The 115,343-nt window shown below is 34.2% G+C and carries 107 protein-coding genes, 1 tRNA gene and 3 pseudogenes (2 of these 111 cut by a window edge); 35 read left to right on the plus strand and 76 right to left on the minus strand.

Features of this window, described 5'->3' with window-relative positions:
• Both G508_RS0107590 and G508_RS0107595 read left to right on the plus strand, forming a co-directional pair.
• On the plus strand, positions 1-938 hold the 3' portion of the coding sequence (locus tag G508_RS0107590; RefSeq protein WP_026704752.1) for a threonine aldolase family protein. Its footprint begins 85 nt before the window's first position; only the last 938 of its 1,023 coding nucleotides appear in the window; its start codon lies off the left edge, out of view; the stop codon is at positions 936-938.
• 126 nt (positions 939-1,064) lie between these two features.
• Entirely contained in the window at positions 1,065-1,802 is a 738-nt protein-coding gene (locus G508_RS0107595) for a T9SS type A sorting domain-containing protein (protein WP_026704753.1), read from the plus strand.
• Between the two features lie 30 nt (positions 1,803-1,832).
• Here G508_RS0107595 and G508_RS0107600 read toward each other — a convergent pair whose 3' ends face one another.
• Positions 1,833-2,156 carry a YbaB/EbfC family nucleoid-associated protein gene (locus tag G508_RS0107600; RefSeq protein ID WP_026704754.1) on the minus strand — a complete coding sequence of 108 codons (324 nt, stop codon included), beginning with the start codon at positions 2,154-2,156 and terminating at the stop codon, positions 1,833-1,835.
• Positions 2,157-2,227: 71 nt separating this feature from the next.
• Between G508_RS0107600 and G508_RS0107605 the strand changes: the two genes are divergently transcribed.
• Together G508_RS0107605 and G508_RS0107610 are read left to right on the plus strand one after the other, a co-directional pair.
• Complete coding sequence (locus G508_RS0107605) at positions 2,228-4,363, plus strand: S9 family peptidase (protein ID WP_035694395.1); 2,136 nt, start codon at positions 2,228-2,230, stop codon at positions 4,361-4,363.
• A 79-nt stretch (positions 4,364-4,442) separates the two neighbouring features.
• Positions 4,443-5,480: a PLP-dependent cysteine synthase family protein gene (locus G508_RS0107610; RefSeq protein ID WP_035694398.1), complete on the plus strand. Its 1,038-nt coding sequence runs from the start codon at positions 4,443-4,445 to the stop codon at positions 5,478-5,480.
• 86 nt (positions 5,481-5,566) lie between these two features.
• Here the strand turns inward: G508_RS0107610 and G508_RS0107615 are convergent, their stop codons facing one another.
• The gene (locus G508_RS0107615) at positions 5,567-6,463 is read right to left on the minus strand and encodes a LysR family transcriptional regulator (RefSeq protein WP_026704757.1); all 897 of its coding nucleotides are present in this window, start codon (positions 6,461-6,463) and stop codon (positions 5,567-5,569) included.
• A gap of 101 nt (positions 6,464-6,564) precedes the next feature.
• Here G508_RS0107615 and G508_RS0107620 point away from each other — a divergent pair, with 101 nt between their 5' ends.
• Both G508_RS0107620 and G508_RS0107625 read left to right on the plus strand, forming a co-directional pair.
• Positions 6,565-7,158: an NAD(P)H-dependent oxidoreductase gene (locus G508_RS0107620; protein WP_026704758.1), complete on the plus strand. Its 594-nt coding sequence runs from the start codon at positions 6,565-6,567 to the stop codon at positions 7,156-7,158.
• A 43-nt stretch (positions 7,159-7,201) separates the two neighbouring features.
• Positions 7,202-7,492, plus strand: a complete 291-nt coding sequence (locus tag G508_RS0107625; protein ID WP_026704759.1) for a putative quinol monooxygenase — start codon at positions 7,202-7,204, stop codon at positions 7,490-7,492.
• 59 nt (positions 7,493-7,551) lie between these two features.
• Here the strand turns inward: G508_RS0107625 and G508_RS20025 are convergent, their stop codons facing one another.
• The 12 genes from G508_RS20025 to G508_RS0107685 form a co-directional block, all read right to left on the minus strand.
• Positions 7,552-7,725 carry a hypothetical protein gene (locus G508_RS20025; protein WP_157485908.1) on the minus strand — a complete coding sequence of 58 codons (174 nt, stop codon included), beginning with the start codon at positions 7,723-7,725 and terminating at the stop codon, positions 7,552-7,554.
• Between the two features lie 158 nt (positions 7,726-7,883).
• Entirely contained in the window at positions 7,884-8,132 is a 249-nt protein-coding gene (locus G508_RS18725; protein ID WP_035694399.1) for a hypothetical protein, read from the minus strand.
• Positions 8,133-8,322: 190 nt separating this feature from the next.
• Positions 8,323-8,484 carry a hypothetical protein gene (locus tag G508_RS20030; protein WP_157485909.1) on the minus strand — a complete coding sequence of 54 codons (162 nt, stop codon included), beginning with the start codon at positions 8,482-8,484 and terminating at the stop codon, positions 8,323-8,325.
• Positions 8,485-8,577: 93 nt separating this feature from the next.
• Positions 8,578-9,327, minus strand: a complete 750-nt coding sequence (locus tag G508_RS0107645) for a maleate cis-trans isomerase family protein (protein ID WP_035694400.1) — start codon at positions 9,325-9,327, stop codon at positions 8,578-8,580.
• Between the two features lie 61 nt (positions 9,328-9,388).
• On the minus strand, positions 9,389-10,297 hold the full coding sequence (locus G508_RS0107650) for a fumarylacetoacetate hydrolase family protein (protein ID WP_026704761.1): 909 nt from the start codon (positions 10,295-10,297) through the stop codon (positions 9,389-9,391).
• 348 nt (positions 10,298-10,645) lie between these two features.
• On the minus strand, positions 10,646-11,755 hold the full coding sequence (locus G508_RS0107655) for a cupin domain-containing protein (RefSeq protein ID WP_026704762.1): 1,110 nt from the start codon (positions 11,753-11,755) through the stop codon (positions 10,646-10,648).
• A 151-nt stretch (positions 11,756-11,906) separates the two neighbouring features.
• The gene (locus G508_RS0107660; RefSeq protein WP_026704763.1) at positions 11,907-12,887 is read right to left on the minus strand and encodes a carbon-nitrogen hydrolase family protein; all 981 of its coding nucleotides are present in this window, start codon (positions 12,885-12,887) and stop codon (positions 11,907-11,909) included.
• 31 nt (positions 12,888-12,918) lie between these two features.
• Positions 12,919-13,344, minus strand: coding sequence for an acyl-CoA thioesterase (locus tag G508_RS19510; RefSeq protein WP_051197507.1), 426 nt, complete (start codon positions 13,342-13,344; stop codon positions 12,919-12,921).
• A 15-nt stretch (positions 13,345-13,359) separates the two neighbouring features.
• Entirely contained in the window at positions 13,360-14,943 is a 1,584-nt protein-coding gene (locus G508_RS0107670; protein WP_026704764.1) for an FMN-binding glutamate synthase family protein, read from the minus strand.
• Between the two features lie 36 nt (positions 14,944-14,979).
• Positions 14,980-16,590, minus strand: a complete 1,611-nt coding sequence (locus tag G508_RS0107675; RefSeq protein WP_026704765.1) for an AMP-binding protein — start codon at positions 16,588-16,590, stop codon at positions 14,980-14,982.
• A gap of 2 nt (positions 16,591-16,592) precedes the next feature.
• Positions 16,593-18,887 carry an oxidoreductase gene (locus G508_RS0107680; RefSeq protein WP_026704766.1) on the minus strand — a complete coding sequence of 765 codons (2,295 nt, stop codon included), beginning with the start codon at positions 18,885-18,887 and terminating at the stop codon, positions 16,593-16,595.
• Position 18,888: 1 nt separating this feature from the next.
• Positions 18,889-19,494 (minus strand): flavin reductase family protein, encoded by a 606-nt coding sequence (locus G508_RS0107685; protein ID WP_026704767.1) that lies wholly within the window; start codon positions 19,492-19,494, stop codon positions 18,889-18,891.
• A gap of 226 nt (positions 19,495-19,720) precedes the next feature.
• Between G508_RS0107685 and G508_RS0107690 the strand changes: the two genes are divergently transcribed.
• From G508_RS0107690 to G508_RS0107785, 19 genes are all read left to right on the plus strand, one after another.
• Positions 19,721-20,041: a hypothetical protein gene (locus G508_RS0107690; RefSeq protein WP_026704768.1), complete on the plus strand. Its 321-nt coding sequence runs from the start codon at positions 19,721-19,723 to the stop codon at positions 20,039-20,041.
• 708 nt (positions 20,042-20,749) lie between these two features.
• Positions 20,750-21,547 carry a sensor histidine kinase gene (locus G508_RS0107700; protein WP_026704770.1) on the plus strand — a complete coding sequence of 266 codons (798 nt, stop codon included), beginning with the start codon at positions 20,750-20,752 and terminating at the stop codon, positions 21,545-21,547.
• Positions 21,547-22,206, plus strand: a complete 660-nt coding sequence (locus tag G508_RS0107705) for a response regulator (protein ID WP_026704771.1) — start codon at positions 21,547-21,549, stop codon at positions 22,204-22,206. The genes G508_RS0107700 and G508_RS0107705 overlap by 1 nt, the downstream gene beginning before the upstream one ends.
• Positions 22,207-22,329: 123 nt before the next feature.
• Complete coding sequence (locus tag G508_RS0107710) at positions 22,330-22,779, plus strand: hypothetical protein (RefSeq protein WP_157485910.1); 450 nt, start codon at positions 22,330-22,332, stop codon at positions 22,777-22,779.
• A gap of 583 nt (positions 22,780-23,362) precedes the next feature.
• A complete protein-coding gene (locus G508_RS0107715) occupies positions 23,363-24,064 on the plus strand; it encodes a phosphoadenylyl-sulfate reductase (RefSeq protein ID WP_026704773.1) in 702 nt (233 codons plus the stop codon).
• Between the two features lie 30 nt (positions 24,065-24,094).
• The gene (cysD, locus tag G508_RS0107720; protein WP_026704774.1) at positions 24,095-25,003 is read left to right on the plus strand and encodes a sulfate adenylyltransferase subunit CysD; all 909 of its coding nucleotides are present in this window, start codon (positions 24,095-24,097) and stop codon (positions 25,001-25,003) included.
• A gap of 23 nt (positions 25,004-25,026) precedes the next feature.
• A complete protein-coding gene (locus G508_RS0107725) occupies positions 25,027-26,271 on the plus strand; it encodes a sulfate adenylyltransferase subunit 1 (RefSeq protein ID WP_026704775.1) in 1,245 nt (414 codons plus the stop codon).
• Between the two features lie 7 nt (positions 26,272-26,278).
• Positions 26,279-27,112, plus strand: a complete 834-nt coding sequence (gene epsC / locus G508_RS0107730) for a serine O-acetyltransferase EpsC (RefSeq protein ID WP_026704776.1) — start codon at positions 26,279-26,281, stop codon at positions 27,110-27,112.
• Positions 27,113-27,133: 21 nt separating this feature from the next.
• Positions 27,134-28,045, plus strand: a complete 912-nt coding sequence (cysK, locus tag G508_RS0107735) for a cysteine synthase A (RefSeq protein WP_026704777.1) — start codon at positions 27,134-27,136, stop codon at positions 28,043-28,045.
• A 90-nt stretch (positions 28,046-28,135) separates the two neighbouring features.
• The gene (cobA, locus tag G508_RS0107740) at positions 28,136-28,951 is read left to right on the plus strand and encodes a uroporphyrinogen-III C-methyltransferase (RefSeq protein WP_026704778.1); all 816 of its coding nucleotides are present in this window, start codon (positions 28,136-28,138) and stop codon (positions 28,949-28,951) included.
• Entirely contained in the window at positions 28,941-30,641 is a 1,701-nt protein-coding gene (locus G508_RS0107745) for a diflavin oxidoreductase (protein ID WP_026704779.1), read from the plus strand. The genes cobA and G508_RS0107745 overlap by 11 nt, the downstream gene beginning before the upstream one ends.
• Before the next feature lie 35 nt (positions 30,642-30,676).
• On the plus strand, positions 30,677-32,320 hold the full coding sequence (locus tag G508_RS0107750) for an NADPH-dependent assimilatory sulfite reductase hemoprotein subunit (RefSeq protein WP_026704780.1): 1,644 nt from the start codon (positions 30,677-30,679) through the stop codon (positions 32,318-32,320).
• 24 nt (positions 32,321-32,344) lie between these two features.
• Entirely contained in the window at positions 32,345-33,799 is a 1,455-nt protein-coding gene (locus G508_RS0107755) for a TSUP family transporter (protein WP_026704781.1), read from the plus strand.
• Positions 33,800-34,608: 809 nt separating this feature from the next.
• The gene (locus tag G508_RS0107760; protein ID WP_026704782.1) at positions 34,609-35,367 is read left to right on the plus strand and encodes a hypothetical protein; all 759 of its coding nucleotides are present in this window, start codon (positions 34,609-34,611) and stop codon (positions 35,365-35,367) included.
• Positions 35,367-35,762 carry a DUF5675 family protein gene (locus tag G508_RS0107765; RefSeq protein WP_026704783.1) on the plus strand — a complete coding sequence of 132 codons (396 nt, stop codon included), beginning with the start codon at positions 35,367-35,369 and terminating at the stop codon, positions 35,760-35,762. Before G508_RS0107760 ends, G508_RS0107765 begins: the two co-directional genes overlap by 1 nt.
• A gap of 3 nt (positions 35,763-35,765) precedes the next feature.
• Positions 35,766-36,275: a hypothetical protein gene (locus G508_RS0107770; protein WP_026704784.1), complete on the plus strand. Its 510-nt coding sequence runs from the start codon at positions 35,766-35,768 to the stop codon at positions 36,273-36,275.
• Positions 36,262-36,474: a hypothetical protein gene (locus tag G508_RS0107775; protein ID WP_026704785.1), complete on the plus strand. Its 213-nt coding sequence runs from the start codon at positions 36,262-36,264 to the stop codon at positions 36,472-36,474. Before G508_RS0107770 ends, G508_RS0107775 begins: the two co-directional genes overlap by 14 nt.
• Positions 36,461-36,637: a hypothetical protein gene (locus G508_RS20035; RefSeq protein ID WP_169628022.1), complete on the plus strand. Its 177-nt coding sequence runs from the start codon at positions 36,461-36,463 to the stop codon at positions 36,635-36,637. Before G508_RS0107775 ends, G508_RS20035 begins: the two co-directional genes overlap by 14 nt.
• A gap of 91 nt (positions 36,638-36,728) precedes the next feature.
• Positions 36,729-37,235 carry a class I SAM-dependent methyltransferase gene (locus G508_RS0107785; protein WP_026704786.1) on the plus strand — a complete coding sequence of 169 codons (507 nt, stop codon included), beginning with the start codon at positions 36,729-36,731 and terminating at the stop codon, positions 37,233-37,235.
• Positions 37,236-37,272: 37 nt separating this feature from the next.
• Here the strand turns inward: G508_RS0107785 and G508_RS0107790 are convergent, their stop codons facing one another.
• The 38 genes and pseudogenes from G508_RS0107790 to G508_RS20550 form a co-directional block, all read right to left on the minus strand.
• Entirely contained in the window at positions 37,273-37,452 is a 180-nt protein-coding gene (locus G508_RS0107790) for a hypothetical protein (RefSeq protein WP_026704787.1), read from the minus strand.
• Positions 37,453-37,475: 23 nt separating this feature from the next.
• The gene (locus G508_RS0107795; RefSeq protein ID WP_026704788.1) at positions 37,476-37,898 is read right to left on the minus strand and encodes a DUF6943 family protein; all 423 of its coding nucleotides are present in this window, start codon (positions 37,896-37,898) and stop codon (positions 37,476-37,478) included.
• Between the two features lie 1,541 nt (positions 37,899-39,439).
• A complete protein-coding gene (locus G508_RS18735) occupies positions 39,440-39,889 on the minus strand; it encodes a class I SAM-dependent methyltransferase (RefSeq protein ID WP_342662955.1) in 450 nt (149 codons plus the stop codon).
• Positions 39,889-40,053 carry a hypothetical protein gene (locus G508_RS20540; protein ID WP_342662956.1) on the minus strand — a complete coding sequence of 55 codons (165 nt, stop codon included), beginning with the start codon at positions 40,051-40,053 and terminating at the stop codon, positions 39,889-39,891. The genes G508_RS18735 and G508_RS20540 overlap by 1 nt, the downstream gene beginning before the upstream one ends.
• 48 nt (positions 40,054-40,101) lie before the next feature.
• Positions 40,102-42,372, minus strand: coding sequence for a multicopper oxidase domain-containing protein (locus tag G508_RS0107810; RefSeq protein ID WP_026704789.1), 2,271 nt, complete (start codon positions 42,370-42,372; stop codon positions 40,102-40,104).
• Positions 42,373-42,408: 36 nt separating this feature from the next.
• On the minus strand, positions 42,409-43,281 hold the full coding sequence (locus G508_RS0107815; protein WP_026704790.1) for a DUF2911 domain-containing protein: 873 nt from the start codon (positions 43,279-43,281) through the stop codon (positions 42,409-42,411).
• Positions 43,282-43,290: 9 nt separating this feature from the next.
• Positions 43,291-45,828 carry a heavy metal translocating P-type ATPase gene (locus tag G508_RS0107820; protein ID WP_026704791.1) on the minus strand — a complete coding sequence of 846 codons (2,538 nt, stop codon included), beginning with the start codon at positions 45,826-45,828 and terminating at the stop codon, positions 43,291-43,293.
• Positions 45,829-45,906: 78 nt separating this feature from the next.
• The gene (locus tag G508_RS0107825) at positions 45,907-46,467 is read right to left on the minus strand and encodes a helix-turn-helix domain-containing protein (RefSeq protein WP_026704792.1); all 561 of its coding nucleotides are present in this window, start codon (positions 46,465-46,467) and stop codon (positions 45,907-45,909) included.
• A 10-nt stretch (positions 46,468-46,477) separates the two neighbouring features.
• Complete coding sequence (locus G508_RS0107830; protein WP_026704793.1) at positions 46,478-47,722, minus strand: hypothetical protein; 1,245 nt, start codon at positions 47,720-47,722, stop codon at positions 46,478-46,480.
• 14 nt (positions 47,723-47,736) lie between these two features.
• Positions 47,737-48,984: an efflux RND transporter periplasmic adaptor subunit gene (locus tag G508_RS0107835; protein ID WP_026704794.1), complete on the minus strand. Its 1,248-nt coding sequence runs from the start codon at positions 48,982-48,984 to the stop codon at positions 47,737-47,739.
• Positions 48,985-48,986: 2 nt separating this feature from the next.
• Entirely contained in the window at positions 48,987-50,234 is a 1,248-nt protein-coding gene (locus tag G508_RS0107840; RefSeq protein ID WP_026704795.1) for an HlyD family efflux transporter periplasmic adaptor subunit, read from the minus strand.
• Positions 50,235-50,236: 2 nt separating this feature from the next.
• On the minus strand, positions 50,237-51,490 hold the full coding sequence (locus G508_RS0107845; protein ID WP_026704796.1) for a TolC family protein: 1,254 nt from the start codon (positions 51,488-51,490) through the stop codon (positions 50,237-50,239).
• Positions 51,477-54,704, minus strand: a pseudogene (locus G508_RS20590) (efflux RND transporter permease subunit). Before G508_RS20590 ends, G508_RS0107845 begins: the two are co-directional and overlap by 14 nt.
• A gap of 114 nt (positions 54,705-54,818) precedes the next feature.
• Complete coding sequence (locus tag G508_RS20275; protein ID WP_211223378.1) at positions 54,819-55,031, minus strand: heavy metal-binding domain-containing protein; 213 nt, start codon at positions 55,029-55,031, stop codon at positions 54,819-54,821.
• 23 nt (positions 55,032-55,054) lie between these two features.
• On the minus strand, positions 55,055-55,882 hold the full coding sequence (locus G508_RS0107865) for a hypothetical protein (protein WP_026704800.1): 828 nt from the start codon (positions 55,880-55,882) through the stop codon (positions 55,055-55,057).
• The gene (locus tag G508_RS0107870) at positions 55,882-56,370 is read right to left on the minus strand and encodes a heavy-metal-associated domain-containing protein (RefSeq protein ID WP_026704801.1); all 489 of its coding nucleotides are present in this window, start codon (positions 56,368-56,370) and stop codon (positions 55,882-55,884) included. The genes G508_RS0107865 and G508_RS0107870 overlap by 1 nt, the downstream gene beginning before the upstream one ends.
• Position 56,371: 1 nt before the next feature.
• Positions 56,372-56,845 (minus strand): TlpA family protein disulfide reductase, encoded by a 474-nt coding sequence (locus G508_RS0107875; RefSeq protein ID WP_245569856.1) that lies wholly within the window; start codon positions 56,843-56,845, stop codon positions 56,372-56,374.
• A 2-nt stretch (positions 56,846-56,847) separates the two neighbouring features.
• Positions 56,848-57,723: a DUF3347 domain-containing protein gene (locus tag G508_RS0107880; RefSeq protein WP_026704803.1), complete on the minus strand. Its 876-nt coding sequence runs from the start codon at positions 57,721-57,723 to the stop codon at positions 56,848-56,850.
• A 192-nt stretch (positions 57,724-57,915) separates the two neighbouring features.
• Positions 57,916-58,293, minus strand: coding sequence for a hypothetical protein (locus G508_RS0107885; protein ID WP_026704804.1), 378 nt, complete (start codon positions 58,291-58,293; stop codon positions 57,916-57,918).
• 59 nt (positions 58,294-58,352) lie between these two features.
• Positions 58,353-58,436: pseudogene (locus tag G508_RS20595) on the minus strand (cadmium transporter); the annotation flags it as partial.
• 95 nt (positions 58,437-58,531) lie between these two features.
• Complete coding sequence (locus tag G508_RS0107890; protein ID WP_026704805.1) at positions 58,532-60,757, minus strand: TonB-dependent receptor; 2,226 nt, start codon at positions 60,755-60,757, stop codon at positions 58,532-58,534.
• A gap of 65 nt (positions 60,758-60,822) precedes the next feature.
• Positions 60,823-61,161: a hypothetical protein gene (locus tag G508_RS0107895; protein ID WP_026704806.1), complete on the minus strand. Its 339-nt coding sequence runs from the start codon at positions 61,159-61,161 to the stop codon at positions 60,823-60,825.
• A gap of 75 nt (positions 61,162-61,236) precedes the next feature.
• Positions 61,237-61,590 carry a hypothetical protein gene (locus G508_RS0107900; RefSeq protein WP_026704807.1) on the minus strand — a complete coding sequence of 118 codons (354 nt, stop codon included), beginning with the start codon at positions 61,588-61,590 and terminating at the stop codon, positions 61,237-61,239.
• A gap of 132 nt (positions 61,591-61,722) precedes the next feature.
• Positions 61,723-63,786 (minus strand): heavy metal translocating P-type ATPase, encoded by a 2,064-nt coding sequence (locus G508_RS0107905; RefSeq protein ID WP_026704808.1) that lies wholly within the window; start codon positions 63,784-63,786, stop codon positions 61,723-61,725.
• 352 nt (positions 63,787-64,138) lie between these two features.
• The gene (locus G508_RS0107910; RefSeq protein WP_026704809.1) at positions 64,139-64,606 is read right to left on the minus strand and encodes an MgtC/SapB family protein; all 468 of its coding nucleotides are present in this window, start codon (positions 64,604-64,606) and stop codon (positions 64,139-64,141) included.
• 27 nt (positions 64,607-64,633) lie between these two features.
• Positions 64,634-65,041 carry a SpoIIAA family protein gene (locus tag G508_RS0107915; protein WP_026704810.1) on the minus strand — a complete coding sequence of 136 codons (408 nt, stop codon included), beginning with the start codon at positions 65,039-65,041 and terminating at the stop codon, positions 64,634-64,636.
• A gap of 51 nt (positions 65,042-65,092) precedes the next feature.
• Positions 65,093-65,962 carry a bestrophin family protein gene (locus tag G508_RS0107920; protein WP_026704811.1) on the minus strand — a complete coding sequence of 290 codons (870 nt, stop codon included), beginning with the start codon at positions 65,960-65,962 and terminating at the stop codon, positions 65,093-65,095.
• A gap of 53 nt (positions 65,963-66,015) precedes the next feature.
• On the minus strand, positions 66,016-66,372 hold the full coding sequence (locus G508_RS19515; protein ID WP_051197510.1) for a hypothetical protein: 357 nt from the start codon (positions 66,370-66,372) through the stop codon (positions 66,016-66,018).
• 31 nt (positions 66,373-66,403) lie between these two features.
• Positions 66,404-66,622, minus strand: a complete 219-nt coding sequence (locus G508_RS20395; RefSeq protein ID WP_026704812.1) for a GDCCVxC domain-containing (seleno)protein — start codon at positions 66,620-66,622, stop codon at positions 66,404-66,406.
• A 51-nt stretch (positions 66,623-66,673) separates the two neighbouring features.
• Positions 66,674-67,012 (minus strand): annotated as a pseudogene (locus tag G508_RS20400) (MerC domain-containing protein); the annotation flags it as partial.
• Positions 67,013-67,026: 14 nt separating this feature from the next.
• Positions 67,027-67,356, minus strand: a complete 330-nt coding sequence (locus G508_RS20280; protein ID WP_035694404.1) for a heavy metal-binding domain-containing protein — start codon at positions 67,354-67,356, stop codon at positions 67,027-67,029.
• 40 nt (positions 67,357-67,396) lie between these two features.
• Positions 67,397-68,686 carry an efflux RND transporter periplasmic adaptor subunit gene (locus tag G508_RS0107940; protein WP_026704813.1) on the minus strand — a complete coding sequence of 430 codons (1,290 nt, stop codon included), beginning with the start codon at positions 68,684-68,686 and terminating at the stop codon, positions 67,397-67,399.
• An 11-nt stretch (positions 68,687-68,697) separates the two neighbouring features.
• Complete coding sequence (locus G508_RS0107945) at positions 68,698-73,047, minus strand: CusA/CzcA family heavy metal efflux RND transporter (RefSeq protein WP_026704814.1); 4,350 nt, start codon at positions 73,045-73,047, stop codon at positions 68,698-68,700.
• 95 nt (positions 73,048-73,142) lie between these two features.
• Entirely contained in the window at positions 73,143-73,481 is a 339-nt protein-coding gene (locus G508_RS20545; RefSeq protein ID WP_084625949.1) for a DUF6660 family protein, read from the minus strand.
• Between the two features lie 198 nt (positions 73,482-73,679).
• Positions 73,680-74,561 (minus strand): diacylglycerol/lipid kinase family protein, encoded by an 882-nt coding sequence (locus G508_RS0107950; RefSeq protein WP_026704815.1) that lies wholly within the window; start codon positions 74,559-74,561, stop codon positions 73,680-73,682.
• Positions 74,561-76,522, minus strand: a complete 1,962-nt coding sequence (locus G508_RS0107955; RefSeq protein ID WP_026704816.1) for an LTA synthase family protein — start codon at positions 76,520-76,522, stop codon at positions 74,561-74,563. The genes G508_RS0107950 and G508_RS0107955 overlap by 1 nt, the downstream gene beginning before the upstream one ends.
• A 35-nt stretch (positions 76,523-76,557) precedes the next feature.
• Entirely contained in the window at positions 76,558-76,851 is a 294-nt protein-coding gene (locus G508_RS0107960) for a hypothetical protein (protein ID WP_026704817.1), read from the minus strand.
• Between the two features lie 106 nt (positions 76,852-76,957).
• Positions 76,958-77,284 carry a DUF6660 family protein gene (locus G508_RS20550; RefSeq protein WP_026704818.1) on the minus strand — a complete coding sequence of 109 codons (327 nt, stop codon included), beginning with the start codon at positions 77,282-77,284 and terminating at the stop codon, positions 76,958-76,960.
• A gap of 114 nt (positions 77,285-77,398) precedes the next feature.
• Between G508_RS20550 and G508_RS0107970 the strand changes: the two genes are divergently transcribed.
• Genes G508_RS0107970 through G508_RS0107980 form a run of 3 tightly spaced genes read left to right on the plus strand, consistent with a single transcriptional unit; the run spans position 77,399 to position 80,252 of the window.
• A complete protein-coding gene (locus G508_RS0107970; protein ID WP_026704819.1) occupies positions 77,399-78,583 on the plus strand; it encodes a di-heme oxidoredictase family protein in 1,185 nt (394 codons plus the stop codon).
• Positions 78,584-78,585: 2 nt separating this feature from the next.
• On the plus strand, positions 78,586-79,026 hold the full coding sequence (locus G508_RS0107975; RefSeq protein ID WP_026704820.1) for a Rieske (2Fe-2S) protein: 441 nt from the start codon (positions 78,586-78,588) through the stop codon (positions 79,024-79,026).
• Positions 79,023-80,252 (plus strand): hypothetical protein, encoded by a 1,230-nt coding sequence (locus tag G508_RS0107980; RefSeq protein ID WP_026704821.1) that lies wholly within the window; start codon positions 79,023-79,025, stop codon positions 80,250-80,252. The genes G508_RS0107975 and G508_RS0107980 overlap by 4 nt, the downstream gene beginning before the upstream one ends.
• On the opposite strand, the gene G508_RS0107985 is transcribed toward G508_RS0107980, so the two are convergent.
• The 5 genes from G508_RS0107985 to G508_RS0108005 all read right to left on the minus strand — a co-directional run bounded on the left by G508_RS0107985 (position 80,239) and on the right by G508_RS0108005 (position 84,823).
• Positions 80,239-80,886: a hypothetical protein gene (locus G508_RS0107985; protein WP_026704822.1), complete on the minus strand. Its 648-nt coding sequence runs from the start codon at positions 80,884-80,886 to the stop codon at positions 80,239-80,241. The genes G508_RS0107980 and G508_RS0107985 overlap by 14 nt on opposite strands.
• A gap of 100 nt (positions 80,887-80,986) precedes the next feature.
• The gene (locus G508_RS0107990; RefSeq protein WP_026704823.1) at positions 80,987-81,610 is read right to left on the minus strand and encodes an ATP-binding protein; all 624 of its coding nucleotides are present in this window, start codon (positions 81,608-81,610) and stop codon (positions 80,987-80,989) included.
• Positions 81,611-81,734: 124 nt separating this feature from the next.
• Positions 81,735-82,577 carry a transcriptional regulator gene (locus tag G508_RS0107995; protein ID WP_026704824.1) on the minus strand — a complete coding sequence of 281 codons (843 nt, stop codon included), beginning with the start codon at positions 82,575-82,577 and terminating at the stop codon, positions 81,735-81,737.
• Between the two features lie 117 nt (positions 82,578-82,694).
• Entirely contained in the window at positions 82,695-82,988 is a 294-nt protein-coding gene (locus tag G508_RS0108000; RefSeq protein WP_026704825.1) for a helix-turn-helix domain-containing protein, read from the minus strand.
• A gap of 101 nt (positions 82,989-83,089) precedes the next feature.
• Positions 83,090-84,823 carry an AraC family transcriptional regulator gene (locus tag G508_RS0108005; protein ID WP_035694406.1) on the minus strand — a complete coding sequence of 578 codons (1,734 nt, stop codon included), beginning with the start codon at positions 84,821-84,823 and terminating at the stop codon, positions 83,090-83,092.
• 422 nt (positions 84,824-85,245) lie between these two features.
• Between G508_RS0108005 and G508_RS0108010 the strand changes: the two genes are divergently transcribed.
• Positions 85,246-85,938, plus strand: coding sequence for a hypothetical protein (locus tag G508_RS0108010; protein ID WP_157485912.1), 693 nt, complete (start codon positions 85,246-85,248; stop codon positions 85,936-85,938).
• Between the two features lie 108 nt (positions 85,939-86,046).
• On the opposite strand, the gene G508_RS0108015 is transcribed toward G508_RS0108010, so the two are convergent.
• Positions 86,047-86,889: an RteC domain-containing protein gene (locus G508_RS0108015; RefSeq protein WP_026704828.1), complete on the minus strand. Its 843-nt coding sequence runs from the start codon at positions 86,887-86,889 to the stop codon at positions 86,047-86,049.
• 415 nt (positions 86,890-87,304) lie between these two features.
• On the opposite strand from G508_RS0108015, the gene G508_RS20055 reads away from it, so the two are divergent.
• Positions 87,305-87,490, plus strand: coding sequence for a hypothetical protein (locus tag G508_RS20055; protein WP_157485913.1), 186 nt, complete (start codon positions 87,305-87,307; stop codon positions 87,488-87,490).
• Positions 87,491-87,606: 116 nt separating this feature from the next.
• Here G508_RS20055 and G508_RS0108025 read toward each other — a convergent pair whose 3' ends face one another.
• Both G508_RS0108025 and G508_RS0108030 read right to left on the minus strand, forming a co-directional pair.
• Positions 87,607-88,203, minus strand: a complete 597-nt coding sequence (locus G508_RS0108025; RefSeq protein WP_026704830.1) for a mobile mystery protein B — start codon at positions 88,201-88,203, stop codon at positions 87,607-87,609.
• Positions 88,194-88,682: a mobile mystery protein A gene (locus G508_RS0108030; protein ID WP_245569857.1), complete on the minus strand. Its 489-nt coding sequence runs from the start codon at positions 88,680-88,682 to the stop codon at positions 88,194-88,196. The genes G508_RS0108025 and G508_RS0108030 overlap by 10 nt, the downstream gene beginning before the upstream one ends.
• 1,186 nt (positions 88,683-89,868) lie before the next feature.
• Here G508_RS0108030 and G508_RS0108035 point away from each other — a divergent pair.
• A complete protein-coding gene (locus G508_RS0108035) occupies positions 89,869-91,098 on the plus strand; it encodes an AAA family ATPase (RefSeq protein WP_026704832.1) in 1,230 nt (409 codons plus the stop codon).
• A gap of 80 nt (positions 91,099-91,178) precedes the next feature.
• Positions 91,179-91,601: a hypothetical protein gene (locus tag G508_RS0108040; protein WP_211223379.1), complete on the plus strand. Its 423-nt coding sequence runs from the start codon at positions 91,179-91,181 to the stop codon at positions 91,599-91,601.
• Positions 91,602-91,948: 347 nt separating this feature from the next.
• On the opposite strand, the gene G508_RS0108045 is transcribed toward G508_RS0108040, so the two are convergent.
• The 3 genes from G508_RS0108045 to G508_RS0108055 form a co-directional block, all read right to left on the minus strand.
• Positions 91,949-92,635, minus strand: coding sequence for a hypothetical protein (locus G508_RS0108045; RefSeq protein ID WP_026704834.1), 687 nt, complete (start codon positions 92,633-92,635; stop codon positions 91,949-91,951).
• Positions 92,635-95,607, minus strand: a complete 2,973-nt coding sequence (locus tag G508_RS0108050) for an HsdM family class I SAM-dependent methyltransferase (protein ID WP_026704835.1) — start codon at positions 95,605-95,607, stop codon at positions 92,635-92,637. The genes G508_RS0108045 and G508_RS0108050 overlap by 1 nt, the downstream gene beginning before the upstream one ends.
• A 220-nt stretch (positions 95,608-95,827) precedes the next feature.
• Positions 95,828-96,064, minus strand: coding sequence for a helix-turn-helix domain-containing protein (locus G508_RS0108055; protein WP_026704836.1), 237 nt, complete (start codon positions 96,062-96,064; stop codon positions 95,828-95,830).
• A gap of 541 nt (positions 96,065-96,605) precedes the next feature.
• On the opposite strand from G508_RS0108055, the gene G508_RS0108060 reads away from it, so the two are divergent.
• Genes G508_RS0108060 through G508_RS0108070 form a run of 3 tightly spaced genes read left to right on the plus strand, consistent with a single transcriptional unit; the run spans position 96,606 to position 103,644 of the window.
• The gene (locus tag G508_RS0108060) at positions 96,606-99,638 is read left to right on the plus strand and encodes a SusC/RagA family TonB-linked outer membrane protein (RefSeq protein ID WP_026704837.1); all 3,033 of its coding nucleotides are present in this window, start codon (positions 96,606-96,608) and stop codon (positions 99,636-99,638) included.
• A gap of 17 nt (positions 99,639-99,655) precedes the next feature.
• A complete protein-coding gene (locus tag G508_RS0108065) occupies positions 99,656-101,029 on the plus strand; it encodes a RagB/SusD family nutrient uptake outer membrane protein (RefSeq protein WP_157485914.1) in 1,374 nt (457 codons plus the stop codon).
• Positions 101,029-103,644 (plus strand): S9 family peptidase, encoded by a 2,616-nt coding sequence (locus G508_RS0108070; RefSeq protein WP_026704839.1) that lies wholly within the window; start codon positions 101,029-101,031, stop codon positions 103,642-103,644. Before G508_RS0108065 ends, G508_RS0108070 begins: the two co-directional genes overlap by 1 nt.
• A gap of 46 nt (positions 103,645-103,690) precedes the next feature.
• Here G508_RS0108070 and G508_RS0108075 read toward each other — a convergent pair whose 3' ends face one another.
• The 13 genes from G508_RS0108075 to G508_RS0108135 all read right to left on the minus strand — a co-directional run.
• Positions 103,691-103,972, minus strand: a complete 282-nt coding sequence (locus tag G508_RS0108075; RefSeq protein WP_026704840.1) for a DUF6520 family protein — start codon at positions 103,970-103,972, stop codon at positions 103,691-103,693.
• A 93-nt stretch (positions 103,973-104,065) separates the two neighbouring features.
• Positions 104,066-105,553, minus strand: a complete 1,488-nt coding sequence (locus tag G508_RS0108080; protein WP_026704841.1) for a MauE/DoxX family redox-associated membrane protein — start codon at positions 105,551-105,553, stop codon at positions 104,066-104,068.
• Between the two features lie 92 nt (positions 105,554-105,645).
• Positions 105,646-106,215 (minus strand): helix-turn-helix domain-containing protein, encoded by a 570-nt coding sequence (locus G508_RS0108085; RefSeq protein WP_026704842.1) that lies wholly within the window; start codon positions 106,213-106,215, stop codon positions 105,646-105,648.
• 186 nt (positions 106,216-106,401) lie between these two features.
• Positions 106,402-107,640, minus strand: coding sequence for a site-specific integrase (locus G508_RS0108090; RefSeq protein ID WP_026704843.1), 1,239 nt, complete (start codon positions 107,638-107,640; stop codon positions 106,402-106,404).
• Between the two features lie 251 nt (positions 107,641-107,891).
• Positions 107,892-107,976, minus strand: a tRNA-Ser gene (locus tag G508_RS0108095).
• Positions 107,977-108,153: 177 nt separating this feature from the next.
• Positions 108,154-109,290, minus strand: a complete 1,137-nt coding sequence (gene ribB / locus G508_RS0108100; protein ID WP_026704844.1) for a 3,4-dihydroxy-2-butanone-4-phosphate synthase — start codon at positions 109,288-109,290, stop codon at positions 108,154-108,156.
• 5 nt (positions 109,291-109,295) lie between these two features.
• Positions 109,296-110,831: an LptF/LptG family permease gene (locus tag G508_RS0108105; protein WP_026704845.1), complete on the minus strand. Its 1,536-nt coding sequence runs from the start codon at positions 110,829-110,831 to the stop codon at positions 109,296-109,298.
• A gap of 9 nt (positions 110,832-110,840) precedes the next feature.
• Positions 110,841-111,482, minus strand: a complete 642-nt coding sequence (locus tag G508_RS0108110) for a LolA family protein (protein ID WP_245569858.1) — start codon at positions 111,480-111,482, stop codon at positions 110,841-110,843.
• Position 111,483: 1 nt separating this feature from the next.
• Complete coding sequence (locus tag G508_RS0108115; RefSeq protein WP_026704847.1) at positions 111,484-113,964, minus strand: DNA translocase FtsK; 2,481 nt, start codon at positions 113,962-113,964, stop codon at positions 111,484-111,486.
• Between the two features lie 55 nt (positions 113,965-114,019).
• Positions 114,020-114,394 (minus strand): diacylglycerol kinase family protein, encoded by a 375-nt coding sequence (locus G508_RS0108120; protein WP_026704848.1) that lies wholly within the window; start codon positions 114,392-114,394, stop codon positions 114,020-114,022.
• A gap of 19 nt (positions 114,395-114,413) precedes the next feature.
• Complete coding sequence (gene tpx, locus G508_RS0108125) at positions 114,414-114,911, minus strand: thiol peroxidase (RefSeq protein ID WP_026704849.1); 498 nt, start codon at positions 114,909-114,911, stop codon at positions 114,414-114,416.
• Positions 114,912-115,059: 148 nt separating this feature from the next.
• Positions 115,060-115,317 carry a DUF6952 family protein gene (locus tag G508_RS0108130; protein ID WP_026704850.1) on the minus strand — a complete coding sequence of 86 codons (258 nt, stop codon included), beginning with the start codon at positions 115,315-115,317 and terminating at the stop codon, positions 115,060-115,062.
• Between the two features lie 11 nt (positions 115,318-115,328).
• Positions 115,329-115,343, minus strand: the end of a protein-coding gene (locus G508_RS0108135; protein ID WP_026704851.1) for a thioredoxin family protein. The gene runs 294 nt beyond the window's last position; the window shows 15 of its 309 coding nt (coding positions 295-309); the start codon falls outside the window, past its right edge — the gene reads right to left on this strand; its stop codon occupies positions 115,329-115,331.

Consider the following 115,343-nt stretch of genomic DNA (forward strand, 5'->3'; position numbering starts at 1 on the left):
ATGTTTACAAACAAGATCCAACAGTAAATGCACTAGAAAGTATGGTGGCTTCGATTTTTGGAATGGAAGCGGCGATGTTTTTTCCGTCGGGGACAATGGCCAATCAAGCGGCTATAAAACTCCACACACAACCTGGCGAACAATTAATTGCCGATAAATGGGCCCATGTTTTTAATTATGAAGGAGGTGGCGTTTCGTTTAACAGTGGCGTTTCCTGCTGTTTGTTGGACGGCGATCGCGGAATGATTACAGCAGAACAAGTGGCTGGAGCCATTAATAATCCTGAATTTTACCACAGTCCGCTGACGAGTTTGGTTTGCGTAGAAAACACTACAAATAAAGGAGGAGGAGCTTGTTATGATTTTGAAGAATTTAAACGCATACGTAAAGTTTGTGATGATAATGGTTTGAAATTTCATTTGGATGGTGCCCGAATTTGGAATGCTTTAGTACATAAAAAAGAAAATCCTAACGAGTATGGAAAAGTTTTCGATACTATTTCTGTTTGCTTGTCAAAAGGTTTGGGAGCTCCAATTGGTTCAGTTTTAATTTCGGATAAGGCAACAATTGATAGAGCTTTCAGGGTCAGAAAAATATTTGGTGGCGGAATGCGTCAAGCTGGATATTTGGCGGCAGCCGGAATTTATGCCTTGCAAAATAATATCAACCGACTAGTTGATGATCATAGACGTGCAAAGGAATTGGGTGCCGTTTTGCAAAAGTTGTCATGGGTTGATAAAGTAGAACCTGTTGAAACCAACATCCTTATTTTTTCTTTGAAAGCAGGAGTAAGCGAACAACTTTTGATTGAAAAATTAAAGCAAAAAAGTATCTATATCAGCTCAATGGGACATGGAAAACTGCGAATCGTGACACATCTTGATTATAAAGAAGTGATGCATACTTATGTAATTGAGACTCTACAGAAACTTAACTAGTAAAATTTTTGATTTGTTATGAAACGAAGCAATAAAGATCTGGTTGTCTGAATAAAAAACAACAATTTAGTAAATTTTATTAAAAATTATCGGTAATATTGTAGGAAACCTAAAAACCCCTACATTATGATTAAAAAATTACCATTATTGTTGCTAATGGCATCATTTGGCATTCATGCACAAGATCCTCTCTTTGATGCTTCTACTACGATTACAGCCTATGGATCTGTCTCTTCTCCAAGTGCGGAACAATATTTTAATATCATCGATGGTGATATTGAGACGAAATTTTTAGATTTCAATTATTTTGACGGACTTGGCTTTACGGTTAATTTGGAAGGTTATCAGACAGTTGTTACAAGTATGGATTTTACAACCGCTAATGATTCTCCAGAAAGAGATCCAACGGTTTTTGAAATATTTGGTTCCAATGACGGAACTTATTTTACTTCCATTATCGTTGGTGACATTGTTTGTGATCCAGAACGTTTTTATACGACAAGCTATATTTTTGATAACACAGAAGGTTATAGCTATTACAGATTTGTTTTTTCTGCACAATGCAACACGATTGAAGCCATGATTCAAATTGCGGAAGTACAATTGTATGGAACTGCTTTAGCAAGAAAAGATTTTGTAAAAACGGAATTGAAATTATTTCCAAACCCAAATAATGGCAATTTTACAATCAGTCAAAATGAAGCAATAGGAAAAGTTGTTATCACGGATGCTTTAGGAAAGATTGTGAAGCAATTGGATCTTGAAAATTCTTTTTCTCATCAAATTGATATGCAAGGAGTGGAAAGTGGTCTCTATTTTGTAAAAACAACTACAGGTTCAACCCAAAAGCTGATTATAAAGTAATAGAAAAGGGCAGTTAACGCTGCCCTTTTTTTATTTAAACATATCCATACCCGGAATATTTGGCATTCCATCTTTTGCAGCAGCAGCCAATTCTGCTTCATTGATCTGACTTGCTTTTTCGATAGCTTTGTTCATAACTAATATGAAATAGTCTTCTAATTGTTCCTTATCTTCCAATAAACTATCGTCAATCGAGATGGATTTTATTTTTCTATTGGCAGTTAAAGTAACCTTGAAAAGCCCATCATTGCTTTGTTCGTCGATCAGAACGGTATCTAATCTCAATTTTGTTTCTTCTACTTTTTTCTGAGCTTCTTGTAATTTGCCCATCATTCCCATTAGGTCTCCAAACATTGTTTATAATTTTAAAATTATTTATACGGCAAATTTATTAAATTGCATTGTTATAAACTATACTTAAATTTATGAAAAACGTGTTCGTTTTAGGAACTCTTTGTGTTATTTTTGCAACTTCGTGTTCTAAAAAAAAAGAGTCCAAAATGCCAGATAACATTCCTGCACCTGTTGCAAAAATAGTCCCTAAAACATTAGAAAAACATGGTGACATTCGTATTGACAATTATTATTGGCTAAACGATAGAGAAAATCCTGAAGTAATTGATTATCTTAACCAAGAGAATGAGTACTATAACAAAATGACCGCTCATACTAAAGAATTTCAGAAAGATTTATACGAAGAAATGAAAGGTAGAATTAAGGAAGATGATGAGTCGGTTCCTTATTTATACAATGGTTATTACTACATTACCCGTTTTGAAACTGGTAAAGATTATCCAATTTATTCTAGAAAAAAAGGTAGCCTTTCGGCAAAAGAAGAAATTTTATTTGACTGTAATGAATTAGCAAAAGGAAAATCTTTTTTTCAATTAGGGGGAATGAGTATCAGTCCGGATAATAAATTTGCAATCTATTCTACTGATTTTGTGGGTAGAAGAATCTACACGTTGCAAATTAAAAATTTAGAAACGGGAGAAATCTTGAAAGATGAAATAAAAAATATTGATGGAAGAGGTGTTTGGGCAAATGATAACAAGACTATTTTTTATACAACACAAGATAAAGTAACGCTTCGATCGGATAAGGTTTTTAGACATAAATTAGGAACAGATGCTAAAAGTGATGTCCTTATTTATAATGAAAAAGATGATACTTTTAATGTTTCGATCAGTAAAGAAAAATCTAAAAAATATATTGTAATTGAGTCTGGAAGTACATTGACGAGTGAGTTCAGAACGCTTTTAGCAGACACTCCAGATGGAGAATTCAAGGTTTTTCAGCCAAGAATTAGAGGTTTGGAATATAGCATTTCACATTTTGGCGATAGCTTTTATGTTGTGACCAATAAAGATGATGCCACAAATTTCAAGCTGATGAAAACGCCTGAAAATGCAACTACAAAGGAAAATTGGAAAGATGTCATAACACATAGAGACGATGTTTTAATCGAAGATATTGATATTTTTAAAGATTATCTGGTAGTTTCAGAACGTAATAATGGCCTGAATAAAATTCGAATCATGCCGTGGAGTGGAGAAGGGGAATATTATTTGCCTTTTGAAAGTGAAACGTATACAGCCTATACCGCAACAAACGTAGATTTTGATACTGATATTTTGCGTTATGGTTATCAATCTTTGAATACACCGTCCTCTACTGTTGATTTCAACATGAAAACAAAGGAGAAGAAGGTTATGAAAGAGCAGCAAGTTCTTGGTGGAAAATTCAAAAAAGAGAATTATTTAGAAGAACGAGTTTGGGCTACATCAACTGATGGCACTCAAATCCCGATTTCTATTATTTATAAAAAAGGGATAAAAAGAGACGGTAAAAACCCATTGCTTTTGTATGCTTATGGTTCTTACGGTGCTAGTATGGATGCCTATTTTTCATCAACAAGATTGAGTTTGCTTGATAGAGGTTTCATTTATGCAATCGCTCATATTCGTGGTGGCGAAGATTTAGGGCGTCAATGGTATGAAGACGGAAAACTTTTGAAGAAAAAAAATACGTTCACTGACTTTATTGATTGTTCCAAATACGTAATTGCTCAAAAATATACTTCTCCAGAACATCTGTATGCCGAAGGTGGTTCTGCAGGAGGATTGTTGATGGGATCAATCGTCAATATGGCTCCCGAATTATACAATGGAGTCATTGCTCAAGTACCTTTTGTAGATGTTGTAACGACTATGTTGGACGATTCTATACCTTTAACAACTGGAGAATATGACGAATGGGGTAATCCAAACGAAAAAGAATATTATGATTATATGAAGTCGTATTCGCCTTATGATAATGTAAAAGCTCAAGCCTATCCTAATATGTATGTTTCGACAGGTTTGCATGATTCTCAGGTACAATACTGGGAACCAGCTAAATGGGTAGCTAAATTAAGGGCAGTCAAAACTGATAAAAATGTTTTATTTTTAGATACAAATATGGATGCCGGTCATGGAGGGGCTTCAGGAAGGTTTGAAGCACTAAAAGAATTGGCCAAGGAATTTACTTTTTTATTAGATTTAGAAGGAATTGAAAAGTAATTAGAATTTTTTTGTTAAATTTGCAAGGATTTGAGGTCAATCAAAAACGCATTGAATAGCCTTGATTAACTATTTTTTTATGAAAGAAATAAAAGCTTACAATAATGTCTTGGAATTAATAGGCAACACACCGCTTATTAAAATCAATAAAGTTACCGAAGGTTTAGAAGGTAATTTCTACGCAAAAGTAGAAGCTTTCAACCCAGGACATTCTACCAAAGACAGGATTGCATTATATATTATTGAAGAAGCCGAAAAAAGAGGAATCTTGACTCTTGGCGATACCATAATCGAAACAACTTCTGGTAATACAGGATTTAGTTTGGCAATGGTGAGTATCATCAAAGGTTACAATTGCATCTTGGCGGTAAGTTCAAAATCATCCAAAGATAAAATCGATATGTTGCGTAGTCTTGGAGCAAAAGTATATGTTTGTCCAGCCCACGTTTCAGCAGATGATGAACGTTCTTATTATAATGTTGCAAAAAGATTACACGAGGAAACTAAAGGTTCTGTTTATATCAATCAATATTTCAACCAACTGAATATTGATGCACACTACAACACAACTGGTCCCGAAATTTGGGAACAAACAGGCGGAAAAATCACACACTTAATCGCTTGTAGCGGAACAGGAGGAACTATTTCTGGAACTGCAAAATTTCTAAAAGAACAAAATCCAAATATTAGAATTTTAGGAGTTGATGCTTTTGGTTCGGTTTTGAAAAAATACCACGAAACAAAAGAATTCGACAACGACGAAATCTATCCTTACAGAATTGAAGGTTTGGGAAAAAACCTGATTCCATCGGCTACAGATTTCGACATCATCGATAAATTTACAAAAGTTACCGATGAGGAAAGTGCTCACGCAACTAGAGAAATCGCCAAGAAAGAAGGTTTATTTGTAGGCTATACTTCTGGTGCAGTTTTGCAAGCCATTAAGCAATATGCCGAAGAGGGTGAGTTTACAGCAGAAAGCAATGTAATTGCCATTTTCCCAGATCACGGTTCAAGGTATATGAGCAAAGTATTCAGTGATGAATGGATGCACGATCAAGGTTTCTTTGATAGTGTAAATGCCGAAGAAGTTCAAAAAATTGAATTTATCAAATAGTTTAGACTATTTACATCATAAAAAAAACTCCAGAGAAATCTGGAGTTTTTTGTTTTAAGTTTTTTTCTTTTTTTATTGGATATTGATCACGCCATTTCGTCAATGAATATTTTTTTGATTAAAGCGATTTCATCGGCATAAATTGTTTTCTTTCTAGTAGCAAAAGACAAAGTGTTTTCTAATGGAGTTTTCCCTTTCCAGATTAATTTAATTTGTTCGGATTCCAGTTCTTTTTTGCATAAGAAATCAGGAATTACGGCAAGACCATGGCCACTGCTCAAACATCTTACGATAGAATTTAAATTCGGAACAATATAATTCGGACGAAAGTCTGGATATTTATTGAAATTCAATTGCCAAAATCTTCTCAAATGTTCCATATCGCCAGTCGTTCCATACCATTTTTGACTTTTCAACCAAGTTTCAATAACTTCTAAATCATTTAATTTTTCAATGGCTTGGAATTCTTTTTCATCAGTTTGATTTCCTCCAACAATAACGATGGTTTCCGATGAAAAAGGTTGGTATTCAATCGAAGCTTTCGGAACCATTTGTGGCGTTATGATGATATCTAAAATTCCTTTTTCGAGATTTTCAACCATCTCTGGGTATTCTCCAAAGCGAATAATTACATTAAAGGGTAAGGAAGAAATATATTGTTCCAAAGTGATTTGGAAGGTTTCAAAACACATTCCGATGCTTATTGTTGGTGTATGTTTTTCGGTACTTCGCTGGAAATTTTTCTCGGCTTCTTCTAATTTAGACAAGGCTTCTATAGTAAAATTATACAGTACTTTTCCTCTTTCCGTGGGAACCATCTTTCTTCCTGTTCTGTCAAATAATTTATAGCCTACATAATTTTCCAATGAACTCAAGTGCAAACTGACACCAGGTTGGGAAATAAATAATACTTCGGCAGCACCCGTCAACGTTCCAGTTTTATAGATTGCCTTGAAGGTTCGGTACCATTCTAAATTCACCATGATTTTGCTATTATAATTCTGATGCAAATGTATGAATTAAGTTATTTTAATAATGGACATGTCGGTTGTAATTTTGTCTCATCAAATTAAAAGAAAGAATTATGACTAAAATATTCATCATCAACGGAGGTCAGAAATTTGGCCATTCAGGAGGAAAATTCAACGAGACAATTGCTCAAGAAACTTTGAATTTCTTTCAAAACAATTCAGATTTTGAAATAAGAACAACTGATGTAAACCACGAGTACAATCCAGCTGAAGAAGTAGAAAAATATGTTTGGGCAGATGTAGTAATTTATCACACACCAATTTGGTGGTTTCAATTGCCACACGGTTTCAAGAAATACATTGATGTGGTTTTCACCGAAGGTTACGATAAAGGAATTTATAAAAGTGACGGTCGTTCGTCTAAAAATCCCGCTGTGAATTACGGAACTGGAGGGACTTTGCAAGGAAGAAAATACATGCTAACCACTTCTTGGAACGCACCAAAAGAAGCTTTCACGTTGCCTGGCGAATTTTTCTCCCAGAAAAGCGTCGATGAAGGAGTGATGTTTGGTTTTCATCGAATGAATGCCTTTACAGGAATGACACCGCTAGAATCGATGCACTTTCATGATGTTGAAAAAAATGCTGATGTTCCTAGAGATTTGGAATTGTATAAAGAGCATTTGACAAAATTATTTTTAAACTAAACACAGATTTCACAAATTTCCACAGATTAAATACTAAAAGAAAATGAAAATAAATATTACTGCAATCGTAAAGAGCAAATCAGAACATCTTCAAGAGACCAAAAATATTCTGACGGAAATGGCTTCAAATTCTAAAAAAGAGCAAGCCTGCATCCAATATGATTTGCATCAGGATAACGAAAATCAAAACATTTTTATCTTTCATGAAATTTGGGAAAGTGAAGAAGGATTAGCGCTACATGAAACTCAGCCTCATTTTGAGCAATTTATTGCGAAAGCTCGTGAACTTTTGGAAGAGCCGATTATTATCTATAAAACCAATAGAATCGGATAAATATTGAAGCTTTAAGTGTAAATGAAAACGAGCAACATTGATATATTGCTCGTTTTTTTTTATTCTTTATCAGACGCTGGAGTATCTTCAGCAGTGTCATCATATTTGTGAAAATCATCCGTGTCATCGAATGCTTCATTTGGATCATAAGGCGAATCCTGATTCAATTCAGGATCGTCTATTTTTCTTTTTTCTTTATCATCACTAAAAAAGAATTGATTTGAATTTTCCATAGCATTTGGAATTTAAATTTATAAATAGCCTAAAAGATAATACAAGATGATAAAAACGATGATCGTTCCTATGCAACCACCACCAAGTTTTTTGGCTCCCCATCCTGCAAGTATTGTTTTAAAAAATCCGTTCATAGTGCTTTACTTTGTTAGTTTGGTTATTGATTTTTTTCAACATTCTGATTTTTATCATCGAATTCAGGGTCTCCTTTAATTTCTTTAGAGTCCAAATCGTAGTTTTCATCATTAGTCAAGGTTTCGTCGTGTTCCTTGTATTGTTTTTCTCTAGTTGCATTTCTGATATTATCAGGATTTCTTTGATTCGAATGCTGATAATTTTTTTGACCGTCATGATTTTGTGCATTAGAATTTCCTTTTCCTCCAGCACCATTATTTAAAGTTCCCATAGCTAATTTATTTTTTGAATTAATATATTCATAAAATTAACTTGTAAATGATAGATTTCTTTATGCTATTTTAAACAAATGTTATACAATTAGATTTTTTAAATTTAATACAAATAAGAAAACCTATAAGTCTTTGATTCTTATAGGTTTTCATTTAATAAATTGTAAAAATGGCAGTTTTACTTTTATATTAGTTGTTTAGACGTTCGAGCTCATAAAAATATTCATTTGGATCGTAATCCAAATCATAATCCATTTCATCTTCGTCATAATTATCGTTGATACTAATGATATTATTCAAGTCAGTATCTAAATCGTGATTTGCTTCAATTGTAGTGTAAATAGTTTCCATAAGTATGTGTTTTGAGGTTCATGACAAATTTCATAAAACTATCTAAAACATTTCTTACAGAGTTTTTTCTAAAAGTTATAGGATTTGAAGAAATCAATATTTCCCACTCAATAAAGCACCACCAATTGCAGATTTTGCTTCAATTCCAAGTTTCTTCATCATTTCATAAGTTGTACAAACCGCTGCTGAAGTAACCGGAATCCCGATTTCTTTTTCAATCAAGTCAATCGCTTCCAAAGAAGGCATTTGTACACAAGCAGAAACTACTAAAACATCAATTCCAGTTAAATCCAATCGCTTGTAAATTTCTAAAAGATTCATCGGATTTTGTGCTGCAACTTCCAAGTTATCAGGAATTTCAAGTGCAATGCTTTCCTTGACTTCAAAACCTTGGTGCTCGATATAATCAACAACCATATCCGTCAAAGGTCTCATATAAGGCGTGATGATGGATATTTTTTTTGCACCTAAAGCCTTCAATCCGTTTATTAAGGCTCCAGCCGAAGTGACAATTGGAGTAGGGAAGTCGTTGGCAACCGTTTCCTGATGTAAGTTCACTTCCGAAACGCAATGATAACCGCGACCCATACTCATAATCGCGACCAAACATGCATAACCCATAACGTCAACATGAGCATCTGATAGTTCTTGAGCACATTTTAGGCTCATGGCATCCATGGCTTCAAGTTCTTCTTTTGTTACCTTTTTCATTCGCATTCGGCTTGAATGGAAGGTAAAACGTTCTGGTAAAATGGTTTCCCTAGACCTGAAAATCGCTGGGATTTCAGTTTCCATTGTTACGTTTGAAGATGGGACAATTTGTCCGATTCTGTATTTTTTCATGATATTTATTTAACCGCAAAGACACGAGGAATTCGCAAAGTTCGCAAAGCTTTAAGTGAAATTATATTTCTTTTACTGTATTTACAATCGTTCCGATTCCTTCGACTGTTGCTTCTACAACATCACCATCCCACATCCATTCTTGAGGATTTCTTCCTGCACCAACTCCTGAAGGTGTTCCAGTTGCAATGATATCGCCTGGTTCGATGGTGAAAACCGTACTCAAGTCTTCAATCAAATCGTTGATGTTGAAAAGCAAGAATTGAGTGTTTGAATTTTGTTTTTCAACACCATTCACTTTTAATGATAAATTCAAGTTGTGAGGGTTTTCAATTTCGTCTGCTGTAACTAAATAAGGTCCCATTGGTGCGAAAGTATCCTGACCTTTGGAAACAATCCATTGACCTTCACGACGGCAATCACGTGCTGAAATATCGTTGATTACGGTATAACCAAAAACATAATCCATGGCATCTTCTTTGGCAACATATTTTCCTTTTTTGCCAATAACGACTGCCAATTCAACTTCCCAATCCAATTGTTGAGTAAGTTTTCTGTTTAATAAAATATTGGTATTAGTAGCTGTTACTGTTGTTGGTGGTTTTGAAAAGATGATTGGTTTTTGTGGTAATTTTCCAGTTGTATCCAATGTTCGTGCACTTTCAGCAACATGTTCTGTATAATTCAATCCAATTCCGATGATATTTTTTCTTGGCGTTGGAATAGGAGCGAGAATGGTAATTTCCTCCATTGAATAGGAAACTTCTGCTAGAGAATCGGCATCAATTTCGGTTAAGAATTCATTGATTTCAGGAATTACTTCGAGTCCCATATCAATCAATTCAAGCATGTCTGACGGAAGAGGGAAATTTACGCTTTCGCCAAAATCTTCCATATCCACCACTTGATTGTTGTGCAAAAATCCTAATCTTGGTTCTGAGGTTGTGGTTTTATAAGTAAGTAGTTTCATTATAGTTATTTATTGTTTTTAAATAATAGTTTGTAAAGTACTAAAAGAAGTAAGCCTGAGAAAAAAATGATATTAATATAACCTACAATGACTGTAAATTCATCTTCTTTTGCTATAAGTTGTACTCCCAAGTAAATGAAGAATACAGCAATAACGATTCCGAACAAGGGTAGCTTTTTCATTTTTGTTTTCTATTTTATGTTGTTAGATAGTCGATTATTTAGTTAAAATGGTTTCTCTTTTAGCCCTGACTGGAGGGAAAATCCTTTTTTGTTTTTCCTTTAAAAACAAAAAAGATTTGGAAGGAAGGCAGGAATTACGATTCCCAAAATGCCTACTGTTTCGCTTCTAAAAAACTTGAAAACCGTTATTTTCAGTATAATTCTGTTCCTGATATAATCCTAATTTTTCAATTACCGGCAAATCGTTAAACGAAAACAAGCAAGCATCTTCTGTTTCGGATAAGTTTACGTGCTCGTGAACTGCCCAGGAAGGAACACAGAAAATATCACGTTCTTTCCAGTCAAACCGCTTTCCGTCGATGATCGAATAGCCTTTTCCTTTGGCACATTGATAGACAAACGAACCAGTGTGTTGATGTGCTTTTCCTTTAAACCCAGCTGGCAATAACTGCATCGAAGCTCCCATAGTTTGCATCACGTGACCACCTGTCAAGGGGTTTGAATAGTGCATCAATATTCCATCAAAAGGGGAAACTTCCTTGATTTTTGAAGTTTCAACCAAAGCTGGATAAACTGATTTCCAAGCATACTTGAACAAAGGGGAATAAGGTTTGTCCCATTTTTGATCTGAAGGTAATAGTCCAGGTGAACTACCATAAGTAATTGGAGAATAGTTTATTGGAACTTCTAAAGGTTGTTTTCCATCGAACACAGCATAATCATTTGCCTCTAAAGCATTTACAAGCGGAATATCCAAACCATCTTGCCAAATACACGTTTTTCCGTTTTCGGCAACTCCGTGTTCGTGCCAAGTTGAATTGGGTGTAATCACAAAATCATTTACTTCAAAAGTAATCTTATTTCCATCCACAACGGTATATCCGCCTTCGCCTTCCATAATAAAACGCAAAGCAGAAGCCTTGTGACGATGGGCCGAAGTGCTTTCACCAGGACGTGTAACCTGAATTCCAGTATATAACCAGCCAACAGCTGCCGAAACATCTTTTCGCTTGTCGTTGACCAAATAAACAACGCGACGTCCGGCTTTTTCAGGCGTCACCAATTCAGATGATTTCAGTACCAAATCCCGTAAATCATCATATTTCCAGAGCATTGGCACCGATGACGTTCTCGGTTCCCAAGGTTCGATATCGTTGGCAACCGTCCACAAAGCTCCAGCACCAAGGGTTTCGAGTTCTTTATAATAGGCCTCTAGTTCTGGAGTGTCTTGAACTCTGGCTCTTCCAATTACGTCGTCGTTGTGTTTTCCTTCCATTGTTTTATATTTTAGGAGCAAATCGCTCGGGCTTTTTCAGAATCCATATTCCCGCTTTCCGAAGTAGTTTTTGTTCTGAACCCCAGAACAAAAAGCTACTTTCTCCAATCGGGGCTATTTAATTAATGATAGTTTTGGCAACCGTAGAAAATTATCTTTTGTTGAAATCCTCATGATTATCTACAAAAGTAATTTTTCTTGTTGGAGCAATATTCACTCTCAAATCAAAAATATCAAAACGGTTGTAATGTCCTAGGATGTCGTGCATTTGTTTGGGTTGGATGCATTTTTCCAAATCAATATCGGCATAAACAATTCCTTCTTCATCAATTAAAGGTTTGCCAATTACAGCTCCATTCGGACCAATAAATCCTGAAAAAGCTGAATTTTTCCTTGTCAATAATTCATCCACATTTGGAACATCTTCACGTAAGGCATCTTTTATTTCCTGCGAAATTGTTGAACATGAAACTATTGTAAATAACTTACCTTCAAAGGAATGGGCTGCTGCTCGAATCTTTATCGCTTCGGCCATATCGTAATCGGGTGGAGCGACAGGCAACGAAATATAATTAGCTATATGAATCAATTCACCTTGAGCTAATAACGTAAAACGCGCCAAAGTGTTCGTGTTTTCACCACAAGCCAATGTTCCAATCGGACCAATTTCAGTGTTATATACTTTCAAGGACGAACCATCACCGCTTGTCCATGTCAGTTTTTCAGCCCAAGTTGGTACTAGCTTTCGGTGTTTTCCAATTACTTCACCTTTATTATCAATAATCAAGTTTGTATTATAGATTTCTCCATAACTGTCGCCTCGTTCATTAATTCCAATTACAACATGGCAGTCGTATTGCTTTGCAGCTTCAAATAAAGGTTGCATGGCTTCATCGCTAACTTTTACGGCACTTTTGTATAAGGCTTCATACCATTTGCTTCCTTGAACAGGTGTCATAATCCAATTCCAATACGGATAACCTGCAACAAATACTTCTGGAAAAGCAATAAGACTTGCTCCATTTGAAGAAGCTTCTTTTATAAATGAAACCGCTTTTTCAATAGTCTTTTCTACGTTTAAAAAAACGGGTGAAGTTTGAACGGCTGCGGCTTTGAATTTTTTAAATTCCATTTTTAGAGTATTAAGATTGGAGTATTAAGTATTAAGATATTATAAATCTTGATATTTTTTCTTTCATTTCATCTGAGAAAGTTTCGGCTTTTATACCACCACGATTGTCTTTGAAAGCAACATTTACCAAAGTCACTTCTCCTTCAAGACAAGTCTTTCCCTCTTCGTCTTCAAATTTGAAACCGCATAGGAGTGAGGCACCGCCAATATTTTTTACCCAAAGCGATTTCGTTAGAATTTCTCCCAAACGAGCTGCTTTTTTGAATTGTACCTTCAAGTCTACTGTAGGAATTCCGTTGGTTTCGTGTATTTTTGAAAACGGACGATCTAATGCTTCTTCAAACCAATCTTCTACCAAATCGTTTAGCATTTCCAAGAATCTTGGATAGAAAACAATTCCGGCATAATCAACGTGTTTGAAACGTATTTTTTCTTTTTTTATAAAAGGTTGGTTCATGTTTATTATTTTAATTTAAAAACTTTCAGCGCTTGCTTTCTTCATATAATATTTAAATGTTTCTGGAATCGCATTTTCATCCAATAAACATCCAGTTTCCAATTCAGGATAGGTTTCAGCAAAGGTTTGTATTTTGGTTCGGTCAACACGCATACTCACAACGCTTCGATCTACATCATCAGGATGGCGAATTCCGGCAGAAGCCATCAAATCCATTGCATTTTTCACTGTTTCGTGTTGAAAACGTGCTACTCGAATACTTTTTTCTTCAGGAACCAAGCCTTTTACTAATTTTGGATCTTGTGTGGCAACACCAGTCGGACAAGTATTCGCGTGACATTCCAATGCCTGTATGCAACCCAGGGCAAACATCATTCCTCGTGCAGAATTGCATAAATCAGCTCCTGTGGAAAGGGTTTTTATGATATCAAAACCTGAAATGATTTTGCCACTGCAAATGATTTTTATTTCTTCTTTAATTCCGAAACCTTTTAACGAATCATACACAAAGGCCAAGGCATCCCGCAATGGCATCCCAACGTGATCTGAATATTCAATTGGAGCTGCACCGGTTCCTCCTTCGCCACCATCAACGGTAATGAAATCAAAAAAAGTTTGGGTTTGAACCATGGCTTTACAAATTGAAAGAAATTCGGACTTGCTTCCAATACATATTTTCATCCCGATTGGTTTTCCGCCAGAACCTTTTCGCAATAATTTAATAAAATCCATCAATTCAAGTGGTGTTTTAAAAGCCGAATGGGTTGGCGGGGAAATAATATCGTGTCCTTTTCCAACCAAACGAATTGCAGCAATCTCATCGGTTACTTTTTCCTTTGGTAAAATTCCTCCATGACCTGGCTTTGCTCCTTGAGAAAATTTAATCTCAATCATTTTTACATTTTCAAAATGGGCTCTTTTTTCGAAATGGTCATACGAGAAATTTCCCTCTTCATCACGACAGCTAAAATAGCCTGTTCCTATGTTCCAAACGATATCGCCACCGCCTTCAAGGTGATAGGGAGAAAGCCCACCTTCGCCAGTATTGTGGTAAAAACCGCCTTGTTTTGCTCCTGCATTCAAAGCCATGATGGCATTTTTGCTCAATGATCCATAGCTCATGGCACTGATATTATACAAACTGGCAAAATAAGGTTTCTCGCATTGGGATGAGCCTATTTTTACTCTGGGATTCATGTCTATTTCAGCAAACGGAATAGCTTTAATGCTGTGGTTGATCCATTGATAGCCAATGTTATATACGTCAAGCTGTGTCCCAAAAGGATGCGAATCGGTTTCGTTTTTACTTCTTTGATAGACCAGATTTCTTTCTAATCGGTTAAATGGCTTCCCGTCTAAGTCGGTTTCTACAAAATATTGCCTGATTTCGGGTCCGATGGATTCCAGCAAATAACGCATTCGTCCCAAAAGCGGAAAATTTCTTCTGATGGTTTTTTTAGATTGATACATGTCATAAAACCCCATTGCAATCAACGGCAGGAATATCAACAAGAGAAAAATTGATTTCCAATTGATATAAGTCATTAATGCAATGATAGCTAACGAAGTGATACTGAATATTAAAAAAACTTTTCTCATCGTATGGATTAATTTATTGGCGTAAAAAAAAATATATTACTGTAATGCTTTTAATTTAAAACGTTGGATCTTACCTGTTTCGGTCTTTGGCAAACTTTCAATAAAACGTATTTCCCTCGGATATTTATAAGGAGCGGCAACTTCCTTGAACCAGTCTTGAATGTGTTTGGCAAACTCTGAATTGGCTTTAGAATGTTCTTTTAAAACAATATAAGCACAAACCAGCATTCCTCTTTCCTCATTTGGCAATCCAACAACGGCACATTCTGAGATTTCATCGTGTGTCAGTAAAACGCTTTCAACTTCAATTGCGGCAATGTTGTAGCCAGAAGAGATAATCATATCATCGCCACGTGCTACAAACCAGAAATAACCATCTTCATCCTTGCGGAAAATATCACCTGTAATGTTCCATTTATTTTGAACGTATTCCTTTTGCTTGTCAACCGAATTCAAATATTTACAACCTGTAATTCCTCTTACAGCCAACCTTCCTGGTTCGTTTACAGCAACTTCGTTTCCTTTCTTATCTACAATTTTGGCTTCATAGCCACGAATTGGTAAGCCTGTAGCTCCTTTTCGCATGTTCTCTTCATTCGAAGATATAAAAATATGAAGTATTTCGGTAGAACCAATACCGTCAATGATTTTTAATCCTGTGGCTTCGTACCAATCTTCCCAAACCTTTAAAGGCAAGGCTTCACCGGCCGAAACACATTTTCGCAACGACGAAATATCAAAATCTTTTACTTTTGAAGTGATGACTCTCCAAGCTGTTGGTGCTGTGAAACAGATGGTTATCTTATACTCTTCTATCGCTTTCAATAAAAGTTCAGGCGATGGTTTTTCTATTAAAAAGGTTGAAGCTCCATAATAAAACGGAAACAAAACCAATCCTCCCAATCCAAAAGTGAATCCTAACGGCGGACTTCCTGTAAAAATATCGTTTGATGTTGGTTGCAATGAATATTTTGGAAAAGCTTCGCAAATCAACAAGATATCCTTGTGATAGTGCGAGGTCATTTTAGGTTTTCCAGTCGTTCCAGATGTAAATCCTATGAGACAGATAGAGTTGGAAAGTGTGTGGTAGTTTTGAAATGTCTTTGGTTTTGAAGCCATTAATCGTTCCAAATCAGATGGATGTTCATTCGAACCATCAAAAGTACAAACTCTTTTTAGGAACTGAGATTGTACAAGATTCATTTCATCTGACAATCTAATATCACAAAAAGCGTGTGAGATTTCAGCACTTTCAATCATTACAGATAATTCCTTTTCTCTTAAAAGTGGCATTGTGGCAACAACGATTCCGCCAGCTTTTAAAATGGCAAACCAACACGCTACAAACATCGGATTGTTAGCCGAACGAATCAAAACACGGTTGCCCGAAACAAATCCCAAATCTTCAATCAAAACATGTGCAATCTGATTGGATTTTTCATATAAATCTTGAAAAGTCCATTTTTCTGTAAAAGTCTGAATAGCAATATGATTACCATTTCCTACTTTAATGTGATTGTCAAGTAACTTTTCGACACAATTAAGGTTTTCTGGGAATTCAAAATCAGGATGATTCCAGATGTAATCAGGTTGCAATTCCTCTGAAGGCAAGTGATTATGAGCAAAATTGTCGGTATAATGTTTCATAATTATTTATGCGATTCTGGTTTTAATGCTTTCTTCATTCCTTCCACCATTTTTCGTTCTCCGGCTTTCATTGGGTAAAAATGTGGGAGAGCTATTTTGTATTGAACTGGAACATCTTTGCTCTGAAATTGCTCATAAGCTTGTGCATTTCGAACGAAATTAGGCTCCAGAAGCAATGTTTTTCCTAATGCTACCAAATCGGCTCGACCGTTTAATAAAATGGTATTAATTTGGTCAATATCTTGAATGTATCCAGCTGTAATAGTTGGAATATCAACCGTATTTCGAATGGCTTCTGAGAAAGGTGTTTGCCACATCCTGCCAATTGCTGGTTTTTGATGAGAAACTGTATTTCCTGTTGAAACGTTTATAATGTCTGCTCCAGCATTTTTAAAAGCTTGAGCAATTGCAAATACTTCTTCTTCGGTAATTCCATTTTCGGCCCAATCTGAAGCTGAAATTCTTACTGACATTGGTTTGTCTTGATTGAAAACTTTTCGCATTTCATTGAAAACTCTTAATGGAAATTTCAATCTGTTTTCGATGCTTCCGCCAAATTCATCTGTACGAATATTGGTTAAAGGCGATAGAAAAGAAGCCAATAAATAACCATGATGCGCTTGCAATTCAATCATATCAAATCCTGCTTCGTCGGCATTTTTTGCAGCTTGGGTAAATTGAGAAACAATTTCATCCATATCTGAAACTGTCATTTCCTTTGGCGTTTCAAATTTTTCATTGAAAACAATTGGCGAAGCCGAAATCAAATTCCAGCCATTTTCTAAAGGTTCATTTGATCCTTCCCACGGTTTTTTGATGCTTCCTTTTCGGCCTGAATGACCTAGTTGGATTCCAATTTTAGTTGAAGTGTTTTTATGAATAAAATCTATTAAATTTTTCCATTCAACTACTTGTTCTTTAGAATATATACCAGCACAACCTAAAGTGATTCTTCCTGTTTTGGAAATAGCAGTCATTTCGGTTAAAATCAATCCTAAACCTCCAATTGCACGATTTGTATAATGGGTAAAATGCCAATCGTTTATAATTCCATCTTCGGCTGAATATTGTCCCATAGGAGCCATTACTATCCTATTTTGAAGTTCCATTTTTCGTAATGAAAAAGGAGTGAAGGCGGCTGGAGTCTTTAGATTTTCGATTCCACGTTTTATATTGAATTCATTCAAGACTTTTTCTGGAAAGGATTTGTCGCGAAGGGCAAGATTTTCAAATGTTACTTTCTTGGCACGGGTCATTACGCCAAAAGCAAATTGATAGAAATCGTGTTTAATATGGCGGTCCATGTTTTCGAACCATTCCAGTGATACATTGGCAGCGTGCTGGATCATCTCCACACGGTTTCTGCGTAACTGCTCATATTTGGCGAAAGCCTTATCTTTATCAGTGCCAAATTCAACAATAGAATCGGATAAAGCAATGGCACATTCCATGGCGAGTTTTGTTCCTGAACCAATAGAGTAGTGGGCAGTAGCCTTGGCATCTCCCAAAAGAACAATATTATCCTTGTGCCAAACATCGTTAGTGATTGCTGGAAATTGACGCCAATGGGATCGGTTTGAAATCAGGCCATGACCATCTAATTCCTCTGCAAATAGTTGTGAAATCCTGTCGATTGTATCTTCTTCATTGGTAGTTTCAAAACCTGCATTTTCCCAAGTTTGTGGACTGCATTCGAAAATCCAAGTACTCATTCCTTTTTGGTATTGGTAGGAATGTGCTACAAAAGTTCCGAAAGGCGTTGTTCTGAAGAAATAAGTAAAGGCATCGAGCGGTTTTGTAGAACCAAGCCAGACAAATTTGTTCTTCTTTAATTCGGTTTTGGTGCCAAAATCAGATGCGAATTTGTCTCTTATGACGCTATTTATTCCATCACAAGCTACAATATAATCAGAATCCTTAAATTGGCTTAAATCATCAATATTATACTCAAAATGAAGATTGACGCCTTCTTCACGGCATCTTTGCTGTAATAATTGCAACAATGTTTTTCGGGAACAGCCACAAAAACCGTTTCCAGCGATGTTGACTGTTTCGCCATTTCGGGCTACTACGATATCATCCCAATAGGCAAATTCATTTCGGATTAAATCATACGATTTTGTGTCTCGGGTTAAAAATTCACCTAGCGTTTCATCTGAAAACACTACGCCAAAACCAAAACTATCATCGGCTTTGTTTCGTTCATAAATATCGATTTGACAATCAGGAAGTGCTTTTTTGCTAAGTATTGAAAAGTAAAGTCCGCCTGGACCTCCACCTATTATTGTAATTTTCATTTTAATTTCGTTTGACAGAGAAAATTTCTCCTAATTTAGAATAACCTGAACCAGCAAGTCGTGAAATTGGACTGTAGTTTTCCATATTAATTTTATAATCGTCCAGCAAAACGCTTTCGTGGAAATGAAACATCACAACTTTTCCAACCATGATGGTTTGTCCGCCAAATTTGTTGTTTTCTAGTGTGTAATGATGTACCAATTCGCATTCCATCGAGATAAGGCATTCCTTGACACGAGGCGGTTTTACTTTTGAAGAAGCAATTGGAGTGACACCAGCATGATCAAATTCGCTTTCCAGAGAAGGAATGGATTGAGCTGTCATGTTCATTTGTTCTACCAACTCTTCGGTGACCATATTGACTACAAATTGTTTGGTTGCTAAAACATTGCTCAAGGTATCTCGGTTTGCATTTGGCGATCCCGAAGCTGAAAACATCACATGAGGAGGATCATCACCAACGGCATTAAAAAAAGAAAAAGGAGCCAGATTTAGAATTCCGTCTTCACTTATTGATGATATCCAGCCGATTGGACGAGGAATAACGGCACCTGTTAGTAATTTATAAATAGCTTTTTGATCCAGCTCATCAGGGTTGAATTCCATATTGTTGTTGTTTGTACAAATAAAAGAAAATTTTATGAATCATTTTTAATGATTTTTGTTATTTGTAGGCTAAAAATAGGAAATATGTATTTTTTGGTTTTTTAAAAGATGATGAAAAAGACCACGTATAAATACGTGATTTTAGGTGTTTTTTTTGATATTAGAATTTAATAGTATTATTTTGTTAAAGAATTCAACCAAAACAATTAACTAAAAAAATGCAATTATGCCACAAAATGCAATCACATTAGAAGTTGCTCAAGAATGGGCCGAAAGATGGAATAATGATGTTACTATTCTGAGAGGGATAAAGGCTTTTAAAATTCCAGGACAAAATATAAGAGCTTTGATGAACCAGACAGGAACAGTTGATATCAGAGCTTATCTTGCTGTTAAGAGTAATAATGAGCCGACTGTTGTTGTAGTGGGTGTTGATGCAAATGGTAATGATATGATCGATCCAGCAAATGGTTTTCATATCTATGATTTTGCAGAACCCTGCCCTAATTGCTGTAACAATGGTCCGTCACATATTAATCGTCTATAAAATAACATGCTGTGCCAAGAATTTTAGCTGATGTCAATTATTTATTAATGTTGATTAACCTTGTTTTGTTTTTAATTCAGTTTAAAAAACTTAACAAGGCGTTCAGGATTTTTACTTTTTATCTTTTAGTGATTTCGGTTATTCAGTTAATAACAAGTTATTACAGTAGAAATGGGATGAATAATTTATTCCTTTCCCATTTTTATTTTTTTTTTCAATTTCTGCTTCTTAGTTTTTTTTACTATACGATTCTAACAGTTCCTTTACAAAGAAGATTTTTGCTCATCGGACTGGTAATTTGTCCAATTGTTTTGGGTGTTCAATATTATTTTGATCCTTCGCTATTTTTTGGTTTTAATTTATTTGAAATTTTTATCACTTCCTTTTTAATTGTAATATATGCCATGTTTCACTTTTATAATATCTTGAATGAAAGTAAGCAATATTATTATCTCAATACAGGTATCTTTATTTATATTTTTGGAAGCACTGTTCTTTTTTTGACAGGAAATATCTTAAGTACGCTTGACAAGTCATATGGGAGAAATATTTGGGCCTTAAATGGAATTCTTTATATCATTTACCAAATCTATATTTTTATAGAATGGAGAAGACTTAAAAACCACCTTTAAGAGCAAAACGTTAAACATATTTGTAAAATTCATATCTTTATAAAATGTTAATTATTCTATTTCAGAAATAAAAGCAATGCAGATAATTCCAAATGCTGAGCAATTTGTCGAAGTTATAATTTATACTTTCATTGCCTTTGTATTAATGGCATTAGCATTATTGCTGTTTTTCTATTTTTCCAGAAAAAAGATTCTTAAGAAAGAACTTGAAAATAAAGACATGGAATTGCAGCATCAGATGGAACTTCTAGAAGCTACATTGGAAACCCAAGAAAGAGAACGACAAAGGATTGCTAGAGATTTGCATGATGATATTAGCTCCAAATTGAATGTTATTTCGTTGAATGCTCATTTACTTTCGAGTAACGATCTTCCCGAAAAGGATTTTGAAGAGATTAGTTCCAACATTATTTTGGTAACGAAGCAAGTTTTAGAAAATTCCAGACGTATTGCACATGATTTATTGCCTCCAATCCTAGAGAATTTTGGATTGCATGCAGCTTTGGAAGAACTTTGTCATGCAAATAGTAGCGGAGAACTCATGAAAGTTAGTTATATAAATCCCAGAGAAGAACTGGCTTTTGGCAAAATCGATAGCAAAAATCATTTGCACATTTTTAGAATTGTGCAGGAACTTATTAATAATTCTATCAAGCATGGAAAAGCTTCGCTAATAAACATTGAAGTGGACACTACTGAAAGCAAATGTCAAATTCATTATACTGACAATGGAGTTGGTTTTGACATGAAAGAATCTAAGAAAAAGAATGGTATCGGGATGAAAAATATCAAGAGCCGGGCAGCATTTTTGAGAGGGAAATTTGAAATAAAAAGTATACTAAATCAAGGAGTTAATGCTAAATTATCGTTCTGATGGCAGAAGAAATAAATATAGTAGTAGTAGATGATGAAGTTCTATTTCGAAAAGGAATCGTATTTTTGCTTCAAAGAGTGAAGGCTATCAAAGTAGTTGGTGAAGCTGGTGACGGTGCTGAACTTTTAGAATATTTAGAAACTGCAACTATACTTCCAGATATTATTTTGATCGATATCAATATGCCTACAATCAATGGTGTAGAAGCGACAAAGAACATTAGAAAGCAATATCCCGATATAAAAATAATAGCACTAACAAGTTATCATACGCCTTTGTTTATTGCTAATATGATTCAAGAAGGGGCTGCTTCTTACTTGATTAAGAATGCCCATCCAGACGAAATGATTAAAACAATTAAAGAAGTTGCCAAAAAAGGATTTTATTATAATGAAAATGTGATTCAGGTTTTGAGCAATAATTTTTCACCCAACAAAAAGATTATCAATTTTTTGAGTGATGATTTTCTATCTTCGCGAGAAAGAAAAATTCTAGAACTCATTTGTTTGCAACAAAGTACAGTGGAAATTGCCGAGAAACTATTCATTAGCCCCAGAACAGTTGAAGGATATCGAATTAGCCTACTTGTAAAAACAGAGACCAAAAACGTAGCGGGTCTAGTTGTTTTTGCACTCCAGAACAAGATTGTCTCTCTTTAAAGCTAGATTTTAGGGCTTGTAGAGAGGATGAAAAAATACGTATTTATACGTATTGTACATTTAAATACTTTATCCGAAATTTACAAAAGTAAAACCCCCTAGCTAACTTTAAAAAGATTTATCATGATTACATTATTATTTTCAGGACGAAGTGCTTCTATAATGAAGGCCGTTCAAAAAGCGAATGAAATCCTTGCCAGTGATACATTTTATGAAAAAATAGCATTACTGCCACAAATGTCCAATACATCATTGACATCACCAGAGATTGCAAGAATACTCAAGACAACAAATCGAAAGATTACCATTCATACCTATTGGAATCCTTTTGGAAAAACCACAAAAAAAATGAATGCTTACCAATTTGAGGTCAATACCAATAAAATTAGTTGTGTAACGGCCTATGCAGTCAACACTTTAATTAATGAAACGATTCAGGTTATAGCTCTACTTGGAGATCAGATTAATTTTTCGAACTCAGATCATTATCATGAAGAAGAAGAAAATGCATTTCCTTGGAGGATAGGTGAGATTGCAGAAATTATCAGCAGAAAAACAAGACAATTTGCTTAAGTTAAGATCAGTGAATTGAATCATAGAATTTTGAAAATTTAGTTTGTTAAAGCAGTTTCCTAAAAAACTGTGATAGTTTGAACCGTTGACAAAGGTCAACGGTTTTTTTTGCTACATAATTCTTGATAAAATGACCTATAAAAAAAGCAATTAGATAGTAATACAATGCATTTTTAATCAAAACAACAAAAATTAAACGCTTTTAAAAAAAGTTTTTGTTAGTGTTAGGATATTAAAAATAAAATTTAGAAGTTTGTAAAGTAAAATAAGAACAATGATTTTAAATGTTTGCAATATGTGTTGTACAGTGTGGAAAACTTCCGCAGGGTCGCCTATTGCATAAATTTTAAACAATAAAATATATGACAAGCCTCTGCAAAACTGCAGGGGCTTTTTTTTTTAAATTAAATTTCAATCAAAAATAAAATGAATAATTCAATAATAAATACAGTAAGCATGATGTGTTGTTGTTCCAAAAACCATGGGATGGCATTCGCTATTGATTTCTAGTATCGAAATTGAAGTAAGTCAGCTAAATCCCTTGTATTCAAAGGGATTTTTTTTTAACCAAAAATTTAAAATAATGATAAATCAGGATTTGTTAGAAGCCTTATTTGATAAGTCAGATTTAGAACTGGCACTGTATCAAATCAATCAGCTTGATAGTGAGAAGATTGTTTTTTCAACCAGTTTTGGAATTGAAGATCAGGTGGTGTCACATGCTATTTTCAGCCAAAATCTTACCAATATAGAAACGTTTACACTCGATACAGGAAGGTTGTATCCAGAAACGTATTCAGTTTGGGACAAGACATTGTTGCAATATGGCGTCAAAATAAAAAGCTTTTCGCCTGATACTCTTGACATCGAAAATTTTGTGGAGGAAAAAGGGATCAATGCATTTTATGAATCGATAGAACTCAGGAAAGAGTGTTGCTATTTGAGAAAAGTAGCTCCTCTGAAAAGGGCCTTGGCGGGAGCTAAAATTTGGATCACAGGCTTAAGGGCTGAACAATCCCAAAACCGGAATGATCTCAAGATTGTAGAATGGGATGCACAATTTCAGTTGTACAAATTCAATCCCTTGTTGCATTGGACTTACGAAGAAGTAAAAGCGTATGCACTAAAAAACGGAGTTCCCTATAATCCATTACACGATCAAGGTTTTGTCAGTATAGGTTGTGCACCTTGTACCAGAGCCATAAAAGAAGGCGAAGATTTTAGAGCAGGAAGATGGTGGTGGGAAGACAATTCTAAAAAAGAATGCGGTTTACACCAAAAATAAATACTAATCAAACAGAAAAAAAATATAAATATGAGTATAAATTCAACCGACTATTTAGCACAATTGGAAAACGAAGCCATCTACATTCTCAGAGAAACCGCGGCACAATTTGAAAAGCCTGCCTTACTTTTTTCTGGCGGAAAAGATTCAATCGTTTTGGTACATCTTGCCTTGAAGGCCTTTCGTCCGGGGAAGTTTCCCTTTCCTTTGGTACATGTTGACACTGGACATAATTTCCCTGAAGCAATTGCCTTTCGAGATTATCTGACCCAAAAAATAGGAGAGAAGCTTATTGTAGCAGATGTAGAGAAAAGCATCAAAAAATACAATCTTGAAGAAACAAAAGGCCGTTTTCCTTCCCGAAACGCCTTGCAAACCTATGCCTTATTGGATGTTATCGAAGAAAATGAGTTTGATGCCTGTATTGGTGGAGCAAGAAGAGACGAGGAAAAGGCCCGTGCCAAAGAACGAATTTTCTCCGTCAGGGACGATTTTGGTCAATGGGATCCAAAGTTGCAACGTCCGGAATTGTGGGACATTTTAAACGGAAAAGTCCAAAAAGGCAACAATGTTCGTGTTTTCCCCATCAGCAATTGGACCGAGTTGGATATTTGGAATTACATCCAAAAAAACAATATCGAATTGCCCAGTTTGTATTTTGCCCATGATCGGGAATGCATTGTGCATCAGGATAAATTGGTAGCCACTTCAAAATTCATTCAGCCCTTGCCAGGTGATGTAGTGGTAAATCAAAAAGTGCGATACAGGACCGTTGGCGACATGACCTGCACGGCTGCTGTTCCTTCCCAAGCTGCAACGATTCAAGACATAATAGATGATATCATTATCACGAGAGTTAGCGAAAGAGGCCAAACTAGACTGGATGATCTGCTTTCTGAAGCTGCCATGGAAGATCGAAAAAAGCAGGGTTATTTTTAAATCAATTATAAAAGATAAAAAAAATGAAAACATTACGATTTATAACAGCAGGAAATGTAGACGACGGAAAAAGTACCTTGATTGGCCGATTGCTTTATGATTCAGATAGCATCCATACCGATCAGTTGGGAATTTTGCAAAAACAGATCCGTCAAGAAGGACAGGAAATAGATTTAGCCCTCATCACCGATGGATTGAGAGCCGAACGGGAACAAGGCATCACGATTGACGTGGCCTACAAATATTTTTCCACCCAAAAAAGGAAGTTCATCATTGCTGACGCTCCCGGTCATGAACAGTATACCCGGAATATGATTACAGGTACCTCAAATTCAGACTTGATTATTATTTTGGTCGATGCACGAAAGGGAATCACGGTTCAGACGAAACGCCATGCAAGCATCGGATCTTTGATGGGCATTAAAAAAGCCATTATCGCCATCAACAAGATTGATCTCGTAAATTATTCAGAAGAAGTTTTCGAACAAATCAAAGTAGACTTTGAAGCCATCAAATCGAACTTGAAATTTGATGAAATTATTTATTTGCCAGTTAGTGCCCTTGTGGGAGACAATATTGTAGAAAAATCACATCGCACGCCATGGTATGAAGGCGAGGCACTTTTGAAGCTATTAGAAAAAATAGAAATCCCATCCACCGAAAATTTATCCTCCAGATTTCAAGTGCAGTGGGTAATCCGCCCTAAAAATGATGATTTTCATGATTATAGGGGCTATGCTGGTTTGGTTTTAAGTGGTAATTATAAAGTAGGAGATAGCGTTAAGATTTATCCATCTGAAATTGAAACCAAAATCATCAAGATTGAAAAAAATCTGGAAACGATAACAGAAGCTAAGGCTGGCGAAAACGTAGTGCTCCATTTTGATGGAAATTTTGACATCAGCAGAGGAGATGCGGTAGTGAAATCAGAGGAAATCTTAACGAGCGGCTCGGCAATCAACTCTTGGATTTCATGGCTCGATCACACCGAATTGCAAATTGGCAAAACCTATATTTTACAGCATCGTTTTAGAAATGTAAGGGCAAAAGTAGTAGCAATCAATCGAAAATGGGATGTAAACGAATGGAAATTTTCTACAACAGACACCATCAAGCTCAATGATATTGCCCAAATCGCAATCAAAACCAATCAAAATTTATTTTACGATTCCTTTATCGATAACCCCAAATCTGGGAACGCCATCTTGATTGATGAAACCACGTTTGCAACCGTTGGAGCATTAATGTTTTTAGAACAAAATAATTGAGTATAAAATGTTAGAATCAACAAACAAGGCTTTAAAAATCTACGAATCGAATGTTGTAGGAAACCGAATTTATTTGGATGCCAAAGTAGTTTCCAATTGGATCGATGATTTGTTTTCATGGCTCTTTTGTACGCTTGAAAACTACAAAGATTTCGCTGTTTTTGAAAGTAAAGAAAAAGAACTGCAATTGGAACTCGAATCTTTTTTTCTTCAATTGAATTATTCTCAAGCTGAAGCAAAAGAAAAACAATTGTCTTTTTTTAATGCATTACCCGATTTGCACAGCACATTGCTAGAAGATCTCAATACAGTTCTAGAATTTGATCCTTCGGCAAGATCCAAAAATGAGGTATTGATTGCCTATCCAGGTTTTTTTGCCATAGCAGCACATCGAATCGCACATGAATTATGGAAAAGCAAAGTCGCTATTTTGCCAAGGCTAATCGCTGAAAATGCACATAGCAAAACAGGAATCGATATTCATCCCGGTGCACAAATAGGAAAACGATTTTTTATAGATCATGGCACTGGAATCGTCATTGGCGAGACCTCGAAGATTGGAAATGACGTCAAGATCTATCAAGGTGTGACACTTGGAGCCCTTAGTGTTAGCCGTGATAAAGTAGAAGAAAAACGACATCCCACCATCGAAGATAAAGTTGTTATCTATGCCAATGCCACTATTTTGGGTGGAAAAACTGTAATCGGTAGAGGAGCTGTAATCGGAGGAAACGTGTGGATTACAAGTTCAATTCCAGCCCAATCCTTGGTTTACCACAAAAGCGAAATCATTGTAAAAGACAAACAATCGTTTCCAGAAACGCTAAATTTTATTATATAACACATTAGAAATAAATATATTATGAAAGCAAATACCATTTTAGAAACGATAGGGAAAACACCTGTCGTGAGAATCAATCGATTATTTGGAGCATTGAAAAATGTTTGGATAAAATTAGAAAAAAACAATCCTGGAAATAGCATCAAGGATCGAATTGCACTTGCCATGATAGAAGATGTTGAAGCAAAAGGATTGCTAAACCCCGACAGCATTATCATCGAACCGACGTCTGGAAATACCGGAATTGGTTTGGCATTGGTTGCTGCGGTAAAAGGCTACAAGGTAATTCTTGTGATGCCAGAATCGATGAGTGTCGAACGCCGAAAATTGATGGAAATCTATGGAGCGGAGTTCGAGCTCACACCACGTGAAAAAGGGATGAAAGGTGCAATTGAAAAAGCGGCCGAATTAGTAGCAACTACCCCAAATTCGTGGTCTCCAAAGCAGTTTGAAAACCCAGCCAATGTCGCCATCCATGAAAGAACAACTGCTGCTGAGATTTTAGAAGATTTTCCAGATCGATTGGATTATATCATCACAGGTGTTGGAACAGGTGGTCATATTTCGGGAGTTGCCAAGATCCTGAAAAATAAGTTTCCGAATCTAAAAGTCATTGCCGTAGAACCAGAATTATCGCCCGTTTTGAGTGGGGGAAGTCCAGCACCACATCCCATTCAAGGAATTGGAGCAGGTTTCGTTCCCGCCAATTATCATGCAGATTTGATTGACGAGGTAATTCAAGTAAGTAAAGAAGAGGCGTTCCAGTTTGCACGAGCTGCTGCAAAGGAGGAGGGGATTTTGGGCGGAATTTCGACTGGTGCTTCTCTGGCAGCTGTTGCCCAAAAGATTAAAAATCTTCCCGATGATGTTGTAATTCTCACCTTTAATTATGATACAGGAGAACGCTATCTTTCCATAGAAGGACTCTTCTAAAAACAAAATAATCTTAATATTTCGTAAGTTTTTCCTTAGTTATTTAATTAAGGCAGCCCTACTTATGTCTTATTTTAAAAATACAAACAAATGAAAATAGTAAATAAAGGCAAGGTCATTCTTGCTGGAACAGGTCCAGGAGATCCTGATTTGATTAGTGTCAAGGCATTGAAATACTTGAAAATAGCAGATGTGATATTAACTGATAGATTGGTATCGCCAGTTCTGATAGAAGAAAATGCCTCAAAAACGGCTTTGGTAATTTATGTAGGTAAGCAATGTTCGAAAGGCATTCACACCCCTCAAAAAGACATAAACGATTTGATGGTTGAATTTGCACAGCAAGGAAAATTGGTTCTTCGATTGAAAGGTGGCGATGCGACTTTGTTTTCCAATATCTTGGACGAATTGCAAGTATTGAAAACCCATGAAATTCCATACGAGATTATTCCCGGAATTTCGGCAGCTTTTGGAGCTGCCGCCTATACAGGAATTCCGCTAACAGCCCGAGAACATTCAAGAGGCGTTCGTTTTTTAACGTTATATGATTTGAATACCGTAAAAAGCAATCAATGGAACGATTGGTCTACCACCGATGATACCTTGGTATTCTATATGAGTGGCCAAAAGCTGCAAACATTGGTACAAAAACTCATCCATAACGGAATTGAAATCCATAAGGGAATTGCAATTGTCCAGCAGGCAACAACACCTTTTCAAAAGACAACGGTTTTTTCTTTCGAAGATTTAAAACTGAAAAGTTTGCCCGATTTTGCTTTTGTACCCACGATTATCCTGATTGGAAATGTGGTGAATCTGCATGAAAAATTTAATTGGTACCAAGAACAAAACGCTACAACATCTTACTTCGATAACCATAAAAATACCCTTCAAAATGCTATCTGAAACTAAATTATCACTCTTAAAACAATTGGTTCAAAATGCTTCCATTGAAGAAATTATTTGGACAAAAGGTTATCTGGCGGGATACACTGACCAAAACAATGCCAGTCCAGTTATTGTTGAATCAACTGAATCGGCTAAAGATATTGCTGTAAAACCCATTATAATTTATGGTACGGAAACAGGAAATTCTAAAAAAATCGCCTCGCAATTATTAACCACTTTCAAGAAGAACAAGGTTCAGGCCAAGGCGGTTGATGTTTTTCAATATGATTTCAATAAATTGGAAAAAGAAAGCTTGGTACTTTTTGTAATCAGCACCCAAGGAGAAGGAGAGTTTCCTCAAAATGCACAAGGCTTTTTTGAAAAACTGCAGACTACAAACCACAATTTAACCAACTTGAAGTATGCGGTTATAGGACTTGGCGATTCGTCTTATCCCTTGTTTTGTAATGCTGGTGTCCTTTTGGATGAAACTTTGGCAGCAAAAGGGGCTTCTAGAATTTTACCTTTATTGAAATCGGATGTTGATTTTTCTGAAGTTGTACTTTCTTGGGAAAAAGATTTGTTGAAGGTTTTTAGAGATTTTGGAAAACAAACTACTTCGGTTGTAAAGCCAATTCCAACCACTTCAGCCAAGAAAAATTATTCGGGTAAGATCATTCATAAGGTTGTCTTGAATGATATCGGTTCCAACAAAGAAACCTACCACATTGAAATTGAAACAGATGACACTATTGATTATGAACCTGGAGATGCTTTAGGAATCGTTCCTAAAAATAACCTTTCGGAAATCCAGAAGATTGCCGATTTGTTTCAAGAAGATATTGAGCGAATCATCACAATAAAAGATAAAACCGAAACTTTAAAAAATTGGTTGACTACTTCTAACATAAAAGGATTGAGCAGACGTTCATTGGAACAAATTGCTTCGTTATTTACTATCTCGGAAGTTCCTGAAAAGGCGGATCTCGCTGATTTTTTATCGACTGCAACCCTTACGAAAGAACATAAAATAGAAGACATTTTAGCCTTGCTTTTGCCAATTGCCCCACGTTTGTATTCCATCGCATCGTCGTTGGAAGCCCATGAAGGACATGTGCATTTGACGGTCAATCTATCGAAATTTAAGATTGGAGATCAAATCAAAACGGGATTGGCTTCACAATTCTTGGCAGATTTTCCAGAGCATGGAACCATTGATTTTTACATCCATAAGAATCAAAATTTCAGATTACCACCACCAGAAAAAGATATTATTTTGATAGGACCCGGAACCGGAATTGCACCATTTAGAAGTTTTATATCCCATCGGGATGCGACTGGAGCCGAAGGCAGGAACTGGTTATTCTTTGGAGAACAGCACTTCGTTCAAGATTTCTATTACCAAACCGAAATTCAAGAATGGATTGCGACTGGGGTTCTAACTCAATTTGATGCTGCTTTTTCACGGGATCAAAAGGAAAAAATATATGTACAGAACCGCATCAAGGAAAAAGCTGAAGTTTTCAATCAATGGCTCGAAGAAGGAGCGAGTATTTACGTTTGTGGACAAAAAAATCCTATGAGTAACGATGTAGAAAATGCCATAATCGAAGTCATTGCCGGTCAACGGAAAATCAGTATCGATGAAGCAAAAAATATTCTGGAAATTTTGAGTAATGAAGGTCGTTATCAAAAAGATGTTTATTAAATCAACAATTGTAATTAAGATAAAAAAATATAAAAATGAGTGAGAAATTATCAGCCGTTGAAGGCATAAAAACAAAAAGCGATGGTCTCCGAGGCACCTTGAAAGAGAGCTTGAAAGACAATTTCACAGGAAATGTCCGTCCAGATGATGAAACCTTGGTGAAATTTCATGGTATGTATGTTCAGGACGACCGGGATCGTCGAGCCGAACGGGCAGCAAAAAAATTAGACAAGCTGTATTCCTTTATGATCCGATTGAGAATTCCAGGCGGTGTTATAACTGCAGACCAATGGATTGCATTGCACAACATATCGGAAGAATTTGGAACCGGAACCTTGAAAATCACAACACGTCAAACGGTTCAACTGCATGGTTTGCTCAAACACCAGCTTCGTCCTACGATTCAATCGTTCAATGTTGCAAAACTGGATTCGATTGCAGCTTGTGGCGATGTAAACCGAAATGTAATCGTGAGTTCGCATCCACAACTTTCGGCTTTGCATCAGGAAGTGTATCAATATGCGGATAAAATTTCGACCTTATTGTTGCCGAAAACACAATCCTATTATGAAGTTTTTATTGATGGAGAAAAGATCTACGAACGTTCTTCCGAAGCTGATCCTCTATATGAAGACCGCTATTTGCCTAGAAAATTTAAAATCGCAATTGCCATTCCGCCTTCAAATGACGTGGATGTTTTCACCAATGACATAGGGTTGATTGCCATAATCGAAAACAACAAATTGCTTGGTTTCAATATTGCTGTTGGAGGCGGATTGGCTACAACACACGGAAATCCAAATACCTATTCGAGACTGGCTTCCATAATTGGTTTTACAGATACCGAAGAAAAAACCTTGAAAGCAGTTTATGAAATTTTGACAATCCAGCGTGATTTTGGGAATCGTGTCGATCGAAAATTGTCCAGGATGAAATATACTGTCGACAAGTTAACGGTAGAAGGTTTCAAAAAAGAACTCGAAAGCAGAATTGGTTTTGATTTGTTACCTCAAAAGGCTTTCAAGTTTACGGAACGAAGCGACCGCTTTGGTTGGGAAAAAAGTGAGACTGGCAAATGGTATTATACCCTTTTTGTAGAACATGGAGTTGTAAAGCCCTATCAAAAGCAGTTTTTGCTAGAAGTTGCTCAAGAACAGATTTCAAATTTTATTTTTTCAGGAAACCAGAATTTGATATTGGGAGAGGTTTCTGAAAACGATAGGCCTACGATTGAAACTCTTCTCGAAAAGCATGCCATTGCTAAAGACGATAGTATGCTTCGAAAAAACTCAATGGCATGTGTCGCCTTGCCAACGTGTCCGCTTGCATTGGCTGAAGCCCAACGGTATTTACCTGAGTTAGTAACGAAAATTGAACCTGTTTTGGAAAAATACAATCTTCAAAATGATGAAATCGTAATCAGGATGACAGGTTGTCCAAACGGTTGTGGCCGACCTTATGTTGCCGAGTTAGGCTTTGTAGGCACAGGACCTGGACAATACAATTTCATGTTGGGTGGCGATCGATATGGCGAAAGGCTCAATCGATTGTATAAAGAAAAACTTACCGAAAAGGAGATTTTGCAAGAAGCCGATTATTTGTTTCAAAGGTATACGGAACAGCGGTATGTTGGTGAAACATTTGGAGATTTTGCTTTTAGGACATTTTTTCAAAATTAGACGTAATTATTTTAATAGAACAGCATGCAAAACACATTATTTCCAGTTTTTTTAAAAACCGATACTGCACGATTCTTGGTCGTTGGAGGAGGGAATGTAGGTCTAGAAAAGACGGAAACACTCCTGAGGCAGAATCCTGAAATTGCAATTATCATTGTAGCTACCATCCTATATCCTAAGCTTCGTGAAATCGTGAGTTCGCATTCCAATATCACGGCTTTCGAGCGACCATTCCAAGAAAGTGATTTGGAAGATATTGATTATGTGATAATTGGAACAGATAATCCCGCAATAAATCTAGAGATTCGGGAGTTGGCAAAAAAAAATAAAATTAAAGTAAATGCTGCCGATCAGCCCGCTTTATGCGATTTCTATTTGGGATCAATTGTCAACAAAGGAAGTTTGAAAATCGCGATTTCGACAAATGGGAAATCTCCGGTTTTGGCCAGACGAATGCGTGAACATTTGGAGGATATCATACCCGATACCATCAACGACAATATCGAGCAGCTCCACGCCTTTAGAAATCAACATAAAGGTGACTTTCAGGAGAAACTAGCCGACTTAAACAAAGCTACAGAAGGATTATCTTCAAGACAAGAAAAAAAAGAAAGCCGGAAATACAAGAAACTGGTATTGGAAATTGCCGTATTGTTTATGATTTTTTTTATTGGCTACGGACTTTCAACTATCATTACTCCAAAGGATCTTGCCGTTCAGATCCAGTTGATTCCCAACGAATTTTGGGGAATGCTGCTGATTGGCTTTTTGGCTCAACTTGTGGATGGTGCCGTCGGTTTGGGTTATGGAGTAACGTGTGCAACCAGTATGATGTTGTTGGGAATAAAATTGCCAGCAATTAGTGGAAGTATTCATACAGCCGAAATGTTTTCCAGTGCCATAAGTGGTTTTTCGCATTACAAATTCGGTAATGTCAATAAAAAGCTTTTATGGTGGTTGGTCATTCCGGGTGTTTTGGGTGCTGTTTGTGGAGCAGGATTATTGATTTATCTGGGTAACAAATATGAAGTTTTTGCTTATTCCATTCTGTCAATTTATACTATGGTTATAGGCATAAGATTGATAATCCTTGCTTTTAAGAAAATAAGAAAAAAACAACAAACGAAACGGGTAGGGGTATTGGGGTTTTTTGGTGGCTTTTTCGATGCATTTGGTGGTGGAGGTTGGGGACCAATTGTTACATCATCACTATTAAATAAAGGCAGAAAGTCGAATTATGTCATTGGAACCGTAAGTCTTGCCGAATTCTTTGTGACTTTGGCTGCAGCCATAACCTTCTTTACAACTTTAGGAGTTAGTCATTGGTATATTATATTGGGATTAATACTTGGAGGTGCAGCTGCGGCACCGATAGCTGCAAAGCTAGCTGGAAAGTTACCTCAAAAAACCGCACTGCTTTTGGTTGCATTGTTGGTAATTGTATTTAGTTTGAGAATGCTCTTTAGAGTTTTACCTTAGCAAACAGGTTTAAATTCGTATATGAATTTTTGAATATCTGATAAAAAGCAAAAACCCTTAAAATTATTAAGATTTTAAGGGTTTTAATTTTAATTTGCTTTCCAGCTGGCGGAGAAAGAGGGTTTGCAACCCGCTTTCGTATGTCTTGATATTATTGACCTTGCAATTTTACTATTTTAAAGTACCCCGAATTGTGCCCCTTATAGATTAATTCGATTTGTACCTTTTTGACAATTCAAATATAATGAATTATCATTAATCAACAAAATTAGCAATGCTATTTTTTGAACTAGTTTCTATTATTTTCAGTGATTTAGCAGTCTTTTAGCCATTCAATTTTCATCCAACTATGCAACGCACTACATGTTCTATTTTAAGTCCTGTATACTCGCAAAATTCCTCAATAGAGATAAGCTGATGAGGTTCTTTATTTAGGTGCTTCTTAATCTTCAATAAATACAATCTTGCTTGAGCATATTCTTTTCCCATTATGCGTTGCACATCTTTTGGATATATACATACCCTTGTGCTGCTTAGTATCACTTTTCTATAATTTAATACTTTATCTATGCCTTTGACTAGGCTTTGACTACTCTATGGTAACTAATACAAAGCTATGTAATTTCTGATTAATAGAACATATTAAAATAGTCGATTAAGTGTGATTTTGTTTGGTTTAGAAATGAGAGTGTTTGAAATGTGGTTTTAATGTTTGAAACTTTGATTAAATCATTCGGGATTTAGTTGCAACGATTAACGAAATGAAAGTGAGTTGTGAAAATGAGTATTAATCAAAAATTGTAAAGATTATGGCTAGACAGAAAGGCATAATTAAACTAAAAGGTACTATCGGTGATATTACTTTTTACAAAACGCAAGACGGACACTTGGCGAGAGAAAAAGGCGGTATTGACGCTAGTAGAATTGCCAGTGATCCAGCGTTTCAAAGAACTCGTGAGAATGGCTCCGAGTTTGGCAGAGCCGGAAAAGCTGGGAAGCTTTTGCGCACTGCTCTGAGACCATTACTTATCAATTCTGCCGATGGTAGAATGGTAAGTCGTTTAACCCAAGCTATGGTTAAAGTTATTCAAGCCGATTTAGTGAGTGATAGAGGTTTGCGTAACGTAATTGATGGAGAGGCTGAATTGTTATTTGGTTTTGAATTCAATATTCGCGGTAAGCTAGGAACTAGCTTGTATGCGCCATTTGTAGCAACAATTGACCGAGTTGCTGGAGAAATATCAGTTGATATTGCTTCTTTTATTCCTTCGAATATGATTGCTGCACCAAGTGGAACTACTCACTTTAAGATTATCTCTGGCGGAGCCGAGGTAGATTTTGAAGCTGAAACGTATGTAGTTGCTACTTCTGAAACGGCAATTTTGCCATGGGATGCAACCCCAACAGCGGTTATTAACCAAGTGAATGCGGTTACAGCTGCTAGTACAAAACCTTTGTTTTTGGCTTTGGGAGTTGAATTTTATCAACAAATTAATGGAACAATGTACCCGTTGAAAAATGGTGCTTTTAATCCATTATCTGTTGCTAAGGTTGACAGTGGTGTGTAATGGTCTTATTGCTCACTAGAACTTATTTCCCTGATGGAACAAACGGTAAACTCGAATGCGATGGCAAATTAATTTGTAACACAATTGAGTTGCCTTGGAAGATTAACGAAACGAAGGTTTCCTGCATTCCGGAAGGGAAGTATTTTATTAGAAAGCGATACAGTCGGAAGTTTAAATGGCATTTGGAAGTGATTGATGTGAAAGATAGAAATTTTATTCTATTTCATCCTGCCAATAATGCACTAAAAGAACTAAATGGTTGTATTGCTCCAGTTACAAAACTTTCTGGACCAGGTTTAGGTCTGATGTCAAGAAAGGCATTTATCAAGTTGAAAAACTCGGTATATCGTGCTTTAGATAGCGCAGAAAAAGTTTTATTAATTATTAAATCTTAAAAGATGAAAAATTTATTAGGAGCTACTGCTTCAACAAATCGTATTTTTAGAAGTATTAAAATGTTAATGCTTGTTTTATTAATGACTATTGGTTTCACAAGTTGTGATGATCAATCTAATTCAGATACTTTGCCAAAAAGTGAGTTTAATTTAAAGTCAGATTTTGATGAAAGCTTTTCAAGATGTACTTGCGGATTAAGTACTGATGGAGAAATTGGAGGTTGCAAAGGAATTAAAGGTGAATGCGCAACTCAATCCCGCGATAGTATTGGTGGTGGGAAAAGTTCGAGCGGAACACTTCAAAGAAGCTCTAGTGAAACCAATGGAATTGGTGGAAGAAAAGACACCTCTACTGGAAATTATTCTTCCAAAGAGATTGGTGGCTCTAAAGACATTATAATCATAAAAAGGGAAAGCCATCGAGATAGTTCTGATATTGGTGGTGGAGGAAAAGGTTCTACTACGACATTGTTTAATCGTTACCCTAAAAAAATGAGCCATGAGTTTAATTAAAAGAGCAAAAGCACCAATACCGAAATTTTTTAAAGTGCTTCGAAATGTTGGTTTGGCATTGGCTGCTGTTGGCGGAACTATTTTAGCAGCTCCAATAGCGTTACCAGTTGTAGTCACTACAATTGGTGGTTATTTGGCAGTTGCTGGAGGAGTTTTGTCGGCTGCAAGTCAGCTAACTACAACTGATGACAGCAAATAATCCCACATTGATGGGAACTGCTGGAGGTACGTTTTTAAGTATTGTTCCTAATCTTACTTCTGATGATATAGCAAAAACGGTTGTCTTGGCTACTGTTGGAGCAATTGTCAGTTTTACGATTTCATTACTGCTTAAAAGCATAAATAAGAAGCACAAAAAATAATGTTTAACTCTAGTTGTGGTGACCTTTGGGTTAAACAAAGTGAAAGCCCAAACCGAAAGGAATGGGCTTTTTCATTTAAAAAATAACTTGTATGATACAAAATAAAATAGATTATATAAAAAGAGGTGCTTTTGATGAATTATATACGCCTAAAGAAGCTGTAGAATGTATTCTTCCTTATATTCCAGATGGGGTTAAAATAATTTGGGAATGTACCGCAATTGAGAATAGCGAAATTGTCAATGTTCTAAAAGCTAATGGATTTGAAGTGATAAAATCACACTTGAAAGATGGCTTAGATTTTTTTGAGTATGAACCTCAACACTATGATTTGATTATTACAAATCCTCCTTATTCTTTAAAGGATCAATTCTTGAAACGCGCTTTTGAATTGGATAAACCTTTTATGATGCTGTTGCCAATAACAACATTGGAAGGTAAAAAGCGAAGCGAAATGTTCCAAAAAAACAGAGTTCAAGTTTTGATACCAAGTAAGCGATTTAATTTTATCAAAGAAAAAAAAGGAAGTTGGTTTCAAACATCCTGGTTTACATGGAAACTTCATCTGAAGAATGACTTAAACTTTATTAATGTGTAGCAAAATGCCCAGTCAATATTGACTAGGCATTTATTTTTTAAACCTCTTCAAATAAATTGAGTGTTACTTCTAACACTACAACTTCCGAATTAAAGTTATAAAGTTCTTGCCATTTGGCACAATCAATTGCTTTGGCTCTGGTGTCGAATATCCCAAAACATACTCTTGATGCCTTGGATTTCCATTTGTCTGTTTGGTACAAAATAAATAGTTTCATGATTATCGATTTAAAATAAGACTTCATTTTTTATGATAGCGATGTAGAATTACTCGCTTCAAATCGTTGATAAGATTGATATTTTGATGAAATTGTTTTTCCTTGAGTTCCAAAAGGCGAAGTGTTTCAACATCTTTTTTATGTTGTTCAAAATCTTGTAGCATTTCCTCGGCTTTTGCAGAAAATTCTCTGATGAAATCACCCATTCTTAGAAACGGAATGACAGAACCACAAAGGTTTCTGTGCCAAAATTTGGACTGCCAAAGACTGTAAGTTATCCAAAAGATATTTTCGCAATCTTCTTCGTTTTGAAAAATCACGACAAAGCTGTTAGTAAATGGTGTTTTTTGTGGCTTTCCGCTGTTCAGTCCTTTGTTGAGTATGAATAAACATGGTCTGGCGTAAACAGTATCTTTTCGGTGCGTTTTGATAATGAAATTTGGCATACTTTCGGTTTTTAAGATGATGTGCCTCGCTACCACAAGCCACACATAAAATTTTTAAAAGAAAAAAAGAAAAAAAAGAAAGTCGTCCTTCAAGTGGAGGTTTCAAGAAAAACAAGTTTTTTAGAAAAAATACTACCCGATACATCATCGGAAAAGTGGAGGTGAAGTCGGAAATAAATGTTGTTGCGAACCGTTTTGGGTGGAGATTTTTTCTAAAACCCGAAGGGCTTGAACTTGTTTTTCTTGAAACCGGAACTTAACTTTACTTTCTTTTATTTATTTTTTTATTTTTCCTCGAAAGCCAAAATGTTCCATTTAAAACTGATTTTGGGATGTTGTTAAGAATAGTGGATGTCCTCGGAAAGGGTATAAATTTTCAAAACAGAAAAAAGAAATAAAATTCCATACCAATTATTTTTTTGTTTTGAAAATTTATACTCTTTCGTTTGAAGTTTTTATTGTTTTTAATGGTCAAACGTAATGGTCTTTTTTCTTGGAATTGTACTTAGTGACCATTTCTTACTATTTGATTTTTTTGGGTATAGAAAATGGTTTTTACCATAGGCAAATCGATTTAACATAAACTATTTTCTATACTCAAAAAAACAATGCAACTACTTACCTAGTGCGATGAGGCAGTAGCGCAGGCAAGTGTATCTTGTTTTATTTGCTACTGTAGAGGTTGTGATTGTTTTTATGATAGCTTGATGCTACCGTAAAAGTGAATTGTAATTCGGAATAAGAGATTGGTTCTTTTGAAATGATATAGCATTAAGCTATCGTGAAAACAATGATTGTGGATGTTCTGGCAAATGAAACAAGATACTCTTGCTGGCATTTTTGGTTTTGTGGGTAAAGAAAATGACTTTAACCAAAGGCAAAATAGTATAACTAAGTCATTTTCTTTACTCACAAAAGCAACGAAAACACTACCTATTTAATCGCAAAGTTGATAAAGACAGTTATAGAGAACGTTCATAAAAGCAATGGTGACCGAAAATATCCTATGAAATAGCAAATGTTCTCTAAGACAGTGGAGAAGGACGGTATTTTTTGTAGCACACCTTAGTTGAATATATCAAACCAATGTTCTAGCTACAAAAAATGTTGTCCTGGAGCCACTGGCAAGCGCGTTGGCTGTGCGGCTGTTTTACATAGTTGATATTATAGCTTCATTGCAAAAACCAAAAAAACAATAACAACGCTTTGTGATGAACTATAATACTCAATTATGTAACACAGCTTGGGAAAAAAAATTACTGGCGCAAGTCACGAAGTGTACGTGTTTTTTCTAAAAACTGTGCCAGTAATTTTTTTTGGAGCGTTGGCTAAGGAGTGGCAACTGAAAACCTAAAACGTCAATTTACCACTAAACGAAAAAGTACGTTCTCGTTATTTATAAATGAAATTAGTGAAATGAAGCAAACAAAGAATTGATGCTAGGAATACTTGGACTAGGAGCAATTTTTGTGCAGCTGAATGAGATAATGGTAAAAAATGATTGCTGATTTATAAAACATTTTCTCTAAGTAATACTTATTTTATATTTTTTTAAAACCACAAAACTGAAAATTTTGTATTGTATCAAATGGTGTAGTATGATTTTCTGTAAAACATTTTACAGCTTCAAAATTTTCACTAAAAGTATGTTTCATAGTATTTTCAGAATATTGTTTTATTTCTAAACCACTGCATTTGAGTGGACCGTTTTCTGAAAAAGTTCCCAATAGAAAATTTCCATTTTCAGTTATAGAATTATTAACTAAAGTAACATATTTATCAATATTTTCTTGTTCTGTCAAAAAATGAAAAACAGCTCTATCGTGCCAAAAATCAAATTTAATATCTGTACTGAATTGCGTAATGTCGGAAACAATCCAATGCACTTTATTTGCTTTTTCTCCTAATCGTTTTTTTGCTCTTTCTAAAGCAAATTCAGAGATATCTAAAACCCAAATATTTTTATATCCATTTTCTAATAAAGCATCCACTAAATTGCTGTCGCCACCACCAAATCAATTATATTGGCGTCTATAGATAGGTTCAGATTTTCTAAATAATCTATTGATGTTTTTGGATATTTTTGTGTCCAACTTACTTCGCTAGGATTTTTAGTTGCAAAAACATTTTCCCAATGTGATTTATTATTTCCCATTATTACTATTTTTCACAAAGATAATGATTAATGAAAGTTTTTCTATTTTTAGTAATTCAAATTCAATCCAAATCCAAATCCCATATCACTATCGTAATGCGTTCTTAGACTTACATTTCTTTTTAAAATATAACGAGCATCGAGCATGAATTCTGTATCTGTATTAACCATAAAACCCATTCTTAATCGTTTAGAAATTGGAATGTCTTCACGCATTAATTGTAATCTTACGTTTCCATCTTGAAAAACTTCGGCTTGTGCAATTACTAACATTGGTAGTGTGTAATTAACTCCTGCACTTAAAACGGCTCTTTTATCTTTGGTGTTTTCTTGTCCAAAAATATTTTTTTCGATTTCTCCGTTCATTTTTCTGTAACGCCAATCGAAACCAATGAAAGGCATTAACCACTGCATTTTTCCTATGTATCTTCCTAAGTGGAATTCTGCTTCATAGCCGTGCATATCATTATACCCTAATCGCCATTCTGCTCCTAAACTCCAACGTGTATTTTGGATCATCGCCATTCCATCATTTCCATTGGTAGCAAAATCATTTTCAGCCATAATGTGAAAAGCTCTATCATCGGCAAATAATTTTCTTTGTGCTAATTTGGGATTTGGAATAAGTGGATTTGGAGCTTGGTTTTCGTAGGTAAAAACTCTTCCCATACCTGCCATCATGTGGTATAAAATATGACAATGAAAAAACCAATCGCCTTCAACATTTGCATTGAATTCAATAATATTTGTTTCCATTGGCATTAGATCCATTACATTTTTTAAAGGCGCAAACTCTTCTTGACCATTAATAATTCTGAAATCATGACCATGCAAGTGCATTGGATGACGCATCATGGAACCGTTGTAAAGCGTAATTCTAATATTTTCTCCTTTTTTTATAAGTATTTTATCGGTTTCAGAAACTACTTTATTGTCTAAACTCCAAACGTATCGGTTCATATTTCCTGTAAGCTCAAAACGAAGTTCTTTTACTGGTGCATCTTTGGGTAATGTCGTTTTATCAGTTGCTTTTAGCATTGCATAGTTGAGTGTTGTAATACTAGATAGCTTATTGGCATTGTATTGATTTTGATTATGGTTGGAATGGTCATTTTTCATTTCCATACTACTCTCATTTTCTTTGTTTTTTGCATTTGTAGCACCAGTTATTTCTGGATACATTACTACATTCATATCCATTTGGTTTAAGGACATACTCATTCCCATATCGTCCAAGTCGCCGTTCATTTTCATCATTCCGTTCATCATTTTCATACCTTCAAAATATTTCAATTTTGGTAGTGGAGTAATTAATTGTTTGATACCATTTCCAATGTATAATGAAGTTGATTTAGTTCTATCTTCCGGAGTTGCTAAAAATTCGTAGGAAGTATTATCGGCTGGAATTGTAACTATAACATCATAGGTTTCTGATACCGCAATTAATAATCGATCTACTTCAACTGGTTCAACATCGTTACCATCACTGGCAACTACAGTAATCTTTCCTCCAGCATAAGTTAGCCAAAAATAAGATGAAGCACCGCCATTAGCTATTCGCAATCGAACTTTATCACCGCCTTTGAATTGTGATAATTGATTTTCATTTTTACCATTAATAAGAAACTTTTCATAATACACATCGCTCACATCCATTGCGTTCATGCGCTTCCACTCGTTGGCAATTTTTGTTTTGAAATGACCTTGCTTTATGGCTTCTGCATAACTTTGGGTAGTACCTTTTTTGATGGCGAACCAATCGGTTGCATTGTGTAACATTCTATGAACGTTTTCTGGTTTTAAATCAGTCCATTCACTTAAAATAACTGGAACAGTTGGTAAATCATCAATTCCTTTTCGGAATGTTTTATCATTTTGTTTTTTATTCATGATGAACATTCCATACATTCCGATTTGTTCTTGTAAGCCAGAATGACTATGATACCAATGTGTTCCGTTTTGTATGATTGGAAAAGTGTATTTATGAGTAGTACCAGGTTTGATTGGCATTTGTGTTAAATTAGGTACACCATCTTCTTTATTAGGCAAAAATAGTCCGTGCCAATGTAAAGAAGTGTCCTCATTTAATTCGTTGTGTACATAAACTTCAGCAATGTCTCCTTCAGTAAATGTCAACGTAGGCATAGGAATTTGACCATTAACAGCAATGGCTCTTTTTTCTTTTCCGGAATAATTTACAATAGTATCTCGAACGTATAAATCGTAGCGAACGATGTTTTGAGAAAATAGCGTTTGTGTAGCCAAAAGCAGTACTACTATCGGCAATATCTTTTTTGAAAGAATGTTTTGTATATCCATTTTAAAGGTGTTTTTTTTAATTTTGATTTTAAAATATTATTTTTTTAACAGCAATTCCCAATCAATAATTTTATCATTCAATATTTCAATGTTTTTTTTCATTTTCTCTTTATCGGCTAATGTAATTGCTCTTTTTGCTGCTGCGATTGCAGTGGTATAATCCTTTAATTCGGATGCTATTTTTTGCGTTAGATTTGGATAATAGAAATTTTCAGGTTTTAATTTTTCTGCTTCTAAAAGCCATTCAATCGCTCGTTTAAAATCTCTATTGGTACTGTAATAATAATTAGCAGCCTGAAATAATAAAGTAGCATCCTGAGTTTTTCCTTTAATAATATGTTGGTCTATCAATGCTACTATTGTATCGTCTTCTTTACTTTTAATTGGTATTTTGACCATAGTGTTTTCCCAAAATATTTTTAGAAATGCTTCTCCTTTGCTATTGATGTCATTTAATTCAATTGTAAATGTTTCATAGAAGTTAGCGCTCTTTTCGACAGGAACTTTAAAGCGCATCACATCCTTTTTTTCATCATAACCAGTCTCGCCATGTAAAGTGGTGTCTGTGTTGATGATAATAGTCCACTCATTGCCTGAAGGAATTGTGAATATTGAATAAATACCTGCTTTTAATACATTGTTGCCAAATGCAATATCTTCGGAAGTGGTTATTACGGTACAATCACTTGCACCAGTTCGCCAGAGTTTATCAAACGGTACTAACTCCCCAAATATTTTCCGTCCTCTGACTAACGGTCTGCTATATGTTACTTTGATTTTTGCGCTACCTACTTCTTGCTCAAAAGCAGCTGAAGGACTGGCGGAAGTAACTCTTATCTGGACTTTGCTTTGTGCAGATAGTAATAAGGATTGCAAAATAATTAAGCCTGTTAAGATTGTTTTTTTCATTTTATAAGTTTAAAGTTTTAAATTTCTTAGTCGTAACGCATTTACAATTACGGATACTGAACTAAATGACATTGCCAAAGCCGCAATCATAGGAGATAATAAAATTCCAAAAAATGGATATAAGACCCCGGCAGCAACAGGTACGCCTAATGCGTTGTAGAAGAAAGCAAAAAACAGATTTTGCTTAATATTTCTCATAACAGCATGGCTTAAATTCTTAGCTTTTACGATGCCCTGTAAATCCCCTTTGACTAAAGTTATTTTGGCACTCTCGATAGCTACATCTGTTCCTGTTCCCATAGCAATTCCTATGTTGGCTTGTGCTAAGGCCGGAGCATCATTAATGCCATCACCTGCCATGGCCACAATTTTGCCTTCAGCTTGTAATCTTTTAATCTCTTTGAGTTTATCTTCGGGTAAGCATCCTGCTTTGTATGAAGCTAATCCCAATTCATCTGCAACTGCTTTGGCTGTATTGACATTGTCACCAGTCATCATGATTACTTCGACACCTTGGCGCATTAACTCTTTTATGGCATCTTTGCTGGAGGTTTTAATGGCGTCTGTTATTGATACAAAACCAACTGCAATGCCATCAATAGCAATGTATGAAACGGTTTTACCTAATTTTTGTTCGGTAATGATTTTGCTTTCTAAATCGGCAGCGACTGTTGCTTTGACTTGTTCCATTAATTTTTTATTACCCAATGCTACTTTTTTACCGGTAACTGTTCCTGTAACTCCTTTACCGGCAACAGCTTCAAAATCTTTTACCTCGATTAAAGCAATGGATTTTGATTTAGCATAATTGACAACAGCCTGTGCTAATGGGTGTTCGCTATGTTGATTTAAAGAAGCGATACTTTGCAATAGTTCGTTATCATTGTTGTTGGATGCATAAATTTTTTCGACAGATGGTTTTCCTTCGGTGATGGTACCAGTTTTATCGGTAATTAAAACATTAACCTTATTCATGTTCTCTAAAGCCTCAGCATTCTTTATCAAAACGCCTGATTGTGCTCCTTTGCCAACACCAACCATTACTGACATGGGAGTTGCCAGACCCAGAGCACAAGGACAGGCTATAATTAATACAGCAATAGCATTTATAAAGCCATACACCAATGCTGGTTCGGGACCAAATTTTGCCCAAACAAAAAAGGTTATTGCCGATATAATGACCACAATTGGCACAAAGTACTTGGAGATACTATCTGCTAATTTCTGAATTGGAGCTCGTGAACGACTGGCATCATTTACCATTTGCACGATTTGAGATAGCAAGGTTTCGGAACCTACTTTTTCGGCTATCATCACAAATGATTTGTTTCCGTTTATTGTTCCGGAAATTACGTTATCGCCTTTCTTTTTATCAACCGGTATTGGCTCACCAGTAATCATGGCTTCATCTATACTGCTTTCCCCATCGGTTATTTTACCGTCAACAGGAATTTTATCTCCGGGTTTTACTCTCAATAAATCGCCTTTTTTGATGTCGTGGATTGATATTACTTTATCACCGCCATCAATAACCAAAGTAGCTTCAGTTGGCGCAAGTTTTAATAATTCTTTGATAGCTCCGCTGGTTTGGCTGTGTGCCCTTGCTTCGAGTAATTGTCCTAACAAAACTAAAGTCAGAATAACTGTTGTTGCTTCAAAGTATAATAATACAGTTCCGTGTTCTGTTTTGAATTCACTTGGAAAAATATCCGGAAAAAACATTCCGACTAAACTAAATAAAAATGCCACTCCCGTTCCAATTCCGATGAGTGTGAACATATTCAGATTCCAAGTAATAATTGATTTCCAGGCGCGGACAAAAAATACCCAACAGGCATAAAAAACAACAGGAAGAGATAAAATAAGCTGTACCCAGTTCCATTTGTCCGCATCCATTAGTTGCAATAAAGGATTATTGTGTGCCATTTCAATCATGGCAATGGCGAAAATGGGAACTGTAAACACAACTGCTATTTTCATTTTCTTAACCAAATCTTTATAAGTCCTTTGGTCTTCGCTTTCGCTTGGTTCCATTGGTACTAAATCCATACCGCATATAGGACAGGAACCCGGAGTTTCACTAATTACTTCGGGATGCATTGGACAAGTATATAGTGTCTTGTTTACGGTTAGTTCAGGTGCTTTGACTAGATCCATTCCACACACAGGACAATCGCCCGCTTTGTCATAGACTTTTTCGCCTTCGCAATGCATTGGGCAATAATATTTACCAGCGGCGTTGGTTGGTATAACAGCCTCTTTTTTATAATTATGCTCATGAGTAGAACAACATGACTTTGCAGCGGATTCATTAGTTGTAGTATCTTCTGTAGTTTTATCATTGCTCATTTCTATGGTGTATTTTCCAACAGTCGTCAGTGCTTCCTGCAACTTTGATGTTGGAATGTGTTTGTCCATAGTAATTATGGCCACTGGTGGGCTTAATGAAACTTTTGCTTCAATACCATCAATAGTATTCAATGCTTTCTCGACTTTAGAGCGACAACCATCGCAAGTCATTCCGGTAATGCTGTAAGTATGTATCATTTTTTATATTATTTTAATACAAATTTCTATCATAACTGCTTTTTGTATTTGCAAAATTTTGGGTTTGATTTGCAAGATTTATAAGTCTTCGATTTGCTTTCGTTTAATGGTTTTTATATTCTTAAAGTGTGTTGGTGAAAAGCCGGTTACTTTTTTGAATTGATTACTTAAATGTGAAACGCTACTATAGTTTAAAGAGTAAGCTATTTGGCTTAGGGATAATTCATCATAGATGATCAACTCTTTTACTTTCTCAATTTTCAGATTAATGAAGTATTTTTCAATTGTTGTGTTTTCTACTTCGGAAAAGAGGTTGCTCAAGGTATTATAGTCTTGGTGTAGCTCTTGGAATAGAAACTCGGATAGATTTGTTTTTAAATGATTGTTTTTATTTTGAACCAAATCAATAATCAATGTTTTAATCTTATTGATAGTTTTGCTTTTCCTATCATCAATCAAATCAAAGCCTACAGCATGAAGCTTTTTTAATAATTCGTTTTTTTGGATTTCCTGAATGTCATTTTTCAATTCAACTTCACCTAAATCAACTGAAACAGGATTGATGCCCATATTTTCAAATACAGATTTTACTACTATCTTGCAGCGGCTGCATACCATATTTTTAATGTACAGTTTCATATGATAATGTTTAAATTGATTTAGCGATTTTATCCATTATTGAATGGTCTGAGCCGAATTTGCAAATTGCATCACAATTGGCCCTTAATTCTGAAAAAAGGATGTACTTAATATTCATTTTTGAATTTTTTATAACAGGTCTGTTAAGTTGTTGAATAACATCTTTTTCGCGATTGTCAGGGATTATGATATAAAAAACTTCATCACCATCAGAAATACTGAAATAAAGGTCGGAAAGGCGTAAAATACCTGAGTAAATACTGGTGCTTTTTTCAACTTCAAATGCCCCAATAATATTGTTTGTTCCTTTTTCAAACCATAATACATCTATGAGTTTAATGGTGTTTTGCGTGTCTTTATCACAGGGCAATTCAGGAAATTTATTTATAGCCATAAAAGAAAAACTTTGACCATTGAAGGCTTTGCTTTTATCATTACTTGCCGGGGTAACATCGAATCCTAATGACGCTCCAATTTTCAATAAATGGTATTGCATCTCACTATGCAGATTATCTTCCTTTTTTTCTTCTATAATTTCTTTTTGGCGTTTTACTATGTTTTTTTCAAATTTATAACGCTCTTCTTCACTCAAATAGTCATCATTTCCTATGAGCATTTTTTGAGTGCCAATTTCAAAACACAAGCCTGCGATTGCACCTAAATCATTGGACAGTTCCGATTTGAATTTGGAATTTGTTTCCAGTAATGTCTCTCTAATTTTTAAGTATTCACTCCAGCTTCCGAGTTTTTTTTTGTCCTTGAACAAGAAATTAAAACCGTTTACAATTGCCGTGTTGAAAGGCGGAAACCAGGTTGGGTGCAAGAAATACAAAATACTGGCAACGGCCGGACCAAGTCCCTTAATTTTAAGTTCGTCGAGTTTTACAATTTCCCTAAGCACCTGTTCTTCGTTTTTTGCATTAATGCAATTTTCCAAGAATTGGCCAAAAGCAATTTTATTGGTTTGATTTTCATAGATGTCAGGAATTCGGAGTTTTGGTTTCCAATAAAAAGGATGTGAAACCCCTACAAATACCTGTTTTTGCTCGGCAATACAATTGAGCACAAATTCTAAGCTGCTGTTTTTAAAATCATTTGGAAATGATTTGTTTTTTATATCTTCAACAACCTGAATAATGCCTCGACGGATAGTTCTGAACGCTTTTAACCGTTGGTCATTATCCACAAACCAAGTATTATAAACACTTTCTGAATCGTTTTTGTATTGCTGTATTATTTGATTAAAATTGTTCATCCTTACTGTTTAAATTACATTTTCATGCCTTCCATCGGGTCGCTGCCTTTGCGGAATTTATATTCGCTATTGATGGCATAGGCTCCTGTTATCACTACTTTTTGATCATTGGCAATTTTTGTTTTGATTTCTATCAGTCCATTGGTTTCAATTCCTGTTTCTACCATTAGATTTTCATAAACTCCCGGTTTTTTTTCTACCCAGATGTAGGATGCGTTTTGTTCTCTAATTACTGCATCGGTAGGAATGTAGATTCCTTTACCGCCGGAAATCATCAATTTTGCAATGGCCTGCATTCCCGGTTTTAAGATTAGATTTTGATTTGGGACTTCAAATCGAATCAATAGTAAACGGGTTTCCGGGTTTATTTCGGGATTGATAAATGAGACTTTAGCACTTATAGATTTATCGGGAAAATCGGCAAAAGTTATGGTAGCATTTTGACCTATTTTAAGACTATTGAAATAGTTGATATTTACTTGTGTTTCGAGCCAAAGTTTACTTAAATCGGTTACTTTAATTATTGGAGTTCCTTCCATGACATAACTCCCTTCAACGGCAGTTATTTCAGAAATTGTACCACCGACAGTGCTGTAAAATGTGGTATAGGGCGAAACATCTTTGTTGCTTTTTATATTCTCAATTTGAGTGTTGGACAAACCATAGAAGAGAAGCTTTTGTTTGGCCGCATTCATTATGTTTTTTGCATTTTTTCCAAAATCACCGGGCATCTCCAATTGTTTAAAGGCAGTATAATAGTCTTGTTTTGCTATTGCAATATCTTCACTGTACAATTGATATATTGGCTTGTTCTTGGATAGGTAATCACCCGTAGATTTGAAATACAATTTTTCAATTCTGCCCATTGCTTTTGAAGAAAAGGTTTTAGATTTTTCTTGATTGAATGTTAAAACACCTGTGTAGTTTTGTTCTAAATTGTTTTGTGTTTGTCCTATAACTTGAGTTGTGATATTACCAAGTTGAATTTGTTGTTTACTTAAACTTATTTGGTTAACCTCACTATCATCCTGTTTTATGGGTGTTAACTCCATGTGGCAAATAGGACACTTGCCGGGTTTATCTTCTTTTACTTGAGGATCCATAGAACATGTATAAAAAGTAGTTTCTTTATTTTTATCATGTTGAGAGTGGTCTTCTTTTTTATTCTCATGCTGAGAATGGTCTTCTTTTTTAGAAGAATTACAAGCTGTAAATATTAGGGAAAGCAATAAAAAGATGCCTATTTGATTTAAATTTTTCATACTTACTCCGTTTTAATAAAGCTTTCGCTATCGATTAAATATTGTGCATTTTTTGCAATAGTATCACTAACAGAAATACCTTTAATGATTTGAATATAACCGTTCAGTTCAAACCCTGTTTTTACCGGTGTTGCTTTAAAACCATTGTGAGATTTAACAAAAACAATTTTTTTATTACCTGTACTTACCAATGCGTTTTTTTGTATCCAAAGACCGCTAATTGACCGTGTTTTTATAATACCTTGCAATCTCAAACCTATCGGCAATTTGAGTGTATTGTTGTTTAAATAAACCCTAATTCTATTGGTTTTGTCGGTAGCATTAAATTGTGTTTCAATAAAATTTATTTTCGCTTCTATTGATTCTTCAGCATTGAGTTCAGAAGTTATTTTAATGGCTTGATTGACTTCAATAAAACTGCTGCTTTCCTGAGTAATGTTGAATACTCCCCAAACTTTATCAGTATTTACTAATTTAAACACAACTTCTCCTTTTTTGACATAGTTTCCTTCTTTTAACTCAAGTTTTTCAGTACTGTTATTCATACTTTGCATTGCAGAATTTGATGGAGTAACCATTGTTTCTGACCCTATGACAATTCCATTAGAAGGACTGTAAATGGCTATTTTAGGATTGGCTTTTTTTGAATTAGCTAAAGCACTTATTTGATTTTGAGTCATACCGTAAAGCAACAACTTTTGTTTTGATGCCTCAATAATTGAGCTGTTATCAATATCATTTGAAAGTAAATAAATAAAGTTTTCTTGCTCAGTTAAAAGTTCAGGGCTATATAAATCAAATAATTTTTGTCCTTTATTAATTCGTTGGTATTTAAAATTCACATATATTTTTTCAATTCGGCCACTTATTTTTGCTGCAATATTTACCGCTGAATTTGGGTCATAAGCGACAGTGCCAGGAAGATTGATTTCACCACTTAAAGTTGAATCTATTGCTGTTATAGTTTGAAATTTACCCACTACAAAGTTATCTGTTGGCTTGATGACATTTTCAATATTATAATCTTCAATAGCATGATTGTCAATTACTTTTTTTACTAAAGTCATTCCGCAAATAGGGCAGTTTCCAGGTTTATCTCTAATAATTTGCGGATGCATTGAACAGGTATAGACAACGTTTTGATGAGAGCTTGCGTCATGTACTTCAGGTTTTATGACATAGAAATAAATAGCAGAACCGATTATTGCTATTATACCTAGAATCAAACCATATTTTATATACTTATTCATAGTTACTTAATTTCGAGTTGTTTTTCGATTTCGACCTGAGTGTTTAGTATGGACTGCAATTTGTCGAGAGCGTCCATTTGGGCCATGTTCAAAGCTTCCCATGCGTCTAAGACAATGAACAAATCACCAGTGTTATTTTGCCAAGCCAAAACGGCGGTATCATAATTTTTGCGCAATGAAGGGATGATGCTTTTTTCGGAGATATTGTATTGTTTATTGAGGTTAGAAAGCTCTGTATTCATGCCCGAAATCATTCCAACTGTTTCATTTAAAATCATTTGTTTTTGCCAATTGAGACTTTCATTTTTAATTTGAAAGCTACTGATATTGGCTTTGTTCATTTTTGTTGACCAAGGCATGGGGATAGTCATCATGCCCATTAGTGAGAATTGCTGTGGCTGTTGTCCAAAAGCAAACATGTGGTCATATTTAACTCCAAATTCGGGTAGAAATTTTGATTTTTCTGCATCAATTTTCAGTTGGTTTACTTCCATGGTTCTTTTGATGGCATTTATATCACTTCTGTTTTTGGAAATTGATGAGGTGTCCAATAGTTGTGAATTGTATTCCTTTAGTTCGAATGCTTCTTCAATTTCAAACACCATATTTTTATCTCTTGACATTAGAGTGTTGAGCATAATTCTTTTTTGTGAAATATCATTCTGAAGCATTATAATCATACTTTCTAACTCATTATATTGAGATTTTGCTTTATAATAAGTGGGGAGTTTATCCATATTGTACTGGTATCTTATTTCCATGCTTTTTATCATGTATTTTAAGAGTAGTAAGTTATCATTGGCCACTTTGACTTTTTTGTTTAGTACAAGCCATTGATAATAATTTGTCTTGGCTATAGCATAAAGCTGATTTAAAGTGTAATTTTTGTTTTCTTTTTCAACAGATGACATTGCGTTCATATACTTGTATTCGGCATTTTGTTTTTTTGAATTGGGAATCATTTGTGAGACTCCAATCATATAACTGCCCATGCCAGGACTCATATCATCTGCTTTCCACATTTTGGTATTGTAGGGCGTCATAAAAAAACCGGTTTCTACTTGAGGTGCCATCCAGCTTTTAGCCCCTTTTGCAGCAGCATCCATACTTTGGATATCGGCATCATACATTTTTAGCTGCGGATTATCGGTTTTGATTGTGCTCAAGATATTATCCAGTGAAACAATCTGTGCATTAGCAATTGTAAAGCTTAAAATCAAAAAGCTTATAACGATATAATATTTATTCTTTAACATCTATAAGTTCTATTTTGCCTTTAGTTTTTAATTCGTGAAGTTTCACCATTTCAAAAACAATAGGAGTTACTAATAATACATAAATTGTAGAAGTAATTGTCCCACCAATAAGAGGAACTGTGATAGGTAACATTACATCGGCACCTGTACCTGTTGCCCAAAGTATCGGAATAAGACCAAATAAAGAAACAGAAACCGTCATTAGTTTTGGTCGCAACCTTTTGGCTGATCCATCAATAATATATTGTCTCAATATTTCTTCGGTGATAACCTCTTTGCTATTTCCGTATTTCTCAACCATTTTGTTCATAGATTCATTCAAATAAATGGTCATTAACATTGCTGTCTCTATAGCCATTCCAAACAATGCAATAAAACCTACAGCCACTGCTACTGACAAATTGATTCCGTAGAAATAGACCATAAAAACACCACCGATTAAAGCAAAAGGCACTGTTATCATTGTAATGAGGGATTCTTTCATGGAGTGGTAAGTAAAATATAAAATAAGGAAGATAATTATCACCACAATTGGTAGTATCATGCTTAGCGTTTTATTGGCTCTCAACTGATTTTCCCACTGGCCACTCCATTCAATGTAATATCCTTTTGGCATTTTAGACATCATTGAATTTAATTTTTTCTGAGCTTCTTTCACAGTACTACCTAAATCTCGATCACGTACATTAAACAGCACACTTCCCCGAAGCATGGCATTTTCGCTATTTATCATAGGCGGCCCATCGCTTATTTTTACCTCTGCAATGGTTTCTAACGGAATTGGGCCATATTGCATCGTTTGGACTTGCAATTTTTTCAGTGCATCAATACTGTTTCTATATTCTTGTGCATATCTTGCATTTACAGAGAAGCGTTGTCGTCCTTCAATTGTAGTTGTCAGTTTCATTCCTCCGATAGCTGCTTCAACAACTGCATTAATATCGTCAATTGAAAGGCCGTATCTGCCCAAAAGCTCCCTCTTTGGCTCAATGTCAATGTACCTTCCACCAGTTATTGGCTCCGCATACAAATCTTTTACACCCGAAGTACCTTCGAGTGCTTTTTTGATTTTTTGAGATAGTGCATTAATGGTATCTAAACTTTCTCCATAAACTTTAATTCCAACATCTGTTCGAATACCAGTAGATAGCATGTTTATTCTATTAATGATAGGCTGTGTAAAGCCGTTGGTTACTCCCGGAATTTGGAGTTTATTATTTATTTCGGTTATAATATCATTCTTTGTTTTTCCTTCTCTCCATTCACTTTGAGGTTTTAATAAAATGATGGTTTCAATCATGCTAATAGGGCTATTATCTGTAGCAGTATTGGCTCTACCGGCTTTTCCCAATACATGGTCTACTTCGGGAATTGATTTTATCAATTTGTCTTGAACCTGCAATATTCTTTTTACTTCCGAGTTTGAAACATCGGGCAAGGTAACCGGCATGAAAAGTACTGAACCTTCATCCAATGGTGGCATAAACTCGGAACCTAAACGAGTAAACATGACTAAACCGATTAGTAAAGCTACTACATTAATTCCTAAAACCGTTTTCCTCCATTTCAAACAAAAAACCAAAATAGGAGTGTATACACTTTCCAGTTTTTTATTGATTGGGTTTTTATTCTCAGGACGAAGTTTACCTTTTAATAAAAAGCTTATAAGCACCGGTGTGAGTGTAATGGCTAAAAAAGCATCAACGATTAGAATGAATGATTTTGTCCAAGCCAAGGGACTAAATAATTTTCCTTCCATACCTGTGAGTAAAAAAACCGGTAGAAAAGACGCAATTACGATCAGTGTTGAGTAAAAAACACCCGGTCCTACTAACTTTGATGATTTTTCAATTAGTTGAAGTTTTTCATCAGAGGATAAAGGGTCGTGTTCCTTTTTAAATAAATTTTTAATTTTTTCTATCATCATACCAATTTACTTGTTATCAATCATTTCTTCTTGTTTCTCTGAGATTGTCCTGTAGGCGTTTTCAACCATTACAATTCCATCATCCACAACAACTCCAATAGCGAGTGCAATACCGGTTAATGACATAATATTAGATGAAATACCAAATGCTTCAAGCAATATGAAGCCAATTGCTACGGATATAGGAAGTTGAATTAAGATTATAAGGGCGCTTCTCCAATGGAACAGAAAAATTAAGATAACGAGTGAAACTGCTATCATTTCTTCTATAAGTGTTCCCTTGACAGATTCAATAGCTTTTTCGATTAACTCGCTTCTGTCATAGGAAGTTTTAAATTTCACTCCTTCGGGCAATCCTTTTTCAACTTCTTTCATCTTTGCTTTAACCGCTTTGATGACTTTATCAGCATTTTCGCCGTAACGCATTACCACTATACCGCCTACGACTTCCCCAGTTCCGTTTTGGTCAAAAATTCCAAGGCGTAAATCTCCACCCATTTGTACTGAACCTATGTCTTTTACCTTCACAGGGATAGAATTGTAATTTTTAATCGAAATATCCTCGACATCTTTACTGTTCTTTATGTAGCCTAAACCTCTAATGATATAAGACATATTACTCATTTCAAACTTTCGGCCGCCTACATCATTGTTATTAGCCTTAACAGCATTCATTACTTCCATCATACTGACATTATAATACTGCATTTTTAGTGGATCTAACACTAGCTGGTATTGTTTTTCAAAACCTCCAAAAGAAGCTACTTCGGCTACACCGGGAACTGTTTGCAGTGCAAATTTCACATACCAGTCCTGTAAGGCTCTTTGCTCTCCCAAGTCCATTCCATTGGCTTCTAAATGATACCAAAAAATGTGGCCTACTCCTGTACCATCAGGACCTAAGGTTGGAACAACATTTTGTGGAAGTAAACGTTGGGCATAATTTAATCGTTCCAACACACGGGTTCTTGCCCAGTAGGTATCTACATTGTCTTCAAAAATGATATAGACAAAGCTCATCCCAAACATGGAGGCTCCCCGTATATTTTTAACTTTTGGTATCCCTTGAAGATTAGAAACCAAAGGATAAGTTACTTGCGCTTCGATTACCTGTGGGCTTCTACCCATCCACTCGGTAAATACAATAACCTGATTTTCTGATAAATCAGGGATAGCATCTATAGGATTTTGTTTCACGCTATAGATTCCCCACACAAATAAACAAGCCGAAACCAGTAGCACAATTGCTCTGTTTCTAAGTGAGAATGTAATTAGTTTTTCTACCATTTTTGTCTTTTTTCTTCCTTTTAAATAAAATTAATCAATTCCGCCCTTTTATAATATGATATATATCAACAATTTAAAACATAGGAGGAGTTCTTGATTTTTTTTAAAGGATATTTATTTTGCCGGTGTTACGGGTTCTGTAAGCTCCATGCCACATTTTGTACATTTATCGCCTTTTTTACCGGTAACTTCGGGGTGCATTGGACAAGCAAATAACTCGCTTGAATCTGATTTAGCTTCTGTTGCGTTGGTTTCTGTTTCTTTAGCTTTGTTGTTACACGATACCATTGTTACTGCTAAAAAAGCTGTTAAAAAAAGTGTTTTCATGATGTATTGTTTTTAGTTATTAATTAATTTTTCAGGTTGGTTTTATTGGTTAAATCGAAAAAAGTATAGTACAGATTGAAATAAAATCCATTTGGTGCTGAACGTACCATTGAACTAATTAGTTCTTGACGGTATGCTAAATCTAATCGCGCCTGACTGTTGAAAATAAATTGTATTGCCGGCACAACGTCTAAGTAAGACTTACCATTTTCGTTAATGGTTTGTCCAACAAATTCTACCATTAGATTGATGTTGGTTTGTTTGAAACTAGTGTATTTTTTTGGGTACATTAATTTTCCAAAAGATAATGTGTAATTGGTAGCATTGTCGCCAATGTTATCCGGAAAAGGATAATTTGGTTGGTTGTCCAGTGCTTTTTCAAAGCTAACCGATGAACTAATCGCTATTTTTTTTACCAATTTTGTAGCTATTATTCCTGTTTCAAAACCAGTATTGTGCCCTTGAATTTCTATTTGTTCTTGATGGATGTCGGCACGATTGAAACTGTATCTTCCGTATGCAGCCAAACGTAAATGACTATTCAAATCATCTTCGGAATAAAACCTATACTTTGCCATAAAACCGCCACCTTCGGCATACAACGCATTAGTTCTTGTGCTGATAAAAGCTGAACCTCTTACCATCAAATTTTTATTTATACCATACGTTACCTCTGGCATTAAATGATAATTGTAACCTGGTTCGAATTTTTCTTTAAATGCTGATTGCATCACATTTACCGCCAAAGAATTTGCTGGAACATTACTAGCTGGATCGGTTACTACAAATAATTCTTGGCTAAAAATGGTTTGGCAACTGATGACTGCAAACAATAAAATGACCTTTCTCATTAGTTTATCATTTTAATGTGAAAATCTTCTTCGTTGTTTGAAGCGTAGGTTTCGATATTCTTATATGATTTGGATAGTTTTTTGAATTCCTTTTCCGTTACATATCCTTTGTCAACCACTTGAAATTGTACTTCTGAAGCATTGCTTTTTTTGTCATTAACCAAAATATATGTGTTTTTAGCAATGGTTTCAGGTTTTGCAGTGACTACTAATGAACCGATAAAAAAACCTGCTTTTTCGACTTTTTCCTTAAATACTTTTGGACTTAAACCATTACCTTCTTTTAGTGTTACGGTAAACGTATTTGTATTTAAATCGGTTTCTACATTAATCACTTCCGGCATACTTTTTAGCTGTTTATTAATGGCATTGGAACACATAGAACATGTTAAACCCGTTGCTCTAATTTCGGCTTTTACGATTTGTGCATTACTTTTTATTGAGAACATCAAAACCATTGATGCTATCATTATATATACTTTTTTCATTTTATGATTTTATTAATTTTATTATTTCTTCCTCTGATGGATTTTTAGCAATTAGAATTCCTTCGGGATTAAATAGATATTTGGATGGTAATTCTTCAACTCCAAACTGTAAAGCTGCATTGGCATCAAATCCTTTTGGGTCTATTAATTGCGTAAACTTGATTTTATCTTTTTCTATCGCTTTTAACCATTTGTTTCTATCGGTATCGATTGATATTCCGATTATTTCTAATTTACTTGAACTTTCTTCATTGTGAAGTTTTACTAACTTTTTGTTTCCTAATCTACATGGTGCACACCACGAAGCCCAAAAATCTACAAGTACATATTTACCTTTAAATGATATTATATCAACCTCATTATTAGTATTACTTTTTAACGTAATTGATGGTATAGCATCGCCGATTTTAATTTGAGCTTTTGAGTTTGTAACTGTAGCAATTAAAAAAAATACTATTACAATTTTCTTCATCATACTTATTTAATTATTTCTACTGTTTTACCACAACTTAACATCATGGAACCGTAATACGGATTTTTGACTGCATTTTCTTTGCTTAACCAATTAGCACCTTTACCATCATTGTACATAGGACAGAACTGATAGTAAACAGCAGTTTCATATTTAGAAACCTTGATTAATGTATAAATGTCTTTGGATAGTGAAGTGAAATGATCGCGCTGGTGTTTGATGTCTTTGGTATCGGCAATATGTTCAGCATCTTCTTTGATTAGATTTACAACTTTCATCCACACCATGTGAACTTCCATTTCGAGTTTGTCCATTTTGACATTGTTTACAGCAGCTAAAAGTTCTTTTGAAGCTAAAGCTGTTTTAGTACCATCAGAAGTAATTAAAGCATCTTTCAATAAAAAATAATTATCAAATACCGCTTTTAACTGATTTTCTTTTTGAGAAGTCATTTGTGGCATATCTGAATGATTGGCATGACTATCGTGGTTGTTGGTTTCTGTAACAGCTGTTGTTGTTACTTCTTTTATAGGAACTTTTGCTACTCTTTCATATTGACAACATCCGTGAAGATTATTATAAACATCATCTGGAGCGAGGAATTTATCACTATCGTAACCAACTAATGCAATTCTTTTTAGAATTTCGTCTTGATTAGTTTTTTTAGCATCGTATGTTAAAGTTGCCATTTGGGTATCTTTATTCCAATCGACATTGGCGATTTTTTTGATATTTCCTGCTTTTTCGATTTTGGTTTCGCACATACCGCAGTTTCCATAAACTTTAACTTTTTCTGTTTTTGAATTTTTTATTTGTGCATTGATAGCAGTAGATAGCAACATTACAGCCGCTACCATTATTTTTATAAATGAATTTTTCATTTTAAATAAGGTATTAGTAATCAAAGTGATTTACCTTGATTGATTGATAAAATAAATTTGAGATAATTACAGTTATAAGATAAATTATACTGCAACACGATAATAGTGTAGCAAAATGTTTTCTAAAACTGTTTTGGTTTGGATAGCAAAATGCTATGAATTTGACACACTTATGGCTGTCAAAATTTGGATTTAGCTTATTTTAGGAATGAGCCAAATGGAATAAAACCCATCAGAGATTGATGGTGTTGTGTATGAAAATTTAACTTTCTCTATTGAAGAATAGCTAAACATGTAATTTTTAAAATTAATTTCAGATAAAAAACTTACCGAAGAAGTTGGACACGTTGAAGAACAACCACATTTTGAGTGACCACAATTGCCTTTACAACCTTTATGGTCTTTGTCTTTTGAATTATCATCACCGCAGCAACTCTTTTTTTCTGCTTTATTGGATGAAATTTCTTTTTTGCACGAAGTCTTTTCTGAACTTTTACCACAAGCCATAGCAGTATTAGGCATGAGGAGCATGCCTAATAAAATTACAATTATGATGTGGTATTTTTTCATTTATTTATTAAAACAGTACAAATTTAGCTAAAAATTATTGCCTTATGTTAAAATTGATGTTAAAATCTCATTCTCTGTATTCTAACTGCATTTAATATTGCCAACAACGCTAAGCCTACATCGGCAAAAACGGCTTGCCACATTTAACTAAATCTTCCAAAATCTAAGATATTTCAATTACATATTACTATAAAATTTATTGAGATAAATGAATTACTTAACTTAATAGTTAGACTTTCTAATTTAAAACTCTAAATCTAATTCCTGCATATATTTCACGACCTCGTGTTGGTCCCCAAACAGATGAAGTATCAAAGTATTGGCTGAATGGGTTTTGCCAACTTATAATAGGTTGGTTTTGACGAAAGTTAAAAATGTTTTCACAACCTGAATATACTTCAAACTTTTTAAATTTATAAGTAAATTGAGCATTTACTAATGTGTATTGCTGCGAAAAATATGGTCGTTGAAATTCTACAGGATTAGATTTTGTATCAGGTAAACGTTGCTCACCATACCAATGAATATTTACATCGAAATGAAATTTATTTGTTAATGGTTTATAACTGTAAGTTGTTATAACTTTGTTTCGAGGATTAAATGGTAAGAGTTGTTTATTTCCATTTACTTCTCTATAAACATCTAAAAAGTTGTACCCAATTTTAAATTCAAATCGTTTCAAGATTTTTAAATACAATTCTGCCTGAAAACCATTACTTACACTTTTACCATCAAAATTTTTAATTATTGCTTTTGTTGGGTCGCTATCATAATCAGGAAAAATTTGATTTTTAAAGTTTGTTCTGTAATAGTCTGCACTGAAATAACCTGAAAGATTTTCGATTTCAAATTTTTGAGTTACATTGACCCCAAAGTTAGTCGCTCTTTCGGGTCTTAATTGTTCTGCAAAAACAATGTCCCTTGAACTGACTAGTAACCCAATATTTTCACTGAACAAATTCACTGTTCGCCATCCTGTTCCTATACTAGCTCGAAAAGTTGTTTTGGGTGTAAGGTCATATTTTAGTAAAGTTCTTGGAGTAATAGTAAAACCAAATTGGTTGTGTTGATCGCCACGAATACCAGCAATCCAAGTTATTTTATCTTTTAAAAAACTCATCGAATTTTCTAAAAATACTCCTGGAATGATTTCATTTCTAATGTAATTACCTGCATAAGTTCTTGGCAAAGTTGTATCTGTAAAACCAATATTTTCATTTAGTTTTAAATATCGAAAACTAATACCACTTTTTAATAAGTGCTTTTGAGAATAATTCACTTCGTATTGCAGATTGCTATAAAAGTTCGTTTGCTGTGCATTATATTTTACAGTTCCGAAATATGATTTTTGGTCTTGAAAGAATGAAGATGTAAAAAGTGTGATTTTATTATCATCATTAAATTTATAAGCAGTTTTTGCCCAAAATTCAGGTTGATTAATATTGACCGTTTGGCCGTAAATGGAATTACTACCTTGGTCTTTTTCTGAATTATAAAATGTTTGACCACCTATTCTTTTTTCATTTAGAAATTTCAAACCAATTTTGCTACTCCAACCCCAATCTTTTTCATTACCATATTTCCATTTATTAGAAATCATATAACGTGTCAATTGCGGTAAATCTAAAAAATTATCCTTATCTCTGTCAATTTTATTTGCTGGTTGCACTGTATGAAATGCGGTAAGATTAGACCATTTCGCTTTTTTAAACGCGTAATTAGCATTTAAATGCTTTTCTTCAAAATTATTGATATACGCATTAAGTAATAACTTGTCTGTTGTGTCTGGATCTTTTGTTTCAACATTTATTTGTCCGCTTATACTTTCAAATCCTTGCAAAACACTATTCGCTCCTTTTGAAACATAGATATTGTCAACTAATGTTCCTGGAATTCCGCTAATGCCATACGTGTATGATAACCCTTGTATCATTGGGAAGCCATCAATTAAAACTTGATTGTAAATCCCTGACAGTCCTAAAATGCGAAGTTCTTTAGAATTTGTTATAACATTAGTTGTTTGAGGCTGAACCGTAGTTTGCGTTTCGAAACAACCTGCCAAATCGCAGCAAGCGGCTTTACCCAGTTCTTTTTGAGTAATGATTTCTGTTTTAATAGCAATCAAGTTTGATAATGTAGCTTTTTCTCTATTTTTCTTTATTACAACTTCATTTAATATGTTTTCTTTTTTTAACTTGAAAACTACAAATGTTTGATTGGTTATCTCTATTGTATCAGATGAATGTCCTTCAAAACTTGCAATTAATTTTTTATTGCTAATGTCTTTACTTGAAATTTCAAATTCTCCTTTGTCGCCTGTAGAGGTTTCTAAATCCGTGTCAAGCCAATGAATGCTTGCTCCATTGAGAGGTTCTTTTTTGTCGTTGGTTACTTTTCCTAAAATAGTTTGTGCTAACAGCGCATACGGAAACAGCAAACCAACAATGAATATATATTTTTTCATTGTTTGTTTTCTTTAAAATAAGGCAAGATTTATTCGACTGAATAAACCGTTACCTTACTATTTGTTTACTGTTTTATTTTATAGATTTTTTCTTCAGGATTTTCACAACTACCAGTATTTTCAATGGTTTTGTGAATTTCGATTTCAGTAACTAATGAAGGATTAAACGTTATTTGAAAAGAAGAAGTTGTTCCCATTTTCCCTGATATACAGCTGCTCACACCTTTCAATTTTTCTACATTAGCAGAAATCATTTTTAAGTCCATTGAACACGATATTCCTTTGACTTTTACCACAATTGCTTTTGTATTATCGGAGTTTTGAATTGTTTTTTGCGCAAACGCAACGCTTGTTGTGGCAATCAACATAGAGATTACCAAAACTAATGATTTTAAGAATTTCATTTTTTTGATTTTTTAAATTGTTAACAATGACTATTTACTCTGATTATATCAGAATAAAATAAGATTTTAAGATTGTTAAACAATTTTAGGCGGTTGCCAAAAATCAGGTTTGAATTGAGAATTAAATTTTGTTTTATAACTAAAATTTTGTGAGGTTAAAATTTTAGTTTTTGAAAACTTATAATAAACATTTGATGCAATGTATAAAACGCAATTATTGCAATTTTGAAATGGATTACAAGACTTTCCTTTTTTTTCTTTAGAGTTTTGTTCTTCCTTTTCAGCAGTTTTTTTATTGAACTTCGTTGATGAACATTCGCTATTACAACATTGCTTACTAATATTATATTGCAACAAAATAACATCTATTCCTGGCTTTACAGCAAGAAATAAAATTGTAAATGATAATATTAATATTATATGTTTCATAATAATTGGTAAATATACAGTGTTTTGGCGTTAAATAGTTTATTTTTAAGCAACCTTTTTCTATAATTTAGTGTTAATCCCATATTTTTTTATAAATGTTTTTAAAATGCAAAAGTTTTTTAAAATAATAAATTAAAACTTCATTCGCTGTATTCTTACCGCATTTAAGATTGCCAATAAAGCCACACCCACATCGGCAAAAACGGCTTCCCACATTGTGGCTAAACCACCTGCACCAAGTACTAAAACTATTGTTTTTACAGCAAATGCTAAAATAATATTTTGCCAAACAATTTTCTTGGTTTGTTTGCCAATATTGATAGCCATTGGAATTTTTGAAGGCATGTCATCTTGAATAACTACATCGGCAGTTTCGATTGTGGCATCACTTCCTAAACCACCCATTGCTATTCCTACGTTACTTAACGCTACTACTGGTGCATCGTTTACACCATCGCCGACAAATGCTACCGTTTCATTTTTAGCAATGATTTCTTTAACTTTATTCACTTTGTCTTCGGGAAGTAAATCTCCAAAAGCATTTGTAATTCCGAGTGATTTTGCTACAAACTGCACTACGGTATTTTTATCGCCACTTAACATTATGGTTTTTATACCTAGTGCTTTTAGTTTATCTATTGTGATTTGTGCATCTTCTTTAATGCTGTCGGCAATGGTTATATATCCTACAAACTTTTTATCGTAAGCTACTGCGATTAATGTATAAACAATACTTGTAGGATCAATATCATATTTAATAGAAAATTTATCCATTAGTTTGAAATTACCAACTAATAATTCTTTTCCTTTGACAAGGGATTTTAAACCATGCCCTGAAATTTCTTCAACCTCTTTTAGTTCAATAGTACTATCAATTTTTCCAACAAACTGATGAATTGCTGTTGCGACTGGATGTGTACTTTGACTTTCTAAAGCATTGACCATTTGTAGTATATCGTCTTTATTGAAATCGGAATTAAAAACTACTTCTTGTACTTTGAAAACACCTTCGGTCATTGTGCCTGTTTTATCCATTACTACATTTTGAACAGTAGCCATTACATCGAGAAAATTACTTCCTTTAAATAAAATTCCGTTTTTAGAAGCAGCTCCAATTCCGCCAAAATATCCTAACGGAATACTAATAACTAAAGCACAAGGACACGAAATAACCAAGAAAACCAAGGCACGATACAGCCAATCTCTAAAAATATAATTATCTACAAAAAGAATTGGAACTACACAAATTAAGATGGCTAAAAGCACCACAATTGGTGTGTAAATCTTGGCAAATTTGCGTATGAATAATTCAGTTGGTGCTTTTTTTGCTGTTGCATCTTGCACCATTTCAAGTATTTTTGACAGTTTACTATCGGTATAAGCGGTTGTAACTTTTACTTGACAAACCGAATTTAAGTTTATCATTCCTGCTAAAACCGTTTCGCCTTTTGCTTTGGTGTCGGGTTTACTTTCACCTGTAAGTGCTGCTGTATTAAATGAAGCTGTATCGGAAAGTAATTCGCCATCTAAACCTAATTTTTCTCCTGCTTTGAGTTGGATAATATCGCCAATTTTAGCGGTTGCTGCTTTGATTGTTTTGGCTACATTATTTTCTAAAATAGTAACTTCATCTGGTCTTTGGTCGAGTAAGGATTTTATATTTGCTTTGGCTCTTTGAACTGCAAGTGTTTGAAAGACTTCGCCAACAGCATAAAACAGCATCACGGCAACACCCTCTGGAAATTCTGCAATTGCAAAAGCTCCGATGGTTGCAATACTCATTAACAAAAATTCTGAAAATATTTCTCCTTTTTTTATAGCGACAAAGGCTTCTTTTATTACAGGAAAACCGACTGGTGCATAAGCAACAACATACCATATAGTTCGTACCCAACCTGTAAACCAAGTTTGCGGAAAGTAATTATCAAAACCAATGGCTATTAATAACAAAACCAAACTAATGCCTGCTGGCAAAAACATTTTGAAAGTGCTATCAGTACTGTTTGAGTGGTCGTGACCGTCATCGTCGCTATGTGTTTCTTTCGTTGGTTCATCGGTAGCACAACATCCCATTTCTTTGTGCTCTTTTTTTAATTGCTTGTTTGCAACTGCATTTATTTTTTCTTCCTGTGTGCAACAAAGCTGTTTTCCATGAGCATCGAAGATGTGTTGGTGTTTTTGGTCTGAATTTATCATATTATGACTTGTTTAATTAAAAAAAGGTTGCAAATAGTTAGTTACTATTTACAACCTATACATGATTTATCTGCGAAATGTTATGCCGAAAAACTTACAATTAATCCAGTTAAGGCAGAAAGCATTAAGACACATTTCCAACAATTGAGTCTGTTTTTCATTTTTTAAAATATTTATGTTATTATTATTGTACATGTAGGGCAATTTTTGTGCCACTAATACTGGCGGTTAATACTATTTGAAATTAAATAGTATGTTGATTATTTTTTTCCATGTACCTAAACTACGGTATCATGATATTATTATTTGTCTATTTTAAAAGCATTACCTTGCAACTCTTTCTTCAAATATATTAATCATTTTCATTGTCTTCTCCGTGTTTACGAATCATTTTTTCTTTCCATTTTATGTACCATTTTTGATGGTGTAATGAAAGTAAAAAACACAAAGCAAAAGCACTTATTATTGCAATAATAAACATATTTAAAGCAACAGCAACTCCTACTGCTGATGTACACCAAACTGTTGCTGCTGTTGTTAAACCGTGTGATGTTCCTGCGCTGGAATTGCGATAAATTATTCCTGCTCCAAGAAAACCGACACCAGTAACAATATTTGCGATTACTCTTGAGGTATCCGCTGGGCTTTTTACCAAATGGGCTGTTATTGCAGTAAATAAAGTTGCGCCAATACAAACGGCAGCATAAGTTCTTATTCCAGCATCGTGACCATGTTTTTCTCGATCTAAACCAATAAATGCTCCTAATAGGAATGAAATTATGAGCTTGGAAACAATTATTAATTCTACCGTAACATCCATACTTAAGGGTATAAATTTAAATTAATATTATTTTGTTGTAGTTTCATCATTATTGATTTCATTTATAATCCATTCTTTTGCTTGTGCTTTATCTGATAGTTCAAAATACTTCAAGTTAGCATTTGCAAATGGTTTCATAATTGCCATCATACACTTTTCCCATTTTTTTTCCCCAACAATAGCTATAGTTTCTATATCATCTGAATGTGTGAACTTCATGTTACCATAATTAATTTCAATGATACCATCTTCCCAAAATCCCGTAGAATTTGTACTTGACCCATCATCCATTTCAAAATACCAGCGTACTTTTTTTCCAGTTTTGATAATATTATGAATAAAAGGATGGATTTTTTCATAATCTTTTATGCCTAAAAAATCATTGGCTGTAGTTGCAATAACATTATTTCCGGTAAAATCTAAAATCTGTAACATAATTCAACTCTAAAGTTTAGAATGGTTTTTATGTAATAAATAACTATTGAATTACATAACATAAAACGATTTTGGTTTTTCTTGAATGGGTAAATCTTTATCGCCTATCAACTCTTTAATATTAATTTCTATTGTTATAGCTAAATTTGTCATTGGTATGTCGGTAGTAACATTTTCGAATGGATCTTGTAATATGATCGCAGTTCTTTCAATAGCAATAAATATAATTGGTATTAAAGCGGTCAAAAATATTTCTAGTATGACATATTTATCATCTAATCCAAAAGGTAAAAGTGTTGCAAAAACATAAATTAAAAAATGAACTAGTAAACTATATGATTTTGGAAAAACGGTATTTTTAATTCGCTCACATTTTCCCATTGCGTCACACAATCTACTTAACGTATTGTCAATTTGTATTTGCTTTAAATCCCCAATATCGAGTTTGGATAGTGCTTCACTATGTTGATTAATTATTGCATTTGGTATGTTTTTTTCTGATAAATTATACTCTTTAACATAATCATATACTTTTTTTGAATAAGCTAATTTTCGTAATGTTTCACCCAATACATGACACCAAATTATTTGACGATAAGCAAATTCTTCTACAATTTTAGTATTTTCTTCAGGTAAAAATTGCTTAATTTGACGTATTAAAGTTCTCGAATCGTTTACAATTGCACCCCAAATTATTCTTGCTTCCCACCATCTTTCGTATGCCTGCGCCGTTCTAAAAGCTAACAGCAAGGATAATGCTGTTCCAATAATGGCATTTACGCCAATAGGAATTTCTATTTTTGAAAGAAAACCATATTGATCCGCAATCCCAATTACTATTGCATAAATTAAAATGGCAGTTATATCAAATTTTATTTGTTTTAAAAATGTGAAAATTGATATTCTCTTATTTAACAGCATTTATTCAAATTTTGATTGAAATTTTCTACTACTATCATACAATTTATAAAAAGCTAAGCTTTACAACATCCATCCAAAGACGCAATTCCTTCTACTGTTGCTTTAACTTCATCTGCATCATAACCTAATTTAGAAATACCTTCTTTAATTTCTTGTAAAGTTGTTTTCTTTGAATTGTAATAAATAGTAAAAGTCATTGCTTTATCATCTAATTCATACATTTTCACCCCTTTTATTTTTAGCATTTCAGTTTTGAATTTCAAACCACAGGTTTCACATTCTTTGCAATGATCACAATGAAGAAAAGTTTTGATAACAACTTTTTGAGTAGTTTTTTGTGCTGAAACAAAATTTGAAAAGAAAAATAATGATACAGCTAAGACTAATGATTTTAAAATTGAATTTTTCATAATTATAAATTTATTTTATTTAATTTTCTATTTAACAACAGTTTTTCTCTGCTTGAATTGGTGGGCATTTTATTGAACCGTAACTACAATAAACACAACAATCACCTTCTAATGGTTTGAGTACTTTCTTGCATTTCTCACATTCATAAAAATATTGACAAGCATCAGTTGGCATTAGTTCCTCTTTTTTATGTCCACAATTGGGACAAGTTAAAGTTGATTTTAATTCAACCGTCTTTCCTTCATAGATTGTGCAAGTTTTACAGTTTCTGTGCAATTTATTTCGATAATAATTTACGATTGTTGCGATAAGAAGACCAAACATTCCAATATAAATTAAATAAGTTGGATTTTCCATTTCACTAAAATAATAAGCGAAAAAAATCATTATTCCACTCGGAATAGCAATTAATAAAGGATACAAACAAAGATGTTTCCTATAAGAAATGTAAAGTCCTCCAATTGAAACTAAAACCATCGCTTGAAAAATCCACATTGTCAATCCTCCAAAAAGCTCAAAACTACCTAATCCAAGTGCGGATGCTCCAAAGGCAAATAAAGGAAAACAACAAGGTGAAAACAGGGCTGTAATAAAAAGCCCTATTGTACCTAATTTATCTATATTTGAGTTTAATTTCATTATAATTAAACTAATTAGTGGTTATGTCCTTCATGACTTTCTTCTGAACCTTCTTTTGAATGATTATGTCCGTCGTGGTTTTCTTTTGAATGATCGTGTCCTTCGTGATTATCTGCTTTTGCTTCAATTAAATCCATTTTACAAACTGGACAAGTTCCTTTTTCATCATATATCTTGTCTTTTTCACAATTCATTGGACATTCATAAGCAACTTTGTGCGTTTCGCCATCTTTGTGCTCGTGTTCTTCTTTTTCGGTTGTTGGTTCCATTTTTTCTTTTTTATTACAAGAAACTGTACTTAATGTTATTATGGCAAAAACCATAATTAAAATTGATTTTTTCATGATACTATGATTTATTTATGTTAATTATTATTGAATACTGCTAATGTTCATGACCACCACCGCCTTCGCTTTTTATCAAATGGCTTTGTATATAATAAGCACCTTTTAAAACTATTTTTGCGTTTGGTTCTATTTTTTGAAGTAACGTTACCTGTGTAAATCCTAATTGTGAAGTTCCTGCTTTTACTTCAATGCGTTGAAAATGGAATGTTTTTCCTTCTGCTTCTTCGTGCTTGTCACCATCTTCGTGATTATGTCCTTCCTTTTCGTCGTGTGCTACTTCTTCTTTGTGACCTTCTTCTAAAACAAAAATAAATTCTCTTCCATCTGCCTTTATAATTGCTTCTGTTGGTAAAGCTTTAACTGTATTTGCTCCAGCATCAATAAGAGCATTTACATACATTCCTGGAATTAATTTTTGTTGAAAATTTGAAATATCTGCGTGTACTGCAACTGATTTTGTTTCGTTTTCAAATGATTTACCTACACTAAATATTTTTCCATTGATTTCTGTATTATTTTGATTAGTTAAAATAAAACGTACATTTTGACCTTGTTTTACTTTGAATAAATCTTTTTCGTACACTAATAAATCTACGTGTAATTTAGAATTATCGACTATATTCATTAAGGGTTTACCTGCTTCAACATTACTACCAATTTTGATGTGAATTTCTGTAATATTTCCTGAAATTGGAGCAATTACAGAAACTGAAGCCGTTGTGTTTCCGTTACCACTAATGTGCAAAGTGTTCAATTGCTTTTGTAATGAATTAAACCTTGCTCTTTCAATTTCATAATCTGATTTAGTTTTTTGAAAAACTTTTTTAGAATTTACTTCTTCATCACTTAATGTTTTTTGTCTTTCAAATTCTAATTTTAGAAACTCTAAATTACTTTTTGAAGTTAGATATGCTTCTTGAATTTTAGTAAATTCAGGACTTTCAATTGTAGCAATAGTTTGTCCTTTACTTACTCTTTGTCCTTCGATTACATTTATTGTTTTTACAATTCCTGTAGTAAAAACAGATACATCCGCTTGATTTTGTGGTGGCAACTTCGTATAGCCGTTAGCCTTAATTACTTCACTTAAATTTTTATCTGAAAAAGTACCTAATTCTATACTTGATGCATTAAACTGAGCTTCATTTAATTCAACTTCTTTAATTGCTGTTGGCTCTTTTTCTTCAGAGTGACTTTCTTCTGTATGAGCTTCACCATCTGTATGTACGTGTCCATCGCCTTCAGTATGACGCAAAGAAAAATATAAAATAATAGCAAGGATTATTGCTCCTACTATTGATGCATATATTATATTCGATTTTTTCATTTTACTTTTTATTATTGATTGATACTGTATTGAATTGTAATTATAGTTTGATTGTAATTATAAATCGCTTCGCTATAATTTAATTGAATTTGACTTGCTGTTTCTAAACTTTGAACATATTCTACATAAGAAATATCACCATTTTGATATGCTTTTGTTGCATTTTTAATTATTAAATTAGCGTTTGGCATCGCTGTATTTTTATAATAATCTATTAAAGAAGCATACGTGACTAATTGCTCAGATTGTTGTTCTAAATGGCTTTTAAATTGCTGATTTATATAATCGGCATTTTTCTGTTCTCGTTCAATATTTGTTTTTGCAGATTTTGCTCTAGCGATACTACTTCCTGCAAATATTGGAACAGACAAACCAACTACAACACCTTGAAATTGAGGTGTGCTATTATAATATGTTGGTGTTCCGCTTACATCTTGAATACCTGTTATAGATTGCAAAAAATAACCTATTGAAAAATCTGGAGACAATGCTGATTTTTCTACTTTATGATTGGCTTTTGCAATTTTAACTTGTTGATCTGCTAATTGAACAATTGGGTTTTGTTTTACCATTGAACTATCAACTTTCGCCATAGCGGGATACGGCACAAATGAAGTGTCCGTTGCGATAAATTCTGTTTTTAAATCTAAAATTGCTTTTAGTTTTGATTTTTCAATGGCGATTTGTGTTTTATTTTGCTTTATTTTTTGCTCTAATTCTTGTTGTTTCGCCAATGCAATTGTTTTTTCTAAAGCATTTGTTTCACCTGTTTGAAATTTCAGATTGGCTGACTTTACAAATTTTTGCATCACAGCATTTTGCTTTTCTAAAACTGCATTTTGTTTTTCATAAAACAACAATGTATTCCAAGATTGTCTAATAGAATAAGTTATTTCTTGTTTTGCAACTCCTAATTTAGTTGCACTTGCATTACTATACTCTTTAAGTAAACTTCTTTTAGCACTTATTTGAAATGGATTAAAACTTTGACTAATACCAAAATTTTTATCTTGAGCTTGTGAGTTTATTTGTCCAAATGTTCCTGACAATTCCGTTTTAGGAAGCTCAAATGCTGTTTTTTGCAACTGTGTTTGCATTTTTACTTCTAATTCTGAAGCTTGAATACTTTGATTGTTTTTCAAACCCATTTCAAGTGCTTGTTTTAAATCAAGCTTTTGAGTTTCTTGTGCATTTGCTCCAAATATCCCAAACAAAAAGGTAATTACTAAAGCCGAATTATTCATAGTTTTTCTTTTAATTTTTATGCCTTTCTCAAAATATAAATACAGAATTGGAAGGACAATTAAAGTAAGTAAAGTAGCTGTTATTAATCCACCTATAACAACAGTTGCTAATGGTTTTTGAACTTCAGCACCAGCACTACTACTAATTGCCATTGGTAAAAATCCAAGTGAAGCAACGGCAGCAGTTAATATAACAGGTCTTAATCTTACTTTAGTACCTTCTTTTATTCTGTCATACACATTGTCCATACCTTGTTTTTTAAGTTCATTAAAATATCCAATTAAAACAATACCATTCAGTACAGCTACACCGAAAAGAGCAATAAATCCAACACCTGCCGAAATACTAAATGGCATATCTCGTAACCAAAGGGCAATAATACCGCCAATTGCAGATAATGGAATAGCAGTAAATATTAATAGAGATTGTTTGATTGATTTAAAAGTAAAATAAAGCAATACTAAAATTAAACCTAATGCTACTGGAACGGCAACAGAAAGTCGTTTGTTAGCCTCGATAAGATTTTCAAATTGACCTCCATAAGTAGTGTAATATCCTTCTGGAAGCTTTAGTTTTTGATCTAATTTAGCTTGAATATTTTCTACAACTGTTTTTACATCAGCGCCACGAACATTGAAACCAACAACAATTCTACGTTTACCATTTTCACGAGAAATTTGCATTGGACCATCTTCATATTTTACATCTGCAATTTGTTCTAATGGAATTTGATTACCCGATGGTAAGGTTACAAACAAAGCTTTTAGGTTTTCAATATCTTTTCTGCTATCATTATCTAATCTAACCACTAAATCAAAACGTTTTTCGCCTTCATAAACAACACCTGCTGTTTCTCCTGCAAATCCCATTCTGACTACTTTGTTTAAGTCACCAATTTTTAATCCATAAAGTGCTAATTTGTCTTTATTGTATCGAATTGTTATTTGTGGCAAACCTGCAACACGTTCAGCTTTAACATCTGAAACACCTTCAATACCATTAATTAACTGCACAACTTCTTCACCTTTGCTAACTAACATTTCTATATCGTCACCAAAAATTTTGACTGCAACATCACTTCTTACACCTGTCATCAACTCATTAAAACGCATTTGAATAGGTTGAGAAAACTCTGTAAATGCACCTGGAATATCAGACAAAGCGTGTTCCATTTTTTCCATTAATTCTTCTTTGGTTTCTGCTGATGTCCATTCGCTTTTATCCTTTAAGAGAATAATCATATCTCCAGCTTCAATAGGCATTGGATCAGTAGGTATTTCTGCAGAACCAATTTTAGTTACAATCATTTTAATTTCGGGAAATTTTGCTCTTAAAATTTGTTCTGCTTTTGTGGTAGCTTCTATTTCTTGTGATAAAGAACTACCCGATGCGATGATTAAATGTGTTGCAATATCACCTTCATCAAGTGTGGGAATGAACTCACCACCTAATGAATTAAATAAAAATATCGAACCTATAAACAATGTAATAGCTACTCCAATAATTGCAGCTTTAACTCGTAATGCTTTTTCTAAAATGGGTGAATAGAAATTGTAAATTGCCTCAATTATTTTATCACTAAAATTCTTTTTGTGTCCTGTTTCTTTTTTTAAAGCCAAGGCAGACATCATCGGAACATATGTTAGTGATAATATAAATGCACCTAATATGGCAAATGATACTGTTTGCGCCATTGGTCCAAACATTTTACCTTCGATACCAACTAATGCTAAAATAGGTAGATATACGATTAGGATTATTATTTCACCAAAAGCGGCACTACTTCTAATTTTTGAAGATGCTTGATATACTTCATCATTCATCTGTTTAGTTGTTAGTTTTCCTTTATTACTTACTTGAAGTCGATGTATAATGGCTTCTACAATAATCACGGCACCATCTACAATTAATCCAAAGTCAATTGCTCCTAAACTCATTAAATTCCCACTAACTCCGAAAAGTTTCATCATTGAAATAGCAAATAATAGTGCCAATGGGATAACGGAGGCAACAACTAAACCTGCTCTCCAATTTCCAAGTAGCAATACTAAAATAAAGATTACGATTAATGCTCCTTCTATAAGATTGGTTTGAACAGTACTAATAGCTTTTTCGACCAAAACAGTTCTGTCCATAAACGCCTCAATTGCTACACCTTCTGGAAGTGATTTCTTGATTTGCTCCATTTTTTCTTTTACAACCTTAACAACTTCACCGCTGTTTTCGCCTTTAAGCATCATTACCATTCCTGATACTTCTTCGCCTTTTCCATCTTTTGTAACTGCACCATATCTGATGCTACTACCAATTTGAACTTTGGCAACATCACGAATAAGAATAGGAATACCATTTTGATTTTTAACTACAATCTTATTTATATCTTCAATGCCATTAACCATACCCACACCACGAATAAAATAGGCATAAGGCTTTTTGTCAATGTATGCACCGCCTGTGTTTTCATTGTTGTTTTCTAATGCATCGAAAATTTCGGAAATTGTAGTATTCATACTTTTCAGCTTATCAGGCTGAACTGCAATTTCATATTGTTTCAGATTTCCGCCAAGCGTATTCACTTCTGCAACACCTTTTGTACCTATTAATTGAGGTTTTATTATCCAATCTTGTATGGTTCTTAATTCGGTTGCATTGTATTTTTCTTCATATCCTTTTTTGGGAAATACAACATATTGGTAAATTTCACCCAAACCTGTACTAACCGGAGCCATTTCGGGTGTTCCAACTCCTTTTGGTATAGTGTTTTCAGCTTCTTTAATGCGTTCTGATATTTGAGCCCTTGCCCAATAAATATCCACCTTTTCTTTGAAAACAACAGTTACTACACTTAAGCCAAAACGACTTATAGAACGAAGTTCAACAATATTTGGAATTGATTTAACGGATTGTTCAATGGGATATGTAATAAATTGTTCTACTTCTTGCGTTGCCAAAGTAGGTGAACTGGTAATTATTTGTACTTGGTTGTTTGTAATGTCTGGTAATGCGTCGATTGGTAAAGTATAAAGAGAATAACTACCAACGATAACTAATACGAGAGTAAAAAGTCCAATAATGAATTTATTATTGATACTAAAATGAATTATTTTATCTAACATTTTTATTGTATAATGAATTAATAAACAGAGAACTGTTATCTTTTTTAAGTTGTTAAAAAGGCACAACTTATTGACCCGAAATTACTCGGGCATCATTATACTATTTGAGGTGGTCGCCAGATACTTCCGTAGAAATTAGAAGTAAATTTAGAGGTGTAAGATGTTAACTGAGTTGTAATTTCTTTTGAAACTACTGAAAAATTGAAAGTTATAACTTTAAAATAACTTACTATTTGAGAACCACAGCAATTGCAATTGCAAAATGGGGAACAAAGATCATTTTCCTTATCGTGCGAATGATTACCGTGATCATGAGTGGTTTTCACTACTTGGTGAGTATCTTTATGAGCGACACTATTAACTTCCATATCAACACAAGGCAGACACGAAAGTGCCACCAGATAGATCGATAATATGAAGTTTAACAATTTCACAATTGCAAAAATAGTTTTTTTTTTATTATTATAGTTAAATTTCAATTAAAACGTTTTATAAAAGCCACTCGTAATTTGTTTAGAATAATAGAATTGAAACTTTTATTACCCATTTTGATTTAAAAGTTTTCTTGGGTAAAAATTGAATGTTATTTTTCATAACTTATTGTATATAATTATTTATTAAATCTTTTGGGATTATTGTGACACTATTTCAAGTCCGTTTTTGATAACTGAAATGTCGATTTTATTGGTTTTTAAATTGTGGTATTCACCATCAAGTTGTATGTCAACGAAAATTTTATCTGGTAATTCGATAGCAATGTTTTCAATTAACCTGTGTTGCGCCCTATCAAAAACTTCCTGTTTTTTTGATAACACGTGAAGTCCAAATTTAATTTTGTTAACTAAACTTATTTTTTGAATTATTAAAAGATCCAGTTTCCCATCTGTTAAACTGGCATTTGGTGTTAAACTCATACCATAACCCATTTCATTTGAGTTGGAAACGAAAAGCATAAAAGCATTGCAATTTATTAGCTGATTATTGAATGAGAGTATCGATTTTATGGGTTTAAATTTTATGCTAGCTTCTAGTGATGCTCTGATGTAAGCCGATAATGTTCTTTTTTGATAGCTATCGTATTTTTTAATTATTAAGGCATCAATTCCAATTCCCATGTTGCTAAAAAAGTAGTGTTGGTTTACTTTTCCGATGTCAATGAATTGGGTTTTCCCATTTCTGATTACTTCAGTTGCCTGTTCCAATAGTTTAGGGATTTTTAGATTTGAAGCCAAACCATTGCCTGAACCAATTGGTATTATACCCAATTTAATTTTGGTATTGACTAAGCATGATGCCACTTCATTTATGGTTCCATCGCCACCGCATGCTACTATGTAATCTGGGTTTTCAGTTATGGCATTGCGGGTCAATATGACGGCATGATGTTTATGATTTGAATAATCAACAGTAATTTTGAATCCTTTTGCAGGAAAATACTTTTCTAATACTGTCCTGGTTAAATTATGTTTTCCGTTGCCTGAAATTGGATTAATGATAAAATGAATGTATTTCATTATTTAAGTAATTTGTTGGTGAATAAATAATCGGCAGTTTGATACCAAGAAATTGTTTCGTCAAGAAATTTTTTATTCATTGGTAATGGTTTCAAACTATTATCCTGTTTGTCCCATGAATAAAATGTTTGCTTTTTTTGGTCGGATAAAATCATAACCTGCTCTTTTTTCATAAGAACTAATTTTCTATATGTTCCTACCAAAGCTCGTTCTTCAAAGTTTGACTGGAATATGTCTTTACCAAAGAAATTGCTTTCGTAACTCCAATTCATCATTGAAAAAAAAGTTGGAAAAATATCTATTTGGGAACATTGCTTTTTCACTTTTTGATTTAGTCTTTCCGGAAAGTTTACTATAAATCCCGGAATGTGATAATTGGCAACATCTATTTCGTCTTTACCCGCGCTACTGGCGCAATGATCAGCAATGATGATGAAAACCGTATTTTTGAACCAAGGTTTTGATTTGGCTCGCTTAAACATATTTTTAATTGCATAATCCGTGTATTTAATAGCGCCTTCGCGACCAGTTCCCGATGGAATATCAATAGCATTCTCTGGATAAGTATATGGACGGTGATTGGAAGTAGTCATTACAAAATTGAAAAAAGGTTTATTATTCTTATAATGTTCATCAGCTACTATTAGCATTTTAGAATAAATGTCTTCATCGCAAATTCCCCACGCGTTTTCAAAAGTTACTTCATCATCATTTATATTGTTTCGGACTGTTTTGATTTTATCACTTAACACACTTCCGCGACCACGATCATAAATTGTAAATCCGTTTCCTCCAAAATAGGCGTTCATATTATCAAAATAACCATCACCGCCATAAAAAAAATTGGAATTATACCCTTTGGATTTAAATACGTTTGAAACGGTATAAAGATTTTGATTTTCTGGACGTTTTACAATACTTTGTCCTGGTGTTGGTGGAATGCAAAGTGTCATGGCTTCCATACCACGAACGGTTCTTGTTCCTGTAGCATACAAGTTGTCGAAGAAGATACTTTTTTGAGCTAAACTATCTAAAAATGGCGTTATGTTTTCTTTATTACCAAACTCTTTCATGAAACTGGCACTAAAACTTTCAACCAGAATAAAAACAACATTCTTTTTACCTGGTTCTTGGTTAGTGGTATCTGTTATAGTTCTATGAATAGATAATCCTTCTGTTTGGTATTTACTATTTTTATCGTTTAATTTATTTCTGATGACATCAAAAGCCACTTTGTCATCTATAGAAGTATAAAACTCATTGTATGCCATTTGATTGTTTCTGAAAGCAGCAAAAAAAGAGTAAATTCCTGATTTTGATATTTCAGCATTGTATCGATTGGATGACCATTCGGCTTGATTATTAGTAATAAAAATGGAAAAAAACAATGCTGTAATTACTGTTGTAGCCAAAACAATCGTTCGGTCTTTTAAACTAGCGGTTGTGGTAAATGTTTCCTTAAAAATATTTAGTTTATAATATGTGAAAATTATAAGACCAGTTATGGAAAGCACACCTGCAACAAGAATAGGAAGCGGATAGGATTGTTGGATGTTGGCAATAACTTCGTGCGTGTAAATAAGATAATCAACCGCAATAAAATTAAAGCGGGTTTTAAATTCATCCCAAAATGTAATTTCTGCAAAGAATGAAAAGACTAATATGAAAATGGTAAGCGAGGTGAAAAACCAAACGAGAATTTTATCAATCCACGAACCAGTCCATTTGTTAGGAAATACAAAATAGTAAATTGCTGATGGGATAATTATAAAACTTATGGTTCCGATGTCATAAACGAATCCGGTTGCAAAAGTTCCAATAATTGTGAACAGATTAAATGAAACTTCATTGTATTGCCATATTGTAAATAGTATTCTTAGGAGGAAAGAAAATGTTATAAACCATGCGATAAATGCAAATAGTAAACTGTAACGATTTGCAATTTTTATTTTATTGAACATATGAAATTTATTAGGTTATTTTAAAAAAAAAGCACTCATACCAAATGATGTGAGTGCCCAAACATGAAAAAATTAACTGACTGAAAGTAACTTTCCGTTTCATCAGAAAACAAATCTTTTACTTTAATCTCAGCCAGGTCAATAACGATACCTTTTTCTGATATTATCTTTGCCGTTTCTTTTACTTTTTGATTTTTGTGAATTTTACTCACATAATTAACCTTGGCAATTTTTTTTATAGAATAGCTACTATAGGATGTTGTTAACCCGTTAAATAAGAGTGTTGTAAAATTGTTTTTTAAACGGAATTTTATGATTTTGTCTGACATTGAAATAGTATAATGAATTATAAAATCGGCAAAATTTCTTTCGCAATTTATTTGTGATAAGGCACAAGGTTCTTTTCCGAATCCCGAAATGTCGGGACGGAAATCATTATACTATCTGAGGGGGTTGCCAAATACTTCCGTAGAAGTTGGAAGTAAATTTTGAGGTGTAAGAAGTTAATTGGGTTTTGATCCTTTTTGATACTACAATAGGATCAATTGTTATTGCCTTAAAATAGGTAACTATTTGTGAGCCGCAACAATTGCAACTGCAAAAAGGTGAACATAAATCATTTTCCTTATCGTGTGAATGGTCTTTGTGATTTGAATCCATTCCAATGGTTTTGTGAGCTGCACTGCTTACTTCCATATCAACACAAGGTACGCACGAAAGTGCTACCAAATAGATTGATAGTATGAAGTTTAAGAATTTCACAAGGGTAAAAATAATAATATATTCTATAACTTGGAAAAATGAATTAAATATTTTTAAAATTTAGGGATATTGTGTTTTTATTTTTAGATTTGTCTAAATTTAAATTTAAGCTTGATGAAAATACATTTCTACCTCATCATAATGTGCATGGTGTTCTTTTCATGCGAGAGTTCTTATGTTGCTGTTCCATCAGAAGATGAACTTTTGGACGGTCCTGTTGATGGTCTTTCGAGTGCAGAACTGCAACAATTTTTAAGGGGTGATGTAGCCGTAAATGAGGTTTTTACCCGTCAAACCGGTTTAGGGTCAACATTTGTAGGAACGAGTTGCATTAATTGTCATGCCGGAGACGGAAAAGGACATCCCTTTACAACCCTTATCCGCTTTGGCCAGGTTGATGAAACCGGTAATCTTTTTTTAAATCAAGGTGGACCACAATTACAGAACAGAGCATTACCGGGTTATTTACCCGAGCAAATTCCTTTAGGGGCTACATTTTCCAAATTCACTCCGCCAGCCATTACCCGATTGGGATTTTTGCAGTATGTTTCGGATACTACAATTATTGCCATGTCAGATCCCAATGATGCTGATGGAGATGGGATTTCGGGTGTTCCTAATTGGATAAATTTATCGGGCTATTCAATTCCCTTGTCTAATGCAATTACAGAAAACGGAAAGTATATTGGACGATTTGGCAAAAAAGGTGCTGCCTTTGATTTGTTGCATCAAACCGTCAATGCGTATCACCAGGATATGGGTATCACTTCAATCTTCAATCCAATTGACCATTACTCAAATTTAGAAATTGATCCCGAAGTTGCTACCAGTAAAGTAAATGATGTTGTTTTTTATTTGAACACCTTGAAAGCCCCAATTCAAAGAAATCAAAACGATGCTGAGGTAATGCAAGGCAGGAACCTTTTTGAGCAGATCAATTGCATAGGCTGTCATAAAGCGCAGTTAACGACAGGCTATTCACCAATAAACGCGCTTTCCTTTAAAACATTTGCCCCTTACACGGATTTACTTTTGCATGATATGGGAAGTGGTTTGGATGATAGTTATACCGAAGGAAGCGCCAAAACTTATGAATGGAAAACCCCGCCCTTATGGGGAATTGGGCTTTCTGAAAATTCACAGGGCGGCAATTTATTTTTAATGCACGATGGAAGGGCAAGCAGTGTCGAACAAGCCATACTACTGCATGGTGGAGAAGCAACCAACAGTAAAAATGCGTTTCAAAACCTTAGCCAATCTAAAAAAAATGCCTTACTGAAATTTATAAAATCATTGTAATTATGGACAGAAAACAATTTCTTAAAACGTGTGGGTTTGGATGTTTAGTAGGAATAGCCAGTGTAACATTATTGCAAAGCTGTTCTGCCTCACAGGTTGTTTCAAAACAAATCGTAGGCGATGACCTTATCGTTCCAATTACAGATTTTGAAGTAAAAACCAGTGACACAACCGGCTATAAAAAGTACCTTATCGTTCAAAATGAACTCTTAACGCATCCCATTTGCATTTATAGATTTAGTGCTACTGAATACTCTGCTTTGTATATGGCTTGTACGCATCAACGTGCCGAATTACAGGTATATGGTGACAAATTGCAATGTGCGGCACATGGAAGCGAATTCAGCAATAGAGGATTGGTAGAAAGCGGTCCGGCTACAGCCGATTTGAGAAAATTTCCGGTAACTATAGAAAACTCTGTTTTAAAAATATCCCTAAAATGAAATTACGAATATCCTTTGTAGTGGCGATGGCTTTTTTAAGCTGTGGTTTGTCTGCGCAAATTGATCCAAGTTTGTTAAAGAGAGCTCAGAAGGACACTTTAGCACAAGTGCTGAATATGGATGCTATTTACAACAGACCTGTATTGAACATTAACAAAACGCCAATTGCTATTGGAGGATATTTTGAAGCTAATTGGCAAAAGCTTACTACTGAAGGTGTTTCAGAAGGTCACCAATTTCAAGCGAGAAGATTTACTATTTTTATGTCATCGGCAATTAGCAAACGAGTAAAGTTTTTGAGTGAACTTGAATTTGAAGATGGTACAAAAGAAATATCAATTGAGTTTGCATCTGTTGATGTTGAATTTCATCCCTTAGTAAATTTCAGGGCCGGAATTATTTTAAATCCTATTGGAGCCTTTAATCAAAATCACGACGGACCAAAATGGGAATTTACCGACAGGCCGATTTCGACTACTCAATTATTGCCTGCCACTTTCAGTAATTCGGGTGTCGGTCTTTTTGGTAAAAAGTATCATAAAAACTGGATGTTTGGTTACGAGGTTTACTTTTCGGGTGGTTTTGATAATTCGATAATAGAAAATTCAGAAAATAAAACCTTTCTACCTGCTGCAAAGGAAAACCCAGAACGCTTTGAAGAAATTAATAGCGGAGAACCTTTATTTACAGGAAAATTAGCGGTTAGAAACAGTAAAATTGGAGAATTAGGAATTTCGTACATGGGTGGTATTTACAATAAATTTCAAGATGATGGAATTATAATTGATGACAAAAGAAGTGTACATGTTTTTGCCTTAGACTTTAATACAACACTCCCAAAAATTAAAACATTTATTACCACCGAATTTGCTTGGATTGCTGTTGATGTTCCAGAAACTTATACACAACAGTTTGGTAATAAACAGCATGGTGGATTTATCGATATAGTTCAGCCCATTCTTTCGCAAACAATTTTAGGTTGGGAAAAAGCGGTTTTAAATGTGGCGTGCCGATTGGAATATGTAGATTGGAATGTTGGCACTTTTAATGAAACAGGCGGTAGTATTGGCGAAGATTTATGGAGCGTTATGCCCGCTGTAAGTTTTAGACCAACATCGCAAACTGTATTTCGTTTGAATTATCGTTTTCAAAAACAACGCGATATTTTTGGTAACCCGCCAGCAATTACTGACGGATTTAATTTTGGAATATCTACTTATTTTTAGCAATCGATAAAGAATTAATTTCATCAAGATAGTATTGCAAATCATAGAGATAAATTAACTCAATGTTTTCTTCACTTGGCATTTGTTCTAATTCGACAAAATTGATGTTTTCAGAAAGTGCTTTTTCGCCAATGATGTCTTGTATAATTACATAGACCACTTCGAGAAGGTTTTTATTATTGCAATGAACGGTGTAGTTTTTTAGATACACGATCATGTCTATTTTTTTGCAATTTTCGTATTGTAAAGGTTCAAATTTGATTTCACTTGCTTTTAGATTGATATCTTTAAATACATACGGTTTGTCTAATCCGGCTTCCATTTCTTCTATATCTTCAGATGGTTGTATGAATGCTATGAAGTTCCAGTTTTTTAGTTTGGGTGCATTATCGACCAACGTTGTGACTGCCTCAAAATAATTGGGATTGCCATTTGCTGAAATAATGAGTTGTATTGATTTGTTTTTTCTTTTTGGAAAAATTATGATGCAATCTAATCCTTCGGAATAGTAGTGCAGGTTTTTATCGAGCCAAAAAAGGAAGAGTTTTTGGATTTTTGGTTTTTCGTTTTGGAGGTTTCTTAGTGTTTGCTCATTGTATTGGATCCAGTTCCAGAATAGTTTGATGTTTTTCATGATTATTAAGTTTTTAAGTTTTTTTTTACCGCAAAGACGCTAAGTTGTTGCAAGGTTCGCAAAGCACTTCGACTGCGCTCAGTGTGACAGTGTGGATTTTTTATCGTTTATCTTTTGAGTTGTTGTCGTAGGCGATTAGATTGAAGAGTTCACGCATTCGGCTTCGTACCCGATTGCCGTATTGGGTTTCTATTTCGGATGCAGAAAGGTTTGTTGTGATGTGGGTTTGTATTCGTTTTGCGATATACACATCGTATCTGCTTAATAGTATTTCTGCCATTACATTGCATTCGTTGCCGTAATATTTTAGATTGCTTTCTGTACCTAAATCGTCAAAGCAGATTGTTTTTGGTTCGTATTCGTATAGTTTTCCTTTGCTGTATTTGTGTATGATTTGGTAGCCGTCTTGAATGAATTCGAAGCTTATATCTCGGCATGGTTTTACGAAAAATTTGTGTTCGGTTGGTGTTAGGTATTTCATGATGTTCATTATTGAGGTTTTGCCACAGCCGATTGGTCCAGAAAGTAGAATTCCTTTGTTGAGGTTTATGTTGTATTGAAAACAGGTTACCTCATCTTTGAGAAAATACGCGATTAATTTGTAGATGATTGGATAATCGGTTTCTAGTATTTTGAAATGGGTTCCGTATAGCTCGATGCCTTTTTGCTCTATCCACATGATTATTTCTTGATAGTTGTAGTGGGTTTTTATATTTTCATTCATTTGTAATTTTTTTGTTCGCTAAAGCGAAGGTTTGGGAACACAGATGACGCGGATTAAACGGATTTACACAGATTTTTTAAAATCAACAATTCACTTCGACAAGCTCAGTGTGACAAATGAGTTACTACAATGGTTCGGAATAGTCTTTATCGATTTTGGTGTTGAGTTGTTTTGGGCGGTTTGGTTCTGCATTTGTAATGAATTTTGGTGCGTTTAATATCCAGTTTTGTGCTGCGGCTTGCCAATCTACCATTGGTGTTTTGCCACCAACTAACCAGCCGATACTGGAGAAGTAATTGAAGAATTTTTGGGCTTCGAGTTCTGGGAAGTTGTTTTCTTGGAAATAGAATTTGACGTTTTCGATTGTTGGTATTTCGTCTTTCTTTTTTTCGCGCAACTTTTTTTCTTTCTCGGAAAGAGTTACCTCGACTGCGCTCGGCATGACAAATTCATCATTTCGATTTTCTTCTTCAATTTTTTTTGATTGCTCGCCCAAGTTTAAGCCGTTTGAATTGTTTAAATCGTTTGTATTGTTTGTATTGTTTATATAAGGTACTAGGACTTGTTCATTAACCTGTTCACTACTTGTTTCATCACTAGTACAAGACTTGTTCACTACTTGTTCAATGACTGGTTTAAAATTTGAACTGGCATTTTTTGGTAAGGGCTTTAAATCATCGGAAAAATTGAATAAGAAAACATGGCTGCCTTTGAATGGATTGTACGATGGTTCGTATTTGATATACCCTTGTGCATGCAATGCTTTGAGGCATTTGTGATAGGTTGCTTTTGAACTGATTTTACTTATTCGCATTATTTCATCACGAGAAATACTGATTGGATTTCTGAACCGATTGCAATTCCAGAATTGGAAAAGTGACATGTATAAACTTACATGTGTTGGATTGAGCAACTTGTCTTTTGCTACTCTGTCGAAAAATCCGGTTAGGTGTTTTATGTAGTTCATTTTTTTAGTGAATAGTAATTAGTGAAAAGTGATTAGCTTAACCGCAAAGAACTCAAGGAATACACAAGGCGCGCGAAGGCTTAGCAATCGACGAGTTGATTATACTGATGTAGTTAACTATTTTGAGTTGAATAATGTGCGCTCGGAGCTTACTTTGTTTTGATCGAGTAGTTTTTCAATATCCTTGTATGGATAATAGATTATTCCGCCGATCTTGGTGTAGGATAAGGTTTTGTTAATGCGTAAGGTTTGGAGTGTTCCTGGAGAAATATTGAGTAGCTTTCTAACTTCTGAGGATTTAAGCCATTGTTTGGTTTGCTCTGTTTTGTTTTGAAAGATTTCTCTAATGTCGTCTAGTAGTAACGTGCGGAAATCATTTAGGTCTTGTTTTGTGAGGATTTCAATTGCCATAATTTATGTTTTACATTGTTATGGCACAAAATTGTATGTTTTGAGAATATTTATTTCACAAGTCAATCACAAGTTGTGAAAGAAAAAGAGGTAATTATTTTCTAATTGCCTGTATTTGCTGACTTCTTTAATTTGTAAATGAAGTATGTTGGTGAAATTCCGTTACGCTCTTTGAAGGCACGAGTGAAGTTTTGGGTGGAACCGAAACCTGCTTCTTCACCCAAAGCTTTGTGGGTGTAGTTTCGGTATTTAGTTTCTTTTTTTAGAATTTCGATTATGTAATTTATTTTCAAATCGGTTATGTAATCAATAGTCCCTTTTCCTCTGTGTTTGGCAATAATCTTTGTAACATATTTTGTATTGGTATTTAGGAATACAGCCATTTTTGCAAGCGTCATGTCTTTTTCTAAATATTTTTTACTCTGCTCAAATTTCTCCAACTTTTTTAAAATACCAGCCTCAATATCTGGGCTTATTTCTTGAGTATTTTGTTTGTCGGTATTTTCAGAACTACTAGTTTCGGTAGTGTCGTTCTTTATTATTTCCTCAAAAGGCGATGGTTCAATACTGGTTTCAGTAATTGCTGGCTTAGAAGTATCACGCTTCATTATTTCATCGAAAAGCCGTTTGTTTTTGAAGTGCTTGTATATTAAAAATGCAATAATAGCAATCAATATACAGATGATACCAAAAGCTACAAAAGTTCTAAATGTCATGGCATTTTCAATCTCCTGTTTGGATTTTAATAATTCTTTAGTGTCGTATTCTTTGACTACTTTTTTTAGTAGGTATTTGTAATTTTGCCCAAGAATATTATCCACTTTTAAAAGTTGATCAATGTAATAAAGTTGGGATTTTGTATTTCCTTTTTGTTTGTAATAAGCGATTAGTTTTTCATAACCCTCGCGTAAGTCGGGACGGATGTAGTTTTCTTTTTTGAATATTTCATCTACTTTTTTAAAATAGGTTACAGCTTTTTCTTTTTGATTTAAAGCCCAAAATGATTTTCCGATGTAAAAATGGGCAACTGATGCGTTTGCAAAATCTTTTTTACTTTGTATTTTTGGCAGTACTGAAGTTAATTTAGTGATAGCTTCATTATATTTTTTCAAACCACATAGATTTACACCTTCAGAATGGATGAAATACGTTTGCATTTCGAGGTTGTTTACTCTTTTTCCTTCGTCAATTCCGGTTTGGTTCGTTATCGTGCACCACGCATAATTTCCAATTCTATTGTAGCATAAACCTAATGAATGGAGTGAATTGAGGTATGCTCTGTCGTTTTCTTCCTTGAAATAATCAATACATTCTCTGAATAAACTGATGGCTTCATCATAAAAACCAAGATAGGATTTTGTTTGTGCAATGCCGTATTTTAGTTTATAGATTGAATATTCATCGTTTGTTTTAGAAATATAACTATCTGCAATTATAAAATTATCTAATGCCTTGTTATGCTCTTTTTTACCATAGTAAACTGTTGCCTTAGTGAGATAGGCATTGCCAATTATTAAGTTATCTTTTGTGTTCATGGCAACACTAATTATGCTATCCGCATAATTCAAATGATACTTTTTATCTACTAGATACATTATCGTTTTGTATGCTAAAGTAACTTGCTCAAAGTCGTTCAGCTCTTTAGCTTTTTCTAACCATGCTTTCGCATACCTATTTGATTTGACAGTATCATTCCCATATCGGACAGCTGCTTGACTTAAATAATCATAACTTTTGGAAGATAGACTATCTGAATTTTTACCATAGTTGTTTTGCGCATTTATACAATGCGAGATTAGTAGTACTAGAAATAGTAAGCGTTTTTTTGTAATCATTATAAGGATTTGGAACTTAAACAATTAAAAACTGCAAAAGAATATAGGTAATGTGGATTTTTTAGCGAATAAATGTAATTAAAATAATTAAAAATGACGATAGATGAAGTGACAAATTGAGAATGGACTTTATGAAATGTAATGTATTGAAGTGTTGTGTTTTACTATTTGTTTTTGAGTGTTTCATTCCCGAATGGCACATTTTACATTCGGGAATGGTGTAGATGTTGACTTGTGAGATGGGAAATGGGCAGTTAGTTTTGCCTTGAATTCAAACGGTTTTGTTATGAGCAAACCCAAATCCTAGTTCAATTATCCCGGGCTAAATGAACTGATGAAAAAAAAGTAATCAGTAACATTCTAACACATTAAATCACATGAAAAATATACACTCATGCACACTAATTATTGCCTTTTTTGTTATGATGAGTACAGGACTTGTATCTTGTAGCTCTGATAATGACACTACGAATTCTGAGAATACCAATTCTAATTCCGCTAAACTTATTACAACTTTGCCAGGAAATGATGCCAATCCTTATGATGAAGTAGGATGGCTATACAACGAATTGTTTGACACCTATTACACCAATGCAAATTTAGGTGGTTCTGTTACTCAAATTATAACTAAAGTGCAAACTATAGCCGATGCCAGCGCGAACTTTAATTCGACTAAAGGTTCTCCCTATCATAATGTTTCAAGCACCAGAGTATTGTATTTACTTGAACATACAACCACTTGTGTCAATGATGTTATCTCCGCTTCGAGTATGTCAACAACAGGCAAATCGAGTTTAACAAATTTTATCAATTCATTTATTATTTTTCTTGAGAATGAAAATGATTGTGATGTGATTTATGATAAGGTTGTTGCCTACGAGAATGGAGTACTGCTTAACGCTGCACTAACTGAAACCGATAAGCGCATTATTTTGACCACTACCTCTATAACAAGACATTCAGCTTTTAGAGCAAGAAAAAAACCAAAGAAAAATACTGATCCAGATTGGGATATCTTCATAGGAAATATTATTGCATCCACTGAAGGTGCTGAATATGGTTCGGCTGAAGCTGCTACGATGTCACTTGTGACTGGGATTGCGCAGAATGATTGAGAAGAAAATAGAGAATAGAAAATAGAGAATAGATGAGATTGCTTCGCGAGCTCGCAATGACGGTATTCTAATGACTAAGTATGGGTTGTCAATTAATGGCAACCCATATTAGTTTTCGTCTGCATCGTCCATGCGAAGTATTAGTTTTTCTTTTAGTGTGTTTATGAATTTGGTTCTTTCTGATTTTCTTGCTCGAATTTCTAAAAAGGCGCGGTTGAATTGTCCTAAATCGATGTTGAATGTTGTTTCAAAAAATGTGGCTACTTCTTTTAGTTCGGATGTGCCGTTATTGAAAACACCTTCGGTGTGGAGTGCATAAATTAATTCGATTAGCCCGACTTTTGAGCCGGTCCATTTTTGAGTTTTGGTATTAGTATTATTGCTATTCGTCTTTTCTTTTTGTTCTAGTTTTAAGATTTCAGTTTCTATGTAGGTTTTGATTTTTTCGTTTGCTATAATTTTAGCTATTTTGTAATCGTGTGAGGTTGAGAAACGATTGTCTGCTTGAAAGTAAAAGCTATCTAGTGTATGCCTCAAATCGTGTTTTCCTCGGAGAAAATATTTATGGTCTAGACTTTTATTGTCTGTTTTGTAGTATTTGTAGAACTCTTTATTTTCATTATAAAATGCTTGCAGTTTGAATAATTCGAGATTGTAGTATTTTCGAATTGCTTTTTTTGAACCGAATGGTTTGTTGGTTTCGATGTTGTATATTTTGTTGTAATAAATGAGTTTGGCCGCAAATTGTGGTTTGGTATCGCGAAAGAAACTGATTTCTTCTGATTTGTTTGTAAACGTATGCTTTAGGAATTTTGTTTTTAGATTTTCAAAAATTGGAATTAATGTTTTAATTGCTAATTCTGCATATTGAACAGGATTGTCTGTTTTGGAGTGAATGTTTTGTAGTTGTTTGTCTAGTTCAGATAATAGATGTTCGGAAAACAATTTCATACGCTACTGTTTTAGTTTGATTGAAAGCAAATCTATTGGAGTAGTGGTATTGTTGCAAGTGGATTGGTGTTGTATTCCCGAATGGAATAGGTTTAATTCCCGAATTGAATATTGTTATTTAACTTCGCTTTGCTCGTTTTTTTGGAACACAGATGACACAGATTTAACGGATTTACACAGATTTTTTCTCGCTTTGCTCGTGGTTTTTTTTACCATGTAAGGAATTTAAGGTCATTTAAGAACTCGCTTTGCTCGTTGATTTGGGACGCGGATTATCGCCGATTTATTTGTAGTGGCTGGATTAATGATTGAAATGAATAGTATCATTCTCGAATTGCATAGTTTTTTTTACAGTTATGTGGTAATTGTAAGTTCTATTTGCCACAAGAGTGTGGTGAGATTTAAAACTTTTATTATGAGCCACATTCTATTTTCTATCGCGTTGTATTTGGTTTTTATTTTTCTGTTTTTTAGAGAAATGTATTTGGACCACAAACGGTATCTTGAAGCTGACCGATTGGGTGATGAACATATTTTGAGAGAGGTTGAGCGGTTTCTGGAGAAAATGAAGCAGACAGATGGTGTGTCTTTAGAGGACTGAATTTGTGTGGATTTTTTGTTTTATGCGGTGATTATTGTTTCTATTTACCGCAAAAATGCGGTGATACAATTGAATAATCACCGCATTTAAATTTTTTATAGTCTTTAATCCATTTGCTAATTTCGTGCGAAGATCATTAAAGGTTCGATATTTCCTTTATCTGCTTCACGAATGGCATTTATGTATGATTTTCTGGTTTCGTCTGCCTTTACCATATTGGAATGGTTCCATGAAAAAATAGGAGCTTTAAATATGGACTCTATGATACTATCTGCCATAATTCGTGAGTGCCTACCATTTCCATTTGGGAAGCAGTGGATATTTACCAATCGATGCTTGAATCTTATGGCAATTTCATCTGGAGCGTACGTGTTATTTTCAATCCAATAGAGGGTATCATCCAATAAAACTTTTACATCCATACCGATTCTTATCCATGGTACACCAATGTTCTTTTCTGACCTTCTGAATTCGCCAGCCCAACTCCAAACTTCACCCAGCATTCTTTTATGCAGCGCTTTAATGAATTCCTCGGTAAGTATGGTTTCTTTTTTTAGTTTTTGACGCATAAGCCATTGTATCGCCTTTTCTATATTAAGCTGCTCGTATTCGTCCAGTTCTCCATGTGTAGTAATGGTCTTGATAAGCAATCCTTCTTTTTCTTCCTCGCTTAATGGCGTTTGTCCATCTTCATATACAAACTCTAATCCCATAATGATTTGTGCATTTCACGTTTTAATTCGTTTGCCAATTCCATTATGGCATTGTTTATTTGTTCGGTACTATTGCCTTGGTTTTCCAATTTCATATTTTGATTTGTACGCAAAACAATTCTTTGGGCAATTTTTGTAGCTTTAGCGGTTATCATTTCGTCAACGGAATTGTATTTGGGAACAAAACCATAGACAAAGTGCATGTCTAAAGCTTTCCCCATTTCCTTGAGGGATTTTATAGAGATTGATTCGGTTGCTTCTCGTTCTTCGATTTTTTTAATGCCTTGTTTTGTCATTTGGAGTTTTGCTCCTAATTGTTCCAAAGTCATATTTAGTGAAGTCCGGATGGTATAAATCCAACCTTGTTGTGGTACAATTACTTTTTCTGTACCCTGAAAAGGTTTTAGCTTTTTGTCAAGCTGTTCTATCAGTAGTTTTTTAGTACTTCGCATCACTATTACGTTTACAAATTTTGTCAAAAGTAAACATATATATTTATAAAACAAAATAAAAGTAAACTTATACGTGTACTATTTTATATAAAAGTAAACATATAAGTTGATAAATTATAATTAAAGTAAATGTATGTGTTTACTATGCTGCTTGGCATTGTCGAAAAAAAAGACTAACTTTACAGAGTGCGGAAGCCCTAAAGGCTGAATCCTAATTCCGTATAAAAATACACTTTTAGTGTCTTTTTTCTTTTGAATTTTACGGATTCAGCCTTTAGGGCTTCCGCACTCTGAGTAATAATATTAGATTTCTTCAAAAAAACATCTACAGAATTTATTTTACATTTTTCGTGAAATTTGGACGCTTATTTCATATTGCGATATGCGATATCTCATTAATGGATTACTATCACTATTTTTCACTATTTGCAATTAAATAGATAAAATATGAGGTGTATTTCATTTGCGATTTACTACACATTGTGTAGTGTTGCGCGAATAGTTTCTTTTAAATTAATATTCCTAGTAAATAATATCTTGATTTTTAAGAACGTCTATTTTGTCAAGTAAACGACGCAAAATACTTGACAAAATGTATTGTTTTTATCAGCGCTAATTGATAAAATTAAAATGATTAAATTAATTCAGTGTTCTGTGTTATAAGTAAATTAGGAATATTTTGGAGTGTATTTTTAATTTTTCTTGTTTTACTATTGATAACTGATTTTATAGAATAGTAAATAAAAACAACAACCATTAAGCTAATTAAACACGGTAGAAGCTTTTTCCATTTGAAGCCAGAATTTATCCAGCTGATTGTAGTAATGAAAAAGTATGTTATTACCATTACGAATAAAGCTGATAAAATTGCTAAATAAAATATGAAAAACTTGAAATCTAATTGAATCGTAACAAGTGGATTGATACTCATTAATTTTTGGAGAATAGGTAGAAAGAAGATGAAAGTTGTTAAGCGTTATTTTTGTTTTAAGGCGTTTCAATAATTAATTTGTTGATTTATACAATACCAAGTGATTTAAAAAATCCAAATTATCAAGCGTTTTCTCACAAAACATCTTCTTTCTTCAACTTATAGACACATTAACTATTAAAAAATAATAATTAACAAAAACTAGTATTTTCTATTTACACGAGTAATATTGGATAGACGAAATTATTTTATGTAAATTTGCGATTAAGAATAAAAAACAAAATGAGCAAAATTAGAATTAGAAATTTCGGACCTATTAAGGAAGGGCTGCAAGTTAACGATGGATGGCTTGATATTAAACGGGTTACCGTTTTTATTGGTAATCAAGGTTCGGGAAAAAGTACTGTAGCAAAATTAATTTCTACCATAGTTTGGATCGAAAAAGCTTTGGTGCGAGGTGATTTTACTTCGTTGACAAGGGAAGAATTTAAGATTCACTGCTCTTACCAAAACATCGGATCATACTTTAAAGACACTACTGAGATTGAATACCAGGGTAAGGCTTTTAGTATTCGATATGATACTAATAGTGATGCCGTGTTTATTGAAAGAAACCCTATAAATGGTTATTCCTTTCCAAAGATTATGTATGTGCCGGCAGAACGAAATTTGGTTGGTTCGGTTAGAAATGTTAGAAACCTAAAAGGTTTACCTAGCACGCTTTATACCTTTGCTGATGAATATTTTGATGCTTTAGATGAAGTAGATTCATTAGATGGAATAGTTGATTTACCTATCAATAATGCGCAATTGGAATATGAAAAGTTTAGTAATATAGTTAGAATAAAAGGTAAAGATTATACCGTTAATTTAACTGAAGCTTCCAGTGGATTTCAATCGTTTGTGCCGCTTTATATGGTAAGTTCTTATTTAGCTGATTCGTTGTATAAAAAAAGAGACCACTCGACAAAACATTTAAGTTTAGACGAGGAAAGGAATCTATTTTTGCAGGTACAAGAGATAATGAGCGATCCGACTTTGTCTGAAGATGTAAAACGAGCACAGCTGCAACTTTTATCTGCCCAACGCAGTTATTCTGCCTTTTTGAATATTGTTGAAGAGCCTGAACAAAACTTGTTCCCGACTTCACAGCGCGAGGTACTGAATACGCTTGTGCGATTTAGCAACCAAAATGATAATAACAAATTGGTTATAACAACGCACAGTCCTTATCTTTTAAATTATTTAACCCTAGCTGTTAAAGCCCATTCATTGCTTGAGCGCAGCACAAAAAGTGATGACGTAGTTCGAAAAATACATCAAATTGTACCTATTATATCTGTTTTAAATGGTGATGATTTAGTTGTTTATGAAATGGAAGAGGTAGAAGGTACTATTTCGTTATTAGAAGATTATAATGGAATGCCTTCAGACGACAACAAATTGAACGAAAGACTTGGCGAAACAAATGAATTGTTTGCGCAATTATTAGAAATTCAGCAACAATTATGAGCATAACATTCGATCGAAATACTTGGCCTTACTCTTCAAGTAAGTCATCGTTTGGACTTTGTGACAAACCATCACCGTCAATGGAACCTGCCTATCTTGATGAGGAAAATGGAGCGGATTGGATTGCTGTAATTGATAATTATTATAAATGCATTGCCTATTTTACAGGTATAGATAATCAGATACCTTTACTAAAGGAGAATGGAAAAATAGATTCTAGGTGTGATGGGGTTCTTTCCTATAACGATGTAATCATATTTGTAGAATTAAAGCAACGTGCTCAGCTTGGCAGTGATTGGATCGTAGATGCAGAGTTGCAATTAAGAACTACCATCACGCATTTTGAAGCATCTGAGTATGCAGAGCATTTTAAAATAAAAAAAGCTTACGCTGCAAATAGTGAACATCCAAAGTTTAGAACAAATCAATCCCAGCGTATGGATAGGTTCTATAATGATACTGGGTATATATTCAGGATTGAAAATCGTATAACCCTTTACTAACATTTTAGCAAAAGTATCTTTATATCTATTCTTAAAATAATTTAAATTTTTAAAAGGAAAAAAAACGTTATTTAAAATGGATGTTGGAGCATTATATTTTCAAATTCTCAATTTGCAATCTAAGAAAGTTTAAAAATATTAAAAATTGCAGATTGTAAATCCCAGCTATCAGGGTCTATTATTTGTTGAATGATTTTGTGAAAATCAAAAAATCGCAAAGTCATAAGACATTTGCGGAGCTTTCCATAGGAACACTTTCTTCAGCTGGGGTTGAATTAATTAATCACTTACAAAATTATATATTTTACCTTAAGTGGTTCTAAAAACATATTAAAATATACATGTAATTATTCACACAAATTAATAAAATAATGATTAAGAATAATTTTAGTCCCATTTATTTTTTCACTTTTTGAAATTGATTTTACAACTCTTAAATCTTTAAATCCACAAGTGTTAATTAGTAAATCATTTGAAAACCAGTTTAATGTTGATTTGATTTTATCGTCAATAAGCTCTTGAATCCAGCTATTAATACTGTTGTACCAATACTTTCCATTTTCATTTTGAACATAGCCAATTATTGCACTATGATTTAAATTGACACCGTGTACATTGTTTTTAAATCTTTCAATACCTCCAGATGATTTGATTGGATTTTCGCCCAAAACATACTCTTTGTCCCTATTTTTGGGCATTGATGTTGTCAATCGTTTAGCCTCAATCGTAAAAAAAGGATTTGGGTCAGAATAATGCCTAAATACACCAATATCAACCCGCCTATCAATACCTCTTGGTTGTTTTTGTTTAGTCTCTGCTTGAAAGATAAATGCGTGATTTTTTGAAAAATAACTTAATGTTTTACCAAGTTGCTCGTTTAGATTTTCTTCAGACTCGTTTACTTTACCTTTGAAATGCTCCTGAAATTTGTATAAAGTTTCTTCTAGAAAAATAATTAATTTTTCTTTGATTGTTCCTTTCTTAATAGAAGGATTGGGAACATTAGATACATGATTATAGTTGTCTTTTAACATTAGTATCCAGCATTATAAAGATCAACAATAGTTTCATCAGCATCTCTCAAAGCAATAGATTGCAGCCAATATCTTAATTCTTTTGGTTTTATCAAATAGATTAAATCACCATCATAAACTTTAACAACCCTATTTATTCTATAACTAGTTCCTAATTTATTATAAACCAATTGAGCAATATGGATTTCAATTTCATTTTCCGTTTTAAGTGTTTTAGAAAAAGCCATTTCATTACCATATTCAAAAACAGCACAAATAAAGGATTCCGTTTGATAAATGTTTTTTTGAACGTATTTTTTTGATTGAGTTTCAAACAATAAATTTAAAACTTCACAAAATATTTTTCCAAATCTTATTAATTCCTTTTCAGAAGTCGATTCTAAAACTTTTAAATTGGTATCTTTTCCTAAATATTCTAAGCCATACTCTAATGTATCATGAACTAGAATTTCATCAAATTTTGTCAATTCAATTTCTTTCTCATCCTCTGGAAATGGAATACCTAAAATATCTTTCTGTAATGTAGTTTTTGTTGAACGGCTTACTCCACTTCTAGCACTTGTCGTTAGAATATAAAATCTGTACAGAGAATTATCTTTAATTCTATTATAAACATTGATTAATTGTTCCGTTTCATCTAAAGGGGAATGAATACCTATTATTTCATTTTTATACCCTAATTTTACATTACTAAAAAAAACAGGAATTGAATTTGATCCAATATTCTTTTTAATCAAAAGCAATGAAGGTTTAAATATTTTTTCATTTCTAGGCCATTGAAAATATTTTGAAGTATTTATTTGTGTTTTCTTTATACCTTTTTCTGAAAAATCTTCTGGTTCAACATATTCCAGATTCATAAGATAAGTAGCTTCGGAATATCCTCCCTTTTTCTTTTCAAAATCAGATTCTACCAAATCATCATCTTGTTTACCTTTTATAAATCCATCACCATAAATCCAACCTTTCTTCTTTCTCACGTCTAAAAAATCTTTCAAACTTTGAAAACTAGTTAGCTTATTGATTAATGGCACCAACCTTCCTCCACCCAACAAATTAGACTTCCAAACAAAAGGATTCTCTAAAGCATCTACTTTAGCAACTTTATGAAAATCATAATGGTCAATTTCAAAGTACTGTCGCTCTTTGGCCGTTTTTAACTTTTTAACTGTAATATGATAAATTGGATTTGTATCAGGGACTTTATTTTCTAGGAAAAAGGCAGAAACAGCAACATTTTTCTCATTTCCTTTATTCTTAAAGAGAATATTGCTTAAATAAGTAAAATCTATTATTTGAGGGATATTATATTCATTAAATAACCACTTTCTAAAATCTATTGGTTTTTGAGAATTATTATATAATAACGGACCAGAGGGTAAAATAAAAGAAAGTAATCCTTTCTCTTTTTTTACAAGATTCATACCAAGGATAGTAAACAGTAAAGCACTTTGATTATTTGGAACTTGTTGTGACAATTTTAATCCAGTAATCAAACTATTAATTTTTGTTTCTCTTGATCCGTACTCAATAAAAGGTGGGTTGCCTATAATTAAATCAAATTTTTTATCTGTGTTTTCAGGATACCAATCAAAAAAATCTGAACCTACAACATTCTCATTTAAATTATCAAAACGAAGGTTCTCCCAAATGACTTTTGGGGATAAAATATCACAAAGAGTCAAACTTAAACTAAAAATAGCTAAGTCAACAGCTTCATTGGCAATATCAATACCATAGATACTTTCTTTTAATAATTTCTTAAGCTCTTCTAAATTTTCTTTTCCTGGAACAATCCATTTTCCTGTTTTTTGATAATTAGTAACTCTCCACCAATCGATAATTCGTTTATAGGCAGAAACTAAAAAAATTCCAGAACCACAAGTAGGGTCAAGTATCTTAAAATCTTTTTTTGGAAAATGAATTGGCATACATTCATCAATCATAAAGCTAACTAAATAGGAAGGAGTATAAGCAACTCCAGTACTATTATCAGCTTCAAGAAACATTTCATAAATGCTACTGATTAACTCAATTGGTAAGTAATTAAAAGAATATAATCTCCAAAAAACAAACTGATTTTTATCCAATACTCCAGATAGAAAATCTGCTAAAGGAGATAAATCTTTGCCTCGTAGTTGTTCTTTAAAATCATCTGATAAATAAAATATTTTACCATTGAAATGATTACTTAGGTAATCAAATAGGTTAATGGTGAATTCATTACCTTTTCGAATCGTTTCAGTAAAATCAAAAGAGTAACCAAACTTTTCTTGATTGAAAAAATCAGATGTAAAAACTCTGGTTTCATTTCCATTTTCATCAATATCAACTCTTTCTTCAAGATATTTTACTAAAATTCCTAAAACTAAAAGTTTACTAGCAATTTCCTTGTCTAATTTTATTACATCAAGAAATTGATTTCTTGTTATCTTAAGTTGAGAAATAAGTTTTTCATAGGCAGTCTCTCCATAACCAAAATCATATTTAGTTTCTTCCCAAAAGGAACCATTATCAAATTTCTTTGCGGAATATTCTTTATATTTTTTTATTGCATCACCAGCAATACTTAAAGTTTCAAAAGGGGAAATATGTAAATCACCGCTTTTATTTTGCTCTACAGGTTTTGAAGAATTAAAGAATTTTATTTCAGTTTTAGTGATTACAAGGTATAATCTAACTTCGGTGCTACTCCAAACATTTTTATGAACTTCTACGATATCTTCTTCGTGTGAAGTAAAATCAAAAATATAAAGTTGTGGTTTTGAGGGTCTGTTTAAATCAGGAAAATTTCTAAAATAAACTGCGTTAGCCCCAACTTTTTTCGCTTTTTCAAGTGACAACCTTTGGTAGTAATTTACAGAAGGGTCTTCAAGTTCTGATACATGTATTAAGCCAAAAGAATTACCATCAGTATTAACCATCTCTAATTGGGAAAGTCCACTAATAAATTCTTTTGATTGTATATTCATTATTTTTTTAAAATTAAAATACAAAAGTGCAACATTTTCATCAAAATATAGAAAGTTTACGGCTGTATTTTCAAATGTTTTTACCCAAATTTATTCACAAAATCCATTTTAAAAACCAGTCTTTTATTCAATGATTAGTCAATATACTTAAGTTTAACTTGATTTCAAAATTATACATTAAACAAAAAAAGATGCAATTCAGCATCTTTAGTAGTAGTTCTTATAATGGCTTCTCAGGCAAAAAGTCTTTTGGTGAACATTTTAAGACTTTTGCAATCAAATTTAAGTGGACGATATTGTATTTGGCTTTTTTAGAAGGAGCTTCTATTTGTGAAATAAACCCAATGTTTTTGCCAATAGATAATGATAAATCTTCTTGGGTGATTTTTTTAGTTTCTCTGATTTCTTTTACTTTAGAGATAACGTATCTTTCTATTTCATCTAGTGATTCGTGCATGAGTCAAAATGACACAAAAAACAAATAATACGTTATGTACTATAGTACATATTTCAAATATATTTATATATTTGTATTTCGATTGCATTGAAAGATGTAATTTTGCGATTCTTCAAATACAATATTGAAGCATTCGCTTTGAATCTCGTTATCAAAAACTGGTAATTTTTAAACACGCGAGATGATAAGACAGATGCTCACGCTCTCGGGTGTGGGCTCACTTATTCGTGTGTTTGGTATACCAGTACCTTGATAGCGTTTAAGCTGAGTTCCATGCCTTTTTTTATTCTACAAAATTGGTTTATTCACAGATTTGAAGCATTGCTGAAAGCAAGCGTCGCAGTTGTTTTATTAACTTTTAAAACTGTGTGCCTATGCTAAAAACATCAAATTAAACTTCAGATTGCGTTCATGATTATATCGAAAAGATTGCTTCGTGCCTCGCAATGACACAAACAAAAAAGCCCTCTATCTCGTCGGGAAAACTAGAATAGAGGACTGGACAAACAAAACTAATGTTTCATTTAACTCAACCAAAATTATGAATAAATTTTCATTGTACAAGGACAGGTGCATTATTATGATGTGCTGTCTTTGTTTTCAAATGACGTTTGCTTCAAGAGAAAAGAAGCAAGAAACAAATCTTGAGTATTCAGTGCTCAGTGTTCAGTATTCAGTGGATGCTGTGCAAACAATACAACAACAAATTAAAGGTATCGTTAGCGATGCCTCTGGTCCGCTACCTGCGGTTACCGTTACCATTAAAGGCAAAAGCATAAGTACAATAACCGATCAAAATGGTTATTTTTCAATAGTTGCTGCTGAAGGCGATGTGCTTATTTTCAGTTTTATAGGATATAAGGAAGTCGCAGTCACAGTTGACAGTCGCAGTACTATCAATGTTACAATGCAGGAAGATGCAACAACTTTGAAGGAAGTGGTTGTGAATGCTGGGTATTATAGTGTAAAAGATAAAGAGCGAACTGGGAGTATATCAAAGATTACTTCTAAAGATATAGAAAAACAACCTGTGACTAATGTACTTGCGGCTATGCAAGGACGTATGGCTGGTGTTGATATTGTACAGGATAGTGGAAGTCCGGGTGGTGCTTTTAGTATTAAAATTAGAGGTACGAATAGTTTGCGTGCTGATGGAAACCAACCGCTTTATATTATTGATGGTGTGCCGTATTCGTCGGAATCGATTGGTTCAATTGCGACTAGTGGAACTGCACCGAGTTTGACCAGTCCGTTGAATTCTATTAATCCATCGGATATTGAAAGTATTGAAGTGCTCAAAGATGCTGATGCTACGGCGATTTATGGTTCGCGTGGTGCTAATGGTGTGGTATTGATTACTACTAAAAAAGGAAAGGCAGGCAAAACGACTTTTACCGTGAATGGTTCTACTAGTGTTGGAAGTGTTACCCGAACTCCGAAATTGATGAATACGCAACAGTATTTGGCAATGCGCCAACAGGCATTTGCCAATGATGGTATTAGTGTTTATCCCGATTTTGCTTATGATGTGAATGGCACTTGGGATGCTAACCGCTATACGGATTGGCAAAAGGAGTTTATTGGAGGTACTGCTGAGGTAAACAATTTGCAAGCTTCGGTTTCTGGTGGTAGTGCTAAAACTCAGTATTTATTCAGTGGGAATTATAGAACGGAAACGACTGTTTTTCCTGGTGATTTTAAGTATAACAAAGGAGCTGCGCATTTTAATATGAATCATACCTCAGACGATGACAAATTTAAGTTGGTGTTTTCGGCAAATTATACTGCGCAAAAGAATAATCAACCTGCTACTGATTTGACAGCAGTATCGCGAACCTTGGCACCTAATGCACCTGCGCTTTATGATGCTGATGGGAACTTGAATTGGGAGAATAGCACTTGGGATAATCCGTTGGCAACCATGTTGTCGGAATTTGATTCGAATATAAAAGACTTGACTGCGAATACAGTTTTGTCTTATCAAATTTTAAAGAATTTACAAGCGAAATCGAGTTTTGGTTATTCGGATTTGAAGAATACGGAAAGCAGAACCCAGCCGCATACGATGTATAATCCGGCTTATGGATTAGGAAGTGAGTTTTCGGGATTGAGTGTTAGTCAGACTGATAGAAGTACTTGGATTGTTGAACCTCAATTGAATTGGAATACCACTCTTGGAAAAGGAAAAGTAGAAGCTTTGGTTGGAAGTACTTTTCAGCAACAGAAAACCAATCGATTGTTTATGAATGGATTTGGATTTTCGAGTAATAGTTTGATTCACGATTTGGCTTCGGCATCGATTAAAACTATTGACTTGAGTGATGAAACGATCTATAAGTATCAAGCCTTTTTTGCCCGAATCAACTATAATTGGAATGAACGTTATCTACTAAATATTACCGGTCGCCGTGATGGTTCGAGTCGCTTTGGAACTGGCAAGCAGTTTGCGACTTTTGGCGCTGTTGGTGCGGCTTGGATTTTCTCGAATGAAAACTTTTTAAAAGATAATTCAGTGTTGAGTTTTGGAAAATTACGCACGAGTTATGGAACGACTGGTAATGATCAGATTGGCGATTATCAGTTTTTGGACACTTATGCTTCATCGGGCAACACCTATCAAGGATTGATTGGATTGCAACCGATACGTTTGTTTAACCCCGAGTTTGGATGGGAAACGAATAAGAAATTTGAAGTGGCGTTGGAAACTGGTTTTCTGAAAGATAGATTGTTTTTGACTACTGCGTATTACTTTAATCGTTCCTCTAATCAGTTGGTTGGTATTCCGTTGCCCGGAACGACTGGGTTTAGTTCGTTGAATGCTAATCTTGATGCTACGGTTCAAAATAGTGGACTGGAGTTTACACTACGAACAGTAAACATTCAACGCAAGGATTTTGAATGGACAACCAATTTTAATATTTCGGCTAGTAGAAACAAATTGGTTTCTTATCCCGGATTGGAAAGTTCTCCTAATGCTAACCGCTATGTGGTTGGACAACCCATCAACATAGTTAAAGTTTATAATTACACAGGTGTGAACCCAACTACTGGTGTTTATGAGTTTGAAGATGTGAATGGTGATGGTGTAATTACTTCGATAGGTGATAGAACTCAGATTGCCGATTTGAGTCCGGATTTCTTTGGCGGTTTGCAAAACAATTTCAAATATAAAAACCTGCAATTGGATTTTCTGTTTCAGTTTGTGAAGCAGGAATCGTTTGGACCAACACCTGGTGTTCCGGGAACTCCAGTTAATCAGTTGGCAAGTGTGAGCAATTCTGATGGGCAACAGCCTTTTACAAGTGGCGTTAATGGAGATATTATTAATGCGTATTATCGTTATGCATTGAGTACAGGCAATATTGAAGATGCTTCGTATGTGCGCTTGAAAAACATATCATTGACGTATGATTTGCCTTTAGAAAAGAGAACAGGTGTTCGATGTCAATTGTATTTACAAGGTCAGAACTTATTGACTTTTACCAATTATTCTAACGGAGATCCCGAATTTAAGTTCAGTAATTTTTTACCACCGTTGAAAGTGTATTCGGCAGGTGTGAAACTGACTTTATAATCTTAATTTATATGACTATGAAAAATTTTAAAATAACAGTACTTAGTTTATTTGTGTTACTTAGTTTGATGGGTTGTGATAGCTTTGTGGATGTTGAGACACCCAATTCGCAACTTACAGGTTTGACTGTTTTTGAAGATAGAACTACAGCGAATGCTGCACTGATTGATATTTATTCCAAACTTAGAGATACAGGATTACTGAATGGTTTGACTACTGGTTCTGCCGTTGGTATGGGATTGTATGCTGATGAATTGACTTATTACGGAACTACGGATGATAACATTTCGTTTATTTTTAATAATACGTTGCTACCGACAACATCCATTGTATCTCAGTTGTGGAATGAAAGTTACCAGCAAATTTATTGTGCCAATGCAGTGATTTATGGTTGCCAAAATTCCACTGGCCTTTCGACTTCGGATAAAAATCAGTTTATTGGCGAGGCACTATTTGTTAGGGCTTTGGTGCATTCTTATTTGACGAATTTGTATGGCGATGTGCCGTATATTACTACTACGGATTATGAGGTAAACCGCTTGGCGACTAGAATGCCAACATCGGAAGTTTATAACAATATTATTGCCGATTTGCAACAAGCGATTGCATTATTACCCGAAGCTTATTTTGCACCTGAGCGCGTTCGACCTAATCGTTCGACAGCATCGGCATTGTTAGCACGCGTGTATTTGTATAATGGGAATTGGGCAGAAGCTTCCAATGCTGCTTCGGCTGTTTTGAATAATGCGGAGTATGTTTGGGAAACGGATATTGATAAAATATTTTTGAAAGATTGTACGGCTACGATTTGGCAGTTTTCTCCGAAGTTGTCGGGCAATAATGCTGATGAAGGTTCTGTTTTTGTATTTCAGACAGGACCACCGCCGTTTGTTGGATTGCGTGCCGAATTGTATAGTTCGTTTGCGAATGATGACCTTAGAAAAAGTCATTGGATTGCCACTGTAACAGATGGTTCTAACACTTGGTATCATGCTAATAAATACAAACAAAATACGAATACTGGAACTTCTGTGGAGTATTCGATTGTGTTTCGATTGGCGGAGCAATATTTAATTAGAGCCGAAGCGCGAGCACGACAAGGCGAATTGAGTAATGCCAAACAAGACTTGGATATGGTTCGAAGTTTGGCAGGATTACCGAATACAACAGCTAACACTGAAGCTGAAATTATTGAAGCTGTTCAACAAGAGCGACGTTATGAATTGTTCACGGAATATGGACATCGCTTTTTTGATTTGAAGCGAAATGGTGCTTTGAATACTGTTTTGCCGATTGTGAAACTGGGTTGGAATAGTACCGATGTTCATTGGCCAATTCCCGAAACGGAATTATTGGCTAATCCGAACTTAACTCAAAATCCCGGTTATTAATGAGAGCCCCTTTTTTTCCAACATTTTATGGTGTGATCGCCATAATTTTAGTTGGGTTAGTTCCCTGTCCTGTAATGGGACAGGTGCTAACTAAGAAGCATGTGACCGAAGCCGATTATGGTTTGTGGCATCGAATGATACAAGAGCAATTGTCTGACAATGGTAATTGGGTTAGTTATCGGTTTTTGTACTCGAATTCGATTGATACGACGTTTGTGGTTCAGACGAAAACGATGAAAAAGTTTATTTTCCCCAATGCAGTTTCTGGACAGTTTGATGGCGAAAAAAGCTTTGCCTTTATCAAAAAGGAAGGATTGGTATTGTTTGATTTGAAGAGCTGTACTGAAAAGTTATTACCAAATGTAAGTCGGTTTGCGTTTTCGGCAGATGGGCTGTATTTGGTTACTTTGGAAAATGCCAGTACGTTAGTCATTAGAAAGAACGAAACAATTGTTGAGCGGATTGAAAATGTAACTACTTATGAGTGGAATAATGATAAGACCAAGTTGGTTTATGCAACTTCTACAACTGGTAATGGTTCTGTTGGCTCTTTGAACTTTAAAAACACTTTCAGTAAGCAAGAAATTTTGAAACCAACAAAACAAACTTTTGAAGTTTTCAAGTGGCAAAATAATGAAAATTCTGTTGCTTTTTATGGCATTGATAAAGGAAATGAAGCAGTGTTTTATTATAATTTTGGGACAAGTCAGTTATTTACGTTGAACTCTTCGGATGCAATTTTTCCGTCGCAACTGAAAATTGCTCCCGACCAAAATATTGAATTGAAAGTTTCTCGTGATGGTAAAAAAGTGTTTTTTGGTGTTTCCTCAGTTGTTGCAAAAGATACCACCCAATATTCTAGTGGTGTTGAAGTTTGGCATACAAAAGATAAGGTGCTTTATAGAGAACGAGCGATGCGCGCAAGTTTGGCTTATCCGCAATTTTTAGCAGTTTGGTTGCCCATAGAAAAAATTGTTCGTCAACTCAATTCGGAGCAACAAAAATGGGTTGTTTTGAACGGTACTCAAGATTATGCTCTTGTGGCTGCTATTGATCAATATGAACCGCAGTATAAATGTTATGCGAGTATGGACTTTTACTTGATGGATATTAGAACCGGTGAAAAAGAATTGGTGTTGAAAGAACAGACAGGATATGATAGTCAGATGGATTTTTCGCCCGATGGTAGGTATATTAGTTATTACAACAATAGTAATTGGTGGCTTTATGATATTGTAAAAAAATCACATATCAATATTACCCATGGTTTAAACGCTAGTTGGGATAACCGAATCAATGATCCTGCTCAGGAGTTGCGCTTATGGGGTCAGACTGATTGGACGAAAGATGGGAAATTTATATTGTGTTATGATTATCATGATATCTGGGCGATTTCTCTTGATGGCAAACAACGCATGCGACTTACTATTGGTAAAGAAAAGAACTTGCGGTTTCGATTTGATACTTCATCAATTTCTAATGTTGAAGAGTTTAATTATTCGAATACCGGAACTTTTATTTATGATTTATCAAAAGAACTTATTCTGACTGCATTTGATTTGTATAGTGGTGCACGCGGTTATTATCAATTGCAACCTAATAAAAAACCACAAGCCCTTATAGTTGAAGATGGAATGGTTACTAAATACACTAAATCAAAAAAAGGTAGTGCTTTTATATGTGTGAAGCAACGTTTTGATTTGCCACCAACACTAGTGTTTCAGAATAATGGTTTGTCAAAAATAATTGCTCAAAGTAATGCACATCAAAAGAAGTATCATTGGGGCAAATCGGAAATGATACATTATGCTGATAGTAAGGGAACACCATTGAATGGAGCTTTGTATTATCCTGCAAATTATGACGGAACTAAAAAAGTTCCTTTGGTTGTTTATATTTATGAGGTAGTTTCTAGTGATGTGCACAAACATGTAAATCCGAGCTATGATAATATCATCGGTTTCAATATCTCCAACTTGACTACCAATGGCTATGCCGTTTTATTGGCTGACATAGCCTATGAAAAAGGAAATACTGGTGTTTCAGCTGCTGATTGTGTAACTGCTGGTGCTACAAAAGTGATACAAATGGGAGTAGCTGATGAAAAAAGAATTGGGTTATTTGGACATTCGTTTGGTGGTTATGAAACTAATTTTATACTTACTCAAACGGATTTATTTGCTACTGCAATAAGTGGCAATGGCATTTCGGATGTTGTAACACATTATTTTAATTATAATAATGATTGGGGTTCTATTGACAGCTGGCGTTATGAGAATCAACAATGGCGAATGGGTTTTCCGTTTTTTGATAATAAGGAAGCTTATTACAGCAATTCACCTATACAAAACGCTGATAAAATTACTACTCCTTTACTTACATGGACTGGAAAGTTGGATCAAAATATAAGACCTGAACAGTCAGAAGCCTTTTACGCCGCATTCAGACGATTGAAAAAAGAAAACGTAATGTTGGTCTATTCTAGTGATGGTCATGTTCTATTTAACCCAAATAACCAGAAGGATTTGACGTTGAAAGTGAAGGATTGGTTTGGTCATTATTTGAAAGATGAACCAAAGAAAGAATGGATGAAAGCGGATTTTGTAACCAATTAAAATAATATGCAGTTTCCTCTTGGAAACTGCATATTTCTTTTACAGCTTATGGTACCGGTTTGTAAAGATTTACACTACAGGCATTTGCGCCATTTTTCAACCACACTCGTCTTGGAATGTCTTCATTAGACATACATGCTTGACTGCCAGTTGTAAGACAATCCACCGAAACTGGATGACAGATTGCAGGCGAAGGATTTTGGATGAATCCTGAGATTAAAACTGTTTTTTTTGATTCTGCAATTTTAGCCTCGTTTGTGCTCACTGCTCCAGCACTTGCCAATGTGAATGCCAATACTGGCAAGATCACTTTTAAAATGGTTTTCATGGTAATAGAATTTTAATTATTTTTTTTGACTTACTCTTTTTTACAGGTTTTCAGTCTCGTTCCTGCTACTGATCAGAATAGATTTTTATGTTGTTATTTGTTGTTGAAATGTTTTTTACTCAACTGGTATTTGTGTAAGCGATGTCCAATTATTGCGTAGAGATAATTATCTATTACAAACATTTCTTGCAACTTGGTTTTATTAATGTTATAGATGTAGATACTTGACAAGTAGGTGTTTTTTTCGATGCTGTACACATCCACAATTGAAGCTTGTTTCCACATTTCTTTGGGTTCATATCGTCCGATTAATTTTGAATTTACAAATAGTAAATTATTAGAAACTGCCGTTAGTTTGTTTACAGTTGGCGGAAGTGATGCTATTTTTCGTTGTCCCGTTTCTTTAATGTGCGCTACTTTGAGCTTGGCTTTGGTTGTTGTGTCTATAGTACTTCCGCGACGGATTAGTTTGAGGTTGGTATCGGCTATGATGAATTGATTTCGGTAGTAATAGGTGTAGATGAATTTTTGCGATTGTTGGTCAAACTGCATCATGCCATCAGTATCAAAAAAGCCGTCTATTTGCTTTTGTAATAGCTGAGGTGCATAGTTTACTTGTAAACTGTCTTTGAAAGTAAACGTTCCTAAAATGTTATAAAGCGTTTTTAATTGTTGTGCCCGAAAGGCTATTTTATCTGGAGCAATTATTTCGGCTTTTGAGAAATAGTAGTTGTTGTCATACATTACAAGTTTTGCTTTCCAATCGGATATATTTCCTTTATAGATCACTGGTACAGTGCCATCCATCAGATAAAAATAAGGAGGTGCAATTCGGACTTGTACTGAAACGAAAGGAAAGTTTTCGCGCTCCAGTTGTATTTTATATTGACGCTTGGTTTTTAAAATGGTATCGTAAGCTAGTATGTGTAATGGTGCTTGACTGTCACCGAAATAAATGGTTTTGCCATCGGTTCCTGCATAGTATTTTGAATTATTTGTTAATTCGGCTTCGGCTGTTTGGGTTGTTGCACCTTGAATAAATCTTCGGATGAATGGGTTTTCGCGGTGCATGGTGTTTTCTGAATAGAAGTATAGAATAACAATTACAGCTGAACCGATAATTGCAATAATTGCCAGTTTTAGAACTGTTTTGGATTTATTCGTTACCATAAATACTGAGGCTATTGCCGCGAGAATTGTAAAAGCGATATTGAAAATTAGGTGTTCTTTCCAGCCCATTTCTTCAAGTATTCCTCCGCAGGAACAAGGCACAAATGAGGAATAATTGAGAATAACAACAATATACGCAGTGAACATTAGCATTAATCCAAATGAGGCTAACAAAGCAATATATCTTGATTTTGGAAAAGCCAGTAGTAAAGCGATGAGGAATTCAATTATTAAAACTGAATAGGAAACAAATCCGGTGTATGCGCTTATAAGTGGTGATTGACCGAGTTGGGCTTGAAAGTTTTGGAATTCTAATAACTTGCTTAATGCGGAGTAAACAAAAAGTATCATTAGTAAAATACTTATTATTTCTACAAGAATTGTTTTAAGATTGGTGACCTTTATTTTCATAGTTTAATAGAATTGGTAGTGTAAAATTCTATAAATGAAAATGTTATCCTATTTCATTTCGGGAATATCGGTTTGCAAAATTGGGAATGACTTTATTGGCTATCGCTTTCTTTTTCTCTTTTTACTTCGCTTGGCGGAAAATTGTACCGTTTTTTAAATGCTTTATAGAAATTTGGATAATCATTAAACCCGCATATCAAAGCAATTTCTTTCAATGGAATTGCTGTTTCCTTGATTAGAAAATGCGCTTTCTTCAATCGCTCGTCATTGTAAAATTGATAGATGCTTGTCTTTACAATATTCCGGAAGCTGTCTTTTAAAGTGAACTCATTAGTGCCAAACATTTTTGAAAGTTCTTTAGTTGTTGGCAAAGGTTCTTCTAAATGATTTTTGATGTAGTCAAGGACTTTATGAATTAATTCGGCATCGGATTGTTTAGTAGTATTTTGATTTGTACAGTAATCATAAGGTTGTTTTTTGAACTCGTATTTCGAAATTATGTTTTGCATTTTTTCCGCTACTTCATTCAGCATGGTTGCCAATTGGTCCAACTCATCGCCACTACCATTTGGCTCCACTCGGAACGCTAGATTTCCTGTTGCCATTTCTAAAAGCATTTTGTATAAGCTTTTAATTCGCTGTTGGTTTTGTAGATTATCCATTAAGGTATATGTGTGAATGATTGCCAGAAAGGAAGTTGGGAAATGCTGACAAAACTATAGCATAGAAGTTTATAAATCAAGAAGTATAGTGTTTCATTCGGGAATTAAACACCTTGTTTTGGATGTTTTTTTAATGAAAAAAGCATTGCTGGTAGTGCAATGCTTTTAAAATTTAAGAAAATTGTTTTATGAACTTTTTATTATTAGTTGTGGTGCTAAATTTTGCTTGAGAATAGCCATATCATCACTCACTTTTCTATCCACTACTTTTGCGTAGTGTTGCGTGGTTCTGATGTTAGTGTGACCAAGCATTTTGCTAACGCTTTCAATGGGAACGCCATTTGTAAGTGTTATAGAGGTCGCAAATGAATGTCGAGCAAGATGGAAAGTTAATTCTGTTTTAATGCCGCAAACATCGCCAATTTCTTTTAGATAGCTGTTCATTTTTTGATTGCTTAGAACAGGAAGGATTGTTTCTTCATTTATGCACTTTGGATGCGATGCATACTTTGCCATGATTTGTTCTGGAATAGGAAGTAAAGGAATTTTTGAACTGGTATCGGTTTTTTGTCTGTTCTTGAAAATCCATTTGTTGCCATCAATACCAATTCCAATATGATCATTTGTCAATTGTTTTACATCGATGTAAGCAAGACCAGTAAAACAACAAAATATGAAAATATCACGCACTTGAATTAATCGTTCACAATGAAACTTCTTGTTGTAAATAGTTTCGATTTCGCTCTCAGTTAAAAAATCTCTTTCAACTTCCTTGATTTTTCCCTTATACTTTACAAATGGACTTTCAATAATCCATCTGTTATCCAAGCAGATTTGAATTATCTTCTTGAAGTTTTTGATGTATTTTACAGTTGTATTGTTACTGCAACCACGTTCAGTTCTCAAGTAGAAATCGTAATCGGTTATAAAAGCTAAGTCGATATCTTTGATATTAATATCTGAAATATTGAACTTCCATTTCATGAACTCTTTAGTATGGCTCAGTGAAGTTTTATATCGCTCCAATGTTCCTGGAGAATACTCTTCAGTTTTTACTAAAGCTTCAATTTGATCATTGTGATTTTGAAAGATGGGTACTAGTGTTCGCTGTTTTTCAGTTTTGCCAGTCAATACATTATTAAAAACCTCGGCTGTGATATCTTTATCAACTGCAATTAGTTTCTTTTCAATACTAGAATTTTTTGCAATCAGTGAATCAAGGTGGCTATTTATTGTTCTAGCTTCTTCAGAAGTGCCTTTCATTCTGCCTGCTTCTGTTGACCATTTTGTAGGATCAATGTACTTTCCGGTGCTTTTGTCAAGGCGTTTTCCGTTGATTGTGGTTCTGTGATAAATTGGAACTAGTCCGTGTACATTGGCTTTTGCTCTTTTTAGATAAAAAAGATTTGTGATTGTTGCTTCCATTTTGGTGACCTTTTAATTAGTAATAATTTAGTTAAAAAGTCAAATAGGTACAAGATGTTCATTTTCTGAACTGGCTGTAAATACTGAGGTTGGCGAACAGATAGGGGCACAATTCTTAGTGATTGCCTTGTGCCCCGAATTGTGCCCCTTTAGTATTGCGAATTAATGAATGTTTTGATATAGGATTAAAACAAAAAACCCCGAAAATCATAAGATTTAAGGGGTTTTGAAGTACTTTAAAAAGTATTTTGCGGAGAAAGAGGGATTCGAACCCCCGGACCTGTTACAGTCAACAGTTTTCAAGACTGCCGCATTCGACCGCTCTGCCATTTCTCCAGTATGTCGCGCTACTTCCGTATTGCGAGTGCAAATATAGCAACCTTTTTCGAGTTTCAAAATATTTTTGGACTAAAAAATAAAGAAAATTTTACATTTACTTTTAAACGTTTCATTTTCTTTTCTTTACGACTAAAATATTTTTTTAAATATTTTTAGTTAAAAGCTCAAAACAGATTAAAATCTCACGTATTCTGTGATTTCAAGTCCGTATCCAATCATTCCAACACGCTTGGTTTGCTCAGGTGTATTTGAAACTAATTTGATTTTTGAGATATCAATGTCATGCAAAATTTGGGCACCAATTCCATAATCTTTCGTATCAATTACGATTTTAGGAGCTTTCATCACACCTTCGCTTTGCAAGGTTTTTAATTCGGCTATACGATTTAGTAAATTTACAGATTGCATATCCTGATTGATGAAAATAACAGCTCCACGTCCTTCCTCATTGATTACCTTGAACATATCGTCCAACTGCTGGTCGGCATTGTTGGTCAAAGTTCCTAGTAAGTCATTATTTACTTGTGAGGAGTTGATTCGGGTTAAGATGGGTTCTCCCAAATTCCAAGTTCCTTTAGTCAATGCGATATGTACTTGCTTGTTTGTCGTTTGAATGTAAGCTCTCAATCTGAAAGTTCCAAAACGGGTTTCTACATCAAAATCTTCTTTCTTTACAATCAGGCTGTCGTGCTGCATTCTATAGGCCACTAAATCTTCAATTGAAACCAGCTTCAAATCAAATTTTTTTGCAACTTCAACCAGTTCTGGCAATCTTGCCATAGAACCGTCTTCATTCATTATTTCGCAAATAACTCCTGCTGGTTTGAATCCTGCCAAACGTGCAAAATCAATTGCAGCTTCGGTATGACCAGTTCTCCTTAATACACCGCCTTGTTTTGCAATAAGCGGAAAAATATGTCCAGGTCGAGCTAAATCAAAAGGTTTTGTATCTGGTTCTACTAATGCTAAAACTGTCTTAGCTCTGTCTAAAGCCGAAATTCCAGTTGTAACGCCATTACCTTTTAAATCTACAGAAACTGTAAAAGCAGTTTCCATGTGATCCGTATTATTGGTAACCATTGCTTTAAGGTCAAGTTCTTTACAGCGGCTTTCTGTCAAGGGTGTACAAATCAAACCTCGGCCATGAGTCGCCATGAAATTGATCATTTCGGGAGTTACTTTTTCGGCTGCAGCCAAAAAATCACCTTCATTTTCGCGATCTTCGTCATCCACAACGATTATAACTTTTCCTTGTCTGATGTCTTCAATAGCTTCTTCTATTGTATTGAGTTGTATTTTGTCTGATGACATTGTAATTATTTTTGTTGAGTTTTTTTCTTGAAAAATTTTTGTAAAGGAGTTAGGATTACATCCATATTGATCAATCCGATGTCGTTTGTAGCCCTATAAGTTAGCAAAATTGCCAAAGGTGTAAGGATCATCGAAGCCATCCAAGTTCCTAGAAAAGGGGTGATTTCATTTTCCTGAGCAATTTTTTTACCAAAAGTATTGATGAAATGAAAGGTAATAAAGATCAAAACCGCAAAAACAATCGGAAGTCCCAAACCACCCTTTCTAATAATAGCTCCCAATGGTGCTCCAATAAAAAACATCAGAATACAGGCATAGGCAATTACGAATTTATCGTGAAATGCAATCCAATGTTCGTTAATGCTTTTTTGTTTGTTGAACAATTCATCTTTTGTCCCTATAATGGAAGAAATTGTATTTGTAGTATTGTTTCGTGCTAACTCTAAGTATTTTGCGACTTCAAAATCTTTATAATCAGCCAATATATTATCGTCTTTAGCAATTTTTGGTATTGTTGCTTCTTCAATTGTATCTTCAACTTTTGCAGCTTTTGTGGAATCAATTTTAGCTCCAACTGTTGTGTCTACTTTTTTGGTGATAATTTTGGATAAAGGCATTCTGCTTCTTTGGGAACTTTGATAGGCAATTCCCGTTCTCAAGTGTATATTTTCTGTAAAGGAAACTAAATCTTGATCATAATTCCTGTTTAATGAATCTAAAGTATATCGTAGCTCATTGATATTGAGCATTGTATTGGTATTGGCTACTTTCTCATCATCGACATCTACCTTGTTCAAAGCAGATAAATCAAGATTCATTATATATTTTTTGAAAGAAGTTTTTGCAAAAGGAAGCTTTTTTCGATCTTCATATTTTTTAGGCACAACATCTTCATATTGGAATCCTTCAAATAAAACCAACTGCAAAATATTTGAATCTTCACTGCTCAATAGCTCGCCGTTTTTCGCTTTAATTACAGCATTGCTGGAGTTGCCTCCTAATGATTTCTTGTGTATCGTAACGTCTTTCAAAAGATTGCCGTTCTCACCAGATTTCTTTTCGACCTTAATATTATAGTTGCCAACATCGCTAAATTGTCCTTCGGCAATCGCCATTGCTGGTTTTACTTGGGCAATATTTTTTCTAAAATTGATGAATTTATATTGTGCATAAGGAATTACGTTATTGGCAAAAGCAAAAGCTGCAATACTTAAAACGAAGATAAAAACAATCAAGCTTTTCATGGCTCGTTGCAATGAGACTCCAGACGATTTCATAGCGGCAAACTCATAATTCTCGGATAAATCTCCGAAAGTCATAATCGAAGCCAATAGTATTGAAAGAGGTAAAACCAATGGAATAACCGTTGGCATAGAGTAGAGGAGAAACTTGACAATTAAAATCAAATCCAGATCTTTTCCTGCCAATTCAGCTATAAAGAGCCAAACGGTTTGCAATATGAATATAAAAAAAAGGATTACAAATACCGAAGTAAATGTAATCAGGAATGTTTTTAGAAGGTATCGGTCAAGAATTTTCACTCTGGGAAATTAGTCTAACTTGTTGATATAGTATTTTGGATATTTACTCTGAACAAAGGTAAACTGATTTTTTGATAATGGCTGATTGGTTTTAAAAGAATTAACAACAATCGTCGTTTTTGTACCGTTTTTCCCAGTTTCTATAAGGTTGTAGATGTGTTTGGTTTGAATATCAATACCTAAAAGGATCTCTTTTCTCTGATCCTTAGAGCTTAAAGGAGTCAATTTGATGTACTGGATTTTTCTTCCTTTGATATTTTGCGTAATATCCCAAGCATATTTATAGCCTTTGTTGAAAAAAGTAAGCATTTTAGAAGGAGTGATAGCGTTTTCATCATTGTCATCTACACTTGAAATGCTAATTTCTTCATCTTCTGGAACGATGGTGTAAGATTTCTTTCCATCAAATATTTTAGTAATTCCCATGAAATTCAACACATATTGATTGCCTTTAAGGATAACATTTCCTTTGCTTTCTTGGTTGATATTTTCTTTAGAATTGTTTAGAGAATATTTAAAATCAATCTGAATATTATCATAGCTTTTTACTTTGGCAGTAACTTCATCGAGTAAAGCTTTGGCTTTTTTGTCCTGAGCTTGAATTGAAAAGCTAAAAAAAAGTAGAAAGGCAAACTGGATAAAATGTTTCATCTTAAAAATTGTTTTGTTCATTGTTTAAAAAATCATCAAGAGAACTCAAATCAGTGATGTTTACGGCTCTTGCTTTACTTCCTTCAAACGCTCCAACAATTCCGGCAGCTTCCAATTGATCAATCAATCTTCCCGCCCGGTTGTAACCTAATTTTAGCTTTCGCTGAAGCAAAGAAGCCGAACCTTGCTGAGCTGTAACAATAATTTCTGCAGCTTCCCTGAACAAAGTATCTCTTTCGGAAATATCCATATCAAGTTTGATGCCACTTTCATCACCACCAATAAATTCTGGCAATAAATAAGCACTTGGATAGGCTTTTTGAGCTCCAATGAATTCCGTGATTTTTTCAACTTCGGGTGTGTCAACAAAAGCACACTGAACACGAACGATGTCGTTTCCGTTGGTGTACAATAAATCTCCACGACCAATTAGTTGGTCTGCTCCAGAGGTATCTAAGATAGTTCTTGAGTCGATTTTAGAGGTAACTCTAAAGGCAATTCTTGCAGGGAAATTCGCCTTGATCATACCGGTAATAACGTTTACCGAAGGTCTCTGGGTTGCAATAATCAAATGAATTCCAATCGCTCGAGCTAATTGTGCAAGTCGGGCAATTGGTGTTTCCACCTCTTTTCCAGCGGTCATAATCAAATCGGCAAACTCATCTACAACTAATACAATATAAGGTAGGAAACGATGTCCGTTTTCAGGATTTAATTTTCTCGATTTAAATTTTTCATTGTATTCCTTGATGTTTCGAACCATTGCATCTTTCAATAAAGAATAACGGTCGTCCATCTCAATACAAAGTGAATTTAAAGTGTTGATTACCTTGTTGTTATCAGTTATAATTGCTTCGTCTGTATCTGGGAGTTTTGCTAAATAATGACGCTCAATTTTATTGAAAAGTGTAAGTTCAACCTTTTTAGGATCAACCAATACAAATTTCACTTCAGCTGGATGTTTTTTATACAAAAGAGAAGTTAGAACGGCATTCAAACCAACTGATTTTCCTTGTCCTGTAGCTCCAGCCATCAAAAGGTGAGGCATTTTGGCCAAATCGACAACGAAAGTTTCATTCGAAATGGTTTTTCCTAAAGCAATAGGAAGTTCCATTTCTGCTTCCTGAAATTTTGCCGAACCAATTACACTTTTCATTGAAACCATAGTAGGATTCTTGTTTGGAACCTCAATACCAATTGTTCCTTTTCCAGGAATTGGAGCAATGATACGAATTCCTAAAGCCGAAAGTGACAAGGCAATATCATCTTCCAAACTTTTAATTTTTGAAATTCTGATTCCTGCTTCTGGAACAATTTCATATAAGGTTACTGATGGTCCAACGGTTGCTTTGATTTGAGCAATTTCAATCTTATAATTTCGAAGTGTCTCTACTATCTTATTTTTGTTTTCTTCTAATTCTTCTTGGTTGATGGTAATTCCGCCTGTTGTATATTCTTTTAATAGATCCAAAGTTGGGAATTTAAAGTTTGAAAGTTCCAAAGTAGGATCAAATAAACCAAAATCCGCCACTAATCGAGAAGCAAGATTTTCTTCGATAATGTCTTCTTCAGCCACTTTTTCAACAATAAATTCTTCTTCAATGTGTTGAACAGGTGGAACAATTTCTATAAAGGATGGCTTTATTGTAGGCTCCAAAATCAATTCGGATGAACTGCTTATAGTGGGTTTTAAATCTTCTTTATTGATTTCGAATTGAGAAGCGGGCTTGATTACGATTTTTTCTAATTCCAAATCTTCTTCCTCTTCTTCTAAAATTGGTTCGAATTTCTCAGGTTCATCTTCCACGGCAAATTCTTCAAGATTATAAGAAGTTTGTGTTGCAGGAGTCTTGATAGAATCTAAGTCTTCAGCTAAATCCTTTTTTGTTTTTTCAAATAAAGCCTTGATTGAATCTGGAGATATTTTTATCTTGAAAATTAAATAGATAATCAGACCGAAGATTAAAATTAAAAGTGTCCCTGTTTTTCCGATGTAGTCTTGCAAAAACAGATTCATTTCATAGCCAATAATTCCGCCAAGCTCAGGTAGGAAATGAGCAAAGAATCCAAATATAACCGAAATGATTACCATGGCAAACAAATCCCAAAACCAAGTATTCTTTAATTTTTTTACGGATAAATCCAAAACCAAATAAGCTCCGGTCAAGAAGAATAATCGAACAAAAAGAAAAGCTCCAACTCCAAAACCTTTATAGACAAAAAAGTCTGCCAAGTAAGCTCCAAATTTTCCTAACCAGTTTTGAACCTCTGCATTTCTATCGCCCAATTCACGAACAGCACTTTGATCGTATTGTCCATAAAGATAGAATGAAATAAACGCCAACAGCAGCGAAATGGAAAGGAGTACAAGCAAACTACCGAATACAACTTTATGTTGTCGGGTAATTTTAAATGATTTTTTTGGTTGAGAATCCGCTTCGTTTTTCTTTGTAGCGGTTTCTTTTTTAATCGTTTTTGCCATTCAGATAGTTGCTAATTGGAGTAAAAATAAATAAAATTAAAAGATAAATGGTCTTTTAGAGGCTCATAATTATAGGAACATAAATAATGCAACCAATTGCCAATGCCGAAACAGCTGCAAAAAATACAGCTCCAGCTGCAATATCTTTTATAAAGCCTATTCTGCTATGAAAATCGGGGTGAATAAAATCAGCTATTTTCTCGACAGCAGTATTTAAACCTTCGATACTAAGCACTAAGCCAATTGCCAATGTCTGAAAAAGCCATTCGGTTGTAGTGATTTCAAAATAAAATCCGGCTATTGTAATCAAAACCCCGAGTGAAAACTGAACCATAATACTATGTTCAGTCGTCACTAATTTATAGGCACCAAGTATGGCGAACTTAAAACTTTTTAATCTTCCGGTTACAAAAGAGTGGTCGTTTTTCATTTAAGATAAAAAGAAGAAATTAAAGTGCTGCCAAAGCCGCTTCGTAGTTTGGTTCGTCAGCAATTTCAGGAACTTGTTCGGTATATTTTACCGTTCCGTTTTCATCAATCACGATAACAACTCTTGAATGCAATCCAGCTAATGGTCCTTCAGTCATTTCCAAACCAAAGTCTTTTCCAAAACTTCCATCTTTAAAATCAGATAGATTAACCACATTTTCTAAACCTTCGGCACCACAAAAACGTTTTTGAGCAAAAGGCAAATCTCTTGAAATGCACAATACTTTAGTATTTTCCAATTGGCTTGCTTTCTCGTTGAATTTTCTAACAGAAGCTGCACAAGTTCCAGTATCAACACTTGGAAAAATATTCAAGACTAACTTGCTTCCTGCAAAATCTGCTAATGAAACTACAGATAAGTCGTTTTTTACTAGTTTAAAATCAGTTGCTTTTGAACCTGTTTTTGGTAATTCACCAGATGTGTGTATTGGATTTCCTCCTAAAGTTATTGTTGCCATTTTATTTGAATTTTATTAGAGGTCAAAAGTATGAAAATTATCTTGGGAATAAAAATAAATAACCCTAAACACCGATTGTCATTGGAGAATTTATACCATAAAAAAACGCCCTCTAAATAGAGAGCGTTTTGAATATTTTGGAACAAAATTATTTATCGATTGAACCTAGAACCCTTTTCATAAAAGCATTCAGTGCTTCTTTTTTGTCGGTTCCTTCCTTGACCATTTTATCAACTTCCAAGGCACCATGCATATTAGAAATCAATTCTCCAATAACATCCAGTTCTTCGTCTTTCAAGGAAGGAACTTCGGTTAAAGCTTCAAGAACTTCTATTGCTTCGATAATATAATCCTGATCGTTTTCCTCAATAAATTGAGTAAGATGCTTGATAACTGGGAGTTTCATTTTGAGATGTTTTAGAGTATTTCTAC

The organism is Flavobacterium soli DSM 19725, assembly GCF_000422705.1.
Classification (GTDB): domain Bacteria; phylum Bacteroidota; class Bacteroidia; order Flavobacteriales; family Flavobacteriaceae; genus Flavobacterium; species Flavobacterium soli.

Coding starts and splice junctions, on each gene's coding strand:
- G508_RS0107595 (WP_026704753.1), top strand. CDS start 1,065: ATGATTAAAAAATTACCATTATTGTTGCTAATGGCATCATTTGGCATT.
- G508_RS0107600 (WP_026704754.1), bottom strand. CDS start 2,156: ATGTTTGGAGACCTAATGGGAATGATGGGCAAATTACAAGAAGCTCAG.
- G508_RS0107605 (WP_035694395.1), top strand. CDS start 2,228: ATGAAAAACGTGTTCGTTTTAGGAACTCTTTGTGTTATTTTTGCAACT.
- G508_RS0107610 (WP_035694398.1), top strand. CDS start 4,443: ATGAAAGAAATAAAAGCTTACAATAATGTCTTGGAATTAATAGGCAAC.
- G508_RS0107615 (WP_026704757.1), bottom strand. CDS start 6,463: ATGGTGAATTTAGAATGGTACCGAACCTTCAAGGCAATCTATAAAACT.
- G508_RS0107620 (WP_026704758.1), top strand. CDS start 6,565: ATGACTAAAATATTCATCATCAACGGAGGTCAGAAATTTGGCCATTCA.
- G508_RS0107625 (WP_026704759.1), top strand. CDS start 7,202: ATGAAAATAAATATTACTGCAATCGTAAAGAGCAAATCAGAACATCTT.
- G508_RS20025 (WP_157485908.1), bottom strand. CDS start 7,725: ATGGAAAATTCAAATCAATTCTTTTTTAGTGATGATAAAGAAAAAAGA.
- G508_RS18725 (WP_035694399.1), bottom strand. CDS start 8,132: ATGGGAACTTTAAATAATGGTGCTGGAGGAAAAGGAAATTCTAATGCA.
- G508_RS20030 (WP_157485909.1), bottom strand. CDS start 8,484: ATGGAAACTATTTACACTACAATTGAAGCAAATCACGATTTAGATACT.
- G508_RS0107645 (WP_035694400.1), bottom strand. CDS start 9,327: ATGAAAAAATACAGAATCGGACAAATTGTCCCATCTTCAAACGTAACA.
- G508_RS0107650 (WP_026704761.1), bottom strand. CDS start 10,297: ATGAAACTACTTACTTATAAAACCACAACCTCAGAACCAAGATTAGGA.
- G508_RS0107655 (WP_026704762.1), bottom strand. CDS start 11,755: ATGGAAGGAAAACACAACGACGACGTAATTGGAAGAGCCAGAGTTCAA.
- G508_RS0107660 (WP_026704763.1), bottom strand. CDS start 12,887: ATGGAATTTAAAAAATTCAAAGCCGCAGCCGTTCAAACTTCACCCGTT.
- G508_RS19510 (WP_051197507.1), bottom strand. CDS start 13,344: ATGAACCAACCTTTTATAAAAAAAGAAAAAATACGTTTCAAACACGTT.
- G508_RS0107670 (WP_026704764.1), bottom strand. CDS start 14,943: ATGAGAAAAGTTTTTTTAATATTCAGTATCACTTCGTTAGCTATCATT.
- G508_RS0107675 (WP_026704765.1), bottom strand. CDS start 16,590: ATGAAACATTATACCGACAATTTTGCTCATAATCACTTGCCTTCAGAG.
- G508_RS0107680 (WP_026704766.1), bottom strand. CDS start 18,887: ATGAAAATTACAATAATAGGTGGAGGTCCAGGCGGACTTTACTTTTCA.
- G508_RS0107685 (WP_026704767.1), bottom strand. CDS start 19,494: ATGGAATTCAACCCTGATGAGCTGGATCAAAAAGCTATTTATAAATTA.
- G508_RS0107690 (WP_026704768.1), top strand. CDS start 19,721: ATGCCACAAAATGCAATCACATTAGAAGTTGCTCAAGAATGGGCCGAA.
- G508_RS0107700 (WP_026704770.1), top strand. CDS start 20,750: ATGCAGATAATTCCAAATGCTGAGCAATTTGTCGAAGTTATAATTTAT.
- G508_RS0107705 (WP_026704771.1), top strand. CDS start 21,547: ATGGCAGAAGAAATAAATATAGTAGTAGTAGATGATGAAGTTCTATTT.
- G508_RS0107710 (WP_157485910.1), top strand. CDS start 22,330: ATGATTACATTATTATTTTCAGGACGAAGTGCTTCTATAATGAAGGCC.
- G508_RS0107715 (WP_026704773.1), top strand. CDS start 23,363: ATGATAAATCAGGATTTGTTAGAAGCCTTATTTGATAAGTCAGATTTA.
- cysD (WP_026704774.1), top strand. CDS start 24,095: ATGAGTATAAATTCAACCGACTATTTAGCACAATTGGAAAACGAAGCC.
- G508_RS0107725 (WP_026704775.1), top strand. CDS start 25,027: ATGAAAACATTACGATTTATAACAGCAGGAAATGTAGACGACGGAAAA.
- epsC (WP_026704776.1), top strand. CDS start 26,279: ATGTTAGAATCAACAAACAAGGCTTTAAAAATCTACGAATCGAATGTT.
- cysK (WP_026704777.1), top strand. CDS start 27,134: ATGAAAGCAAATACCATTTTAGAAACGATAGGGAAAACACCTGTCGTG.
- cobA (WP_026704778.1), top strand. CDS start 28,136: ATGAAAATAGTAAATAAAGGCAAGGTCATTCTTGCTGGAACAGGTCCA.
- G508_RS0107745 (WP_026704779.1), top strand. CDS start 28,941: ATGCTATCTGAAACTAAATTATCACTCTTAAAACAATTGGTTCAAAAT.
- G508_RS0107750 (WP_026704780.1), top strand. CDS start 30,677: ATGAGTGAGAAATTATCAGCCGTTGAAGGCATAAAAACAAAAAGCGAT.
- G508_RS0107755 (WP_026704781.1), top strand. CDS start 32,345: ATGCAAAACACATTATTTCCAGTTTTTTTAAAAACCGATACTGCACGA.
- G508_RS0107760 (WP_026704782.1), top strand. CDS start 34,609: ATGGCTAGACAGAAAGGCATAATTAAACTAAAAGGTACTATCGGTGAT.
- G508_RS0107765 (WP_026704783.1), top strand. CDS start 35,367: ATGGTCTTATTGCTCACTAGAACTTATTTCCCTGATGGAACAAACGGT.
- G508_RS0107770 (WP_026704784.1), top strand. CDS start 35,766: ATGAAAAATTTATTAGGAGCTACTGCTTCAACAAATCGTATTTTTAGA.
- G508_RS0107775 (WP_026704785.1), top strand. CDS start 36,262: ATGAGTTTAATTAAAAGAGCAAAAGCACCAATACCGAAATTTTTTAAA.
- G508_RS20035 (WP_169628022.1), top strand. CDS start 36,461: ATGACAGCAAATAATCCCACATTGATGGGAACTGCTGGAGGTACGTTT.
- G508_RS0107785 (WP_026704786.1), top strand. CDS start 36,729: ATGATACAAAATAAAATAGATTATATAAAAAGAGGTGCTTTTGATGAA.
- G508_RS0107790 (WP_026704787.1), bottom strand. CDS start 37,452: ATGAAACTATTTATTTTGTACCAAACAGACAAATGGAAATCCAAGGCA.
- G508_RS0107795 (WP_026704788.1), bottom strand. CDS start 37,898: ATGCCAAATTTCATTATCAAAACGCACCGAAAAGATACTGTTTACGCC.
- G508_RS20540 (WP_342662956.1), bottom strand. CDS start 40,053: ATGGGAAATAATAAATCACATTGGGAAAATGTTTTTGCAACTAAAAAT.
- G508_RS0107810 (WP_026704789.1), bottom strand. CDS start 42,372: ATGGATATACAAAACATTCTTTCAAAAAAGATATTGCCGATAGTAGTA.
- G508_RS0107815 (WP_026704790.1), bottom strand. CDS start 43,281: ATGAAAAAAACAATCTTAACAGGCTTAATTATTTTGCAATCCTTATTA.
- G508_RS0107820 (WP_026704791.1), bottom strand. CDS start 45,828: ATGATACATACTTACAGCATTACCGGAATGACTTGCGATGGTTGTCGC.
- G508_RS0107825 (WP_026704792.1), bottom strand. CDS start 46,467: ATGAAACTGTACATTAAAAATATGGTATGCAGCCGCTGCAAGATAGTA.
- G508_RS0107830 (WP_026704793.1), bottom strand. CDS start 47,722: ATGAACAATTTTAATCAAATAATACAGCAATACAAAAACGATTCAGAA.
- G508_RS0107835 (WP_026704794.1), bottom strand. CDS start 48,984: ATGAAAAATTTAAATCAAATAGGCATCTTTTTATTGCTTTCCCTAATA.
- G508_RS0107840 (WP_026704795.1), bottom strand. CDS start 50,234: ATGAATAAGTATATAAAATATGGTTTGATTCTAGGTATAATAGCAATA.
- G508_RS0107845 (WP_026704796.1), bottom strand. CDS start 51,490: ATGTTAAAGAATAAATATTATATCGTTATAAGCTTTTTGATTTTAAGC.
- G508_RS20275 (WP_211223378.1), bottom strand. CDS start 55,031: ATGAAAACACTTTTTTTAACAGCTTTTTTAGCAGTAACAATGGTATCG.
- G508_RS0107865 (WP_026704800.1), bottom strand. CDS start 55,882: ATGAGAAAGGTCATTTTATTGTTTGCAGTCATCAGTTGCCAAACCATT.
- G508_RS0107870 (WP_026704801.1), bottom strand. CDS start 56,370: ATGAAAAAAGTATATATAATGATAGCATCAATGGTTTTGATGTTCTCA.
- G508_RS0107875 (WP_245569856.1), bottom strand. CDS start 56,845: ATGATGAAGAAAATTGTAATAGTATTTTTTTTAATTGCTACAGTTACA.
- G508_RS0107880 (WP_026704803.1), bottom strand. CDS start 57,723: ATGAAAAATTCATTTATAAAAATAATGGTAGCGGCTGTAATGTTGCTA.
- G508_RS0107885 (WP_026704804.1), bottom strand. CDS start 58,293: ATGAAAAAATACCACATCATAATTGTAATTTTATTAGGCATGCTCCTC.
- G508_RS0107890 (WP_026704805.1), bottom strand. CDS start 60,757: ATGAAAAAATATATATTCATTGTTGGTTTGCTGTTTCCGTATGCGCTG.
- G508_RS0107895 (WP_026704806.1), bottom strand. CDS start 61,161: ATGAAATTCTTAAAATCATTAGTTTTGGTAATCTCTATGTTGATTGCC.
- G508_RS0107900 (WP_026704807.1), bottom strand. CDS start 61,590: ATGAAACATATAATATTAATATTATCATTTACAATTTTATTTCTTGCT.
- G508_RS0107905 (WP_026704808.1), bottom strand. CDS start 63,786: ATGATAAATTCAGACCAAAAACACCAACACATCTTCGATGCTCATGGA.
- G508_RS0107910 (WP_026704809.1), bottom strand. CDS start 64,606: ATGGATGTTACGGTAGAATTAATAATTGTTTCCAAGCTCATAATTTCA.
- G508_RS0107915 (WP_026704810.1), bottom strand. CDS start 65,041: ATGTTACAGATTTTAGATTTTACCGGAAATAATGTTATTGCAACTACA.
- G508_RS0107920 (WP_026704811.1), bottom strand. CDS start 65,962: ATGCTGTTAAATAAGAGAATATCAATTTTCACATTTTTAAAACAAATA.
- G508_RS19515 (WP_051197510.1), bottom strand. CDS start 66,372: ATGAAAAATTCAATTTTAAAATCATTAGTCTTAGCTGTATCATTATTT.
- G508_RS20280 (WP_035694404.1), bottom strand. CDS start 67,356: ATGAAAAAATCAATTTTAATTATGGTTTTTGCCATAATAACATTAAGT.
- G508_RS0107940 (WP_026704813.1), bottom strand. CDS start 68,686: ATGAAAAAATCGAATATAATATATGCATCAATAGTAGGAGCAATAATC.
- G508_RS0107945 (WP_026704814.1), bottom strand. CDS start 73,047: ATGTTAGATAAAATAATTCATTTTAGTATCAATAATAAATTCATTATT.
- G508_RS0107950 (WP_026704815.1), bottom strand. CDS start 74,561: ATGAAATACATTCATTTTATCATTAATCCAATTTCAGGCAACGGAAAA.
- G508_RS0107955 (WP_026704816.1), bottom strand. CDS start 76,522: ATGTTCAATAAAATAAAAATTGCAAATCGTTACAGTTTACTATTTGCA.
- G508_RS0107960 (WP_026704817.1), bottom strand. CDS start 76,851: ATGTCAGACAAAATCATAAAATTCCGTTTAAAAAACAATTTTACAACA.
- G508_RS0107970 (WP_026704819.1), top strand. CDS start 77,399: ATGAAAATACATTTCTACCTCATCATAATGTGCATGGTGTTCTTTTCA.
- G508_RS0107975 (WP_026704820.1), top strand. CDS start 78,586: ATGGACAGAAAACAATTTCTTAAAACGTGTGGGTTTGGATGTTTAGTA.
- G508_RS0107980 (WP_026704821.1), top strand. CDS start 79,023: ATGAAATTACGAATATCCTTTGTAGTGGCGATGGCTTTTTTAAGCTGT.
- G508_RS0107985 (WP_026704822.1), bottom strand. CDS start 80,886: ATGAAAAACATCAAACTATTCTGGAACTGGATCCAATACAATGAGCAA.
- G508_RS0107990 (WP_026704823.1), bottom strand. CDS start 81,610: ATGAATGAAAATATAAAAACCCACTACAACTATCAAGAAATAATCATG.
- G508_RS0107995 (WP_026704824.1), bottom strand. CDS start 82,577: ATGAACTACATAAAACACCTAACCGGATTTTTCGACAGAGTAGCAAAA.
- G508_RS0108000 (WP_026704825.1), bottom strand. CDS start 82,988: ATGGCAATTGAAATCCTCACAAAACAAGACCTAAATGATTTCCGCACG.
- G508_RS0108005 (WP_035694406.1), bottom strand. CDS start 84,823: ATGATTACAAAAAAACGCTTACTATTTCTAGTACTACTAATCTCGCAT.
- G508_RS0108010 (WP_157485912.1), top strand. CDS start 85,246: ATGATGAGTACAGGACTTGTATCTTGTAGCTCTGATAATGACACTACG.
- G508_RS0108015 (WP_026704828.1), bottom strand. CDS start 86,889: ATGAAATTGTTTTCCGAACATCTATTATCTGAACTAGACAAACAACTA.
- G508_RS20055 (WP_157485913.1), top strand. CDS start 87,305: ATGAGCCACATTCTATTTTCTATCGCGTTGTATTTGGTTTTTATTTTT.
- G508_RS0108025 (WP_026704830.1), bottom strand. CDS start 88,203: ATGGGATTAGAGTTTGTATATGAAGATGGACAAACGCCATTAAGCGAG.
- G508_RS0108035 (WP_026704832.1), top strand. CDS start 89,869: ATGAGCAAAATTAGAATTAGAAATTTCGGACCTATTAAGGAAGGGCTG.
- G508_RS0108040 (WP_211223379.1), top strand. CDS start 91,179: ATGGAACCTGCCTATCTTGATGAGGAAAATGGAGCGGATTGGATTGCT.
- G508_RS0108045 (WP_026704834.1), bottom strand. CDS start 92,635: ATGTTAAAAGACAACTATAATCATGTATCTAATGTTCCCAATCCTTCT.
- G508_RS0108050 (WP_026704835.1), bottom strand. CDS start 95,607: ATGAATATACAATCAAAAGAATTTATTAGTGGACTTTCCCAATTAGAG.
- G508_RS0108055 (WP_026704836.1), bottom strand. CDS start 96,064: ATGCACGAATCACTAGATGAAATAGAAAGATACGTTATCTCTAAAGTA.
- G508_RS0108060 (WP_026704837.1), top strand. CDS start 96,606: ATGAATAAATTTTCATTGTACAAGGACAGGTGCATTATTATGATGTGC.
- G508_RS0108065 (WP_157485914.1), top strand. CDS start 99,656: ATGAAAAATTTTAAAATAACAGTACTTAGTTTATTTGTGTTACTTAGT.
- G508_RS0108070 (WP_026704839.1), top strand. CDS start 101,029: ATGAGAGCCCCTTTTTTTCCAACATTTTATGGTGTGATCGCCATAATT.
- G508_RS0108075 (WP_026704840.1), bottom strand. CDS start 103,972: ATGAAAACCATTTTAAAAGTGATCTTGCCAGTATTGGCATTCACATTG.
- G508_RS0108080 (WP_026704841.1), bottom strand. CDS start 105,553: ATGAAAATAAAGGTCACCAATCTTAAAACAATTCTTGTAGAAATAATA.
- G508_RS0108085 (WP_026704842.1), bottom strand. CDS start 106,215: ATGGATAATCTACAAAACCAACAGCGAATTAAAAGCTTATACAAAATG.
- G508_RS0108090 (WP_026704843.1), bottom strand. CDS start 107,640: ATGGAAGCAACAATCACAAATCTTTTTTATCTAAAAAGAGCAAAAGCC.
- ribB (WP_026704844.1), bottom strand. CDS start 109,290: ATGTCATCAGACAAAATACAACTCAATACAATAGAAGAAGCTATTGAA.
- G508_RS0108110 (WP_245569858.1), bottom strand. CDS start 111,482: ATGAAACATTTTATCCAGTTTGCCTTTCTACTTTTTTTTAGCTTTTCA.
- G508_RS0108115 (WP_026704847.1), bottom strand. CDS start 113,964: ATGGCAAAAACGATTAAAAAAGAAACCGCTACAAAGAAAAACGAAGCG.
- G508_RS0108120 (WP_026704848.1), bottom strand. CDS start 114,394: ATGAAAAACGACCACTCTTTTGTAACCGGAAGATTAAAAAGTTTTAAG.
- tpx (WP_026704849.1), bottom strand. CDS start 114,911: ATGGCAACAATAACTTTAGGAGGAAATCCAATACACACATCTGGTGAA.
- G508_RS0108130 (WP_026704850.1), bottom strand. CDS start 115,317: ATGAAACTCCCAGTTATCAAGCATCTTACTCAATTTATTGAGGAAAAC.